The 115,343-nt window shown below is 39.1% G+C and carries 98 protein-coding genes, 2 tRNA genes and 4 pseudogenes (1 of these 104 cut by a window edge); 47 read left to right on the top strand and 57 right to left on the bottom strand.

The window, feature by feature from the left end; all coding sequences use genetic code 11:
- Nucleotides 1–140: 140 nt before the first annotated feature.
- Together H6G06_RS05250 and H6G06_RS05245 are read left to right on the top strand one after the other, a co-directional pair.
- On the top strand, nt 141–2,264 hold the full coding sequence (locus H6G06_RS05250) for a pentapeptide repeat-containing protein (RefSeq protein WP_190557746.1): 2,124 nt from the start codon (nt 141–143) through the stop codon (nt 2,262–2,264).
- A gap of 145 nt (nt 2,265–2,409) precedes the next feature.
- Nucleotides 2,410–2,988, top strand: a complete 579-nt coding sequence (locus tag H6G06_RS05245; RefSeq protein ID WP_190557744.1) for a Uma2 family endonuclease — start codon at nt 2,410–2,412, stop codon at nt 2,986–2,988.
- A 219-nt stretch (nt 2,989–3,207) separates the two neighbouring features.
- On the opposite strand, the gene H6G06_RS05240 is transcribed toward H6G06_RS05245, so the two are convergent.
- The gene (locus tag H6G06_RS05240; protein WP_190557742.1) at nt 3,208–4,074 is read right to left on the bottom strand and encodes a zinc metalloprotease HtpX; all 867 of its coding nucleotides are present in this window, start codon (nt 4,072–4,074) and stop codon (nt 3,208–3,210) included.
- A gap of 183 nt (nt 4,075–4,257) precedes the next feature.
- Here H6G06_RS05240 and crcB point away from each other — a divergent pair, with 183 nt between their 5' ends.
- Nucleotides 4,258–4,656: a fluoride efflux transporter CrcB gene (gene crcB, locus H6G06_RS05235; protein WP_190557740.1), complete on the top strand. Its 399-nt coding sequence runs from the start codon at nt 4,258–4,260 to the stop codon at nt 4,654–4,656.
- 108 nt (nt 4,657–4,764) lie between these two features.
- Here the strand turns inward: crcB and H6G06_RS05230 are convergent, their stop codons facing one another.
- Nucleotides 4,765–6,369: a peptide ligase PGM1-related protein gene (locus H6G06_RS05230; protein WP_190557738.1), complete on the bottom strand. Its 1,605-nt coding sequence runs from the start codon at nt 6,367–6,369 to the stop codon at nt 4,765–4,767.
- A 620-nt stretch (nt 6,370–6,989) separates the two neighbouring features.
- Between H6G06_RS05230 and H6G06_RS05225 the strand changes: the two genes are divergently transcribed.
- On the top strand, nt 6,990–7,847 hold the full coding sequence (locus H6G06_RS05225; protein WP_190557736.1) for an SDR family oxidoreductase: 858 nt from the start codon (nt 6,990–6,992) through the stop codon (nt 7,845–7,847).
- Nucleotides 7,848–8,141: 294 nt separating this feature from the next.
- Complete coding sequence (locus H6G06_RS05220) at nt 8,142–8,399, top strand: hypothetical protein (protein ID WP_190558516.1); 258 nt, start codon at nt 8,142–8,144, stop codon at nt 8,397–8,399.
- Between the two features lie 255 nt (nt 8,400–8,654).
- Here the strand turns inward: H6G06_RS05220 and H6G06_RS05215 are convergent, their stop codons facing one another.
- The 4 genes from H6G06_RS05215 to H6G06_RS05200 form a co-directional block, all read right to left on the bottom strand.
- On the bottom strand, nt 8,655–10,202 hold the full coding sequence (locus tag H6G06_RS05215) for a mercuric reductase (RefSeq protein WP_190557734.1): 1,548 nt from the start codon (nt 10,200–10,202) through the stop codon (nt 8,655–8,657).
- Between the two features lie 200 nt (nt 10,203–10,402).
- Complete coding sequence (locus H6G06_RS05210) at nt 10,403–11,107, bottom strand: TVP38/TMEM64 family protein (protein ID WP_242039599.1); 705 nt, start codon at nt 11,105–11,107, stop codon at nt 10,403–10,405.
- A 120-nt stretch (nt 11,108–11,227) separates the two neighbouring features.
- A complete protein-coding gene (locus tag H6G06_RS05205; RefSeq protein WP_190557731.1) occupies nt 11,228–11,959 on the bottom strand; it encodes a TVP38/TMEM64 family protein in 732 nt (243 codons plus the stop codon).
- Between the two features lie 70 nt (nt 11,960–12,029).
- The gene (locus H6G06_RS05200) at nt 12,030–12,740 is read right to left on the bottom strand and encodes a TIGR04283 family arsenosugar biosynthesis glycosyltransferase (protein ID WP_190557729.1); all 711 of its coding nucleotides are present in this window, start codon (nt 12,738–12,740) and stop codon (nt 12,030–12,032) included.
- 71 nt (nt 12,741–12,811) lie between these two features.
- On the opposite strand from H6G06_RS05200, the gene H6G06_RS05195 reads away from it, so the two are divergent.
- From H6G06_RS05195 to H6G06_RS05180, 4 genes are all read left to right on the top strand, one after another.
- Nucleotides 12,812–13,180, top strand: a complete 369-nt coding sequence (locus H6G06_RS05195; RefSeq protein ID WP_338422913.1) for a hypothetical protein — start codon at nt 12,812–12,814, stop codon at nt 13,178–13,180.
- A gap of 296 nt (nt 13,181–13,476) precedes the next feature.
- The gene (locus H6G06_RS27230) at nt 13,477–14,181 is read left to right on the top strand and encodes a PEP-CTERM sorting domain-containing protein (protein ID WP_242039598.1); all 705 of its coding nucleotides are present in this window, start codon (nt 13,477–13,479) and stop codon (nt 14,179–14,181) included.
- Nucleotides 14,182–14,370: 189 nt separating this feature from the next.
- The gene (locus tag H6G06_RS05185; RefSeq protein WP_190557727.1) at nt 14,371–15,606 is read left to right on the top strand and encodes an LL-diaminopimelate aminotransferase; all 1,236 of its coding nucleotides are present in this window, start codon (nt 14,371–14,373) and stop codon (nt 15,604–15,606) included.
- Between the two features lie 67 nt (nt 15,607–15,673).
- Complete coding sequence (locus H6G06_RS05180) at nt 15,674–16,327, top strand: Uma2 family endonuclease (protein ID WP_190557725.1); 654 nt, start codon at nt 15,674–15,676, stop codon at nt 16,325–16,327.
- On the opposite strand, the gene H6G06_RS05175 is transcribed toward H6G06_RS05180, so the two are convergent.
- From H6G06_RS05175 to H6G06_RS05165, 3 genes are all read right to left on the bottom strand, one after another.
- Nucleotides 16,317–16,925, bottom strand: a complete 609-nt coding sequence (locus H6G06_RS05175) for an RloB family protein (RefSeq protein ID WP_190557723.1) — start codon at nt 16,923–16,925, stop codon at nt 16,317–16,319. The genes H6G06_RS05180 and H6G06_RS05175 overlap by 11 nt on opposite strands.
- Nucleotides 16,918–18,222 (bottom strand): AAA family ATPase, encoded by a 1,305-nt coding sequence (locus tag H6G06_RS05170; RefSeq protein ID WP_190557721.1) that lies wholly within the window; start codon nt 18,220–18,222, stop codon nt 16,918–16,920. Before H6G06_RS05170 ends, H6G06_RS05175 begins: the two co-directional genes overlap by 8 nt.
- 115 nt (nt 18,223–18,337) lie before the next feature.
- Nucleotides 18,338–19,696 (bottom strand): ABC transporter substrate-binding protein, encoded by a 1,359-nt coding sequence (locus tag H6G06_RS05165; RefSeq protein ID WP_190558514.1) that lies wholly within the window; start codon nt 19,694–19,696, stop codon nt 18,338–18,340.
- Nucleotides 19,697–19,838: 142 nt separating this feature from the next.
- Here H6G06_RS05165 and H6G06_RS05160 point away from each other — a divergent pair, with 142 nt between their 5' ends.
- From H6G06_RS05160 to H6G06_RS05125, 8 genes are all read left to right on the top strand, one after another.
- Nucleotides 19,839–20,600 (top strand): YebC/PmpR family DNA-binding transcriptional regulator, encoded by a 762-nt coding sequence (locus H6G06_RS05160; RefSeq protein ID WP_190557719.1) that lies wholly within the window; start codon nt 19,839–19,841, stop codon nt 20,598–20,600.
- A gap of 356 nt (nt 20,601–20,956) precedes the next feature.
- The gene (locus H6G06_RS05155; RefSeq protein WP_190557717.1) at nt 20,957–25,750 is read left to right on the top strand and encodes a diguanylate cyclase domain-containing protein; all 4,794 of its coding nucleotides are present in this window, start codon (nt 20,957–20,959) and stop codon (nt 25,748–25,750) included.
- A 522-nt stretch (nt 25,751–26,272) separates the two neighbouring features.
- Nucleotides 26,273–27,322, top strand: a complete 1,050-nt coding sequence (locus H6G06_RS05150; RefSeq protein WP_190557715.1) for a D-alanine--D-alanine ligase family protein — start codon at nt 26,273–26,275, stop codon at nt 27,320–27,322.
- 190 nt (nt 27,323–27,512) lie between these two features.
- On the top strand, nt 27,513–28,496 hold the full coding sequence (locus H6G06_RS05145) for an alpha-ketoacid dehydrogenase subunit beta (RefSeq protein WP_190557713.1): 984 nt from the start codon (nt 27,513–27,515) through the stop codon (nt 28,494–28,496).
- 204 nt (nt 28,497–28,700) lie between these two features.
- A complete protein-coding gene (gene secD / locus H6G06_RS05140; RefSeq protein ID WP_190558512.1) occupies nt 28,701–30,113 on the top strand; it encodes a protein translocase subunit SecD in 1,413 nt (470 codons plus the stop codon).
- Nucleotides 30,110–31,087, top strand: a complete 978-nt coding sequence (secF, locus tag H6G06_RS05135; RefSeq protein ID WP_190557711.1) for a protein translocase subunit SecF — start codon at nt 30,110–30,112, stop codon at nt 31,085–31,087. The genes secD and secF overlap by 4 nt, the downstream gene beginning before the upstream one ends.
- Before the next feature lie 80 nt (nt 31,088–31,167).
- Nucleotides 31,168–31,584: a hypothetical protein gene (locus H6G06_RS05130; protein WP_190557710.1), complete on the top strand. Its 417-nt coding sequence runs from the start codon at nt 31,168–31,170 to the stop codon at nt 31,582–31,584.
- A 728-nt stretch (nt 31,585–32,312) separates the two neighbouring features.
- Entirely contained in the window at nt 32,313–32,780 is a 468-nt protein-coding gene (locus H6G06_RS05125) for a GNAT family N-acetyltransferase (protein WP_190557708.1), read from the top strand.
- On the opposite strand, the gene H6G06_RS05120 is transcribed toward H6G06_RS05125, so the two are convergent.
- From H6G06_RS05120 to H6G06_RS05110, 3 genes are all read right to left on the bottom strand, one after another.
- On the bottom strand, nt 32,722–33,657 hold the full coding sequence (locus H6G06_RS05120) for a sensor histidine kinase (protein WP_190557706.1): 936 nt from the start codon (nt 33,655–33,657) through the stop codon (nt 32,722–32,724). The genes H6G06_RS05125 and H6G06_RS05120 overlap by 59 nt on opposite strands.
- Nucleotides 33,658–33,675: 18 nt before the next feature.
- Complete coding sequence (locus H6G06_RS05115; RefSeq protein WP_190557704.1) at nt 33,676–34,254, bottom strand: L-threonylcarbamoyladenylate synthase; 579 nt, start codon at nt 34,252–34,254, stop codon at nt 33,676–33,678.
- A gap of 102 nt (nt 34,255–34,356) precedes the next feature.
- The gene (locus tag H6G06_RS05110) at nt 34,357–34,572 is read right to left on the bottom strand and encodes a hypothetical protein (RefSeq protein WP_190557702.1); all 216 of its coding nucleotides are present in this window, start codon (nt 34,570–34,572) and stop codon (nt 34,357–34,359) included.
- A gap of 246 nt (nt 34,573–34,818) precedes the next feature.
- On the opposite strand from H6G06_RS05110, the gene H6G06_RS05105 reads away from it, so the two are divergent.
- The 4 genes from H6G06_RS05105 to H6G06_RS26995 all read left to right on the top strand — a co-directional run bounded on the left by H6G06_RS05105 (nt 34,819) and on the right by H6G06_RS26995 (nt 36,960).
- The gene (locus H6G06_RS05105) at nt 34,819–35,400 is read left to right on the top strand and encodes a hypothetical protein (protein ID WP_190557700.1); all 582 of its coding nucleotides are present in this window, start codon (nt 34,819–34,821) and stop codon (nt 35,398–35,400) included.
- A 12-nt stretch (nt 35,401–35,412) separates the two neighbouring features.
- Nucleotides 35,413–35,700 carry a hypothetical protein gene (locus H6G06_RS05100; protein WP_190557698.1) on the top strand — a complete coding sequence of 96 codons (288 nt, stop codon included), beginning with the start codon at nt 35,413–35,415 and terminating at the stop codon, nt 35,698–35,700.
- Nucleotides 35,693–36,568: a hypothetical protein gene (locus H6G06_RS05095; RefSeq protein ID WP_190557696.1), complete on the top strand. Its 876-nt coding sequence runs from the start codon at nt 35,693–35,695 to the stop codon at nt 36,566–36,568. The genes H6G06_RS05100 and H6G06_RS05095 overlap by 8 nt, the downstream gene beginning before the upstream one ends.
- 122 nt (nt 36,569–36,690) lie before the next feature.
- Nucleotides 36,691–36,960, top strand: coding sequence for a hypothetical protein (locus H6G06_RS26995; RefSeq protein WP_206754709.1), 270 nt, complete (start codon nt 36,691–36,693; stop codon nt 36,958–36,960).
- A 114-nt stretch (nt 36,961–37,074) separates the two neighbouring features.
- Here the strand turns inward: H6G06_RS26995 and prmC are convergent, their stop codons facing one another.
- The 4 genes from prmC to H6G06_RS05070 all read right to left on the bottom strand — a co-directional run bounded on the left by prmC (nt 37,075) and on the right by H6G06_RS05070 (nt 40,299).
- On the bottom strand, nt 37,075–38,010 hold the full coding sequence (gene prmC, locus H6G06_RS05085) for a peptide chain release factor N(5)-glutamine methyltransferase (protein WP_190557694.1): 936 nt from the start codon (nt 38,008–38,010) through the stop codon (nt 37,075–37,077).
- Nucleotides 38,011–38,012: 2 nt separating this feature from the next.
- Complete coding sequence (locus H6G06_RS05080) at nt 38,013–38,813, bottom strand: Tic22 family protein (protein WP_190557692.1); 801 nt, start codon at nt 38,811–38,813, stop codon at nt 38,013–38,015.
- Nucleotides 38,814–39,425: 612 nt separating this feature from the next.
- Nucleotides 39,426–39,499: transfer RNA gene (locus H6G06_RS05075), tRNA-Pro, on the bottom strand.
- Between the two features lie 272 nt (nt 39,500–39,771).
- Nucleotides 39,772–40,299, bottom strand: a complete 528-nt coding sequence (locus H6G06_RS05070) for a GNAT family N-acetyltransferase (RefSeq protein WP_190557690.1) — start codon at nt 40,297–40,299, stop codon at nt 39,772–39,774.
- Nucleotides 40,300–41,059: 760 nt separating this feature from the next.
- On the opposite strand from H6G06_RS05070, the gene H6G06_RS05065 reads away from it, so the two are divergent.
- Nucleotides 41,060–41,779, top strand: a complete 720-nt coding sequence (locus tag H6G06_RS05065; RefSeq protein WP_190557689.1) for a hypothetical protein — start codon at nt 41,060–41,062, stop codon at nt 41,777–41,779.
- Nucleotides 41,780–42,177: 398 nt separating this feature from the next.
- Complete coding sequence (locus H6G06_RS05060; protein WP_190558510.1) at nt 42,178–43,092, top strand: alpha/beta fold hydrolase; 915 nt, start codon at nt 42,178–42,180, stop codon at nt 43,090–43,092.
- Between the two features lie 76 nt (nt 43,093–43,168).
- Here the strand turns inward: H6G06_RS05060 and tsaD are convergent, their stop codons facing one another.
- A complete protein-coding gene (gene tsaD, locus H6G06_RS05055) occupies nt 43,169–44,212 on the bottom strand; it encodes a tRNA (adenosine(37)-N6)-threonylcarbamoyltransferase complex transferase subunit TsaD (protein ID WP_190557687.1) in 1,044 nt (347 codons plus the stop codon).
- Between the two features lie 295 nt (nt 44,213–44,507).
- Here tsaD and H6G06_RS05050 point away from each other — a divergent pair, with 295 nt between their 5' ends.
- From H6G06_RS05050 to H6G06_RS05040, 3 genes are all read left to right on the top strand, one after another.
- Complete coding sequence (locus H6G06_RS05050; RefSeq protein ID WP_190557685.1) at nt 44,508–45,002, top strand: Photosystem I reaction center subunit III; 495 nt, start codon at nt 44,508–44,510, stop codon at nt 45,000–45,002.
- 40 nt (nt 45,003–45,042) lie between these two features.
- Nucleotides 45,043–45,192, top strand: coding sequence for a photosystem I reaction center subunit IX (gene psaJ, locus H6G06_RS05045; RefSeq protein WP_006276004.1), 150 nt, complete (start codon nt 45,043–45,045; stop codon nt 45,190–45,192).
- A 102-nt stretch (nt 45,193–45,294) separates the two neighbouring features.
- On the top strand, nt 45,295–45,816 hold the full coding sequence (locus H6G06_RS05040; protein ID WP_190557683.1) for a photosystem I reaction center protein subunit XI: 522 nt from the start codon (nt 45,295–45,297) through the stop codon (nt 45,814–45,816).
- Between the two features lie 76 nt (nt 45,817–45,892).
- Here H6G06_RS05040 and gmk read toward each other — a convergent pair whose 3' ends face one another.
- From gmk to hetZ, 5 genes are all read right to left on the bottom strand, one after another.
- On the bottom strand, nt 45,893–46,492 hold the full coding sequence (gene gmk, locus H6G06_RS05035; RefSeq protein ID WP_190558508.1) for a guanylate kinase: 600 nt from the start codon (nt 46,490–46,492) through the stop codon (nt 45,893–45,895).
- A gap of 379 nt (nt 46,493–46,871) precedes the next feature.
- Nucleotides 46,872–47,138 (bottom strand): extracellular matrix/biofilm regulator RemA, encoded by a 267-nt coding sequence (gene remA, locus H6G06_RS05030; protein WP_190557681.1) that lies wholly within the window; start codon nt 47,136–47,138, stop codon nt 46,872–46,874.
- 261 nt (nt 47,139–47,399) lie between these two features.
- Complete coding sequence (locus H6G06_RS05025; RefSeq protein ID WP_190557679.1) at nt 47,400–49,736, bottom strand: transglutaminase TgpA family protein; 2,337 nt, start codon at nt 49,734–49,736, stop codon at nt 47,400–47,402.
- A gap of 274 nt (nt 49,737–50,010) precedes the next feature.
- Nucleotides 50,011–50,787, bottom strand: a complete 777-nt coding sequence (locus tag H6G06_RS05020) for a PatU (protein WP_190557677.1) — start codon at nt 50,785–50,787, stop codon at nt 50,011–50,013.
- A gap of 198 nt (nt 50,788–50,985) precedes the next feature.
- Complete coding sequence (gene hetZ, locus H6G06_RS05015; protein ID WP_190557675.1) at nt 50,986–52,176, bottom strand: heterocyst differentiation protein HetZ; 1,191 nt, start codon at nt 52,174–52,176, stop codon at nt 50,986–50,988.
- A gap of 176 nt (nt 52,177–52,352) precedes the next feature.
- Between hetZ and H6G06_RS05010 the strand changes: the two genes are divergently transcribed.
- The gene (locus tag H6G06_RS05010; RefSeq protein ID WP_190557673.1) at nt 52,353–52,829 is read left to right on the top strand and encodes a hypothetical protein; all 477 of its coding nucleotides are present in this window, start codon (nt 52,353–52,355) and stop codon (nt 52,827–52,829) included.
- 70 nt (nt 52,830–52,899) lie between these two features.
- Here the strand turns inward: H6G06_RS05010 and sds are convergent, their stop codons facing one another.
- Nucleotides 52,900–53,871, bottom strand: coding sequence for a solanesyl diphosphate synthase (gene sds / locus H6G06_RS05005; RefSeq protein ID WP_190557671.1), 972 nt, complete (start codon nt 53,869–53,871; stop codon nt 52,900–52,902).
- A gap of 875 nt (nt 53,872–54,746) precedes the next feature.
- On the opposite strand from sds, the gene H6G06_RS05000 reads away from it, so the two are divergent.
- Nucleotides 54,747–54,944, top strand: a complete 198-nt coding sequence (locus tag H6G06_RS05000) for a hypothetical protein (RefSeq protein WP_190557669.1) — start codon at nt 54,747–54,749, stop codon at nt 54,942–54,944.
- Between the two features lie 115 nt (nt 54,945–55,059).
- Here H6G06_RS05000 and murI read toward each other — a convergent pair whose 3' ends face one another.
- The 4 genes from murI to H6G06_RS04980 form a co-directional block, all read right to left on the bottom strand.
- On the bottom strand, nt 55,060–55,917 hold the full coding sequence (murI, locus tag H6G06_RS04995; protein WP_190557667.1) for a glutamate racemase: 858 nt from the start codon (nt 55,915–55,917) through the stop codon (nt 55,060–55,062).
- Between the two features lie 157 nt (nt 55,918–56,074).
- Nucleotides 56,075–57,973 (bottom strand): N-acetylmuramoyl-L-alanine amidase, encoded by a 1,899-nt coding sequence (locus tag H6G06_RS04990; RefSeq protein WP_190557665.1) that lies wholly within the window; start codon nt 57,971–57,973, stop codon nt 56,075–56,077.
- Between the two features lie 227 nt (nt 57,974–58,200).
- Complete coding sequence (locus tag H6G06_RS04985) at nt 58,201–60,063, bottom strand: N-acetylmuramoyl-L-alanine amidase (protein WP_190557663.1); 1,863 nt, start codon at nt 60,061–60,063, stop codon at nt 58,201–58,203.
- 819 nt (nt 60,064–60,882) lie between these two features.
- A complete protein-coding gene (locus H6G06_RS04980; protein ID WP_190557661.1) occupies nt 60,883–62,271 on the bottom strand; it encodes a cation:proton antiporter in 1,389 nt (462 codons plus the stop codon).
- A gap of 234 nt (nt 62,272–62,505) precedes the next feature.
- On the opposite strand from H6G06_RS04980, the gene H6G06_RS04975 reads away from it, so the two are divergent.
- Complete coding sequence (locus H6G06_RS04975; protein ID WP_190557659.1) at nt 62,506–63,090, top strand: hypothetical protein; 585 nt, start codon at nt 62,506–62,508, stop codon at nt 63,088–63,090.
- A gap of 271 nt (nt 63,091–63,361) precedes the next feature.
- Here H6G06_RS04975 and H6G06_RS04970 read toward each other — a convergent pair whose 3' ends face one another.
- Together H6G06_RS04970 and H6G06_RS04965 are read right to left on the bottom strand one after the other, a co-directional pair.
- The gene (locus H6G06_RS04970) at nt 63,362–63,601 is read right to left on the bottom strand and encodes a type II toxin-antitoxin system HicB family antitoxin (protein WP_190557657.1); all 240 of its coding nucleotides are present in this window, start codon (nt 63,599–63,601) and stop codon (nt 63,362–63,364) included.
- 68 nt (nt 63,602–63,669) lie between these two features.
- Complete coding sequence (locus H6G06_RS04965; RefSeq protein WP_242039597.1) at nt 63,670–65,883, bottom strand: DNA phosphorothioation-associated putative methyltransferase; 2,214 nt, start codon at nt 65,881–65,883, stop codon at nt 63,670–63,672.
- 543 nt (nt 65,884–66,426) lie between these two features.
- Here H6G06_RS04965 and H6G06_RS04960 point away from each other — a divergent pair.
- On the top strand, nt 66,427–66,645 hold the full coding sequence (locus H6G06_RS04960) for a hypothetical protein (protein ID WP_013190303.1): 219 nt from the start codon (nt 66,427–66,429) through the stop codon (nt 66,643–66,645).
- 83 nt (nt 66,646–66,728) lie between these two features.
- Here the strand turns inward: H6G06_RS04960 and ribD are convergent, their stop codons facing one another.
- From ribD to H6G06_RS04940, 4 genes are all read right to left on the bottom strand, one after another.
- Nucleotides 66,729–67,856, bottom strand: a complete 1,128-nt coding sequence (gene ribD / locus H6G06_RS04955) for a bifunctional diaminohydroxyphosphoribosylaminopyrimidine deaminase/5-amino-6-(5-phosphoribosylamino)uracil reductase RibD (protein WP_190557655.1) — start codon at nt 67,854–67,856, stop codon at nt 66,729–66,731.
- Between the two features lie 63 nt (nt 67,857–67,919).
- Nucleotides 67,920–68,558 carry a rod shape-determining protein MreD gene (gene mreD / locus H6G06_RS04950; protein WP_190557653.1) on the bottom strand — a complete coding sequence of 213 codons (639 nt, stop codon included), beginning with the start codon at nt 68,556–68,558 and terminating at the stop codon, nt 67,920–67,922.
- A gap of 130 nt (nt 68,559–68,688) precedes the next feature.
- Entirely contained in the window at nt 68,689–69,468 is a 780-nt protein-coding gene (gene mreC / locus H6G06_RS04945; protein ID WP_190557650.1) for a rod shape-determining protein MreC, read from the bottom strand.
- Nucleotides 69,469–69,555: 87 nt separating this feature from the next.
- A complete protein-coding gene (locus H6G06_RS04940) occupies nt 69,556–70,563 on the bottom strand; it encodes a rod shape-determining protein (protein ID WP_190557648.1) in 1,008 nt (335 codons plus the stop codon).
- 389 nt (nt 70,564–70,952) lie between these two features.
- On the opposite strand from H6G06_RS04940, the gene H6G06_RS04935 reads away from it, so the two are divergent.
- Nucleotides 70,953–71,315: a single-stranded DNA-binding protein gene (locus H6G06_RS04935; RefSeq protein ID WP_190557647.1), complete on the top strand. Its 363-nt coding sequence runs from the start codon at nt 70,953–70,955 to the stop codon at nt 71,313–71,315.
- A 70-nt stretch (nt 71,316–71,385) separates the two neighbouring features.
- Here H6G06_RS04935 and H6G06_RS04930 read toward each other — a convergent pair whose 3' ends face one another.
- The gene (locus H6G06_RS04930) at nt 71,386–72,132 is read right to left on the bottom strand and encodes an SIMPL domain-containing protein (protein ID WP_190557645.1); all 747 of its coding nucleotides are present in this window, start codon (nt 72,130–72,132) and stop codon (nt 71,386–71,388) included.
- A gap of 435 nt (nt 72,133–72,567) precedes the next feature.
- Here H6G06_RS04930 and H6G06_RS04925 point away from each other — a divergent pair, with 435 nt between their 5' ends.
- Nucleotides 72,568–73,863, top strand: coding sequence for an SNIPE associated domain-containing protein (locus H6G06_RS04925; RefSeq protein WP_190557642.1), 1,296 nt, complete (start codon nt 72,568–72,570; stop codon nt 73,861–73,863).
- Nucleotides 73,864–73,927: 64 nt separating this feature from the next.
- On the opposite strand, the gene H6G06_RS04920 is transcribed toward H6G06_RS04925, so the two are convergent.
- From H6G06_RS04920 to H6G06_RS04905, 4 genes are all read right to left on the bottom strand, one after another.
- Nucleotides 73,928–75,187 carry an SUMF1/EgtB/PvdO family nonheme iron enzyme gene (locus H6G06_RS04920; RefSeq protein WP_242039596.1) on the bottom strand — a complete coding sequence of 420 codons (1,260 nt, stop codon included), beginning with the start codon at nt 75,185–75,187 and terminating at the stop codon, nt 73,928–73,930.
- A 39-nt stretch (nt 75,188–75,226) separates the two neighbouring features.
- Nucleotides 75,227–76,294, bottom strand: coding sequence for a trypsin-like peptidase domain-containing protein (locus H6G06_RS04915; protein ID WP_190557638.1), 1,068 nt, complete (start codon nt 76,292–76,294; stop codon nt 75,227–75,229).
- 205 nt (nt 76,295–76,499) lie between these two features.
- Nucleotides 76,500–76,572 (bottom strand) — tRNA-Ala (locus H6G06_RS04910).
- A 42-nt stretch (nt 76,573–76,614) separates the two neighbouring features.
- Nucleotides 76,615–77,343: an HAD family hydrolase gene (locus H6G06_RS04905; RefSeq protein WP_190557636.1), complete on the bottom strand. Its 729-nt coding sequence runs from the start codon at nt 77,341–77,343 to the stop codon at nt 76,615–76,617.
- Nucleotides 77,344–77,630: 287 nt separating this feature from the next.
- On the opposite strand from H6G06_RS04905, the pseudogene H6G06_RS04900 reads away from it, so the two are divergent.
- The 3 genes and pseudogenes from H6G06_RS04900 to H6G06_RS04890 form a co-directional block, all read left to right on the top strand.
- Nucleotides 77,631–78,092 (top strand): annotated as a pseudogene (locus tag H6G06_RS04900) (RtcB family protein); the annotation flags it as partial.
- A gap of 394 nt (nt 78,093–78,486) precedes the next feature.
- A pseudogene (locus tag H6G06_RS04895) lies at nt 78,487–79,206 on the top strand (RtcB family protein); the annotation flags it as partial.
- A 69-nt stretch (nt 79,207–79,275) separates the two neighbouring features.
- Nucleotides 79,276–80,160 carry an ATP-grasp domain-containing protein gene (locus H6G06_RS04890; RefSeq protein WP_190557634.1) on the top strand — a complete coding sequence of 295 codons (885 nt, stop codon included), beginning with the start codon at nt 79,276–79,278 and terminating at the stop codon, nt 80,158–80,160.
- 103 nt (nt 80,161–80,263) lie between these two features.
- Here the strand turns inward: H6G06_RS04890 and H6G06_RS04885 are convergent, their stop codons facing one another.
- The 4 genes from H6G06_RS04885 to H6G06_RS04870 all read right to left on the bottom strand — a co-directional run bounded on the left by H6G06_RS04885 (nt 80,264) and on the right by H6G06_RS04870 (nt 86,202).
- Nucleotides 80,264–81,988, bottom strand: coding sequence for a cation:proton antiporter (locus H6G06_RS04885; protein WP_190557632.1), 1,725 nt, complete (start codon nt 81,986–81,988; stop codon nt 80,264–80,266).
- Between the two features lie 213 nt (nt 81,989–82,201).
- Nucleotides 82,202–83,509: a dihydrolipoamide acetyltransferase family protein gene (locus H6G06_RS04880; protein ID WP_190557630.1), complete on the bottom strand. Its 1,308-nt coding sequence runs from the start codon at nt 83,507–83,509 to the stop codon at nt 82,202–82,204.
- A gap of 204 nt (nt 83,510–83,713) precedes the next feature.
- Nucleotides 83,714–84,163, bottom strand: a complete 450-nt coding sequence (locus H6G06_RS04875) for a YlqD family protein (protein WP_190557628.1) — start codon at nt 84,161–84,163, stop codon at nt 83,714–83,716.
- A gap of 38 nt (nt 84,164–84,201) precedes the next feature.
- Nucleotides 84,202–86,202 carry an AMP-dependent synthetase/ligase gene (locus tag H6G06_RS04870; RefSeq protein WP_190557626.1) on the bottom strand — a complete coding sequence of 667 codons (2,001 nt, stop codon included), beginning with the start codon at nt 86,200–86,202 and terminating at the stop codon, nt 84,202–84,204.
- A gap of 1,031 nt (nt 86,203–87,233) precedes the next feature.
- On the opposite strand from H6G06_RS04870, the gene H6G06_RS04865 reads away from it, so the two are divergent.
- Nucleotides 87,234–87,407: a hypothetical protein gene (locus H6G06_RS04865; protein WP_190558567.1), complete on the top strand. Its 174-nt coding sequence runs from the start codon at nt 87,234–87,236 to the stop codon at nt 87,405–87,407.
- 155 nt (nt 87,408–87,562) lie between these two features.
- Here the strand turns inward: H6G06_RS04865 and recQ are convergent, their stop codons facing one another.
- Nucleotides 87,563–89,740: a DNA helicase RecQ gene (recQ, locus tag H6G06_RS04860; RefSeq protein WP_190557624.1), complete on the bottom strand. Its 2,178-nt coding sequence runs from the start codon at nt 89,738–89,740 to the stop codon at nt 87,563–87,565.
- Nucleotides 89,741–89,972: 232 nt separating this feature from the next.
- On the opposite strand from recQ, the gene H6G06_RS04855 reads away from it, so the two are divergent.
- Nucleotides 89,973–90,482 carry a DUF29 family protein gene (locus tag H6G06_RS04855; protein WP_190557622.1) on the top strand — a complete coding sequence of 170 codons (510 nt, stop codon included), beginning with the start codon at nt 89,973–89,975 and terminating at the stop codon, nt 90,480–90,482.
- Between the two features lie 9 nt (nt 90,483–90,491).
- On the opposite strand, the gene H6G06_RS04850 is transcribed toward H6G06_RS04855, so the two are convergent.
- Together H6G06_RS04850 and H6G06_RS04845 are read right to left on the bottom strand one after the other, a co-directional pair.
- Nucleotides 90,492–93,758: a HEAT repeat domain-containing protein gene (locus H6G06_RS04850; RefSeq protein WP_190557620.1), complete on the bottom strand. Its 3,267-nt coding sequence runs from the start codon at nt 93,756–93,758 to the stop codon at nt 90,492–90,494.
- Nucleotides 93,759–93,827: 69 nt separating this feature from the next.
- Nucleotides 93,828–94,310: a hypothetical protein gene (locus tag H6G06_RS04845; protein WP_190557618.1), complete on the bottom strand. Its 483-nt coding sequence runs from the start codon at nt 94,308–94,310 to the stop codon at nt 93,828–93,830.
- A 199-nt stretch (nt 94,311–94,509) separates the two neighbouring features.
- Here H6G06_RS04845 and H6G06_RS04840 point away from each other — a divergent pair, with 199 nt between their 5' ends.
- Nucleotides 94,510–94,791 carry a DUF427 domain-containing protein gene (locus H6G06_RS04840; RefSeq protein ID WP_190557615.1) on the top strand — a complete coding sequence of 94 codons (282 nt, stop codon included), beginning with the start codon at nt 94,510–94,512 and terminating at the stop codon, nt 94,789–94,791.
- Between the two features lie 117 nt (nt 94,792–94,908).
- Here H6G06_RS04840 and H6G06_RS04835 read toward each other — a convergent pair whose 3' ends face one another.
- Nucleotides 94,909–95,343 carry a TOBE domain-containing protein gene (locus H6G06_RS04835; RefSeq protein WP_190557613.1) on the bottom strand — a complete coding sequence of 145 codons (435 nt, stop codon included), beginning with the start codon at nt 95,341–95,343 and terminating at the stop codon, nt 94,909–94,911.
- Between the two features lie 109 nt (nt 95,344–95,452).
- Between H6G06_RS04835 and H6G06_RS04830 the strand changes: the two genes are divergently transcribed.
- Together H6G06_RS04830 and H6G06_RS04825 are read left to right on the top strand one after the other, a co-directional pair.
- A complete protein-coding gene (locus H6G06_RS04830) occupies nt 95,453–96,307 on the top strand; it encodes a DUF72 domain-containing protein (protein WP_190557611.1) in 855 nt (284 codons plus the stop codon).
- Between the two features lie 54 nt (nt 96,308–96,361).
- On the top strand, nt 96,362–96,787 hold the full coding sequence (locus tag H6G06_RS04825) for a hypothetical protein (protein ID WP_190557609.1): 426 nt from the start codon (nt 96,362–96,364) through the stop codon (nt 96,785–96,787).
- A gap of 161 nt (nt 96,788–96,948) precedes the next feature.
- Here the strand turns inward: H6G06_RS04825 and H6G06_RS04820 are convergent, their stop codons facing one another.
- The 4 genes from H6G06_RS04820 to H6G06_RS04805 form a co-directional block, all read right to left on the bottom strand.
- Nucleotides 96,949–98,472: a hydroxysqualene dehydroxylase gene (locus H6G06_RS04820; protein WP_422387043.1), complete on the bottom strand. Its 1,524-nt coding sequence runs from the start codon at nt 98,470–98,472 to the stop codon at nt 96,949–96,951.
- A 165-nt stretch (nt 98,473–98,637) separates the two neighbouring features.
- A complete protein-coding gene (locus H6G06_RS04815; protein WP_190557607.1) occupies nt 98,638–99,207 on the bottom strand; it encodes a pentapeptide repeat-containing protein in 570 nt (189 codons plus the stop codon).
- 482 nt (nt 99,208–99,689) lie between these two features.
- Entirely contained in the window at nt 99,690–99,971 is a 282-nt protein-coding gene (locus tag H6G06_RS04810) for an RNA recognition motif domain-containing protein (RefSeq protein ID WP_190557605.1), read from the bottom strand.
- Between the two features lie 388 nt (nt 99,972–100,359).
- Complete coding sequence (locus tag H6G06_RS04805; protein WP_190557603.1) at nt 100,360–100,578, bottom strand: ssl0294 family protein; 219 nt, start codon at nt 100,576–100,578, stop codon at nt 100,360–100,362.
- Between the two features lie 201 nt (nt 100,579–100,779).
- On the opposite strand from H6G06_RS04805, the gene H6G06_RS04800 reads away from it, so the two are divergent.
- The gene (locus tag H6G06_RS04800) at nt 100,780–101,616 is read left to right on the top strand and encodes a DUF3598 family protein (RefSeq protein WP_190557601.1); all 837 of its coding nucleotides are present in this window, start codon (nt 100,780–100,782) and stop codon (nt 101,614–101,616) included.
- Between the two features lie 78 nt (nt 101,617–101,694).
- Here the strand turns inward: H6G06_RS04800 and nrdJ (H6G06_RS04795) are convergent.
- The 4 genes and pseudogenes from nrdJ (H6G06_RS04795) to H6G06_RS04780 form a co-directional block, all read right to left on the bottom strand.
- Nucleotides 101,695–103,728 (bottom strand): annotated as a pseudogene (gene nrdJ, locus H6G06_RS04795) (ribonucleoside-triphosphate reductase, adenosylcobalamin-dependent); the annotation flags it as partial.
- Nucleotides 103,729–103,984: 256 nt separating this feature from the next.
- A pseudogene (gene nrdJ, locus H6G06_RS04790) lies at nt 103,985–105,211 on the bottom strand (ribonucleoside-triphosphate reductase, adenosylcobalamin-dependent); the annotation flags it as partial.
- A gap of 235 nt (nt 105,212–105,446) precedes the next feature.
- The gene (locus H6G06_RS04785; protein WP_190557599.1) at nt 105,447–105,803 is read right to left on the bottom strand and encodes a hypothetical protein; all 357 of its coding nucleotides are present in this window, start codon (nt 105,801–105,803) and stop codon (nt 105,447–105,449) included.
- A 16-nt stretch (nt 105,804–105,819) separates the two neighbouring features.
- Entirely contained in the window at nt 105,820–106,221 is a 402-nt protein-coding gene (locus tag H6G06_RS04780; RefSeq protein WP_338422912.1) for a hypothetical protein, read from the bottom strand.
- 338 nt (nt 106,222–106,559) lie between these two features.
- On the opposite strand from H6G06_RS04780, the gene H6G06_RS04775 reads away from it, so the two are divergent.
- Nucleotides 106,560–107,141 (top strand): Npun_F5749 family FMN-dependent PPOX-type flavoprotein, encoded by a 582-nt coding sequence (locus H6G06_RS04775; protein ID WP_190557597.1) that lies wholly within the window; start codon nt 106,560–106,562, stop codon nt 107,139–107,141.
- A gap of 167 nt (nt 107,142–107,308) precedes the next feature.
- Here the strand turns inward: H6G06_RS04775 and cysE are convergent, their stop codons facing one another.
- The 3 genes from cysE to H6G06_RS04760 form a co-directional block, all read right to left on the bottom strand.
- Nucleotides 107,309–108,061, bottom strand: a complete 753-nt coding sequence (cysE, locus tag H6G06_RS04770) for a serine O-acetyltransferase (protein WP_190557595.1) — start codon at nt 108,059–108,061, stop codon at nt 107,309–107,311.
- Between the two features lie 153 nt (nt 108,062–108,214).
- The gene (locus H6G06_RS04765; RefSeq protein ID WP_190557593.1) at nt 108,215–108,703 is read right to left on the bottom strand and encodes a hypothetical protein; all 489 of its coding nucleotides are present in this window, start codon (nt 108,701–108,703) and stop codon (nt 108,215–108,217) included.
- Between the two features lie 185 nt (nt 108,704–108,888).
- Nucleotides 108,889–110,559 (bottom strand): DUF3352 domain-containing protein, encoded by a 1,671-nt coding sequence (locus H6G06_RS04760; protein WP_190557591.1) that lies wholly within the window; start codon nt 110,557–110,559, stop codon nt 108,889–108,891.
- Between the two features lie 71 nt (nt 110,560–110,630).
- Here H6G06_RS04760 and H6G06_RS04755 point away from each other — a divergent pair, with 71 nt between their 5' ends.
- The 5 genes from H6G06_RS04755 to H6G06_RS04735 form a co-directional block, all read left to right on the top strand.
- The gene (locus H6G06_RS04755; protein ID WP_190557589.1) at nt 110,631–110,978 is read left to right on the top strand and encodes a rhodanese-like domain-containing protein; all 348 of its coding nucleotides are present in this window, start codon (nt 110,631–110,633) and stop codon (nt 110,976–110,978) included.
- Nucleotides 110,979–111,418: 440 nt separating this feature from the next.
- Nucleotides 111,419–112,504, top strand: coding sequence for a heat-inducible transcriptional repressor HrcA (hrcA, locus tag H6G06_RS04750; protein ID WP_190557587.1), 1,086 nt, complete (start codon nt 111,419–111,421; stop codon nt 112,502–112,504).
- Between the two features lie 12 nt (nt 112,505–112,516).
- Nucleotides 112,517–113,197, top strand: a complete 681-nt coding sequence (locus H6G06_RS04745) for a DUF2834 domain-containing protein (protein WP_190557585.1) — start codon at nt 112,517–112,519, stop codon at nt 113,195–113,197.
- Between the two features lie 127 nt (nt 113,198–113,324).
- Nucleotides 113,325–114,614 (top strand): AAA family ATPase, encoded by a 1,290-nt coding sequence (locus tag H6G06_RS04740; protein ID WP_190557583.1) that lies wholly within the window; start codon nt 113,325–113,327, stop codon nt 114,612–114,614.
- A gap of 1 nt (nt 114,615) precedes the next feature.
- Nucleotides 114,616–115,343, top strand: partial view of an RloB family protein gene (locus H6G06_RS04735; RefSeq protein ID WP_190557581.1) — the 5' portion only. The gene runs 25 nt beyond the window's last position; only the first 728 of its 753 coding nucleotides appear in the window; the start codon lies at nt 114,616–114,618; its stop codon lies off the right edge, out of view.

Below are 115,343 nucleotides of genomic sequence, written 5' to 3'. Positions count from 1 at the left end.
TCAGTATTTTTCCAAAGATTAATTTTTTAGCCGCTTTGAGTACAGCAGACAGATGAGTTTAAGTGAATTTCGCCAAAAAATAGCATAAAGTCTAGCAAGTATGTATAAAATCTAATAAATAAACTCTTGCTGACGCGATTATGCCGCCAGACTATTCCGGTGAAAATCTCCAAGGACGCTCTTTTAAAGGTGAAAACCTGACAGGAGCTAACTTTAGCAAAGCCGATATTAGAGGTGCAAATTTTACCAACGCTATTCTTAAAGGTGCTGATTTTACTGGTGCCAAGGCTGGACTACAGCGACGTTGGGTAATTGTTTTACTAATAGTTGCGTTCCTAGTTTCAGCACTATCAGGGTTTTTCTCAATCATCATTGGTACAGTGATAACATTTATTTTTGATACCAAAAACTCTGAAATTTTTATTGCTCAAACAGTTGTCCTAGTTATGGTGACAGTCTTTTGTATTGTCACTATTCGTAAGGGTTTAATAGCCGGAACCGGAGTATTCGCCGTAACCGTAGCCTCTGTCATAGCTGTAGCCTTCGCTTTTGCTATAGCTGGAGTCTTCACCAGAGCCGTAGCTGTAGCCGGAGTCGGCGCTGTAGCTGTAGCCTTCACATTAACTGGAGCTTTTGCCGGAGCTTTTGCCGTAACCGTAGCCTTTACCGTAGCTGAAGCTAGAGCCGTAGCTGGAGTCGTAGTATTTGCTGTAGCCGTAGCCGGAGTTGGAGCCGTAGCCTTAGCTAGAACCTACGCCGTAACCGTAGCCTTCGCCGCAGTCGTAACCCAAGCCGTAGCCGAAGCAGTAGGTGTAGCTGAAGTCGTAATGTTCGTGCTTTTTAGCGATTACATTGGCTGGCGTAGTTTTTTTGGAGATGGAAAAGATGCTTGGATTCGTTCATTCGCTATTGCTTATGCTACTACAAATGGGACAAGTTTTCGTGGTGCTGATTTAACTGATGCTGATTTTACAGGCGCAACCCTGAAAAACACAGATTTCAGAAAAGCAAATCTAACGCGCACTCGTTTTTATGAAGCGAAAAAACTGGATTTTGCCAGACCAGGTAATACTATATTGAGTAACCTTGGTGTTCTCAATTTGCTCATTACTCTAAATGGTAGGGGTAAATCTTACACTGGTGCAAACCTCAGAGGTGCAAACCTGATAGGTGCAGACTTGAAAGAGGCGAATTTAAAAGATGCTGATATTGTTGAAGCTACTTTTGAGGGTGCTTGTTTAGAATGGGCAAATTTGACTCTTGCTCAAGCCGTCGGTACTAATTTCACGAATGCTCAAATGACAGGTGCTTGTCTGGAAGCTTGGAATATTGAAAGTACAACTATATTAGATAATGTAGATTGTCGCTTTGTTTATCTTTTAGAATATCCTAAACTGGGAACAGATGACCGTGAACGCCGTCCTAGTAGTGGGGAATTTAAACCAGGAGAATTTAGCAAATTATTTGAAGAGGTTTTAAATACTGTTGATTTAATTTTCCGCGACGGTATTGACTGGAAAGCTTTTGTTAATGCTTTTGGCAAGGTGCAGAACCAAAATGAAGACACTGAATTATCTATCCAGAGTATTGAAAATAAAGGTGATGGGGTAGTTGTCGTTAAGGTGAATGCACCTGAAGGCGTTGATAAAGAAAAGATTCACAGCGATTTTACTCAAAATTATCAATTAGCATTAGCAGCAGTAGAGGAAAAATATAAAGCAGAATTACAAGCTAAAAATAATGAGATAGTTATTTATCGCCAACAAAGTGCGGAAATGACAGAGATTGTGAGATTATTAGCGAATAAACCTATAAATGTTCAAGTTGATAACAAAGTGGAAAATAAAAATATGACTAACAGTAATGATTCCAGTCGTAAAGTTGAAATTGGTAGTGTCGGTAGAGATTTTAATGCTAGTGGACAAGCTTTGAATTTAGGTGAAATGGATATTAGTGGTACGGTAACAAATACTATTAATGAATTACCACCTTCACCCGAACCAGAGAAAATGGGAATTAAGGAAATTTTGACACAACTGCAAACAGCAATTGAAGCTGATTCTGATTTAACACCAAAAGATAAAGAAAAAGCACTCAAGCAAGTCAAAGCTTTAGCAGAAGCAGCACAAAATCCTCAAGAAAAACAAGATTTAGCAGATACAGCAATTACAATGTTAAAGGGTATTCTCATGAGTGTACCCACATTGCTTGAAGAATGTAGTAAGCTTTTGCCGCTAATTTCTGGTTTTCTGGGTTTAGGTTAAAAATGTCGATATGATGGGAGGTTCTACCTCCCGGAAAGCATTCCTAGTCAGAGACTGGGAACGAGGATTTTAATTCCGGTTCCCCCCTTTTTAAGGGGGGTTAGGGGGGATCAAAATATAATGTTATGGTCACGAGGTATGAATCATGACTTCTGTAACTTTACAAATACCAAAATCATTAAAATTCACAGATGATGAATTTGTGGAAATTGTGGATGCTAATAAAGATTTACGTTTGGAATTATCATCGGAAGGTGAATTAATTGTTATGTCACCAACTGGGGGAGAAACGGGAGAGAGAAACTTAGAATTAAGTGGACAAGTTTGGTTTTGGAATCGCAAAAATAATTTAGGAAAAGCTTTTGATTCTTCCACAGGTTTTAAATTACCTAATGGTGGTACTCGTTCTCCTGATGTGTCTTGGATAAAGATAGAAAGATGGAATGCACTCACACCAGAACAAAGAAAAAAGTTTCTGCCGTTATGCCCTGATTTTGTGATTGAGTTAGTTTCTGAAAGCGATGATTTAGAAGATACGCAAGCGAAGATGCGGGAGTATATTAATAATGGTTTGCTGTTAGGTTGGTTAATTAATCCTAAAGATAAACAAGTAGAAATTTATCGCCAAAATCAAGAGGTAGAGGTTTTACAATCTCCTACAAATTTATCTGGAGAGGATGTATTGCCAGGTTTTATTTTAGATTTACAACTGATTTTTAGTTAAATATGTAAATGTTTAAATCCCCGACTTTTTTAAAACGATGTTTTAGGGGTGTTGTATGAAACAGAAAAAGCCTCAGAGCCTAACCCCCCTTGCCCCCTTCCCTACAAGGGAATGGGGGTTTCAAAGCCTCTCTCCTCGTAGGAGAGAGGTTTGGAGAGAGGTTTTATATATTTGAACTTTTCAAACATCCTCTCAAAAAAGTTGGGGATATTGTACAAATTAATAACTACCTGCCAATTCTCTTTCTATTTTCAGCAATGCTTCCACACGCATTTCAGTTGCAGGATGACTAGAAAACAAATTACCTAGAAATTGCCCAGAAATCGGATTAATAATCAATAATGGTTCAAAGGCTGGATTAGCATTTAAAGGTATCTGTTTTGCTGTGGCTTCTAATCTTTGCAAAGCCCTAGCTAAAGCGCGGGGATTACCTGTTAATTTGGCAGCACCAGCATCAGCAGAAAATTCTCTGGTGCGGGAAATTGCTAATTGAATAATTGTGGCGGCTATAGGTGCAAGCATCACGGTTACTAGCACTCCCAAAGGATTACCACCTCTTTCATTATCTCTTGAACCACCACCAAACCACAGGCTATAACTTAACATTTGTGCCAGGAAAGAAATCGCACCAGCCACAGTAGCAGCAACGGCTTGAGTTAGGGTATCACGATTAATAATGTGGGTGAGTTCGTGAGCAATTACACCTTCTAATTCTTCCTCTGGTAATATGTTTAAAATGCCTTCAGTAACAGCAACAGCAGCGTGTTCTGGGTCTCTTCCTGTAGCAAAAGCATTGGCAGTTTGTCCTGGAACAATGTAAACTCCTGGCATGGGAATATTAGCACGGGTTGACAGTCTTTCCACCATGCGATAAAGTGCAGGTGCTTGGGCTTCGCTAACAGGTTGAGCTTTGTAAACTGCCAGGGCAATTTTATCAGATTGATACCAAGAAAATAGGTTTGTAACTGCTGCTAAACCTATGCCTATAATTAAGCCACTAGTACCACCAATTACCCAATAACTAATGGCAATTAATAAGCCACTCAGTGCGGCTAACAAAACAGCAGTTTTGAATTGATTTCCCATTTTGCACTCTCCTGTTAATGCTGCATAATTTTGTTGAATGAGTAGATAACAGCATTAGTTTAGCTATGTTTTGATTGTATCAAGTTCAATTTTGAGGTACAGTGATGAAAACCTATTGTATGGGTACGGTTTTCCGATTATATTGTCAAAATACAATCAGGTTATGCCGTTTATATCTCTACTATGCTACAAGATCCCAATTTGCGCCAATCGTTAGGTATTAGTTTAGGTGCGATCGCTGGTGCTTTAAGTCGCTATTATTTAACATTATGGTTTGCCCAAAGATTGGGTATTAATTTTCCCTATGGCACGTTTTTTATTAATCTCAGTGGTTGTTTAGCGATGGGATTTTTCACTACTTTGGCTGCTGAGAAAGTAGCAATTATTTCCCCAGAATTACGGTTGATGCTTGCAACTGGTTTTTTAGGTGCATATACAACTTTTTCTACCTATGGTTTAGAGTCTCTGGCTTTAATACGTAATGGTAATTTATTAACTGCAACTAGCTATTGGCTTGGTAGCGCCATTTTAGGAATTATCTGTATACAGTTAGGTGTATTTCTTGCTAGGTTTGGTAGCTAATAATAATCAAACGCAGATAAACGCAGATAAACGCAGATGGAAACATATGAATTCAGGAATTTGATGATTCAGAATTCTAATTTCTGAATTATGAATTATGACAATTTATCAATAATTATATCCATCCCCAGCAACAGGAAAAGCATAATCTGAAAATAGGGCATAATGATTGGGTTCATCACTAGTTTCTTGATCAAGAACTTTGACAACTTTGTTATAAATGTCTTCTGCTTGTTGGGGAGAATCACCAATACTTGTTAATCCCAACTTACCAAACTGAGAAAGACAACCCATGAGATGAAATACTGTCCCTGTTTCAGTTCCGCTATCAAAATGTAATCGGTGATGAGCAATAATATCCATTAAATCATTGGGTAATAATCCCCGATAGCGGTTTTTTTGTAAGTTGTCTGTAGCAACGTAATATTTAGCTTTTCCTTGCTGACTGTAAAATAAGCCAGTGGACAAGTCATAGCGTCCATTAGTTAATAATTTCAAGGTCATGAAAGGGTGAGTTGTTCCACCTTTGCGGAGGTTAATTTCAATAGCTTGAATATCCCATTTACCATTACCTTGATCTACGGTGACAAAATCAACGCCAAATCTTTCTAAAGTGCCTTTTTCTGCAAGCTTTTTACCTACTTGTAAACCTAATGTCTGTAATCTTAATCTATACTTTTCATCCGCAGGAAAGCGACAACCGAGATAAATTTGTCCGTCTGGACCTCCGAGAATTTGATCATGGGTGGAAAGAATTTCCACTTTTCCATCGGGTGTAATGCGTCCTTGGACACTGGGAGAAAATTTGATTTCACCTTCAATAAATGATTCTACTATTGCGCCTAATTCTGGAATACGTTGAGAAAAATTCGCCCAGGTTTCTTTTGTGGCTTGAAAGCGTAGATTGGAAAAGTTATTAATGATTGCTGATATTCTTTCACCATGAGAACTTTTCCCTGGTGCAACATCTATCAAGGGACGGAGATCCAAAAGAGCATTTCCTTCCCCAGAAATACCTTCATTCAGTTTTACAACCATCCGTTTTAATGTTGGTTGACGTTCCCATAAATCAGCTGCTGCTGTTGCTAAATCGGCAGCAGTTTTAACTAATTCGCTACCATCTGGATGGGGTACACCGCTTTGAGCAAAAATTTGCCGGCTACCACTTTTTGTACCCCAAATCTGTAAATCTGGTGCAGCAGCATACAGAGGTACATTCAATTTTAGTGATAATTCTGCTTCCCAAAAGGTGGAATTGTAACAAGCCATAAAAGCTTTATCTAACCGCAAAGCTTGACGAATTCTTTCTAGTAAGCGGGGACGTTCTAAAATTTTTTGACTGAGGGGTTTCAGGGAAGAATCATAAGTCGAAAGTAGTAATAAACGATGACGAGCGTGGGAGAATGGGATTCCGGGTAGTAGTTGTAAATAGTAATCAATAATGCTAGGATGTAGTGGCATTGAGGTTACATAAATTAACCTAGTGCGAGGATTTCGCAACCGCATCAAAGAAAATAGTAATCTTTCTTCATAATGTTCGCACCCTTCTATTTTTTGCAGTTCCCGTTGGTCGATGCTCAAAGAGGGGATAATTAAAATATCCGCTTCGCTGTTGTCAAATAACTCGCTTGTTTTCCAGCGTTCGCGCAAAGTTAATTGTAAATTGCGAAACTTATCAACCTGCTCTAACTCGGAAATATTCATTGTCACCATAACCCAGATCCCAAATATAGCCCAATTTGGCCTCACTATCTTAGGTATATCCCAAGGAAGACATGAGCAGATGATTTCGTGTGTATCTTTTTGTTAATTTAGTAAACAAGTGTAGATGGCGATTTTAGCTGTGATCAGTTTAAACATCGCCCAAAGTTAATTTTTAACTCTACTAGTTAAATTGTCAAGGCTGCGAAATTACCGATATTAAGCATCATGCAAAATCCATGATTGACAATGAATGAGGACTACATCTAAAGGTTGATAAAATTGACACTTTGTTTATTTCCATAGAACGATAAATAACCAGAAAATAACAGTTAAATTGAGAGCAGATGTGAAGGATAAATCCTGCATCAACAGAGAGTTGTGTACTTGTTTTCAGTGGTTGGATGAAGAGCGTGTGGGATGTGAGGAGGAAGCTTAAAAAGCCGCGCCAATTGCCAGAATTTCAGTGCGGCTAATATCCGGGGTAGGAAAAGTCTGAACTTGCAGAAGACTAGTGGGAGCGAAAGCAAAAAGTAAACCTTGGATGGAAATTTTCGATCCAAGGTTTACTTTTAGTAATTGGTAATTGAGCCGATACAGATTTTCAATACACAAATTAGGAGTGCATTATTATGGCAGCAAAAAAGACGTTACAACCACCACAAACACAGGAACCACCTGGTTTAGAATCAGAAATGAACCCAAAACCCAAAGCCGATGATGAACAATATCGGGGTAGTGGTAAATTAAAAGATAAAATCGCTTTAATTACTGGTGGAGATAGTGGTATTGGTCGTGCTGTGGCGATCGCATTTGCTAAAGAAGGTGCAGATGTAGCGATAGTTTACCTGCAAGAACATCAAGATGCAAAGGAAACACAAAACTTAGTCGAACAACATGGACGCAAAGCAGTATCTATTGTTGGTGATATTACTGACCAGAAGTTTTGTCAACAAGCTGTAGAACAAACAGTAGATGAGTTTGGTAAACTTGATATTCTTGTCAATAATGCTGCTGAACAACACCCTAAAAGTAACATTGAAGATATTACTCAAGAGCAATTAGAACGCACTTTTAGGACTAATATTTTCTCAATGTTTTACCTCACTAAAGCCGCGATGAAGTATTTGCATAAAGGAAGTGCTATCATCAATACAACATCAGTTACAGCTTATAAAGGTAATTCCCAACTATTAGATTATTCGTCTACTAAAGGTGCTATTGTTGCCTTTACTCGTTCCCTATCTCAAAATTTAGTCTCCAAGGGAATTCGTGTCAATGCTGTAGCACCAGGTCCAATTTGGACACCTTTAATTCCTTCAACTTTCCCAGAAGAAAAAGTAGAAACTTTTGGCGCACAAGTACCAATGGGAAGAGCCGGACAACCGGAAGAAGTAGCACCAAGTTTTGTATTTTTAGCTTCTGATGACTCTTCCTATATGTCTGGTCAAGTGCTACATCCTAATGGTGGAGAAATAGTCAACGGCTGATTTTTGTGTCTCACACCACTGAAACCCGTCCAAATTGGTGGCTCCCCAACTGGAAAAATTCCCGTTCAGAAGGCAGAATACTTGTCAGGTAACACCAGAAAATAAATTAGCTAATTTTGTGGGATGGGCATCCAGCCCGTCCTTTATTATTAGTGGTGAAGATGCCCGCAGCACAAGAAATTTGGGGATATTTTTTTATTTGTTATTCAATTTCCGCCATTAGAGGGATGATTGAACCTGCCATGATTGATAATCTATTTAGGGAATGAAGTATAATTAAGAATGAATAAGTCTATGGTATCGCCAACACAATTATATGGTACAGAACTAGTAGATTGTGCTAGAGCAAATGCCAAACAAGGAATTACAATTGCTGCTTATCAATGTGGCTATGGTGATGATGTCAAAACATTTGCTCAAGAACTACGCATAGCTTGTGAAACAATGAATTTAAAAGTTAAAGAACTCAGCGAACTGATTACCGACCAGGATATGATTTTGAAAATGGGTACTGGGGAAATTATTGCTCCTGAGACGGAATCAGAACTTTAAAGAGAATTCAGGAGTCGTAGGGGCGTTCGCGGAGCGTGCTGGAAGCATCAGCATTCGGAAAATAGCTTTGGAAAAAAAATTGATAATTGAACACTCGAATGCTTCGCCCGTACAGGAGTCAGGAGGGGCGAACAGCCGTTCGCCCGTACAGGAGTCAGAATAATTTTCAGATCAGGAATTAAAATAGATGCTCCTGATTAAATTTCTACTCATTAATTATTACCAATCTTGAGAATTTAGAACAAGATTAAGTAATTAGGAGAATTTTGTTAAAAATCCCAAAAGTTTTTTAGTTCTGGGTGTTAGTAGTGTACGTCGATAAGCGTCGGCTGCTTTTTTAATTGCTTCTGCTTGAGTTGGGTAAGGATGAATCACACTGCTTAATTTACTTAAACCAATTTTATTAACAATTGCAGTAGTAATTTCTGAAATCATCTCACCTGCATGACTAGCAACAATGGTTGCACCGAGAATTTCATCAGATCCTTTTTTGTGGTGAATCTTCAAAAATCCTGACTCTTCACTATCAGCGATCGCTCGATCTACATTATTAAAAGCAATTTTAATTGTTGTCACTTCCAAACCCATTTTTTCCGCCTCATCAGCGTACATTCCTACATGAGCAATTTCTGGATCAGTATATGTCACCCAAGGCATTACTAACTTACTCAGTTGAGAACGTCCCAAACCAAAAGGCGAAAACAATGTATTTTTAATCACAATTCGCGCTGCTGCATCAGCCGCATGGGTAAATTTCCAATTCATGCAGATATCACCAGCTGCATAAATATTAGAGTTAGTAGTTTGGAGATAATCATTTACCTTCACACCATGCTTTTTATCGTACTCCACACCCACCGCTTCTAAATTTAAACCTTCCACATTTGGCGCACGTCCCGCACCTACTAAAATTTCATTTACAGTTACTGAATCTCGATGACCATTTGATGAAAAATAAAGCCGCTTTCCTTCAGTTACTGTCACCACTTCTTCTAACTGACAATCTAGCACCAGGCGAATACCTTCATCACTCAAAACTCGTTGCAAAATTTCTGCTGCTTCCCGATCTTCTTTATTCAAAATGTGAGAACTATTATGAAATAATGTCACCTCACAACCCAAACGCCGGAAAGCTTGTGCCAATTCACAACCAATCGGACCGCCACCAATTACCGCCAATTTTTCTGGTTTTTGAATCAGCGAAAAAACTGTTTCATTAGTTAAATAACCCGCTGCTTCAATGCCGCGAATTTCTGGTTTAACTGCTCTTGCACCTGTGGCAATTACAGCTTTTTTAAACTTGAGAATTTGACCATCAACTGCTATAGTATTATTACTTGCAAACTTCCCACCACCCAAAAAAACATCAACACCTAAATTTTTAAATCTCGCAGCTGAATCATGATGACTAATACCTGCTCTAATCCGCCGCAACCTAGCCATAACTGTGGCAAGATCAACATCAATATGTTGAGAAATATTCACACCTAAATCTTTAGCTTTCCATATTTCACCAACTACACGAGCAGACCGAATTAGAGATTTAGATGGTACACAACCGACATTTAAACAATCTCCACCCATGAGATGTTTTTCAATTAATGCCACTTTTAAACCCAAATCTAAACCCGCAGCACCCGCAGCTACAACTAATCCTGCTGTACCCGCACCAATTACTACTAAATCATAACAATCAGCAGGTTGAGGATTCACCCAATTTTCAGGATGAACGTTAGCTACCAACCTTTGATTATACTCATCCATTGGTAGAACTGTGATTCTCTCAAATTCTAAGTTAGACATTAGTATTACCTCTAAATTGTCAAGTATAAATTATTTTGTAATTGTCTGTTTGAGTTAATCATTTCATGTGTTTTCTTTACAATACATATACCTTCAATAAGATTTTTTCAGTTTGATATTTAACATTTTCTGGAAAATAATGAGAAAGGATTACAAATTACATATCCCTGACGTGACTGGAAGCACTATTACAAATTATTTTAAGATACTTCTTGATCTAAAGCTGTCTTGGCTAATCGAGTCACATAAATTGTAACTGCAACTGTGGCAATAAAACCAACAATTCTAATTATCCATGTTAGAGTAGGATTGGTAGGTTGATTCTCAGTCCCAATCAAGGCTAAATTACCTGCTAAGGAACCGATATAAACATACATAATTGTACCGGGAATCATCCCCAAGCAACCGAGAAAATAATCTTTGAGAGAAACAGCAGTAACTCCAAAAGCATAGTTTAATAAATTGAAGGGGAATATGGGAGAAAGTCTCGTTAACAAAACAATTTTTAGTCCTTCTCTCCCCACAGCGTTATCAATAGCAGCAAATTTTTTGTTATCAGCAATTTTCTTAGTAACCCAATTTCTCGCTAAATAACGTCCTATTAAAAATGCTGCTGTTGCACCTAAAGTTGCACCGATAAATACATACAAAGAACCCCAGGCAATCCCAAACACAACTCCAGCACCTAAAGTTAAAATCGATCCTGGTAAAAAGGCAATGGTCGCAATTATATAGATAGCAATAAAGGCTATTGCTCCCACTGTACCAAGGCTATCAATCCACTGTAAAGCATTTCTTAAAATAGCTTGGGGATTGAAAGCAGATGGATTAACCGCTTGTTGTGCTAAAACTACATCCGGTTGCAATATCAAAACTATAAATAGTAATAACAAAGTTAATATCATTGTTCTTGAAAATTGATACATAAGAGTTTTCTTGACACACCTTTTTAATAGGTTTTGGATGGATCTGATTTTTGACAATATCATAATTTTGCGTTACTTATTACTTGGTTTTTTGCATCATTATTTGTCTACTGCTTCCACACTTTTTTTGAGGAATTTTTGAGCAATTTGGGTAATGTAAATACTAACAATAATTGTCGCCATTAACCCTACTATTTGTAGAACAAGTTGCCAAATTTTGCTTTCTGGATTAGTTGGTTGATTAGGTGCTGAAATCATGGCTAAATTAGTCGTTAGGGAACCAATATAAACATACATAACAGTTCCAGGAATTATGCCAAATGAGCCTAAAATGTAGTCTTTGATAGAAACATTTGTTACACCAAAAGCATAATTTAATAAATTGAAAGGAAAAAGAGGAGAAAGACGAGTTAATAAAACAATTTTCCACCCTTCTTGAGCAACAGCTTGATCAATAGCTTTAAATGTAGGATGTTTTTCTAATTGTTGACAAATCCAATCTCGTGAAAAATAACGTCCAATGATAAAAGCTAAAACTGCTCCCAACATAGCAGCAATTAACACATATATAGAACCCCAAAATATACCAAATAAGCAACCACCTTTTAGGGTTAATAATGAACCAGGAATAAATAATAATGTTGCCAAATTGTAGATAAAAATAAACGCAATTGGTCCCCAAATGCCTAGATTTTGTACCCAAATAATAGATGTTTGTAAAATTTGTTGAATGTTAACAAATTTGGTAATGATTATCAGGGTAGCAACTAGACAAGTTAATAATAATAGCTGGAGTTTGCTATTGAATCGGGATTTGTGCTTTGGTATCATGGAATTAACCTGATTTTTAGCAATTACCGATTATTATCTGCCAATATAAGGGAGTTAAATGAGAAACAGCTTAAATTCTCCTGAATTTTTCTCGACGATACCATTTACGGATGCGTTCTGGTGAAACACCGAATAAATAGGCAATGATTATGATTTGGTTAAGTAGGGTAGTCATAAAAATTCCCTTTTTTAACCATCTGCGGGGTGATGTAATTACAGGAACATCAATAATTGTAATTTTATTGAGACCTTTTAATCTAGTAATCAGTTCAAAATCTTCCATAATTGGCATTTGGGGAAAATTACCAACTTCTTCAAATGCTTTTTTGGTTAAAAAAATAGCTTGATCACCATAGGGCATTTGCCAAAGGTGCGATCGCCATTTTACTCCCCACTCTACCAGTCGCAAACCCCAATGAGGTGAATCTATTCGCAACGCAAAGGCACCAACTATAGTTGCTGGTTGTTGTAATGCTGTGCGAATCATCGCATCAAACCCAGTGGGTAAACGAGTATCAGCATGAAGAAACAGCAAAATTTCACCACTAGCGATCGCAGCACCTGTATTCATTTGTATAGCACGACCGGGAGCAGAAGAGATAACAGTTGCACCTAAAAATTGAGCTACAGATGGTGTACCGTCATTTGAACCACCATCAACAACAATTACTTCTACATTATTACTAGGTTGAGTGCTGCTAATTGCTGCTTTGAGATTATTCGCTTCATTGAGAGTGGGAATAATAATCGAAATTCGCGGAGTGTTAATATCTTGATGCACTATATCTAAACCAGATGAAATGAACTACATTCAAAATTCAAAATTTTTGTAAAACATAAATTTTAAGTAGCTTGGCACAATTAAATATAAAACCTCTCTCCAAACCTCTCCCCTACGAGGGGAGAGACTTTGACTCCCCTTCCCTACCAAAGAAGGGGGTTGGGGGGTTAGCAGTATCCAACGTTTTTGGCTCAAATATCACTAATTTAGCAATTTTGGGCTTTTATGATTTGGTCTACCTTCCGGGTAGTCTGTGGTCAAATATTAGCCAGATACATATTTTCACCTCTATTGTAGGCATGATCATGACTTCCGTAGCTATTACAGGGTTGATTTATCATACTGTCAGTCGTTCACGGATGTACATCACTTGGGATGGACTAGCTTTGATCATCCTATATATCAGTGGGATGTACGTGATATACCGCAATCTATTTTGATGGAGTTTTCAAGACACCCCCATACTGTACAGAATTCTACTCATATCTGGAAATTGGTGTAGGGAAAAGCTGACTGGGTAAGGATTCAATGTTTTTCTAACCCTTCCCATTCACCGATAAGTATTGCCACCCACCCGAAAACAGCTTTATGTTGACTTCAAACAAGCTCTTTTTATTTAAAGAGATGACAAAAAAGCTACTTTGCATATTCCATATTTTTTTAATGGGTCGTAGAGTGAAACACATCGGGACAAACAAAAGAAAAGTTACAAAAACAACTAAGGAGACCACCCTAAATGAAATCTAAATTCTCTGCTTTACTAGCTTCTGCTGCGATCGCCTCTTCTTTACTCGCACCCAGCGCAGCCCAAGCTTTCACATTATCTATCAACCCACAATTTGGTAGTACAGAAAATACTGGTGCAACAGCTGATTTAAACTATGATTTTGTGCAGCAGGGTAATGACGTTTTATTGAATATTGGTATAACAAACACTACTAACGGTACAGTTGCATTGGGAGCGACTGCTGCAACTCTGGTGGGTGTGGCTTTCGATTTTCTTCCTGGATTAAACTATACTTACGATCCCAAAACTAGTGCATTCACAAACACATACAGTAATGTAGATATACCTGGATTAGCTAATGATTTTGATTTCGGTATTCGTTCTGCAGGTCCAGGAAACTTTGTAGGTGGAAATCCCCAACAGGGTTTAACAGCAGGTCAATCTACTTCTGTTAGCTTTTTACTCAGTGGTGCTAACTTGTTAGCCAACTCTCTTGAACAGCAGTTTTTAAATGGTTTCCAAAATGGCTCACTTCAAGTCGGAGGCCGCTTTCAACAAGTAAATGCTGGTGGTGGTAGTGATAAAGTATTGGCTGGTATTCCTAACGTCACACCTCCTACACAATCCGTTCCCGAACCAGCTTCCTTGCTAGGTCTAGGTTTAGTAGCTAGTGGAATGGTAGTTGCCCGTCGTCGTCGCACCATTCCTAACTAATATTCCACATTACTTTAATAGCTGCACACAAGATTATGAAAACTTGTAAGTAGCTAAAAATTCTGATAGTCGCCATAGGATCATACCTATAGCGGCTTATTTTTTTCTCTATATAGAGATCCACAGCTACCAAAGATCCCAGCCATCAATTACAGTAAGCTATTTTAGTGCGTTTCTTCAAAATCTACGATGGCTACTGTTAACGACAACTACCTAAAACTCAAAGCTGGTTATCTATTCCCCGAAATTGCTCGCCGTGTCAATGCTTTCGCGCAAGCTAACCCCGATGCGAAAATCATCCGTTTGGGTATTGGTGATGTTACTGAACCCTTGCCAGAAGCTTGCCGGACTGCAATGATAAAAGCAGTGGAAGAAATGGGCGATCGCTCTACCTTCAAAGGATATGGCCCAGAACAAGGTTATGCTTGGTTACGGGAAAAAATCGCCGTGCAAGATTTCCAAGCACGGGGCGCAGCTATAGAAGCCGATGAAATCTTCATTTCCGACGGTTCTAAATGCGACTCAGGCAACATTTTAGAGATTTTTGGCAAAAATAACGTTATTGCCGTTACTGACCCTGTATATCCCGTTTACGTCGATACTAACGTCATGGCGGGTAACACTGGAGATGCTAACGAAAAAGGCGAATATGCAGGTTTAGTTTATCTCCCAGTCACTGCCGAAAACAACTTTACCGCAGAAATACCTACCCAAAAAGTTGATTTAATTTATCTCTGCTTTCCCAACAACCCCACCGGTGCAACTGCAACCAAAGAACATTTACAAGCCTGGGTAAACTACGCAAAAGCCAACGGTTCGATTATTTTCTTTGATGCGGCTTACGAAGCTTATATCACAGATCCTACCCTTCCCCATTCTATCTATGAAATTGAAGGCGCTAGAGATTGTGCCATTGAATTTCGTTCTTTCTCCAAAAACGCAGGTTTCACCGGAACTCGTTGCGCGTTAACCGTCGTTCCCAAAAACCTCACCGCAAAAGCCGCAGATGGTTCTAATGTAGAATTGTGGAAACTCTGGAACCGTCGTCAGTCTACGAAATTTAACGGTGTTTCCTACATTGTCCAACGGGGTGCGGAAGCGGTTTACTCTGAAGAAGGACAAGCGCAAATTAAAGCTTTGGTAAGTTTCTACTTAGAAAATGCCAAAATTATCCGTGAACAACTCACCAACGCAGGTTTAAAGGTTTACGGTGGTGTGAATGCACCTTACGTATGGGTGAAAACACCTAATGGTTTAAGCAGTTGGGAATTTTTCGATAAGTTGCTGCAAACCGTGAACGTTGTAGGAACACCAGGATCAGGTTTTGGTGCTGCGGGTGAAGGTTATTTCCGCATTTCTGCGTTTAATAGTCGGGAAAATGTAGAAGAAGCAATGAAACGCATCACTGAGAAGTTTAAGGTTTAGTAGGTTGTGGTGGGCATTGCCCACCCTACTTTTTGTTAGACTTGATCTATTAAAAATAATAAATGCTATGAGTGTAGCTATTCCCATTTTCAAACCCGTTAGCCAGATGCAACTAACACCTGGTAGCACAGTTACCATTCCCGATGTTACTTGGGAAGAATTTGAATCTATTTTACAAGAATTGGGAGAAAAAAGAGCTTCACGAATTGCCTACAACCAGGGTAATTTAGAAATTATGGTTCCGTTACCTGAACATGAGATTTCCAAAGATTTAATTTCCGATATTGTTAAAATATTGCTGAAAGCTAAAGGGATTAAATATCAACCTTTTGGTTCTACGACTTTTAAAAAACAAGGTACAGCCGGAGTTGAAGCAGATGCTTGCTTTTATATTCAAAATTATCAACAAATGATAGGTAAGCGGCGTTTACAACCGGATGACCCACCACCAGATTTAGCAATAGAAACTGATGTGACATCAAAAACAACTCTTGGTGCTTATGAAGCGATTGGAGTTCCTGAATTATGGATTTTTGACAGTGGGAAACTGGCTATTTATTTGTTGAAAGATGGTAAATATATCAAATCTGAACAAAGTCCTTATTTTGAAGATATAGCCATTACTCAGATTATACCTGATACTGTTGAGCGTAGTTGGCAAGTGGGAAGTTTTCAAGCTTTAGAAGAATTTGCTAATCTCTATCTAAGCATTATCGAATAAATCTGTTTAACTCCGCAACTAACTGATGTACAGTTGTTGAAGGATTATCACTTTCTGGATTTTGAGGATCATATTGATTAAGAAGATTTTGAGCGTGTTTGATTGCTGTAGATTGAAAAATCTCTAACTCCTCATAAATTATATCACTATTCTTTTTATATTTATGTTTTAGCCATTTTTCTAACTTAGTTATGTAATCTTTTCTAGGAAGTCCAGTATTTAGAAATTCAAAATGTAAAACATACCATAATTCAAAGGCTTCATTAGAGTAAGCAATTTTAAATCCTTCTCTTTTAGCATTAGCAATAGCATTATTAAAATCCTGTTTAGGCCAATCATCTCTATCAAATACACACCAAACCTGATCATAATCTCCTTGAGTTTTTAATTCTTTTGCTTTTTCTACTAACTTACTGGGATTATATCCAAAACCTCTGACATCAATTACATCTTTAGGAACACGAAAACACCGAAAGTAATTTGGTTCAGTTTTGTCACCTTCACAAACTATTAAAAATCTGTCTATTGGCTCCCTCGTTTCGACTTTTCTATCAGAATAACCACGAGATGGCTTTACCTCTGGACTTTTTCTAGGCATTAGGTTCACCGATGATTTGACTTAAGTTACCAATAAAGGGAATAGCGCCATATCTGCCTTTGATGTAGTCACTTTCAAATGAGGCATCATTTCTAACTTTATATTCAACTAGGGAATATAAATCTGTAGCACCATATTTATTTTTCTCTGTAAACCAAATCTGATCTCTACGAAATAGTTTATTACTCAACAGGTTTGTATCATGAGTCATAAATATTAGTTGTGCATTTTTAGAATTTGTCTCCTTGGAGTTAAATAATTCAACAATTGCCTTACTGATTAAAGGATGAAGTCTCGCATCAAATTCATCAAATATCACAATTTTACCATCTTTAAGAGTATCTACTAAAGGACCAGCAATAGCAACTATTTTTTTAGTTCCTTCAGATTCTTGATCTTCTAAATCAAATAATTCCATAGAAACATAATTACCATTATCATCAAACTTTTGATGCAAAGTATTAATTGTAGTTGATTTATGAGAACCACTTTTAAAAATAAATTTTTTGACTTCATCTGGTATGTCTTTAGGCAAAGAATCAGGAGTAATTACTGTTTCTTTTACGCTTAATTCTCTAATACCCAAATCTAATTTTTTGATTAATTGAAGAATTTCCTCTTTATTAATATTATTTTCTGCTAAACAGCTTACTGTATAATCTAAATAACCTTTATCATGCAAGCCCGACACAATTTGCAGTTTTCTAGTGAGCCAAGCTAGTATATTTTCTGCCCTTTCAACATTAAATTGTGCTGCTACTGATAGAAAAAGTGCATTATGCCTAGTTTTTGGATAAATACCCTCAGCTTTGAACCTTTTAGATAAATTAATTGTACTAGAATTTCCATCATTAATTCGTTCAAACAGCCGAGTTTCTCTGGATCTTGGCACATCAAATAACCATTCTGAAACTACATTTTCTTGAGTGGCTTCAAACCCATATCTGTATTTTTTACCATTTAATAAAAACACAATCTCAAAGAAAGATGGTTGTGCTTCAGTTTCTGTACTTAACCCAAATGGTTCAACTCCAATTTTTTCTGTACTTTGTGTTTCTTTAGATGAATTAATCATAAACCATTTCATAAATTTTAGTGCTTTTGCTAGATTGCTTTTACCACTAGCATTAGCCCCATAAATAGCAGCACTTTTGAGTAATTTCAGATCATCATCTACTGCAAAAACATTGTTTTCATCGAGTTCTTTTTCTTTAGCAACGATATTTGCAGCCACCATACTAAAAGTGACTTTATCCTTAAATGATCTGTAATTACCAATACTAAACTCTATGAGCATTGTAACCTCCTACTTAAATAACATATTTGTGAAAATTTCACAGATATATAATTTAAGCATAGCAGTTATTGGATTATTGGAGTCAGTGTGCAGTTTCACACAGAACCTAAATAAATCACTTAAAAATTAAATCCAAGCGTTGCTGGGCTGTTTTCAAGGCTTGTTCTGGGGAAGCTTTACCCAATAAAACCGCTTCAATAGCCCTTCCCAAACTGTCAGAAATGCGAGTATAACCAGGAAAAATGGGACGAGAACGCCCATGTTTAGCTTGTTCTAAAAATACCTGAAGTTGTGGTTGTGCTTGTACAAATTCTTGATATTTCTGACTTTGACGTGATTTAATATTTACAGGTAAATAACCTGTTCCTAAAGCTAATTCTGTTTGAAAATCTGCACTTAAGGTATATTCAGCAAATTTGAAAGCGGCTTGTTCTCGTTTTGATGTGGTTTTAAACAAAAACAGATTTTCACCACCAATAACTGTAGCAGGTTCTTGATTAACAGGAATGGGAAATACATCAAAATCTACACCACTTTGTTTAAATTCTCCCAAACTCCACGGGCCTGTTACCTGCATCGCTACTTTACCAGTTATCAAGCTTTCTACCTCATAACCCCGTTCCAGTCCAGATAGAACTGCATGATTATTTTTAAGTAAATTTTGCCATAGTTGCAAAGCGGCGATCGCTCCTTTATTATCAGCTAAAATCACATCTGCTGGACTTTGTGCATCACCTTTAACCAATTTACCGCCACCACTCCACATAAAAGGCAACCAACTAAATACCGTAAATTCCCCTTTACCAGCAGGTAACAAAATTCCATGTTGATTGATTTTGCCATCGCCATTTGTATCACGAGTCAATTGTTTAGCAGCTTGCTGTAACTCTTCCCAAGTCTGCGGTACATTAGTAATTCCAACGGCTTTGAATAAACTTGGTCTGTAATAAACACCGACATTATTTGTAGCGAACGGCACTGACCAAATTTTACCTTTGTATGCCATTGATGTATACAAAGCTGGGTCAATTTCTGCTTTAACTGGAGAATTAGCTAATTTATCATCTAAAGGTATGAGCGCACCCAGTTCCACTAATTGACCGGCGATTGTGGGATTATACCACAATAAATCAGGTGGCGAATTTCCTACCACCGCTGCTAAAATTTTAGGCATTTGCTGATCTTGCTGACCAACATAAAGAGATTCAACTTGGATATCTGGGTGATTTTGATTAAATGTATCTACTAGCTTTTGTAATATATCCCGATTTGCGGGTGGATTGACACCATGCCATAGGGTAATGTGGGTGACTTTGTGAGATTGTATAGCCTGACAGCCACCTAAACCCAAGATACCCATGAGCATAACTAGCAGTAAACTATTAAGGTAGAATTGTCCTTGCTTGAGTGTAGTTGGGAAATTACGGCTGATAAAAAATTGATACAAATAATTAAAAAAATTACGCAATTTCATCATTAAAACTTGATAACTTGCACCAGGATCTTAGTCCAAGATATCACCAGCAAATATTCAAACTGGGTTAACCTAAGATTTGCATCTGAGTCAAAGCTAGATATATTCTATGTTGGAATAGAGTGTTAATATTTTTCAAGTTATGGCAGGACATAGTAAATGGGCAAATATTAAGCGTCAAAAAGCGGTAGTAGATGCAAAAAGGGGGAATATCTTCACCCAGCTATCGCGGGCGATTATTGTTGCAGCTAGAAATGGTGTACCAGATCCGGCGGGAAATTTTCAACTGCGTACAGCAATTGATAAAGCCAAAGCAGCGGGAATTCCCAATGATAATATTGAGAGAGCGATCGCTAAAGGTGCAGGTACTTTCAACGATAACAGCATCCTCGAAGAAATTCGCTATGAAGGTTATGGACCTGGTGGTGTAGCGATTTTAATTGAAGCCCTCACAGATAATCGTAATCGCACAGCCGCAGATTTGCGGGTAGCTTTTAGTAAAAATGGCGGAAATTTGGGGGAAACAGGTTGTGTTAGTTGGATGTTTTCTCAAAAAGGTGTTTGTACTGTAGAGGATGTGATTGATGAAGAACAGCTTTTAGAAGCTTCCCTAGAAGGTGATGCTGAGTCTTATGAAATGATTGAAGAGGAAACAGCTGAGGTGTTTACTGAGGTGGTAAATTTAGAGAAACTTAGTCAAACACTCAAAGAAACAGGCTTTAATGTCATAGATGTGGAGTTGCGTTGGATTCCTGGTAATCATGTGGAAGTAACATATCCTGATCAGGCTAAATCCCTTCTTAAGTTAATTGATACCTTAGAAGGCTTAGATGATGTGCAGAATGTAACAGCTAATTTTGATATGGCAGAAAATCTTATGACTTTGAGTGTAATCAATCATTAGTCATAACAATACCAATATTATTCGCTTTGTGAGCATGGAAGTTGTGGCGTTGCTGAATTAGGGGATGAAATTGAAAAATCAATGATTTCAAACTCTTACTCTCTGTGACTGGAGCGCCTCTGCGTGAAACAAAATCATACTCTTGATCAGCAACGCCGAAGTTGTCAACTGGGGTACTTAAAAAAAACGTAATACCCAGATCACCGACTTCTTTAAGAAGTCGGGATCTATCTCCATATCTCTAACGAGACGCTTGCGCGAACAAACCGACAAGATATAATTCCATTTAGTGAAGTTTTTGTTACATTCAATACTAAAACCAGCAGATTAGGGAATAATTAAGAAAGAATAAAGACATGAAACTGAGTGGAGTGGGTGGAATAACTGATATGAAAAATCAATGGCCTTCTCAACAAGCAGTATATCAAGGCAACCTGCTCAGTCATATCACCAATCGTATTTCTCACACTTTAGAGTTGCCAGAGATTTTAGCCACGACTGCGACGGAAATACGTACATTTTTAAATATAGATAGAGTTAAAATTTATCGTTTTGATGCCGATGGTAGTGGTGAAGTAGTAGCCGAGTCGATAAATGGCGATCGCTTACCATCATTACTAGGATTGCACTTTCCCGCCAGCGACATACCCCCCCCAGCAAGAGAACTATTTATTACAGCCCGTCAGCGGATAATTGTAGACGTGGCATCAGGCCGAAAAACCCTCAGCCGCATCAAGTCACCAGGAAACATCGAAAGTCATAACCAAGAAGATATACGCTACAAACCTGTAGATTCCTGTCACCTGCAATATCTGAAAACAATGGGCGTTACCGCTTCCCTAGCTATGCCAATTGTGTACCAAAATCACCTGTGGGGGTTAATGGTAGCGCACCACACTCAGCCTAGACCCTTTACAGAACAAGAATTACAGATTGTGCAACTCTTGGTAGACCAGTTATTGATTGCGATCGCCCAATCAAATCTGTTTGCACAAGCCCGACAACAGGCACTGCAAGAAACAGCTATTAGCCAAATTAAAAATTGGCTTGGCGCTTCTTTAGACAAAGAAGAGATGCGGCACTCTGTCCTCAAACACATAGTGACAACCTTGGGGGCTAACGGAGGTAGACTCTATATCACGGCGGATATGGCTGAACGTCCAGCGCAGATATACACCTGGGGAGAACAACCACATCACAACTTAATTGAAGAAAGTAAAGTTTGGCAAAACTTAATGGGGTGGCAAGGTGTACTAGCAGTCAGCCACCGTCAACCCTCAGAAGTAATGAGAACCTGGGAAAAAACCGAGTGTTCTATCAATCAACCTGGGGCAGTCTATTCCTACAGCATCGCCGACTTCTGCCAAGATATCCGACTCAAAGCCTTAGTTACTGCCTTTGAAAACACTGAAATCAAGTCTCTACTGATTATACCCTTGCAATATCAGCAACAGTATTTAGGTTGCCTGACAGTTTTCCGCCCAGAGATTGAAACAGAAACCCTGTGGGCTGGGCGTTGTCACCCAGATGACCGCAACTTGCGTCCCCGTGAATCCTTTGCAGCTTGGCGAGAAATCAAAACCGGACAGGCACAGCCTTGGAGTCAAAGTGAAATCAAATTAGCCCAATCCTTTGGACTACATTTGTATATCGCCGTCATGCAGCAACGGGTAGAAAACTTGCTGCGCCATCATACCTCCTGCGATCTGCTCACAGGCTTACCAAATCGGCTATTATTTGACGAACTACTGGCCTTGTCCTTGGTGAATATTCACCAACGGGGGGGAATGTTGGCCGTACTGTGTTTAGATTTGGATCGGTTCAAAAGAATAAATGATAGTTTGGGTCATGCAGTAGGCGATCGCCTACTGCAAACTGTAGCCGAACGCATCAAAAGCTATCTAGGGGAAGGAGACACCGTAGCCCGTTGGGGAGATGACGAATTTACCTTACTGCTACCACAAATTAATTGTGCCAATGATGCTACCCAAATCGCCCAAAAGTTGTTAGATGTCATCGCCCAACCCTTGCAAATAGACAATCAAGAACTGCATATCACAGCTAGTATTGGTATTGCCTTAGCACCCTACGACGGAGAAGAAGCCGAAACCCTCCTCAAACACGCAGATACTACCCTCAACCGCGCCAAACAACAGGGAAAAAATAATTATCTGCTGTATACAGCTACCATGAACTCCACCTCCTTCGAGCGATTGGTGTTAGGGAATAACCTTTACAAAGCCCTGGGTAGACACGAATTACTTCTCCACTACCAACCGCAAATAGACCTGAAAACCGGTCAAATTACAGGCATGGAAGCCTTGCTGCGTTGGCATCATCCAGACATGGGGCTGGTTTCCCCCAGTCAATTTATCCCCATCGCCGAAGAAACAGGATTGATCTGTGATATTGGTGAGTGGGTATTACGCACTGCTTGTATTCAAAATCGTCTATGGCAGTTAGCTGGACTACCACCGCTGCGAGTTGCTGTGAATCTTTCTGCGCGTCAGTTCCAGCAAGCTAACCTAGTGCAAACCATTACCCAGATTTTACGGGAAACCCAACTAGAACCAGAATATCTGGAACTGGAAATTACTGAAAGTCTGTTAATGCAAGATGTAGACTTTACCGTTGCTGCCTTGCGGGAACTTCAGGCTTTGGGAATTCACATTTCTATGGATGACTTCGGCACTGGTTATTCTTCCCTCAGCTTGCTCATGTATTTTCCTCTGAGTAGTTTGAAAATAGATCAGTCTTTTATCCGCAATTTAACCAAAAGTTCCAGCAATGCAGCAATTATTACATCTGTAATTTCTTTGGGACACGGACTGAATTTAACTTTAGTGGCTGAGGGAGTAGAAACCTTAGAAGAATTAGAATTTCTGCGTCTGGCTAACTGCGATACCGTCCAAGGCTATCTATTAAGTAAACCCCTGAATGGGGAAGCTGCTACCAAATTCCTCCTAGAAAGATTCCCTCAAACAGATGCCAAACCTACCCTTCATTCCCGTCTTGAATCTGCTCAAGTTAACCCTGTCCCCACAAAAGAACCACAACGGTTAGCCACACTGAAAAAATATCAAATTCTGGATACACCCCACGATGCCACCTTTGATGATATCACCCGGTTGGCGGCGCGGTTGTGTCAAACTCCCATTGCTTTTATCAGTTTGATAGATGAAGAACGACAATGGTTTAAGTCCAAACTGGGGTTAACTATTACTGAAACTCCTAGAGCGATCGCTTTTTGCGCCCACACCATCTGCCAAGATGATTTGTTGATCGTTCCCGATGCTTTAGCTGATCCTCGATTTGCAACTAACCCCCTGGTAACATCTCATCCTAAGTTGCGTTTTTATGCTGGTGCGCCCTTGGTGACAAATGAGGGTTTGGTCTTGGGTACTCTCTGTGTTGCAGACTATATACCCAGAGAATTAAACCAGGAACAGCAGGAGACACTGAAAATTTTCGCGGTTCAGGTGATGACCAAGTTGGAATTGCGCCGCCACCAAATTGAAAAACGCCATTTAAAAAAGCAGTTGCATCGCGCTCATGGACTTGAGGATCTGCAACAAGAACTAGCAAAAACAGTGACTGTATACAAGCACAAAGAAAAAGAATTAGTTGAGCGCGTCAACTTAGCGCAGTTAGCTTCTAATATCTCTAGTCTTCTTGGTCAACATCACAAGTTATCTTTGCTGCTGCAACAGTGTACAAAAATGCTGACTCAACATTTGGATATCGCTTATGTCGGCATCTGGATGCGAAATCAAGCCAGGGATACTATAGATTTAGAGGCTAGTGCTGGCTCATCTATCTATCTGGATAATTCCTTTGATCATATCTCTATCAGTGAATTTAAGGTAAGTTGGATTACTCAAAACTCGCAGTTATTCCAGACCAACAAGATCCTGAACGAACCAGATTTGCTCGATAGAGAATGGGTGCAGCGAGAACAGTTACAAGCTTTTGCTGGCTACCCATTAGTAATAGATAATTCTGTAGTCGGGGTGATGACACTATTTAGCCGTCAACCGCTATCTCAGGGGGCTATAGCTCAATTAGCCACTATTGCTGATGATATTGCCCGTTGTGTAGAACACAAACAAACAGAAGAGTTACTCAGGCTGCAAACTCAACGGGAAAGATTAGTAGCCAGTATTACCCAACGCATCCTTCAGTCTTTGGATCTTGACGAGATCATGAATACGACGGTGAAGGAAGTACGGCAATTTTTGCAAACTGACCGAGTAATTATTTACCGCTTTAAATCAGACTGGACTGGTGTGGTAGCAATGGAATCTGTGGCTAATGGCTTTAAGCCGATTCTTCGTAGTGTGATTGATGAGCCATGCTTTAGAAATATTTATGTTCCTCAGTATCGCCAAGGTCGGGTGCGAGCGATTGAAGATATCTATACTGCGGGAATAAGTAAGTGTCACTTGGATTTACTTGCTGAATTTCAGGTCAGGGCTAATTTGGTAGTGCCGATTATTCAAGGTGAAGAGTTATGGGGTTTATTGATTGCCCATCATTGTAGTGGTCCGCGCCATTGGCGACAACTGGAAATTAGTATGTTGAGTCAGTTGGCAACTCAAGTAGCGATCGCTATTAAACAATCTGAATTATATCAACAGGTGCAGCGTCAGGCTACAGTCGATGGCTTAACCCAAATCCCCAACCGTCGCCGATTTGACGAATACTTTCACCAAGTTTGGCAACAGATGGAGGATATACAATCACCTTTGTCAATCATTTTGTGCGATATCGACTTTTTCAAACTTTACAATGATACCTATGGCCATCCGGCTGGGGATGATTGTTTGCGCCAAGTCGCTGCCGCTATCAACAACGCGGGGAATCGTCTTGATGATTTAATCGCTCGTTATGGCGGTGAAGAATTTGTGATTGTGCTACCAAATACATCTGCATTCGGGGCTGTGCAAGTAGCAGAACGCATTCGCGCTGAGGTGAAAGCTTTACAAATTACTCACGAAAAGTCTCTTGTTAGTCAGTATGTGACTCTCAGCTTAGGAGTTGCTAGTATCATTCCTGATGCTAATTCATGTCCTGCTGCTTTGATTGCGACTGCGGATGAGGCTCTTTATCAGGCTAAAGCTGAAGGACGTGATTGTTTACGGTTGGGTTGAGTTGGGGAAATGGGGAGATCTCACAAGGGTAGGTTTTTTACATAGAGATTTATAATAGGGAAAAACAAGGTAGACAAGCAAGGATAACACTCACAGTTGGTAGTGATATCAATCAACACCCACTCTCAAGTTTCACAGACCAACTTCCTCCTCGTCATCTACCAAACAAACCCACTCTTGTCCGGGAAACTGGCCGTCAAATTTCTTGTTTTCTGCAAGGATTACTCACCATTATCGCTGATTTACTTAATGGCAAAGGCATTTGTTTAAATGGCTTATTTCCATTCCCACCTCCTTTTTCTCCATCCATTGTTTTTAATAGCTCTTAAAGGGGTGTTTTTTCACACATTGGCATAACTTCCTTGTCTACAATACCTCCTTGTCTTCCTAGTCCTGCCTTCACCCAATTGTAAAAAAACCTACCCTTGTGAGCCCCCGCCCCCCTGCTTCTTCTGACTCCTGACTCCTAATAACATTCCTTGTGGTACGCTATCAGCTTTAGATAGTGTCGAGGTACAGAAGATGTCTAAACTGCGAGTGGGGTTGCTGTTTGGTGGACGTTCTGGAGAACATGAAGTTTCAATAATTTCTGCACGAGCGATCGCAAATGCCTTGAGTGCAGAAGAAAATAGTCATAAATACGAAATTCTGCCTTTCTACATCCAAAAAGATGGCGTTTGGCAAGCTGGGAAAGTAGCACAAGAAGTTTTAATATCAGGTGTAGCTAGAGAAAATCCAGCCGTAACTCCTAATTTATGGCAATTTCCACCACAAGCAGCAGAAATTGAGCTTTGGTTTCCCATTCTCCATGGTCCCAACGGAGAAGATGGGACAATTCAAGGGCTACTAACTTTAATGCAAGTCCCCTTTGTGGGTTCTGGGGTTTTAGGTTCCGCAAGCGGGATGGATAAAATCGGCATGAAAACCGCTTTCGCCCAAGCCGGACTACCCCAGGTAAAATATAAAGCATTAACTAGGGCGCAAGTTTGGTCAAATCCTTGTGTATTTCCTAAATTGTGTGATGAAATAGAAGCAAAATTAGGTTATCCTTGTTTTGTCAAACCTGCTAATCTGGGTTCATCGGTAGGAATTGCCAAAGTGCGATCGCGCCAAGAATTAGAAGCAGCTTTAGATAATGCTGCAACTTATGATAGACGCATCATTGTCGAAGCGGGAGTAATCGCTAGAGAAGTAGAATGTGCAGTTTTAGGTAACGATAATCCCAAAGTCTCGGTTATTGGAGAGATTACTTTTGAGAGCGATTTTTACGATTACGAAACTAAATATACTCAGGGTAAAGCTGATTTATTAATTCCTGCCCCACTACCAGAAGCAGTTGTTCAGCAAATTCAAGAAATGGCATTAAAAGCCTTTGCAGCCATTGATGCTGCTGGTTTAGCCAGAGTTGACTTTTTCTATGTGGAAGCTACCGGGGAAATCTTGATTAACGAAATTAACACCTTACCAGGGTTTACATCCACAAGTATGTATCCTCAACTTTGGGCTAATAGTGGTATTTCTTTTCCCGAATTAGTAGATCAATTAATTCAACTAGCAATTGAGCGTAAATGACGGAACTGGAGGCAGGAGGCAGAAGGCAGAAGGCAGGAGGAATCTATTTTTCCTCTTTCTTACTCCCTGCTCCCCTGCTCCCCTGCTCCCCTGCTCATTCCCCAGTCCCCAATAAGAGTGCGATCGCTGACGTTATTAGGGACGGAGGCACGATAAAATTTGAGAACAATAAATTGTGATAAAGGTCTAAATGGCAGAAACACTATTTTTCAACGCCCTGCGGGAAGCCATCGATGAAGAAATGTCCCGCGACTCTAGCGTATTTGTTCTTGGTGAAGACGTAGGACACTATGGCGGTTCCTATAAAGTTACTAAAGACCTATGCAAAAAGTATGGTGATCTGCGAGTCTTAGATACCCCCATTGCTGAAAATAGCTTTACCGGCTTGGCTGTGGGAGCAGCAATGACGGGATTAAGACCTATCATTGAAGGCATGAACATGGGCTTTTTGCTCCTAGCTTTCAACCAAATTTCTAACAACGCGGGTATGTTACGCTATACTTCCGGCGGTAACTTTAAAATCCCGATGGTCATCCGTGGTCCTGGGGGTGTGGGAAAACAACTGGGTGCAGAACACTCCCAACGACTAGAAGCTTATTTCCAAGCGGTTCCCGGTTTAAAAATTGTCGCTTGTTCCACACCTTACAACGCTAAGGGGTTATTAAAGGCAGCTATCCGCGATGATAACCCAGTGTTATTTTTTGAACACGTTTTACTCTATAACTTAAAAGAAAATCTGCCAGAAGAAGAATATGTACTACCACTAGATAAAGCAGAAGTAGTACGTCGTGGAAAAGACGTGACAATTCTTACCTATTCTCGGATGCGGTATCATGTACTGCAAGCCGTAAAAACTTTGGAAAAACAAGGATACGATCCAGAAGTTATTGACTTGATATCTCTCAAACCTCTAGATTTTGATACTATTGGTGATTCAATACGGAAAACCCACCGTGTCGTTATTGTCGAAGAGTGCATGAGAACTGGGGGTATTGGCGCAGAATTAACCGCCTCCATCAATGACAGGTTATTTGATGAATTAGACGCGCCTGTACTGCGTCTTTCTTCCCAAGATATTCCCACACCTTACAACGGTAATCTGGAACGCTTAACCATTGTCCAACCAGAGCAAATTGTCGAAGCTGTCCAGAAAATGGTAGCTTTGCGAGTATAGGGGACTAGGGACTGGGAACTGGGGACTGGGGACTGGAGACTGGGGACTGGGGACTGGTGATATGTATATAATTCTTCCCCTACTTCCCCTACTTCCCCTACTTCACCTGACTCCTGATTCCTGCCTCCTGCCTCCTATTAAATCTTCTACTCACACCTGACAAAAAGAACGTTATTATAGCCTTTGTCAGTTGTGAGTGATGGTATGCAAAGACAGCGATCGCTATTAGCGTTAATTATAGTTTTGGTAATCGCCGCTATTACGGTGATTGCAACAATTCCCGTACCGTTGGGACTGGACTTGCGGGGAGGCTCACAGCTTACAATTCAGGTGAAACCAACAGAAGAAATTAAGGAAATCACCGAACGCGAATTGGAAGCTGTGAAGAAAGTCGTCGAAGGTCGAATTAACGGTCTCGGCGTTTCCGAACCAGTAATTCAAACTGTGGGGACTGATAAAATTTTAGTCCAGTTACCTGGTGTCAATGATCCCGAACAGGCAGAACGGGTACTAGGGGGTACAGCACAATTAGAATTCCGCACTCAAAAGCCGGATACAGACACTCAACTACTGGCTTTTCGAGTATCAGAATCGGAACTAAAAAATAAGCAGGAAGAGTTGCGAAAATCACAGGATCAAGCGGCTATTGAGAAAAATCGGGCAGATTTAAAAAAAAATAATCAAGCGATCGCCGAATTATTTGAAAGCACCAACCCACCACTGACAGGTAAATACCTCAAAGATGCCTACGGTGAACCCACCCAAGGTACTAACTGGAATGTAGCCATCCGCTTCGATACCAAAGGTGGTGAACTATTTGCTGACTTAACTAAAAAGTTAGCGGGAACAGGTCGCGCTATCGGTATTTTTCTGGATAATGAATTAATTAGTTCTCCCTCAGTCGGGGTAGAATTTGCCGCGACCGGAATAACTGGTGGTTCAGCCGTGATTACAGGACGTTTTGAGGCAGAAGAAGCCAACAACTTAGGTGTACAATTACGAGGTGGCGCGTTACCCGTACCTGTAGAAATCGCCGAAAGAAGAACAGTGGGCGCAACCTTGGGTAAAGACAGTATTCAGAGCAGTATTTACGCTGGTATCGGTGGTCTGATTTTAGTATTAGTCTTTATGGTGGTGTATTATAGATTACCAGGACTTATTGCTGATGTATCACTAGTGATCTACTCCCTGTTAACCTGGGCTACATTTTGCTTATTGGGTGTCACCCTCACCTTGCCAGGAATTGCTGGTTTTATTCTCAGTATTGGTATGGCAGTTGATGCCAACGTACTAATTTTTGAACGCACACGGGAAGAATTACGGGCAGGTAAATCATTATATCGTTCTGTAGAATCTGGTTTTTACCGGGCATTTTCCAGTATTTTAGATAGTAATGTTACAACCTGGATAGCTTGTGCCGCCCTATTTTGGTTAGGTTCTGGGTTAGTGAAAGGCTTTGCCCTCACCTTAGCTTTAGGAGTTGGTGTGAGTATGTTTACAGCCATCACCTGTAGTCGTACCTTGATGTTTTTAGCTGTTTCCATTCCCTCTTGGCGGAAAACAGAACTCTACTGTCCTAACCTAACAGCAGCAAATAAGACGGAGGTGGCTAGATGACACTAAATATTAACAAATCGCGATCGCTCTGGTGGACTATTTCAGCAGCTGTCATTCTCAGCGGGATCATCTCAATGGTGATTTCTTGGCAAAACCCCAACATTAAAGCACCACTACGCCCTGGTTTAGACTTTATTGGTGGGACACGCTTACAGTTAGTTCGGGACTGTAGCCTACCTGGTAACTGTAATCAACCAATAGATATTAATGCTATAAGGGAAGTTGCCAAAGCTGAAGGACTTGGAGATAGTAGCATCCAATTAATTTCCGAAAACGGTCAAGAAAATGGTATCACTATCCGCACAAAAAACTTGGGAACTGACCAGCGCACTAAGTTACAAAACGCATTAAGCGAAAAAATTGGTGCTTTTGACCCGCAAAAAAACCAAATTGACTCTGTGGGTCCGACACTGGGACAAGAACTTTTTAGGTCAGGTGTCTTAGCTTTGATAGTTTCCTTTATAGGTATTATTATCTACTTAGCTGTTCGCTTTCAGTGGGATTATGCTGCATTTGCAATTGTTGCCTTATTTCACGATATTTTGGTGACAGTGGGGGTATTCTCAATTTTAGGATTGGTTGCAGGTATAGAAGTAGATAGTCTATTTATTGTTGCCTTGTTAACCATCACTGGTTTTTCAGTTAACGACACAGTGGTAATTTATGACCGCATCCGGGAAACCCTGAAAATGAATCCTGACAGGCCAATTGCTGAGATTGTTGATGATGCTGTTAATCAAACTTTGTCCAGGTCAATCAACACTAGCTTAACAACCATGTTGTCGTTATTTGCTATTTTTCTATTTGGTGGGGAAACCTTGAAATATTTTTCTCTAGCTTTAATTGTTGGCTTTTTAGCGGGGGTTTATTCCAGTATTTTCATTGCCAGTACGCTTCTCACTTGGTGGCGAGAACGTAACGAGAAATATACAATAGATACAATTGATACATCTATCAGTTCTCAGGATGGTTAACTTAAGGTTGCTGGCTTGAGGATATTCTTCCTACCCCCTGCACTCTATCCCCTACCCCCTACACCAGTCTTCAATGACCTATGGACCTACAGGAAGAACCACCAATTAATAACTCAAGCGTTGAAAACTCTGATGCTTCTTTTCTTGAGCAAGTCCAGAGGTTACACCAGCTGACAGTATATGGCAGGTGGTTATTTGTCAGCTGTTTGTGGCTGATAATTGCTCCTATTTGCCTGTGGGATTTACGTACAGAGTTTCCGTTATGGAAACAATATTTTACCTGGGTAGCAGTGCGATATGGACTTTTTTTCCATCCCCTGTCTACCCTGGGTTTATCTTTTTGTATTGGGATGACGGTTTCTGTTTTGGTGTGGCAAAGTCGCAATATTTTGATAGGTTTACCACAAGCGGAAAAGCAACGTTTAGAAAAACATGTTTGTCGAATACGTCAACAGGGTCCTACTCATCCTCTGTGGAAGTTTGTAATTAATTCGTGATTGGTATAGCAGGAGTCAGGAGTAAAACTGGCTTTGTGTATAGGTTTCAATTTAGATTCTGTACATCATTGATCGATCTGCAATCAATACTTGTTGGTTAAGCTCAAAACAATGAAATTATGTAGGTTGGGTTGAGGAATGAAACCCAACATTTACAAGGGTTTTACTCTTGCCTATTGCCTATTGCCTTCTGCTATAGATGGTCTAATAATTTTCTGGATTAGAAGGATTAGAGGATGTTTGAAAAGTATCAGAATTAATCGAGATCCCCCCAACCCCCCTTACAAAGCAGCATGGCTAAATTCCTCAAAGTCCCCCTTTTTAAGGGGGATTTATGGGGATCTGCGGGTGTCAGATCCCACACGAAAAAGTTTTCAAACAACCTCTTAGAAAAGATTAAAATATTCTTATGAAAATATCACAAATATTCATCGAAAAGTAGCATCTTCTAAATTCTTAAATCCCCAAAAACTCCTATTCAAACAAACATCCTGTAAATCCTGATTTAGACAAAAATAACATTCTGAAAATCCTTAAATCCCCAAAAACTCCTATTCAAACAAACATCCTGTAAATCCTCTAATCCTCTAAATCCTGATTCTGACAAATATTCTTCTTAATAAGAAATTAATAATTCTTTAGTTGCATATATATGTACAGGTGCTGTATTTTCCAGGAAAATATGCCATAACAGAAGCGAAGATACTACCAAAATTGAGTGTCTATAAATGAACTATCGTCAAATTCAGTTTAGTGAAGACCGTGCGGAGATTGATCTTTACCAACTTCAAAATCTGTTTAATATTGCTGCTTTTTGGGCAAAAGGGCGTAGTATCGAGGATTTGGGCATAGTTATTGCTAATAGTGACCCGGTGATTTCTGTTTGGAATGGAGAGCAACTGATTGGGTTTGCTAGAGCTAATTCTGATGGCATCTATCGCGCTACAATTTGGGATGTTGTCATTCATCCAGAGTATCAAGGTAAGGGACTGGGAATCAAGTTAGTAGAAACTGTTTTAGCTCATCCCCAAATGCAAGTAGAGCGTGTTTATTTGATGACTACTCACCAACAGGCATTTTACGAAAAAATTGGTTTTAAAACTAATAGCACAACAACAATGGTACTATACAATCAGCCTAATTTTTCTGTGCTTGGGACTGGAGAAGTTCAGCTTCAGGAATCACTAGGGGGATAGAAACTTCCAGCCTCGTCATATCCTGTGTGATTTCTTGGGTGATGGGAGAAGGATAAATTTCTAGTTTTCCTCCCATCAATGGTAACAACTTTTGATTGAGTAATAACTTCATTCCTGATGACAGATCGGTATTTTCCTTATTTGTCGTCTTTTCCAATGTCATCAAATCTATTGGCTCACTGGATATTACAGCATAAGTCGGCACATCTAGACAAATATGAACGAAATCATTTGTAGATGCAATACTGCTAGAAAGATAAATACTGCCTTCTTCCATCTGAGAAATGGTAGTATCTACTAAATTTACCAATATTTGGCGTAGCCAGCGCATATCTGCTAAAACGTAAATTTCCGGTTCTGGAAATGATACAGTAAAGGGATAATTACGATTTGCGGCCAGCATATAAGTTAATTTATGAACTTCCTGTAAAATTTGGTTTAACGGTATAGGCCGAATTTCTAATTTGTTTGTCCCGTGTTCTATTCTGGACACAGTGAGAATTTCATCAATCATTTTCAGCAATTTTAGCGATCGCTCATAAGCTTGTCCAACAAATTCTCTTTCTTCTGCTGGATTTTCGCACAAATCATTCAAAATTAACTGATGTAATCCTATTAAACCATTCAGGGGCGATCGCAATTCATGGCTAGTTCTGCCTAAAAACCCCCCTTTAAAGTGGCTCATTTCCCTAGCCATTTCGTAAGCTAATTGGGTTTGGTTTAATTTGTCTAAGATTTCTGAAATTTCGGTTTCTTGCTGTTGTGGTACAATTTGTGCAGGGCTAGATGGAGATTTTGATGACTGTAGGAATAACTTACAAAAACCAATTCCTAATCCTATTCCCGTTCCTAGATATAGCCAGTTAGTAAAATTCATGTTTTTCTAATTATAATTCTAATTTTGATCCAATTTAATACTACCTTGGCGCAAAATTTGCCAATTATTCCCTGTCCATTTAGCAACGGTAGAAGGTATTCCCAAACCTTTATATTCTGTCGCTTCTAAAGTCAGAACTTCTGGAAAATAAACTTCTATTTCGGCTCGATTTTCTAAAGCTGGTTGTCCTGATAAATTGACGCTAGTTGTAGCCATTGGTCCGGTTTGTGCCAAAATAGTTTGAGCAACTTTATTATTTGGTACTCTAATTCCAATCGTAGTTGGATCACTAGGATTCATCACTTTAGGAATTTTCTCACTAGCTGGTAAAACCAAAGTCAATGCACCAGGCCAATATTGATTAACAACTTTTTGCCAAATTTGATATTCAATATGATCGCCTTTCACATAATCCCATAAATCTTCAGCTTTAGCAGCCATTAAAATTAAAGGTTTATCAAAACTTCTTTGTTTAGCAGCATAAATCAATTCTGCTTGTGCGGGTATGGTGGCCAATGCGGGAACCGTATCTGTGGGGAAGCTGATTAATTTTCCAGCTTTTGCAGCGTTGATCAGGACTTCTAGAGAAACATTCATAAAATATCAAAAAACTACTTATCTATTTTGGAGATAAACCCGTAAAGACGGGTTTTGTCTGTGTAGCTGTGATTTCCAATCACCAGGATGGTAAAATCATCACTAAGGCAATTTTACTGGTTTGTTAATTTCCTGACTAGGATGTAAAGGAAGTGTACCATGGGGTAGGAATTTTATGGCTGTACTGTAGGATACCAGCACAGGTAAGCTGACGGTTACACACCATATTAACCATTTGCGATACTTTTCCAGGTCTTGAGTCGGGATTTCACAATACATTTTTACCAAGGATTCATTTACTTCTAAACGTATACGCATTAGAGATTCCTCTTAAACGAGAATTTGATTTACAGTTTTTAGTTTGACAGTTCTCTTATGATTTGAAATCCCCTATATTCTCCTTATTTGCTCCTATTTTTATCCCCTAAAAATTAAATCAATTATATGTTTTATCCCTATTAATTCCAATTTTTTCCTGACTTTCTCCCATGATGCTCCCAACTTACTCCTGAAAATGTAAAATTATTAATTTTTATCATGATTAAATTTTAGTTTTCACGATTATTGAGTGATATTAACATTGTCCAATATGATGATCTCAATAATAATCTTCAACCTCAAAATATTGAAACTGTCAAACGGTCACTACTATGGTTAAATTATGTCAATCAACTTAGATTATTTGAAGATTCAATCAAAAACACAACAACAGCAACTTTTTTGATTCATGGTCAACCCTATGAAGGACAAGCTTGGTTATCCCATAAACTGATCAAAAAAAATCCTTACCAGCTTAATTCTTTTAAGAAAAATATTTACAAAACCAGAGCAAATCGTAACGGAGAATTTTTGATTTCCTGTGAAGATATAGCTACAGAAATAGGTGCTTATCCAGCATGGACAGATATTAAAGAAGAATTTTATCAAATATGGAAGAATCAACAAAGTATTATTTTAAAGCTAGAGTTGAATTATATTCAATCAGATAAAATATACTCAATAAATACAAGAAGTTTATCTGAGTTTATGAAATATTTGTGTAAACCTTTAGTTATGGAAATAACACAAGGCGCTTGTAATAAACATCGAGTAATATTGTTTCTAATTGATTATGCAAACAGTCATGAATCAAATACAAATTTTTAGATATTAGACCTCTTGGAAAATTTTGGTAAACCTTTAAATGATAAAGATGGAATAGTTAAAAAAGCAGTTGAAAAATTTATTGAAGTTCGTAACCAAGGAACTCGCAGAAAAGATGGTAAAAAACCAAGTATCAGTGAATTATTAGATTTCATACTTTGGTTAAAACGTTCTTCTCAAGAGGAAGCTTTAGATTTCATCAAAAATCTTTACCAACATCCTCATTTATTAGGAGTTTTACTAAAAAGCAAAGAGGACCAAGAATATTATAAGGATAAATCAAGAGTAAATAACGATGAATAATCAAAAACTACCTTTATTTGATTTATTCTTACACCTGCGAGACACAGGGGATTTTCCCCTGACTATTGACCAATATAATTTATTATTAGCAGCATTAAATAAAGGTTTTGGTTTAAGCAGTCGAGAACAATTAAAAACACTCTGTCAAATGCTATGGGTAAAGTCTAAACCCAATTCTGAAACAGTTAAGAATTTTATTAAATATTTTGATGATTATTTTTATCAATTAGATACAAAAAATCAAGAAATAGTAGAAACTCAAAAATCTGAACCTCAAAAATCCGAATTTCCAAAACCTGAACCTCCAAAACCTGATTTACCCTCTTTCTTACAAACACCAATTGCTTTAAAAGGTGGACTTTTACCGAAAAAACCATTTAATCAAAATGCTAAATTTCAATTATCAATTACAGATTTTCCTATCACAAAACGCAAAATCCAACGCAGTTGGCGTTATTTACGTCTTCCAATACGACAAGGAAGATTAACAGAAATAGATATCGAAGCGACGGTACACAAAATAGGTGAAGATGGGTTTTTACTAGAACCTGTAATCATACCCCAACGCATTAATAGAGCCGAAGTGTTATTATTAATAGATGCTTCTAATTCAATGATTCCTTTTTTCTTGCTTTCTCAGCAGTTGGTCGATAACTTACAAGGAAGCAAGTTAGGTAAATCTGAAGTTTATTATTTTAGAAATTGTCCAGGAGAATATTTATTTTTCCATCCCCAACGTCCAGGAGGTAAACTAACATCAGACGTTTTATATCAATTTTCATTGAGCTTGCACATAATCGCAAATCTTAAAATCAAGATATATCAAGATTTGGGAGTTTTCGTATTATGTGCATCTTCAAAGCCATAACCCAACAAATGTAGGTAATGTTAATCAAAAAGAAATATTGCTTTTATTTAGAATGTCGGGATGTTGGGTTGCGCTTCGCTTAACCCAACCTACGATAAAATATTATTTATATGACTAAAAATATGAAAAAATCCCCAACCACAACATTTAAATATCCCCATTTACAATCTTTCTTGAACCGCTACCCCACATACAAAAAATTACTCGCTCATGCTGCTTTTCCCTTAGCACTAACACCAGAATATTTATACTGTCTGCGGGAAAACTTTGTTCCTGATGCACCTTGGATAGCCGTATCTGATATTTTATTGTTTTTATGTGAACCTGTGGGGTTTCAATTATATGAAATGTCCCCAAAAAGATTCCATTCTCGATTAACTAATTACTTCTGAGCAAATTTTTCAACAAGCTGGTGTTCCCTAAATATCTTTTTTGTCTGAATCAGGATTTCCAGGATTTAAGGATTTACAGGATGCAATGAGTTTAAATATCTTTATTTGTCTGAATCAGACATTTTTTATATAAGCCACAGCAAAACGTTCTATTCCCGCTAAATCAGCATGAATAGAAATATTACAATAACTACCATTATTTTCCAACAATTCCCGCACTGTATCCGCTTGTCCAGCCATCATTTCAATTAGCCACACTCCACCCGGACGCAAATATGCAGGAGAAACTGCAATTAAATCACGAATACAATCTAAACCATCAACACCACCATCTAAAGCCAGATGTGGTTCATGTTTAACTACTTCCGGTTGTAAAGTTAGTACGGTATCACTAGGAATATAAGGTGGATTTGATACCATCCCGCTAAACTGACCTTTTAAAGATTTTAGAGGTTCCCACCACGAACCTTGGTAAAATTTAACCCGTTCCCCAAAACCCAAATTTTCCGCATTGCTTCTAGCAACCGCTAAAGCTTCTGCACTAACATCAACTGCATGAACTGTTGCATTTGTCAATACTTCAGCTAAACCAAGAGCGATCGCACCACTACCAGTACCCAAATCTGCCCAATGTTGCTGTGTAGAGACGTTCCCTGGGTAGGGATTGTCGTCTCTACATTGGTTAACAGCGGCCACAGCCAAATCAATTAACATCTCTGTTTCCGGTCTAGGAATTAAAACCGCATTTGACACAGCGAGTTTAAACTTTCGCCAAGGCGTAGAACCAGCAATATACTGTACTGGCAAGCGGTCTTGTAACCGCCTTTTCCACAGATAGTCTAGCTCTGCCAAAGACAACTGCATCTTGATTTGCTGGCATTCTTTGAAAGTCTCTAAACGCAGTGACAAGCGGTCTAATCCAGCTATTTCTTGTAACAGCCAATCAATTTCTACAGGTGAAATGTCAGCAGCTATAGCAGCATGAATAGCTGCATTTCGCCACTGCCAAACTTCAATACCAGTAACCAGCTTTGGCTGCTGCTTCGTCATGATTAACGCTGCTTAGAAGGTAAAGCTTTTGGTTTGGGAGCGTTATCTCTAGGTAGAGTCTTGATATATTCTCTAGACTCTGGGGATGGAACTAAAACCACCTGGTTTAACCAGGAATCATTTTTATCTGTTAAAGTCTTAATCACCCCATCTACATCTATGACTTGAATATCAGCCTTAGGAAACTTCTGCTTTACTTGGGTTAATAAACCTTGTGCATCTTGTTTGCTCAGAAATAAAGGAATCATTTGCTGTTTATTAGCACCCAATTCAATTGGTACATATCCTTTGTCAGGTGCAAACCTCACTGCAAAAACAGGTACGCTTTTAAATTGATCTATTTTCTGACCGCTTGCTTTTAGCAAAGCTAAAGCACCTTTTATTTCTTGGTCTACAGGTTTAAAAGCAAATAAAAGTCGATTTGGCTGGTTTTTGCTTTGTTGCAATTGCTGATAAATTACACCTAGAGGCACGGCAGTAACTTGCAGCTTTTTAGCCATTTCTTCAACTTTTGGGTCTTTATTTTTGGCGTTACGCAATTCTTTGATAAAGGTCAAAGCTTCCTGGCGACTCATATATACACCTGTCACCGATGCCCCTTGTTGACCATTTTGTGCTGGAAGGGTACGACTCAGAGGTAAACCTTTGTCATTAGTAATCAAGTAAACTGGTACTGAGTCTAATTTATCTTTTATTTGTTGTTCTGATAATGCCAGTGCGGGAAAATTGACGGCTACCACACTTCCCAGCAATGTACTACCTACTAAACCTAGCGTTACGCCCCAGCGAACCAATGATTTCATCACAACTCCTCATCTCAATATCAATAATTGAATTAACTTAGACAATGAAAAAAACGGTTTAATTTTATACCGACAAAACCATCTGTAATTATCTAACAAGCTATTTTCTCTGCAAATAACTTTATAGATTTGGCTAATTGTTGTGAATTTTGCCTTGCTGTTCACTACTAAATGCTGTATTAGTCTATAATACTTTTTCTCTAGCAGCGAGTGATTTCCGGGATTCTTAATCAAAAAAACACGATTTTATTTTATTATTTTATAGCGTTTCTCAGTTATGGGTGACGCGATGACTGAGTCAATCGTTCCAACGTTCAAACTGCTGATTAACTCAATAGGTGTTAAATTTCGGTATTAGAAATTTTGATTCTACCGTACTTGTTATGCTAAATCACCAGCCTGAAAGAGGGAACAGGGTAAAGAAGCAATATTTTGTAATAATGTTCAAAATTATGGCTTGTTTCTTATGTATAGCAAGCTTTCCGAGATTTTTTGGACTTGATGAGAGCATATTAGGTACTGAAGAACCGAAATTTTTTTAATAAGTAAATAAATAGAACATCCTACCTGCTGAGTGAGTAGTAATTGAACAATTTTGAAAATCATCAAAAATCGGGATGACAGGATTTGAACCTGCGGCATCCTGCTCCCAAAGCAGGCGCGCTACCAAGCTGCGCTACATCCCGGAAATACTATTTGGCTTTTGATAGTTTAGCAGCACATAACAAAAATTATGTTTTGCTGAAGCATCTTTCTAACTATATCATTCTTACCGCAGATTGCCAACCCCCTTACCTGGAAAAAATAAAATTACTTCCTCAATAAGAGTTTTTCTGTTGACTTAGCCTGACAAAGTTGATTTTGCTAGATCACTGCTCATCGCTAAACCAACCAACAATAGCACAGCTTCAGTATGATAGCGAACTGGCAGCAACCTGTTTTGTTTGCAAATTGAGGCTCATTGAGGATACCAAAACATCCCTTTAATACCTTCTGGATCAGGAATAAACCCCATAGTCCGGTAAAAATCTACAACATGGGGATCAGCGAAGAGAGTAACATTGCTAATTTCTTCACTTCTGAGTTTTTTGAGGACATATTTCATCAATGCCTTACCCAGACCTTGACTTTGGAAGTCTGGATGAACTACCACATCCCAAATAGTGGCATTAAAAGCATGATCTGAGGTAGCACGAGCAAAACCAATTAACCGCCTTTTATTTCCTCGTACTTGCCACATAGACGCGACGAGAAAACTATGCTCAATGGCTTTTTTTACTTTTCTCAGCGGGCGACGCGACCAACCAACCGCATCACAGAGTTCTTCTAGTTCATACAGGTCGATATCTCGCTCAGTGCTGAAAACGATGCTATCGCTGACGGCGTTAGAGTTGCCTTTATCTCCCCGTGTATGATCCTCAAATGCGGTTGTTTTATTTGTCGCTACAGATTCAGAACTACTAAACCAAGTTTTCCAAAAACCCATGCCAACGCGGTTCGGGTAACATGACTGAATTGCTTACACTGTTTGAGAGTGTTGATTCATCAGTAAATTTACTGCCTCTGCTTTATCTCCAGACACATAACATAAAAATTTACGTTTAGTGTTTTGGGGACTGGCAATGGTGACAGCTTGTTACTGAATCTTTCACACCAATCATTTTTAACTTTAGCATTTTGTTTTCACACTCCCCTATCTAAAGCACAGAGGATTTGTTTGCAGATGCCTTGCCTTGAGGCTCCTGGGTTTTTTCAAGTGGTTGATCGGTTGATCCACTAAAATCAAGATACTACATTATCAGGTATTCTGAGGTGTCCAAGTCCAGAATTTTGATTACTTTTCGGCTCATGCAGACCGAAAAAGAATTACTCCCAGAATTTTGACAGCAAAAAAGAAAATGGAGGCACTCTCATTAGCTGGTGTGTCAACTTTGATTCCGCCCATCAAGTAGGCGAGAACAATAGACATCTCAGAAAAACAATTTAGAGCCGATAATCCCTACCTATGAAACGTGTCTACAAGGATTAGAGGATACTAGGATACGCGTATTTCATTTTTGGAGATGTCTAATAGATTATGTAGAACTTCCCTTAGTAGCTAGTATGATATCAAACTTCCACTATGATTTTCACATTAGGTAAAGCTTATGCTTAAGCGCCAAAACGGAATCATAGGAGAGCAAAGTAGTAAATAACACAGTTTTTAGCTTTAGTTTTAACAAAGCAAGCAAGTCTTACCTCCAACAATGACTTCTGGTTTAAAATCTTCGACCCTAGAACTTCTAAAACGCTTTAATCGAGCGTTTCCCCAATTTTATGAGCAATTTGTTAGCAGTGAGATTCAACTGCAAAATTTACGATTGGCATACCGTCTATATAAAACCAAACGGGCTGTAATCGAGATGAAACCGGAAGGCAGCAAAAGCGCCCTGCATTTTGCATACCGTAATCAGTCTTTTCTCCTCAGTGATATTTTTGGTGTCCTGGCAGCTTATGGTTTAACTATTCACGGTTTGAGTCTCTATGGTCAGATCCAACCACCAATGTTAGTTTTTATCAAACTGCTGGTGTCTCGTGGCAGCAAAGCCCTGACCGAAAAAACCGCAGAAAATGTTTGCCGTGCCATTCGTGAGGCTCTAGGAAATCGGTTTGAGGTAGAAGAGATGTTAGCAGTGGAATTTAACCTCAATGCTGGTTTAGAACAGGTACAAACCGAGTTCTACGTCGATCCGGTTTTTCATCTCCCAGCCTTGGTGATTGAAGCTGATAATCAACCAGGATTATTTTATAAAGTCATGTATGGCATCTGGCAGGAAGACCTACTAGTAGTCAATGCCAATTTGTTGGTTTGGCGCGGACGCACACGGCTGATCCTTTACTTGTTGGGACCTAACGAAAGCCTGATTCCTGAATATCTCGGTCATAAAATTGCTGAAGGAGTACGGCACAGGTTACTTGGTCATTAACAGGTGATTGGTGACAGGGTTATTAACTTCCCTTTCCACCCCCTCTCCCCATCTCCTCTGCCTCCTCAACTATTTTCCTGTCCGTATTTAGTCGCACCCGCCCTTCGGGTTACGATATAGGTATCGTAAAACTTCGCCTAATCTATACACAAATATTGTCATCACTTGTCATTTATCACGGTGAAACCAGCAAATAGATGTGGTGTGGATCAGAGCCAACTTAAACCCAGACAATGAGCAGCATTTTTGGACACCAGAACCGATAAATGTTATCATTTGCTGGATTAAGTAGTCCCGACAGCGTTTAGTCTAGGGATAGAGGGCTTTGTAGTTAGCCCAGTCGGGGTTATTTCCGACAAACAAAGGGCAGGAGATCAATGTCTATGCTTTTTGAAACTATGGCAACAATAGAAATCTTCGGCGTTCCCCACGCTTATGAGTTAACGGCTCCCACGTCTTGCCCCCATGCTTTAGTGTTTATCCACGGTTGGCTCAACAGCCGTGGATACTGGCAACCTGTGATTTCTCGCCTATCAGTTGATTTGCAGTGCTTGTCTTATGATTTGCGAGGTTTTGGTAAATCTCAGTCTCAGCCTAAATTGGATTGTAATCGAGCAGAAACTGTTTTGGCGCTCAATTCCACCACAGATCCTAAATTTGTTAGCTATCCTGGTGATTCTCTGTATTCTCCCTCTGCATACTCTCGCGATTTAGTAGCTCTTCTGGAACTTCTAAATATTCCTAGTGTTTGGCTAATTGGTCATTCTTTGGGAGGTACTATTGCTCTATGGACAGCGGCTCAATTGGCTGACCGTGTTAAAGGTGTTATTTGTATTAATGCAGGTGGTGGGATTTATCTCAAAGAAGCATTTGAGCAGTTTCGCTCAACGGGTCAAAAATTTCTACAAGTTCGGCCACGTTGGCTGTACCAATTACCTTTGATTGATTTACTGTTTACTAGGGCGAGTGTGGCACGTCCTTTAGATCGGTATTGGGCGCGTCAACGAGTCATTGATTTCGTTGTTGCTGATCCAGAAGCAGCACTGGGTACGCTTTTAGATTCCACGACGGAAGAAGAAGTGAACCGCTTACCCCAGTTGGTTTCACAGCTAAAGCAGCCAGTTTATTTTTTATCTGGTGCTGATGATAAGGTGATGGAACCCAAGTATGTGCGCCATTTAGCCAGCTTTCATCGGCTTTTCCAATACGTTGGTGATAATTTTATTGAAATTCCTAATTGTGGACACCTGGCAATGTTAGAACAGCCAGATGCAGTTGCTCATCACATCCGGTCATTAGTCATTGGTCATTAGCAAAAGGCAAAAGGCAAAAGGCAAAAGAAAGATAATATTTCCCCTCTGCTCCTTTGCTCCCCTGCGCCCCTGCCCCCTACATTCCATACAATTGCATGACTTGGGTTAAAGGTAGTCGAGAATGAACGCCCAAGGTCAAAGGCGATGTGTGTCCACGGGATAGATGATCAGCCGCAGCACAGCCTATCATGGCAGCGTTATCAGTACAGAATTTTAAGGGCGGGAAGAGGACTTGTAGATTATGTTCCGCAGCCGCTGCTTGTAAGTGCTTTCTTAGTCCACTGTTAGCAGCTACGCCTCCACCTACGGCAATTGTATCTAAACCATAATCACGGGCGCAGGCGATCGCTCTTTTAGTTAAAGCTTTGGCTATGGTTTCTTGGAAGCTGGCCGCAATATCAGCTACTGGCAATTCTCCACCATCTTTCTCTAACTGCTGCACTAACCGTAAAACAGCCGTTTTTAATCCGCTAAAACTGCAATCATAGGGATGATAACCCCCACCCGGTAGCGAAATTCTCCCTTCTGGTAGTGCAAACGCTTGAGGATTACCAGTTTGTGCCAACTTGTCTATTACGGGTCCTCCGGGATATCCCAGTTTTAACAACCGCGCCACTTTATCAAAGGCTTCACCCGCAGCATCATCACGGGTTTCTCCCAAAGTTTCGTAAATACCACAATCCTTTACATAAATCAAGCTTGTATGTCCGCCTGAAACGAGTAAGCTAAGAAATGGGGGATCTAAATTGGGCTGTGCCAAGTAAGTGGCGTAGATATGACCTTCGAGGTGATGAACTCCCAAAAATGGTTTTTCATGCACCATCGCCAGGGTTTTGGCAGCTGTGAGACCTACCAACAATGCCCCCACTAGTCCTGGCGCACAAGTGGCAGCTATACCATCAATTTGTCCCCAGTCCATAAAACTTTCATCCATAGCTTGCGCTATTTCTTGATTAATCGTTTCCAAGTGTTGCCGCGATGCTACCTCTGGCACTACCCCACCATACTGCTGATGAACGGGAATTTGCGAGGCTATGATACTGCTGCACACTTGACGATTCTTCACAATTGCCACAGCAGTTTCATCACAACTGGTTTCGATAGCTAAAACAGTGGTCATAGAGAATAGGGAATAGGGAATAGGGAATAGGGAACAGGAGGCAGGAGGCAGGAGGCAGGAGGCAGGAGGCAGGGGTAGATTAATAACCCAGTACCCAGTCCCCAGTACCCAGTCCCCAATCCCCAGTCGCCAATCCTTACTTTTGGTTGCGAAGCTTTAACTTTTATTTACTTAAACTTTACTCGATTCCCAGCCAAGAGTATGATGACTTGCTAGTTATCCAAATTAAACACTGTACAAGCCGCTTCGTTTTGTACAAAGAACTTCTTGTTTTGTAATAAAAGGAAACAACTCAATGAGACGATTGTTTGCTTTGATTTTAGCGATTGGTCTTTGGTTCAATTTTGCCCCTTCAGCTAACGCTCTGGGCGCTAACCTTGTACCTTGCAAAGACTCCCCCGCTTTTCAAGAGCTTGCCCAAAATGCCCGTAACACTACCGCTGACCCTGAATCAGGTAAAAAGCGGTTTGAGCGTTATTCTCAGGCTCTGTGTGGACCAGAAGGTTATCCTCACTTGATTGTAGATGGTCGCCTTGACCGCGCTGGTGACTTTTTGATCCCCAGCATTCTCTTCCTCTATATTGCTGGTTGGATCGGCTGGGTTGGCCGCGCTTATCTACAAGCGATTAAAAAGGAATCTGATACTGAGCAAAAAGAAATCCAAATCGATTTGGGTTTAGCACTACCCATCATCACCACTGGATTTGCTTGGCCAGCAGCAGCAATCAAAGAATTTCTCTCTGGTGAATTAACAGCTAAGGATTCAGAAATTCCTATTTCTCCACGCTAATTCATCTGCTCTCATTCACTTGTTTTTGGAGACTAAATTCATGGCTGACAAAAGCGATCAATCATCCTATTTGATCAAGTTCATTTCCACAGCACCTGTTGCAGCTACCATCTGGTTGACAATCACAGCAGGCATTTTGATCGAATTTAACCGCTTTTTCCCTGACCTACTTTTCCACCCTCTACCATAGGGTAAAAAAGGGATTCACATCAGTAAACAGTAAATAGTCCCATAAGTGATCACTGTTTACTGATAAATGCCAACATTTTGAATTTAGGAGGCAAGATAAAATATGGCTCAAGCAGTAGATGCATCAAAAAATCTCCCCAGTGATCCTAGAAATCGGGAGACAGTAAGACCCGCTGGAGGTAATCCAGTGGATGGAAACCTAGAAACCCCAGTTAATTCTTCTCCCTTAGTTAAGTGGTTTATTGGCAACTTACCTGCTTATCGTCCTGGTCTAACTCCTTTCAGACGTGGGTTAGAAGTAGGTATGGCTCACGGTTACTTGCTATTTGGACCTTTTGCTAAATTAGGTCCCCTGCGGGATGCTCCCAATGCTAACTTAGCTGGTTTGTTGGGTAGCATTGGTTTGGTTGTAATTCTTACAGCCTGTCTATCCCTGTATTCCAATAGCAATCCTGCTTCAGCACTTCCCAGTGTGACTGTACCTAAGCCTCCAGTAGATGCTTTTAATTCCAAAGAAAGCTGGAATAACTTCGCTAGTGCTTTTTTAATCGGTGGTATTGGTGGTGCTGTAGTTGCTTACTTTTTGACTGGCAACTTGGCCATTTTCCAAGGTTTAATCGGTTAATTTAATTTCTGGTCATGGTTAATAGGTAATTGTTGGTTATTTCCAGCAATTACCTATTACCATATTCAACTGCTAATTATCCAAATAAGACCGTTTCAATTTGATTTAAAGCAGTCTCAAAATCGTCATTGACGATTTGAATATCAAATTCATCTGCGGCTTTAATTTCCTCTTGGGCGCGAGACAGACGACGAGCGATCGCTTCTTCAGAATCTTGTCCTCGTCCGCGTATCCGTTTCTCCAATTCTGAAAATGACGGTGGCAAAATAAAAATGCTCAGGGCGTTAGGGTAGGAAGCGCGAATTTGTCTTGCCCCTTCTAGTTCAATTTCTAGCACCACCAATTTGCCAGACTCAATTTGGTCAAGCACATCTGCACGGGGAGTACCGTAATAGTTACCAGCAAATTCTGCCCATTCTAAGAATTCCCCCTGAGCAACTAATTGTTCAAACTTGTTAAGGGAGATAAAATAATAATTTTTGCCATTAATTTCTCCTGTCCGTGGGGAACGAGTCGTGACAGATACTGAATAATAAAGTTCTGGATGACGCTGGAGGAGCTTTTGCATCAAAGTACCTTTGCCGACTCCACTAGGACCAGTCAAAACAATCAGCTTGCCCAGAGACGGGCTTTCTTGAGTAGTAGCACCACTATGAATGGGTAAAACTTGCATTATCCGTTCAACTTCTGAGTTAATCAATAAACATCATTCATTAGTGCAACACAAAACTGACACCTAACGCTCATATTTTAATCATATATAGAGCATTTTGTTGTTTGCTTCCTGCTTCCACCAGAGCCACGGAGGCGGGTTTTAATCCACAGGGTAAATTACCCGTTTGTTATGCGTAAGCGATTAAAATACGCTGAGCTTAAATTAATAGCAGCATTGAAATTACGTTTTTGAATTTGTCCACAACTACTAAAGTCTGGTGTTAGTTGCTGGAACAAGGTGGAACTAGGGATCTTGTAGCACTAGTGACAGAAAACTTGTCTAAGTTATATCCTACGGCCGATATGCTGCAAATAGGGGGGGTTGATAGCCCCACCTCTAATTAATTATCCGCAGTCTGATGGTCACGGGAAATGACAAAGCGATTTGCTACCGTTTCCGGCTGAATCGCTGATAATATAACATGACTGGAATCAGTGATAATTACAGCCCTAGTCCGACGGCCATAGGTAGCGTCAACCAGTTGTCCTCTATCCCTAGCATCGGTAATGATGCGCTTAATGGGGGCAGATTCTGGACTGACAATGGCAACTACTCGATTGGCGGAAACGATGTTGCCAAAACCGATGTTGATTAACTGAATATCCATAAAAAAAATAGGCGCTCAAGGCGCTAGGAAAAGCTTGTGATAAACATATTCTCATGTTATACCTAAAGAATGGGAGTTACAACGCTTAAAGTCTTGATATCTTGAGTTTTTAAATAACAAATGCTTTCTTTTAGCTTTTTATCAGCTAAAATTCCTAAAAAATCTTTCTAAAGATATATGAGAAGTTATACCCATACACGCTAATAGCAGGATGAAAAGGGGAGAGTTAAATTTCCTTCTCTCCCCGTCAGCCTACGCCTGTTATTCTTTGCGTTGTTGAGTAAGAGGGACTTTTTTAATGGTTTGCCATCTTTGCTGTAATTCTTGCCAGTTGGGAGTATGACCACCATAACGCCAACTCACATAAGCTTGACAAATTTCATCGATGACTTGAGCCGTTTCTCTGGGATGTTGGTTGTATGACACTTGGGCGTATTCCAGGGGTGTCTGTGCTTGATGTTTAGCCAAACCCTTCTCGGCTGTCCATTGCAGCATTTGTTGATAAAGGCTTTCCATTGGTGGTAATTTCTTCAACCACCTACGGTTGAGCCATTTTCGCCACTGTACCCAACCCAACCAACCAAAGAAAGCTGTTGTTGTACCAACAATTAAACCAGTGAAAATTCCTAACCAGCCTTGGGAAAATAAAGCAAAGAACCAAGCGATCGCTCTAAAAAACCAGGTAAATAATGTTCCGAATATACCGTTAAGCAAACCAGTTACTGGAGACGGTAGCCAACCAGCCACCCAGTTCCAAAACTGACGTAATACACTAAAAGTCCGATCTTCTTCAATCGAAGGCGGAATTAAAGGATGATTAGGAATAGGATCAAAGGCAAACCAGCCATATTTAGGGAAATACACTTCCGTCATAGCATAAGCATCCGTGTTCCGAACAATATACATCCCCGTAAACGGATTAAATTCTCCCGGTGCAAACCCAGCTACCAACCGCGCAGGAATACCAATAGAACGCAACATCACTGTGAGAACAGTAGAAAAATGGTCTGGATAGCCGCCTTGATGTTTAAATAAGAAGGCTTCTACCAAATCATCTTTTGGATCTAAAAAAGGTAATCCTAGAGGATTTTCTGGAATAGAGTAATTTTGCTTGAGATACTGAGCTAGGTAAAGTGCTTTTTCATAAGCTGAATTGAGAGTTCTGCTATCTTCAGTTCGAGAAACCCGTTCACGATTATAGTTAGCCAGAATTTCTTCCGTTTTTTGCCGGACTTTATCGGCAATTTCTGGCGGGATTTGCAGGTAATAATTTTTAATTTCCGGTGGGTATTTAGTCCCAGCTTTACCCAACAAAGTGCGATCGCGGTAGGGAACTTCTGAAACTACCGTGTAAGTCATCCCTTCTGATAACTGCACAGGCGATCGCAAACCCCCTTCCCGATCAACCGCAATCACAGGACCGGGAAAGTATATTTCCTTCGGATAAGACAAAGTGGGTATCAAATTAGGCAAATCTGATACCACATTATAAGTTTGTACTACTTCTTTCGTAGGATTTTTAATCAGTGGCAGATCAAGGGAAATTCTGTAAGACCAAGATGAGCGCCTCAAGGTAGTAACTTCATCATTACGAGAAATTTTCCATCCCTTACCTGTGTAGTTGTCAAAAGCCAAAACTCGCCAAAAACCTTCTGCTTGGGATCTTACCCGCATGACCACCTTGGGTTTCATTTCCCCCCGCAGATTTTGGTTCATTTCGCTATTAAAACCGTAATAGAAATTATTATCTACCTTTCCAGGTTCACCACTTCTTCCCTGTCCCGTACCATTACCATCACCATTACCATCACCATTACCTTCGCGGACATAACCCGGATTAATGATACTGCGTCCTGTAAAATTGCCCTTTAACTCAATCGGCGTACTGACAGGAAAAGAACGTAGTTGATAACCAGGAAAGCGGGGCAAAATAGCAAAAATTCCCAGTCCCAGCCCTAAAATTACCAAAAAATTGACAATTAAAACTTTAAAATTAGCACTAACAAAATTCTTTTTGGTAAATTTTTCTTTTTTTAATGGTTTCAAACCCAAACGTGAGCGATAGTCTAAGACTAAAGTTGGCAAAGCCACACCCAAAAATAACAGCAACACAGGTGCAAACCCCATAGTTTGACTTAATGTTGCCGCCACTCCTAAAAGTATCAAGCCGATGACAATCGAATAACCCAAATCCTTACGCCTGGGCGTATCATAACTGTGCAGTACCTGAAGCTCAATCAATAATTGTGCCAAATTCAGTCGTGTATCATTCCACTCGCCCACAAACCGCCCAAAGAAAGCACCCAGGGCTACTAACATTCCTATGGCAATACAGAACTTAACTGGAATATTAGCATTGCGGCGACGGTAATAACTCCAAATGGTACCCACTGTACTCAGAGGTACTGCCCAAAGACTAAAGGTAGTCTCCGATGCAATATCCGTCGCCACAGTTCCTAAAATTACCAGCCCTAGCACCAGCACCCGCAAGGAGATTGAATCTTCCACTTCTGCTGAAGACGACCTCTGTCTATTTTGTCGCCAGTAATCACCTGCGGGTAAGCGCAAAAACCGTTTCATCCTGGATAAATTTAGCATTTTGAGGTAAGTAGAACTATGATGTAGACGCTACGGACACAATGTTAGGGAAGAAAACTGATTACCTTGTCTTCAATCTTAGCCTCACCATATCGTAGCTTTAGAAGCCCTTTGGACATCTCAGGGAAGCCACGTATTACAAGTGTCCTGCTCATAGTTACTTACTATAAACGCCCTAATTACTGTTTTTGTAAGGAGGAGTAAATTTTAAAACCAGGATCATCATTTTTTAACGGCGTTTATCAACTGAGAGTAACAGCAGTGTTCATGAAAATCACATTGTGAGATTAATTGCCAACAATAAGGGCTGTTGTTCTAGTTCTGGACATTCAACTTCCAGAGTATAAGTCTGGTTGGTAGGTTGACAGTCTAATTCTACACTTGCTTTATTGGCAACGGTAGATGAAGAAACTGCTTGAGTACCATTGCCCTCAAGCTTCAAAACCCCTGGAGTGGGTAACTCACTATGAACACGTAACTTCATTAGCTTACCCAGTGACTGTAATTCTACCCTGATAATCAGAGTCCCAGCATTAGTTTGCCATTGTTGTTCTATCACCGGATTGGCAAAAGAAATTGGCAGAGTCAGATTTTCCAACAGTTGTTTAGCTGCCATTAAAGACAACGCCATTTGTTGACGCGGTTGTAAATCTGAGTAATCCCTCTGAATGTTGGGTATTGTCTCCAGGGCATCTACAGAACGATAAGAGGTTCTGAGTACCATCCCAGCTAAATCATTTATTAACTGGTAATCTTCGGGGAAAAAGCTCTCTACCGCCTGAACTAGTTTCGGTCCTAATGGTAGGGAAGATGTCAATAATAACTGACACTTATCCATCAATTGCTGAAAAATTTTATCTGGCAAAGGAATTGGCAGATTGAGCTTAGATTGCTGTGCCAACCACCCCCAGGCAGGAACTAAAGCAATCGACGACTCTTCCACAAATTCCGGATAATCTACTAATTGACTTTCCCAAGGGAATAAAGGTGGGTGGTTTTGGATTTCGACTTGTAGCCGACGCTTGAGGACGGCTTGGAAACGTTCTTGCACAGTAGGAATTTCTCCTAGTTCAAAGGTTTGGGATTTTCCTCTCTAATTTGGCTCACTACTTTATTAGTATGTAGCAGCTTCCTTGAGAGGGTCTTCTACCCCATCAATTTTCTCACACTCTACCCAGGGATGCTCGCCGGTTTGACATTATCTGCCAAGAACCAATCGAGTAACTGGTATTGTAAGGGTTGTGAGTCACTATTCATGGGTAGATGCACTAGATCCGGACACAAATGAGTTACGAATTTCCCAAGCTTGTTCCAAAATCTTAAACCACCGTTTTTGCAGTTGTGCCATTGACAATCCTAAAGTTTTGGCAATTGTTTCGTCAGGTTCTCCTTGTTGCTTCAACTCTAGTAAAGAGATATCTTTGTCCTCTAACTTTGCTGTGTACAGTTGCCATTGGTGGGGAGTCAGGCCTAAATTAGTAGGTAAAGACGCTTCCAACCATTCATGAACCAACTCCCAACGATGCAAGAGAGAAAACCGAATCAAATGATACTTAAAGCGTTGCTGCAAGTAGTCGCGCTGACGCGGGGTTAAACCCAAAATTGACTCAATCTCTTGCGCTGATAAATCCTGAAGACGCAGAGAAAAATAATCAGCACAGTCTGACTGTTGTCGTTGTTGAAGATAGTTCATCAATTCCGTAATCACCACAGAGCGCAAAGTATCTTCTTCCGGTTCTGGTTCAACTTGCATGGCCATAGCAGCACGCAATTGTTGTATGGCGGGTTCTTCCCAAGAACCGTCAGCTTCACCACTACTACCTTCAGATGCTTGTTCAATGTCAACGCTGGTTTCTGGAGGCTGTTGTTGTGAGAAGGTTTGCGCTCGCAGAATAATTAACTGTTGTTGTCTTCCTGGTAACGGAATCCGGCGTTTACCGTAGCGTTCGGTAAATGCCATATATTCGGATAATTCTAGAAGGGTTTGGGGACGATAGGTGGATGCTTGTTGATTCTCCCTGCGGAATGCATTCAAAGCCTCCAAATAAAAACTCTGGAGAAAATCTTCTATGATAGTCAGCCGCCCCTGATAGCTCAATTGCTTCTGAGGAGGATTAATATAGCGATAAATGATAGCACTTAGAGTACTGTGTAATTCTACCCTACCTCGATTAGAACCTAGCTGATAGTACCTGAGACATTGTTGCAGCCGATATCGGGCTAGGGTCATTGCGGAACTTTCTATGTCACCAGAAGCCTGAATGCGTTTGCTTTCATTACAAATTCGCAGAACTTCGCCAGCAATTCGCAATGCCACATCACGGCAATTTTTTTCTGCTGCCTTGGTGGACTGCTGTAGCTCCTTGAGTAGGAATTGAAATATAACCTCCACGCCGATAGACTTATCTCCCTGAGTAGTTGCAGTTGCGGCTGAATTCATAGTCTGAATTTTAAAAATAACCTAACATACTTAAACACAACCTGTAGGGCTGTGGGTGTTAGCTTGATAGATTTTGTGTATAAGCTACCATTTATCAGTGGTTAGTTGTCATCTGTAACTTTTTCCTGTTCCCTGCTTTAATATTTTGGAAATTGATCAGGAGCTATTTACACGCCATGACAAATTTAGAAGCACAAATTCAATCGTTGATTGACAATGCACCTGATGATGGTATAACACCAAAACTGGTGAACACAATTGCTCCTGTTTTGAAGGCGATCGCCCAAAAGTTGCAACACCTTCAGTATTATATTCTCCAAAATTTACAGGAACGCTGGGTTTTAACTACATTGAGCAACAGGGCTAATCCAGATTTAGAAAAGCGAGTAGTTTACGCCTTTCCTAGATTACAGGATGTTTCCCTGTCCTCATCTGTTGGGCTTGACCCTCAAGCAGTGGCTAAACCCATACCTGTCATTCATATTTTGTTTCAACTGGTAGCATTAGAACCAGTAGATAGTATAGTTTTTTTTGAGACTCCTGGTAGTACCAGCAACGCCATTGAAGTGCTGCGAACTGACCTGCAAACAATGATAGAACAGAAGTTGCAACAACACATTCCCACTAAGCAAGTTCCTCCAGATATCGCCTGAATCAATTTTGGATGTTAGATTTTGGATTTTGGATTTTGGATTTTAGATTCTATCCAAAATCCAAAATTCCCTAATATAGCCGACTCAGTACATAATCAGTCATGTTAATTAATGCTTGTCGTGATTCTGAAGCTTCTAAGGTGACAATATGTTCAGCGGATACCTTAGCATGGTGAGCAGCTAATTCTCTAGCCCGCTCAATGCCTTGACTATCTGAGATCAGCTTCAACGCTTGCTCTAAATCTCCTTCTTGGGCAAACTCTCTTTCAATCAGCACTTCCAGGTAAGGTTGTTCCTCTAGAGCAAATAACACTGGTGCGGTCAGATTACCGCTTTTAAGATCAGATGCGGCTGGTTTACCTAAAGTATCTGTCGAACCAGTGAAATCTAGAATATCATCTACTATTTGGAATGCCAGACCAAGATGCTTACCGTAGTTATACAAGTTTTCAGCACTCTCAGGGGAGACTTCGCTGAGTAATCCAGCGGCTTTGGAACTGTTAGCAATCAAGGAAGCTGTTTTGTAATAGCTCTTTTGGAGGTAAGTTTCCGTAGAAAGGTTAGTATCAAAACGATTCAGCCCTTGTTGAATTTCCCCAGCAGCCAAATCCATGATTACTTCTGAAAGCAGTTTAACTACATCCAAATTGTCCAGATTTGCTAAATACCAGGAGGACTGAGCAAAGAGGAAATCTCCAGCGAGTACCGCAATGCGGTTGCCAAATAAACTATGAACCGTAGGCACTCCACGGCGTACATTTGACTCATCCACTACATCATCATGTACTAAGCTGGCTGTGTGGATCATTTCCGTAATCTCTGCTAATCGTCGATGACGGGGCGTGATGTCTTGTTCTAGCATGGTCGCCCGCGATATCAGCAGCACAATGGCCGGTCTGATGCGCTTGCCCCCAGCACCGAATAGATGTTCGGCTGCTGCATAGAGGATGGGGTGGCGATTTCCAACTAGCTGTGTGAGGTTATCTGCTAGTATTCGCAGGTCTGCTTCCACAGGGGTAAACAGGGAGGTGGCTGGGGTCATGGATGGGCGGACTCTGACTTTGGTTACGAAAGTTTACATATCCTTTAATCATTTTAAGATAAACCATTGCAAGCGCAAAGTTTTCATCAAGGAATCCCATGCCCTACTTTTCGGATCAGCCCAAATAACTTCCGTTACTAGCCCTTGCGGTTTGGCAAAAAGCGAAGCGGTAAAGGAGGAGGAGAAAACAGGAGATGAAGCAATATTTTACAATACTCAATAAGGCACAAATTTTTACATAAAATATGTATAAAAACTACTCAGCAATAATATATAAGAAAAAATCAGCAAAACTTGTGTGTCAACATTGAGAAAATTTGAAATTTAGTCCATAAGTTAGCTGAAAATCCAGGTCTGTTGTGTTACGCTAAAATATAGGAATTTTAAATTTTTGAGATATTCACTCCCAAAAAAAGTCAATCATCGATAGGTGATTTTACTTATGGGATTTGTGAGTCTAAAATAACAAGTCGCCGACAGAATGAAGGGAATGATTCCTAACAATTTGCTGTGCGGCAAGAATACCTTTTGGGTTGGATAATGTGCTTTCTATTCAGGAAGCCACTACACATTTTCAGCTAACGTTGATCATCAGTGTAGTTCTTACTTGATTGGTGTGAAGGTACATAACGCAGACTAGGTAGACTGCTGAGGAGCGCAGTTTTAACTTGCTATTTAGCAACTTAACTGCTGTCGGAGGTGTGGTCTGTGAACAACTTAATTAAATAATAAATTGCCTGACTAGAGAAAATTAAGACTCTACTGGGTGGCTTTGCATAGGCGACTACAGCGATCAAAAATGTACTTGATTAGCTGAATCTCTACTATGTGTGTATGCAATTTTATAGTCCTTTGAAAACTGAGTTGGTGGAACAATGATTTATGGAAATATGCCTATGATGATATTTATTTTAGCTGCTGGATATTTATTTACAGTCTACTTATTATTAGCACTAGCAAAGCGAACGGGCAGGAATAGTGTTCTTAAAAGTGGTACTTCCATGATTCAGGAGCAGCACAAGCAGGAAAGAGGATTAAGAGCAAAGGTGACTGAGGTAGTCAATAGCCAATAAAGCTTGAGATTTTGGATTTTGGATTGACGTGGTTCTGTACTCTTGCTTTACAAGCAAGCTGCTTGTCGGCATCACAAATCTAAAATCCAAAATTATTTGACTAATGACTAATGACTTAGGAGACTGTGGCATCAGTTAAGTAGACTTGTTCTACCAGAGGGGTATAGCCTAACCAGTGTAATCCAGACTGAGCAAATTGTTGGGGACAACCGCTGACAGCAAAGCGAGTAGGCATGGGTAGGTGATTATTTCTGACGCTTAATAGGTCTAACTCTTGAGCGCAAGCTGTGACAACATGAACAGCTGGATCAACTAACTTGACGTGGGAAGGGAGGAGTGATCGCAATACAGGTGCTAGGAGTGGATAATGGGTACAGCCGTAGATTAAAGTGTCAATTTCCTGTTTTAGCAAAGGTTCAAGATAAGCTCTAGCAACTTCGGTTGTGTAAGGATCGTGAATACGATTTTGTTCAATCAGGGGGACAAATTCTGGACAACTAACTTGCCAGACTTGGACATCAGGTTGTATTTCCATCATAGCCTGACGATAGGCATTGCTTTTGGCAGTAGCTGGGGTAGCAATGACACCAATCCGCTTACCCATCTGTACTGCGGCCCTTGCGCCTGGTAGGACTACTCCCAGGATTGGGAAGCTGAATTCCTGACGGACATTTTCTAGAGCTAGAGCAGAACTGGTGTTACAAGCCATAATCACCATTTTCACTCGTTGCTGTTGCATCCAGTTCAGTATTTCCCTCACATATTGTAATATTTCAGCTTGTGAACGAATACCATAGGGAAGATGAGCAGTATCCCCAAAATAAATAATTGATTCATTGGGAAGTTGTTTATAGATTTGTCGTAGTACCGTCAGCCCACCTACACCACTGTCAAACACCCCAATGGGAGCGCGTTGGGCTTCTTTATCAGAAAAATCGTCAAGATTACCTTCAAAAATGGAAGATGAATACACAGGCAAATAGTGATTTAGATTTTGCTATTTAAAATACAGAATTTAGCAGACAATCTGATAATTGACCACTAGTGATAGGGAATAGGCAAGAGGGAAGAGGCAAAAGGCAAAAGTTGATGAATTTTCCCCAGTCCCCAATCTCCAGTCCCCAGCCTCTTCATCTTTGTTGTAAGTAATTGAGGATACCACGAGCGATCGCATCAGCCATGCGGTTTTGGTATTCTGGCGAGCCTAACCGGGGGTTATCCTCACGACCAGTCATATAACCTGTTTCTACTAAAATCGCGGGCATAGAATTTTTCCTAAGTACATAAAATCTAGCTTTGCGAGTTCCTCTGTCTTTGAGAGTACCAATATCTTGGAGCATAGCCTTGCGAACTGCTTCCGCTAGACCATAACCACTGTCGTAATAATATACTTCTAAACCATTGACATCAGGGCGATTATCTACCGCGTTAGCGTGAATGCTGACAAATAAATTTGCATTTACGCGATTTGCTATATCTACCCGCCCTTGCAGTTCTACAAAAAAGTCAGCATCTCGCGTCATCACAGCTTGTACGCCATTTTGCTCCAAAATTGCAGCCACTCTTCTACCAATTGGCAGGATAACATCCTTTTCTAACAAACCGCCTAGACCGGGAGCGCCCGAATCTTTACCACCATGTCCGGGGTCAATCACTACTATCAGTTTGCCTCTGGGAACTGATAAGCGGGGCTGAGGTTGTGGTTGGGAATTTTCTATAGCAGCATCTGGTAGCTGTCCTTGGCTTCTGGGTAAGGGAGGTAGAGTAATGGGCGGTTGTAACCGACGAGAGTTTTGTAATTGCAGAGCTATAATTTGCTCTCCCACTTGGTTAAGTTCGCCAATTTGTATACCCGATGCGGGTTGAACCAAGACAACTACATTGTTGGGGGCTTGTGGTTGTAGGCGCACCCTCAGCACAGGACTATTGGCATCAAAAGCGGGTCCTCTTACCTTAGCAGCTAATTTAGCATTAGGAATGGTGATCCGAAATAAACCAGAGTTTCTATCCCAACCGCCAGTAGCGGATACAGCTTGGTCGGCTCTAATTAGTAGTTGTGTGCCATTAGCAGCTAATTCTACAGCCTGAATTGTGGCTGGGGAATGAATAACATTTTGTGCAGAAGATTGATTTTCTTTAACTTTGGCAAGACGATCAGGTAGGACGACAAAACCGCTAGTACCGTTTGTTGTTGCCCGCCAGTCGGGGCTGTTGCTATCCACCTGTAAGGTCATGCGGACAGCAGGTGGTTTGCCTGATAGTTGGGTAAGTCGGATGCGGTTGACACCATAGCGATTAATCAACAAATCTCGTTGTTCTAGATTTGGTGATAAGGCAGCACCAGCAATTTCAACATTTATAGTTCGGTTATCTTCGCTGCGATTAACTTGAATTTGGGGATTACCACCACTGGTACGAATAAAAAAACCATCTCCTGTGACTCGCAAATTCTCAATTTGAACTATCCCCCCTGTGGTGTTGACTGCCATTTCTTGGTTAGGTAAGGTGACAGCAGATGTTGTCACCATGTTGTAAGTATTTCTGGGGGAGAGTGTTGGCGTGAATGGAGATGAAGGGGGTATAAGTGTGGGTGTTTCGGCTGCTGGCTGATCGGCATAAGCCGAGACAGGGACTAAATCAGCTTCTAGCTTTGGTAATTGTACGAGCCAGCGACTACCAGTAGACGCTGTAAATTTTACTAAGTTGGGGTCTAGAGTATAACCAGGAGTCAGTTCTACAACTACGCGTGTTGTTTGTTGGTCAAACTGCCCAATGCGGATAGCGCGAATGGCTCCACCTATTTGCTGGGTTAATTGCGAACGACCAAAGCTAGTATCTGGCAAATCAATTACTAACCGAGTGGGGTTAAAAATGAGTTGCGCTTGGGGCTGTACAGGACTAGATGTGTTGATTTCTAGTCTGTTTTGATTGGTATCAAACCGCCAAGATTCTAATTTCGCGGCCGTTGCTGGCGATGATAGTATGAATATGGTTCCAACAGTGCTGGGTATTAACCACTGTAGTTTCAAAGTCCTTTCTCCTGATTCGCATTCATGGGAGTCGTCAATATCTAAGTCCTAACTCACACCTTTATCGTCCACACTTGAGCTTGGTGCTGGCAGCCAGACACAGCTAATGGCGTAATATCGTAGCATAGGTTTTTGATTTTGCCATGGTGTGAGGCAAATCAATTTCACCTCCAAAGAGCGATGCTCAACCCCTACTGACTCATGAGTCCTAAATGCTTACAAATTACTTATCTTTGCTTTAAGTACTGGAGAATACCCTGAGCGATCGCTTCTGCCATTTGATTTTGATAAGCTGTAGTTCTCAGCTTGGCTGCATCCTCTCTACCAGTCACATAACCAGTTTCTACTAAAACTGAGGGCATAGAACTTTGTCTGAGAACATAAAATCTAGCTTTCCGTACTCTTCTGTCTTTGACATTGACACTTTGGAGAATTCTATTATGGATAATGCGAGCCAAACTCAAACCATTATCGTAATAATAAGTTTCCAAGCCACTAACCTCGGGACGATTTAGACCTACTGAGTTAGCATGAATGCTGACAAATACATCAGCGTTAGCTCGTCGTGCCATTTGCACTCTTCCTGGGAGGGTAACAAAGTAGTCAGAATCCCTGGTCAATACTGCTTGGACACCGTTTTGTTGTAAAATTGCTGCTACTCTGAGGCTAATAGGTAAAATTATATCCTTTTCCTGTAATCCGCCAATACCAATAGCTCCTGGGTCTTTACCACCATGTCCAGGGTCAATGACAACCAATAATTTACCTTTCGGAACGGAGGGACGAGGACGTGTCCGGGGATTCCTGATATTTGGATCTGGTAATTGACCACTGTTAGGGGATGGTAAGGGTGGTAAGCTGATTGGGGGTCGAGCTTGACTATATCGTTGTAATTGTAGAGCCAAAAGCTGGTTGCTGACTTGGTTGATTTCCCCAATGCTGACTCCCGATGCTGGTTGGACAAAAATAACTACAGTGTTGGGTGCTTGGGGTTGCAGACGTACTCGGAGGACAGGACTATTGGCATTGAAAGTGGGTCCTTGGACTCTGGGAGCTAATTTAGCATTGGGAATGGTGATGCGAAATAGTCCAGAGCTTCTATCCCAGGCACCGGTAGCAGATAAAGTCTGGTCGGCTCTAATGAGTAATTGTGTGCCATTACCAGCTAATTCTACAGATTCAATAGTGGCTGGGGAGTTATTAGCAACAGTGGGGTTGTTAGGGGTGGGAAGGGGTGTTGATTTATCAATACTTTGAGGTAAGCGAACAACACCTTTAGTCGGTAATAGAACCAAGCCACCAACATTACTTGTACTTACCCTCCAGTCAGGACTATTTTTATCTACCCGTAATGTCATGCGGACACTGGTTGGTGTTGTTCGCAGTTGGGTGAATTCGATGCGGCTGACACCATGAGCATTAACGCTTACATTTTTTTGTGTCAATTGTGGTGATAAAGTAGCGTCAGCAATATCCATGAATATGGTGCTGCTATCAAGACTACGATTTACCTTAATCTGGGGATTACCGCCACTGGTACGAATAAAAAACCCATCTCCTGTGGTTTGTAATTTCTGAATTTGAGTCGTTCTTGCTGTGATGTTAGCTGCTGTAGAAAACTCAGCCTTCGCCTGGGAGTCTATGGTCGCTAAATTATAGGTATTATTGCTATTGTTGCTGGTTGTGGATGGGAGTTGTTCTGTTTCGGGGTTTGGTAGTTGTACTGTCCAGCGATTAGAATTTATGGCTACAAATTTGACTTCTTGGGGGTTGAGAGTATAACCAGGAGTCAATTCTACAACTAGGCGGGTTGTTTGTGGATCAAACTGTCCCACGCGAATTGAACGAATTGCACCGCCTACGGGTTGGGTTAATTGAGTTCGCCCAAATTGAGTATTTGGCAAATCGATTACCAAACGTGTGGGGTTAAAAATTAGTTGTGCTTGGGGTTGTACAGCACCCGAAGTATTAATTTCTAGTCGATTTTGATTTTTATCAAATCGCCAAGATTCCAATTTGGCCGCTAAAGTCGGGGAAGATAGTAAAAGAATAGTTCCAACTGTACCGGGTAGTAAGTAGTGTAGTTTCAAAGTTATTTCTCCTGAGTTGCATTTATAAAAGTCATCAATATCTTAATTTCACATTTTTTTTTTGCAAATCTGCACACTATCAACACTGATAATAATTGGGGATTTTTTATTTGGGGATTTTCTGATTAATATTCTCTACTACAAGGTTATTCTTGGAAGCTAAAACTTGATATTAAAATTTTACTGCTACTGAATACAAAGACATAACCAATAGTCATTAGTGATTAGTTTAAAAATATCACCATCGTTACCAATAGAAAAAGCATTAAAAATCCAATCCTGTTGCTTCCTGTTTCTTTTCACCTGTGTTTCTTGACATAACAATCATATTTAAGTGTGTTCTTGAATGCACATCTAAAATAATACACACTATTCTCAAGTTATCAAGTTAATTTGCCGGATGCTACTCCCTAATTATGGGATAAATATTGAGAATATAATAGGTTAGTAAAGGTAGAGTCAAAACAAATATCATTCCCAAGCCTAGCAAGAATGAAAAACCAAAGAAAATTGACTATCGCAGAAGACGGTGACTGAGAAATATAAGTTTCCGTTAAGTATTAATACTCTCAATATAAGTTTTCTGTTTGAGGGTTGAAAAAAATCTGTGTTCATGAATCAAATTGGACTGCTATATCTGGGTATGGTTCCCAAGCAGAAATAATGATTGAAATTTCAGGCATGGGGAAAGTTGGCCAAAATATACTTGTCCATAGTTGATTATGGACAAGTACAAACCGGAAAAAGACTACTTTTACTTATTCACGCTCTCCTGAGAATCTGAGGTAACTTCCAAACTCATGGTATCATTTGCTATTGCTATAGTAATGATGTGTCAGAAGAACCCTCTAAAGTAGCTGCGGTTGTTGGTTCGGGAAAGACGAATCTTAACAGAGGGGGAGCTAAAAAGGTAGTGAGAATTACCATCATAATTATTGCTGCTCCTAGTGGTTTTGAGAGAGCGCCACTAGCTGCACCAACACCGGCAAATACTAAACCTACCTCACCTCTGGGAATCATACCCACACCAATTGCCAGGCGGTTAATCCCAGGTTGACCAAACACGGCTAAACCTGTGATCACTTTACCAAGAATGGCGACTGTAATCAGGAAGATTGCCATAATTAAGCCTTCCCGATTACTGGGAATTGCTGGGTTTAAGACTCCCAAATCGGTTTTTGCGCCGACGGCAACAAAGAAAACTGGAACTAGCATATCGGCAATGGGAAGCACTTGATTTTGCAGTTCTTTACGTTTATCAGTTTCTTCCAGGACTAGACCTGCGGCAAATGCTCCCAGGATAGCTTCTAGGTGAATGATATCAGCGAGGTAGGCCATGATAAAGGCGAAGATGAAAGCTGGTATGACTACTCCACCGCGTGTTTTGAGTGTATCAGCGATCGCTACAAAGCTCTTATTGAAAAGATTACCCAAAACAATCGCACCGATGAGAAAAGCAGTGGCGCTGACAATTAAATAAATGACATTGCCCACATCTACCGCGCCATCTTTGGCCAAACTGGCCACTACAGCCAGCACGATAATTCCCAGTATGTCATCTATAACTGCCGCACCTAGAATAATCTGCCCTTCTTTAGAATTCAAGCGTCCTATTTCTGAAAGGACTTTGGAGGTAATACCAATACTGGTAGCTGTCAAGGCGGCTCCAGCAAAAATAGCTGGTACAGCACTGATACCAAATAAAGTCATTAAGCCAACAGTACCTGCGGCAAACGGTACTACTACCCCCACCACTGCCACAACAAAAGCTTGGATACCGACTGCCATTAAGTCTTTTAAATTGGACTCCAAACCAATTTCAAACAGCAGGATAATCACACCCAGTTCTGCTAAAACAGAAACGACCTCTGATTGTGCGGCAAATACCTGTGGAGTAGCTTCTGGGCTTAAACCAGCGGTGATTTGCAGGAAATTCATAATTAATGAACCAGAACTGTCTGTACCACCTTCTGGGAATACCAACAGATGTAATACAGATGTGCCAACTATGACACCACCGACAAGTTCACCTAATACGGGTGGCAAACCTACTTTGTTCGATAATTCTCCACCAACTTTGCTGGCCAAGTAAATTACCACTAAACTCAGTAGCACCGCTGCTACCACCATTGAACTATCTGCGGATTCTGTGGCACTAGCCAACAGGGGAACAGTAAAATTAAAATTGATTGTGCTGAAAAACTGCATTGGTTCTGTGAATATCCTTCTATGTTATTTGTACTCTGTTATGGAAACCATTTCATAGCTGTTGATATATAGACAGTCCTAACAGCAACGATAAGTTATTTTATATATTTATAATACTGGTATAACGTATAAACTCAGTAAGGGGAAAATTTTTCGGTATAGATGGTATGCGTGGGTGTCGGGTGTAGGGTGTAGAGGAATAATGATCATGTTCCCTGTTTAAAGGTGCTATCAATGAATATGAAAGAATTAAAACTAGGTAAATACCTGAGATTAGAAGAATTTTGTACCTGCACCCAGACTTATCATAAATATGCCCAACACATCAACCCGTTTCCACAAAATATCAAAGAAACGATTCCTGCTTTACAAGATTTAAATAAATTTATCATTGACCCCATTATTGATAATTACGGAAGAGCAAATTTTATTCTCACTTATGGATTTTGTTCTCCAGATTTAAAGAAATATTTGGAAAAGAAAGACCCATTGACAGGAGAAAAAAATGGTCGGGTTGCACCTAAGCTAGATCAACATATAAGTTATGAACTCAACAAAAATGGTAAATACTACTGTGAAAGATTGGGTGCAGCTTGTGATTTTATGATTGCAGATTTACAGAGTGAGATTTTAGTAGATTGGATTTTGGAAAATAATTTACCTTTTGATTCTTTGTATTTTTATGGTAGCACCAGACCGATTCATATTAGTTATGGACATCAGCATAAACGAGATATTTGGACGTTTGGGGATGCTAGACAACCGACGAAGAAGGGGATTGAACATTGGGTAAAGATGGCGAAAGAGCAAAAAAGATGAAAATACTCTGTTAGGAACTGTAAACAATAACACTATAATAATTTATTAGTTTTTGGTATAATTATCTAATATATTTGTGGATTTACGAATAAATTAGAATCAATAATTAAGGTTGATAGACCAAAAACCTATTTTTTCAATATAGCTGTAGACAAGGCAGTTAGGACATTCTCAAAAGCTAAAAGCTACTGATAACAAAGGTTTTACTTTTGCCTCTTGCCTTCCGCTATAATTTTAATAAATTCTTTAGATTTGACACTCGGAAAAATACTCATACTAAAACACTTAATGGCTTAACAATAAAATCTTCTTTAGGGATAGGTTGACCATCAGCCATTAAACTTTCAAGATATAATTCAACAGCTTCTTGTATATTGGCGATCGCTTCTTCAAAAGTATCTCCTTGAGAATGACAACCTTTCAAAAGAGGACAAAAAGCATGATATTCTCCCTCTTCTTCCCTTTCGAGAATGACGGTGTAATTATAAACTTGTTTGCTTTTATTACTCATACTTTAATTTCCTCATTAATCACTTTTTCATTATAAACCATCTTTTCAAACATCCTCTAAAAATATAACTAATTCTCCTCACCATCTGTCCCCACAACAGCATCATTTTCAACTAATTCCATCGCTTTTTGTCGCTCTTTTTTACGATTATTGATAGCAGATTTGAAAAGTTTCAACTTATAAGGATCAGCATCCTTGCACCAATATAATTTATATCCTTTAATAATGGTAAAATGTTCTTTTAAACATTTCTGCCAACCCGAAAGATGACTAATACTTTGCCAATTTTCTAACAGTCCTCTATCTTCTTCTTGAATCGTTAATTTCGCCAATTTATCATATAGCGGATAGTCAGGATTTACTAAAGTTTCTAATTGATGCAATATTGGTGGATCATCATCAACATCATATTCTTTATAAGTGACGTGCAAATACCGTAAATCAATCGTCATTGATCTATATAATGTAGGATGGGGTTCATTATCAAAATCAGGATAAAATAAATAGGAAATCTTTGGTGTTTTCAAATGAAACTTAATCACATTAGCTTCTTCTAACCTACCAATAGTGCGACTAGCGCACCCTTCATATAATCGTAAGAAAGGATCAAGTGATTGTAATGCAGAAATATGAACTAAGAGCGAATTAGGTAATTTTTTACCAATTTTACTTTCGTGACAGCGTTTGATAATTAATTCTGTATTTCCCACACTCCTTAACATTTGATCCGCATCTAAACAAGCCTGTTTATAACTACTATATAATCCTAAAACATCCTCTTGAACTGCTGGCGGTAGTTGCGATAATCTGGGACGATGACTAAATTTTGTTAATGCTAAATAAACTAATAAATCTTGACGACGTTTATCTGCGATCGCTTCCCATTCTTCTGAGTCTGTCGCTTTAATAATCACTTGAAAAGCACGTCTTAAACTACTAAAATGTTGACAAATTTCCTCTTCTTGGGGTAACTCACCCTTACCAGGTATTCTACCCCGTTCAGTCATAAAAGCCATCAAGGGTGCTAACAGTTCTCGATGTTCTTCAAACTTTTGAATACAAGCTCTCACTTTAGGAGTAGTAGCACGAGAACGATAACGAGAAGCGCGAAATAGTTCGGTTTCAGCAGGATCTCGAAAAACAAAATAAACCCCCAAAGCGATGGGAATAGCATCAACTCCCAAAATCTGATCAATGTAAACTTTTAATTCCTCTTGTTCATAATATTTCTGAAATGTGTTACGTCTGGTGATTACACCATCACCATAGGCCATAACACCTTTTTGAGAGTCAGATATTAACACCTGAGCAGATACCAACAGAACTTTTTGCGTCAGTTCCCAAGCTTTTATTAATGCTTCTCTACGCTCGCCTTGATCTTCTATAACATTAATCACAAAACCAATATTCACAATATCCGCAGGTATACAGGGACTATCTGGTAAATAATAAGGGTCCCACCCGGTACTGATATAACCATGTTCAGCGATGCGGTTCATATCCCCACCATGTCCACAACCATAATCAAAAAATGTGGTTTCTGAACCAAATAAACCTGCATCTAAAGCTAAACGCACAGGACGAGAAAAATCATGACGAATAATAGCGGCTTTATGTCGTTCTATTTTGGGTATTAAATCTTCTGCATTAATATTAGTTTGTTTTTTAATTAAGGTATGTCCCTGTATTTCTACTCCATATCTTTTTAACCTTTCTTCCCAACCCAACCTAGTACCAATACCTCTAGTATTGTTGAGTAAACCCAAAGTTTCTTGAACGCGGGTTAAGGCTGCAAATTCTTCGTAAAGAGGATAGTCAGGGGTAACAAAGGTTTCTTTGCGATGAAGAATAGGAGGATTTTCTGTATCAGTGTAATCTCGGTAGGTAACAGTAAGAGTTTCTACATCAATTTGAATACTAGACTGTAAAGCAGGATGGGGGTCAGTATCAAAGTCTGGATAAAATAAATAGGAAATCTTGGGTTTGCTGGTGCTAAATTTAACTATTGTTGCTTTTGGTGCTTGAGGCGCAGCACTGCGAGCGCGGCTTTCATATTTCTGAAGTTGGATGTCAAGGGTATACAGCGCCAAAATATGGATGTAAAAAGCATCAGGTAGAAGTTTGCCATATTGACTGTTGTAGCAATAAGCAGCGATGGCGCTGAGTGAAATCTGCTCTGGAGTTGGGCAAACTTCCTCAAGGGTGTTCAAGCTGTGGTCAGGCTTAACCATTGCACTCATTAGTAGAAAACTGGCGGGAGAAAAAATGATCAGATGCGACATTTTCATCTCAATTCTCTAATGATAATTATGATTTGATCTTTTTTGTAAACAATAAGATTTATTATTAAGCAAGTTCGCCTAAAATGAGTTTACTCTCACCATGATTATGGCTATATTTCTACTTTTATAGTCAAATCTTTTAAGTAATATTACTGAAAAGGTATAACAATTTAAATACTAGCTTCTCTTGATTTGCAGTTGGTATTTACAGTGGTTTTACTCTGGTCAATTTCGGACAAATAAGCTTAATATTGACAATATAGCTGATATAACTGCTGTTAAAACTGGGGAACAATCGATGATAACTTATAAAAATTACATACTGTAATATTTCGTGACCGATGGCTATAAGCCAACTCTAAGTTAAGTGAACTTTTGTGAAGTGAATTGATGATAATTGCCAACTCTTAATCTTTATAAAGATATAAATCTGTTTGTTAAGCCTTTGATAATAGTTATCTCAAATTGTACATTTATTTCCTCAGCTAATATCGAAATTGTGTAATCTGGAAACAACTAAGCTAATAATTCAATAGAGGTCTAATGACTCCTACGATTATGCGTCAGCTTTGGTCTATAGTTGAAGCCGCTCAAACCGTAACTCTTTTGCAGCTGGACGATGCTAGCTTGGTACAGTGGTTAGTGAAACAAACCACAAAGCAAGCCTTGTTAGATCCCAATGAAACTGATTTCCTCTGTGACTACATCCGCGCTCGCCTGAGTCTCATCCGTGATCTTGCTTATGAACGTCAACAGTCATAGGGTCTTGGGGACGGGGGACTGGGGACTGGGAAAATTAATCAACTTTTGCCTTTTGCCTTTTGCCTTTTGCCTTCCTCTACTGACTACTGACTTTTTTGTGGGAAATAACCTTCTACTAAACAGTCAGAACCTACTACACGCCAATGAACCCGTTCTAACGGTAAAGCTTCAGTCATGGAGGTAAAACCTAAGTCACCTACGGGTGTAGGAGCATGACTACCACCAATGATTTTGGGGGCGATAAAAGCCAGGATTTTTTGGACTGCATTTTGAGCGATCGCACTTGCTGCTAAAGTGCCACCACATTCCCAGAGAACGCTACAAAAACCGCGCTCATATAGACGAGCCATAACATGATCTGGTGTGAGCAATGGAAATTCCACCACTTCCACGCCCTTGTTAAGCAACATCTTTTGAAAATCTGGTGAACTTCCCACTTCTGTTAACACCAAAGTCGGAGCCTCAGCAACATCCCATAGACGGGCATTTTCTGGCAAGTTAAGGCTGCGACTCATCACCACTCGCAGGGGATTATGTCCTTCTTGCTGATGGCTGGTGAGGTAGGGATTATCCTGTCTAACCGTATTTCCACCGACAATTACAGCATCACAAGCCGCCCTGAGTTGATGTACTTGGCTACGGGCATCTGGATTTGTGATCCAAGCACTATGACCTGAACTAGTAGCAATTTTGCCATCTAGAGTCATAGCATATTTCAAAATTCCCAAAGGTCGTTTGTGGAGAATGCGATGGATAAAACCTTCATTTATTTGCCGACAAGCAGCTTCTTCCACGCCTACCAGGACTTCTATTCCCGCTGCACGTAAACGAGCAATACCACCTCCGGCTACCAAGGGGTTAGGGTCTACCATACCCACAACTACCTTGGATACACCAGCTGCTATCAGCCCTTCTGAACAGGGGGGAGTGCGCCCGTAGTGGTTGCAGGGTTCTAGGCTGACATAGATTGTAGCTCCACGAGCTTTTTCTCCTGCGGCTCTGAGGGCAAAAACTTCGGCATGAGGTTCACCTGCGCGGGGATGAAAACCTTCTCCGACAATCTCACTCCCTCTACAAACCACCGCCCCCACTAATGGATTTGGTGAAGTGCGTCCCAAAGCACGTCGGGCTAGTTGCAAACACCGTTGCATCATCAGGGAGTCAAATTCACTGCCTACCATATTTGAGGAGATTGTTACTGGGGTTAACATCCGCTATTTTCCACTGACGAATTACCTATCCCTAACGGGACTAGAGGCACTATTTATTATGAGTTATGAATTATGAATTAATTTCATCTGTTGCCACCAGCGGTTTAGAGGATAATAAAGTACAGGAGCCCACAAACTACTAAGAATTGCAGAAGCTAAGGCAACACGCTGGTAGTATGTCCAGATGTCTTCAACTTTGCGAAAGCATTGGTCGCCGCAGCTACCACCAATTAGAGACAATTGCATTGCAAAAATAGTATCTGACACAATTGCCATTCCAAAGACGATTAAAGCAATAGATATAAAGTCTTCTTGGATAAAACGCTGCTTTTGAATTAGGCTGGTCAGCATTCCTACGATTCCTAAGCTTACAGCATGGGTAGGGTTAGGCGCTGTCATAGCATCTTGCAGCAGGCCTAAAATGATACCTGCCAATGCACCCGCAAGTATAGAGCGTTTCACACTCCAAGCTACCACCCAAATTAGTAACCAGTTAGGTGCAATGCCCAATAATTCCATGCCTGGGAATCGGGTTGGCAACATTAGTAAACATAACACCACAGATCCAGATGTGACTGTCCAATCCATTCCTTGACGTAACCAGGGATGCCAATCAGTCAACTGGGGAATTAAGGATTTGGATTTTCGGTCTGGCGTTCTTGCTTTTGTGTTTTTGTTGCCAGGAAATCCAGGAATTTTCATTGTTTTGTCAAATTTTTAAGGTGATTGGTGATTGGTGATTGGGCATTGGGCATTGGGCATTGGGCATTGGGCATGGGGTTATTAGTCTTCCCCAGTCACCAGTCCCCAGTCCCCAGTCCCCAGTCACCTCTTAGTTTGGTTTTTCTGGCTCTAGGTTTTCTGGACCGGGATATACAGTCACCCAATCTAAATAACGAATGGGTGGGAATAATTCAATTTTGGCTACTGATGCTGGGAGTTTCTTTAAATCTAGAGACTTGATTCTTCCTACTGGTACACCAGCGGGAAACTTCTGACTATAAGTAGAAGTAGAAACTAAATCTCCCACCTTCACATTAGGGACTTTTTCATAAAACTCTAGCACTCCTTCGCCTGAAGAATCGCCCCGCAAAACACCTTTAGCGGCAGTACGGCTAATGGTGACACCTACTTGACTTTTCAAATCGCTAACTAACAATACACGGCTGGTATTGGCAGTAACGCTTTCTACTAAACCGACTAAGCCACCTTCAGCTTTGACGACAAAACCTTCTTGAATACCTGCTTTTGTGCCGCTATTCAAAGTTACTTGTTGCCACCAGTGGCCTGCACTGCGCCCTACTACTCTAGATACAATTGGGCGTGTTGAAAGTGGTTCTTTCTCTACATAACCTAATAAACTTTGTAGCTTTTGATTTTGACTTTCTAGATCAACTATACGCGTTTGTAACTCTAACAATCGGGCTTCACGGATACGGTCTTCAGGAGTGATCTCTGGCTGCAACGTCTTTAACGGACGAGTAATGCCTTGATATATCTCCATCACCAGCGCACCTTGAGTTTGCCGCAGTGTCAAAGCACTACCAACGACTAGAGCTAACAAACCTATTTGTAATCCTTTATGTTCCCACCAACGACGTGCAGTAAACATTTATACCTGTATATTTTTATTATTGATTGAGATAATGGATGCCATATTTCATAGATACAGAATCCATCATCTTGTTTACGCTTTTGGCTACATATTGCGAGAACGTCCACTGAATACCCGTTCTAGCTGCTTGAAGTTTTCTAGCACACGACCTGTCCCCAAGACAACACAACTTAAGGGATCTGCTGCAATATGTGTGACAATACCCGTTTCATGACTAATTAGGGTATCTATGCCTTTGAGTAATGCGCCACCACCAGCTAACATGATTCCCCGGTCAATAATATCTGCTGCTAGTTCTGGGGGTGTCCGTTCTAGTGTCCGCTTGACTGCTTCTATTATTACTGATAGAGGATCTAACATACTTTCACGAATTTCTGGACCTTTGATTGTGACTGTTCTTGGTAATCCAGAAAGCAGGTGCAAGCCCCGGACTTCCATAATAGCATCGTTATCATCGTTGGTAGGATAGGCAGAACCTATGCGGATTTTAATGTCTTCAGCTGTCCGTTCTCCAATTACCAGGTTATGAACTTTCTTCATATACTGGATGATCGCTTCTGTCAATTCATCTCCAGCAATACGTACTGATTCGCTGATTACTGTTCCTTGAAGACTGAGTACGGCTACTTCTGTTGTCCCACCACCAATATCAATGATCATGTTACCGGTGGGTTCGGCTACTGGTAAGCCTGCACCAATAGCTGCGGCTACAGGCTCATCAATTAAATATACTTCTCTAGCCCCCGCTTGAGTAGCAGCAGTCATTACAGCTTGTCTTTCTACCCCAGTTACACCGCTGGGAATGCCAATGACGATCCGGGGTAAAATCAGGGATCTACCCTCATTTACTCGTTGAATAAAACTTTTGAGCATCAGTTCGGCAGTCTCGAAATCAGCAATCACACCATCACGCAGGGGACGGACTGCTATGACGTTACCCGGTGTCCGACCGAGCATTTTTTTGGCATCTTCTCCTACTGCCAGTGCTATTTTTTCGTTTTGATCAATGGCAACTACTGAAGGTTCTTGTAGTACAATACCTTTACCAGATACATAAACTAGGGTGTTGGCTGTACCGAGGTCGATACCCATATCCCATGATGAGCGAAAGTTTCTAAAAAGACCCACGCGTATCTATGCCCCCTATTTGCGCTAATTTGTGATGATCACAGTGAGTGTTAATTGTTCTGGATTTTATGATGTTTGTTTGCCTGACTCCAGTAAATCAGACTATTTTTTTCTATAATTTCTGTCAATCTTGATGGATGTTTCAGACATCTTATTTTCTCTCTACTCAAAGTTACTCAGTATAACCGTATAATTCTGGCAATGATGACAAGTAATTTTTAAAGCATCTGGGAAAATTAATATATATTATTGTTAATTACTTAACATATTTTTAAGGTTTTCACAATTGGTTATTATAGGATAAAAAATCAGCAAGTACAATTGTACTTCAATTGAACACCAAGGTAACACCCATGAGCATAAATGTTGTCACTCTGGTTGGACGTGTAGGCGGCGACCCGGATATAAAGTATTTTGAGTCTGGAACAGTGAAATGTCAATTAACACTAGCGGTGAATAGAAGAACTCGCAATAGTGATCAACCAGATTGGTTTAATTTGGAACTTTGGGGAAAAACGGCGGAGGTTGCGGGTAATTATGTGCGTAAAGGCAGTTTAATTGGGGTTAAAGGTTATCTGAAATTTGACACTTGGAGCGATCGCCAAACCGGGGTTAATCGCTCAAAACCAGTTATCCACGTAGAACAGCTAGAATTACTAGGGTCTAAGCGTGACGCTGAGGGTGGTATGGGGGATATGTCTCCAGAGAATTTTTAGTTTATCAGCAGGCAGGAGGCAGGAGGCAGGAGGTTATTTTCACCTGTTCCCTGTTCCCTGTTCCCTGTTCCTAATAACTAATTTGCAGGGTTACTGAGGCTTGTACTTCTTGTTCACCACCGACTATGGGGGTAGAAGCATCTGCAAGGTTTGCTTTGGCAAATTCAGCCCGTTGTAGCATTGGAGGTGGTGGCGGAGTTGCACCATTAATTTGAATGCTGACTATTTCTTTTGGTTGAAAGCCCAAGGTGCTGAAAACTGCATCAGCTTGTTGTTGGGCATCCTGGGTGGCTTTTTTCAATGCTTGTTTTTGGGCGTTGCTAATAGCTTCATCAGTGGCTACAAAACTGATACCGTTAATTTGTGTGGCTCCAGTTTTTACGGCTTCATCTAATAATGTACCGACTTTATCGGTGGGAAAGCGAAAACTGACTGTGTTGCTGGCTGCATAACCAGTGATTTTTTGGACGTTGTTGGTATAACTATAAACTGGGTTAAGACGAACACCTGTAGTTTCTAATTTTTCCACATTTCGGCTTTTGAGTAAGGCTACCACAGCGGATGATCTGCGGGCAGCTTCTTTTTGTACTTCTTGGGCTGTTTTACCTTGAACTTCTACACCTAAACTAACTTGTGATAAGGTGGTAGCAATTGTTTCTACACCACGACCACTGACGGTTAAGGTGCGCCATAATTTGGCTTTTTCTTCGGCTGATGCTGGTAAGGTAAATATCATACATATTAATAAGGTGGAATAAAGGATTTTTCCCAGGTTCTTGATTGGCAGGGAAGAAACTGATAAGGTATTTCTAGACATAAGATGTACACTCCTCAAAAAAAAATCAAAATACATACACTGTCAACTTTTAACGGTCAACAGTTCCTAAGAGTTTTTGGTGATTTAAACCCTATTATTTGATAGGATTTATATGTTGCTAGTTTGGCATTTTCTAGATACAAGTTTGGTTTGGTTACATTTTTGGCAACAAAAAAATATCTCTGGGTTATGGGGTGAGTTTACCCAGTTTCTTCAATGGTGAGGCTGCAAAGAAGTGTAAAGATATAATTCAGTGTTGTAAGTTTTATTTTATACTAATGATCAAATAGTTGTGATGTATTGTGATTAGCGATCGCTATTGTCTCTTGCTTTTAACCGATTAAGTCGCAAACTCACGCTTCGGTTACTCATATATTCTAAATAACAATATTGTAAACTAAGTTATAAACTATAGCAGTGGTAATACTAAATTCTATGTCGTTACTAAACCTGGGATTAGTGGTATTAGTAGCTGGACTTTCTGCCGCCTTAGTACAATCCCTAATTGCAGAATCCCGGCTTAGGAAAAAATTATGTAAGTATGACGCATTAGATGATAAAGAAGCTTATCAACGGCAGTTAGAGTCAAATATTCATTTGCTGGAAAACCAGCAGGAATCTCTGAATAGAGAAATCGGAAATCTTCAGCAGCAATTTAATGCAATTAATGCAAAACTCTATCTTCAGTCTAAAGATGCTTACGAAGCAAAAGATGAATTTATTAGTTCTGATGAATATATACTTCGGCTGAAAGATATCCATTTACAACAGGAAAATATGCGAGAAAATAACCAAGCTTACATTTGTGATACTCAATGGACTGTTGGGGATAGCAAAAGAAAAGGCGATAAAATGATCAATGATATTTTAAACTTGGTAGAAGTTTGTTTTGAAGAAAAATGTAAATATGCAAAAAAAGAGGTTAAATATAATAATGTTGATTTTTTAAAAAATACAATAAATAAGACCTTTGAAAAATACAATAAATATTTAAAAACTCTACAATGCAGAATTGGAGAAGAATATTTACATCTTAAGCTTATCGAATTAGATTTACAGTATGAATTAGAAGATAAAAAACAGCAAGAGCAAGAAAGAGATAAAGAAATTAGAAAGCAGAAGAAAGAACGTGAAGCATTTGATAAAGCAAGAAAAAGAGCAGAAGATGCAGAACAAAGAGAAATACTTCACCAACAAGAACTTGATAAAATTCGACAAGAAGTATTACAAGCTAAAGAAGAAGAGAAAAAACAATTAGAGACTAGAATTCAAGAGTTAGAACGATTAGTCGCAGAAGATAGAAGTGATAAAGAAAATGCTTTATTTGAATCTAAGAAACTCAAATCAGGATACATTTATATAATTTCTAATATAGGTTCTCTTGGTCAAAATATATATCGTATTTGTATGACATTTCGTAGTCAAGAAGACATATATATTAGGGAAATGAACCCCGCAGTCCCATTTCAATTTGATGTTCATTTCAAAATTTTCTCAGAAGATGCTTTAGATACATTACAAAATTTACATCAACGTTTTGATGATAAAAGAGTTAATAAAGTGAATTCAAGAAGAGATTTTTTTCAAGTCTCAATAAATGAAATTGAAGCAGCAATTAAAGAAATAAAAAGAAAAGATAGCGTATTTTTAAGAATAGATAAATTTGAAAAATCTCCTAAAGCATCTGAATATTGGCAAACTCAAGCAGCACGTAAAAAGCAACAGCTATAAAAAGTAAATAATTAATATTTAGAATCAATAAAATTATAAATTATTTGGAGTAACTAATTCAACATTACAATGAGCGAACAATTCTAAAACCAATATTGTTTGACTTTTCGCTTGTATGATGAAACTGGCGAGAACTAGAACGACACCAAAACGCTTCGTTACGCCATGAGCCACCACGCATAACACGAGTATTATTATCATCACTGTCTAGCCAAGCATCTCCATTTGTAGGTGCTTTATCATAATTTTGATGCCAATTATCTAAGCACCATTCCCAAACTAACCCGTGCATATCGAACAATCCAAATGAGTTTGCAATCTGAAAAATACCTACTTCTGTAGTTTTTTCACGATAAATTCCTTTAGGTTCTGAATGATAGGGATAACGGCTATCGTAATTAGCTAAATTGAAGTTAATAGTTTCTCCAAAATTAAAAGGTGTCATAGTTTCAGCACGACAAGCATATTCCCACTCGGCTTCGCTAGGAAGACGATACTTGTGTCCTGTTTTTTGAGATAGGCGATCGCAAAACTCAACAGCATCAAACCAGGAAACTTGAGTTACGGGGTGGCTGTTTCCTCCTTGCCGTGATGGCCGAAGCTTGAGCTTTTGATGAACTTCTGACAAACAAGCAATCTGTTTCCACTGTGTTTGTGTAATTGGGTATTTGCTAATCAAAAATGGTTGAATTGTGACTAAATGCTGAGGTTTTTCATTAGAGTATCGCTTTCCTTTAGATTCCGATGAACCCATCCAAAATTCTCCTCCTGGAATATAAACCATTTCCAATATCACACCATTTCCAAGTTCTTCAGTTAAGTAGCAGGCTTGTTTTTGACAACGATCAATTTCTTGTCCTTGGGCATTTATCGTAACCACAGTAAATTCAAAAGCTTGAGTTCCAGCAACTGATGGAACAATTGTTATATTTTGTCGTTTTTTTAATCCTTCAGCACTTTGGTTAGGAGTCAAAACAATACCAATTGTTTGATTATTCTTTGGTTCGTTACATTCCCTATTCCATTGTCGAGGTTCTAAAGCCTTAATTTGTGCAATGAAATTATTTAGTTTATCCCTAGTTTCTAAGCCAACAAATTCACTCTCTACAAGCTCACTAAGGAATTTTAATAATTGAGCTTGGCCTTCAGAGAATATGAGTTCAATTAATTCAGTAAAAAAGACATAGTTACTTTGTTCGAGTGTACTGATTCTTGTATTTAAATAATCAAACCCCGTGATACTCAGAAGCGTTCTACGCTCCTTAACGGTTTGAGTGGATGGTATTTGTACTAAAATGTGTATCAATTGGGGCTTGATTTCCATAGTCATTCAACTCTAGATTCTTGTAAAAAATCTCCAAGGCTAAGTGTTTTTTGCTGCCTTAAGTAAGTCTACAAGTTCTGAAGGTAAGTCAGCCAAAATACTTTTTATTAATATGCCCTCATTTCTAAAGTAACGCCGTTGAGTTGTTGGTTCTGAAATATTACCTCCTGCATGATGCAGCGCAACAACTTCCCAAGCATCATTCAAGACTGGAGAACCAGATGAGCCTTGCAAAGTAGAGGTGACGTACTGTACTACATTACCGCCCACAAATTGAACAAAATTGTTTTGAAGAGAAATTTGTTTTGGTTGCCCTTGTGGATGCTGAATAATATTGACTCGGCTATCACGCCTTATTTCTTTAGGCAGCAATGGAAATTGCAACCAACCCCATTTTTTTCCAGGTTCTCCTTCAATCTCAATTAAACTGTAATCTAGAGCTTGGTTTGTATGAAAAATTCCATTGGATTTAGGGCGGTACTCATCAGTTATTTGAGCTTCTCCTTGGAAATTCTCCTCATAATTAAAACGAAAAATTGTACCTGACAGTAAATCTGAACTTGGTAAAACGTGGTTGTTAGTTAATAACAAATTCTGAGCAACTAGAAAGCCCGTACCTGACCATCGTTCTTGGCTAGTTCGCACCCCAATATAGGCAACAGATTGTGCAACTTGAAGCCCCTGCTGTAAAAATGAAATTGGGCGTAGGGTATTTTCTCCAATTATTTTCTCGAATATGTCTGCTACAGTTTCTCTTCCTCGCCAGTCATTTATCGCTGGTAATGCGGCGATTGGTGTCATCATGTCATATTTTGTTAGCAGCGTGTCTAAAAACTGTTGCTGCTGCACTCCCACAAAACCTTTCAAAGTATTTAATAACAGTCCTAATGCTTCGTGGTCATAAGTTAAACGCCCGTAATTAGATAAATAGCTGACTATCGTACTAACTGACACAAAGGGCGCACCAGAAAGGTCAATCATTGGCGACAACTGTTTTAAATCTGCTAGTTCCAAAATTTGCTGACGCGATCGCTCTGTAGCTAGTTCTGGTATATCTTTAAGAAGAGTTATTAATTGTTTAAGGTCTTCAGCTTCTAGGTTAACCATATTTTTAGTCTTATTTTGCAAAGCAATAGCCAATTCGGCTGACGAAATTCTACTGTATGTATTAGAGTAAAATCATACAGTATCTGATATTATGCTGGTATGCTAAACTAGAGAAATAAACCAGATAAACATAAGAGTCTGTATATCTGGCTATCTAGCTAAATAGTGCGTCATAATTTTTGACAATAATTATTTAATGTACAAATGGAGAATAGGAGACTCGAACCCCTGACCTCTGCGGTGCGATCGCAGCACTCTACCAACTGAGCTAATTCCCCTTATTAATGCAGAGTCACAAACTCTAGCATATATATCATATTTTAACACTCAGGCGCAGTAAGTTTCACATTTTTTTGCAAAAAAACTTCCTTTACCCGTTCTAATTCTAAATCAGTCAAATAGTCAACAGTCCAGTTAGCTTGACGCTGAAGCATATGAAAAGGGTAAGTATTCGCAACTCCCACAACTTGCATCTGAGCGCGTTTGGCTGCTTGAATACCCGCCGGAGTATCTTCAATAGCTAAACATTCCTGGGGTTGTAGATTTAAATCTGGGTATGCTTGATTGAATCTTTCAACAGCCAGCAAATAACCTTCAGGTTGGGGTTTACTGGTGTTGATGTCATCACCTGCGACAATAACATTAAAGTATTCAGTTAGTTTGGCACGTTCTAGCACCAGTTCTATTTCTAGATGCAAAGCACCACTAACTAAACCTAGTTTGAGATTTTGCGATCGCACCTGAAAAATTAAGTCTTCTATCCCCGGATATAAAGGCAGTTTTTCCTGTTTCTCTAGTTCCAGCACGTAAGCTTCAGCTTTGCGGGTGAGCAACTGAATTAAATACTCTTCCGTTACCACTCTACCACGATTTTTGAGCAAGTCTTGAAAATAAGCGCGATCGCTCCTGCCCAAACAAGCTTGACGCTCATGCAGCTTTTGCGGTTGCAAATTTTCCTGCACTAGAATCTCATCTATCAATTGTAGGTGAATTGGCTCATCTTTGATGATGACACCATTGAAATCGAATAAAACTGCCTTTAAACTCATGCCACTATGCCAAAAACTGAAGAAGTAATATCCTCACCAATGATTATTACCCATTCTGGTGTGCATTGATGCTGGCAAAACCCTAATTATCTTACCACAGAGCCGAAAATAACCCCGACTTCTTGAATAAATCAGGGTTACGGGTTGTTTATTCCCAGAAGTTGACAGATAAATATTTATGTAGTATATATGTAATATAAATTTAATAGAATCTAAAATGATGAGTTCAAACATACCAGCCAAATTAAATCTTTTGACTTTTAACTTTTGAATTTTGACTTAATATTATGCCCTACGAACAATTAGAAATTAACACCCCATCACCCGTTTTATCTTGGGCAAATCATCCCTTAGCCTCAGATGAAATCCAAATGGCCAAGAATGTTGCATCCTTGCCATTTGTATTTAAACACGTTGCCTTAATGCCCGATGTTCACTTTGGAAAAGGTGCCTTAGTTGGTTCAGTTATTGCCACCAAAGAAGCCATTATACCTGCGGCTGTGGGTGTAGATATTGGTTGTGGAATGTGTGCAATTAAAACCCAATTTACAGGTGAACAATTAGAAGGCAAACTCAAGAAAATTCGCATCGATATTGAAGCAGCAATTCCTACAGGATTCAATGAAAACAAAGATGTAGAAAAAGCTGTAACTAATTGGCAGAAATGGCGCTCATTTAAAGACTTGCATCGTGGAGTGCAAGATTTAGAAAGCAAAGCCATGAAACAAATGGGTTCTCTTGGTGGGGGTGAAAGATTGCCCCATCTTACAGTGATGTAAGATTAAAAACTCGTCCAAATCGGTGAAGGCTGCGATGCTAATACCGAGGGAAGCGGTAAAACGCCCCGTAGAGAGTAGAGGGACTTGGGCATCCTGATATATTAGTTAATTTATTAGGATGAAGGTGTACTCCGAACTATACCGAATAGGAAGGTATAGAGTCAAGCAGAAATGACTTGATCGATTGCGACTTTCATTTATGATATTGTGGGATTAACAATAGAAAATTTTGGATACCTCAAGAAGATCAGTTTATTACTACCCATTCGGTTGAGTGTTCAATGAAAGTATTAGGCAGAAGTCGAAACAGTATTGAAATGAGACTGTGGCGACTGAATAAGCTTCAGCAATCAGTAACAAATTGAACCATTTTATCGAGATTTGTCTTGATACAGAGAACCAAGTTTGGTTAATGTTGCATTCCGGCTCTCGCAACATTGGTAATAAACTCGCACAATGCCATATTAATACAGCCAAAGAATTACGAAAAATGGCAAGTGAGAAATTACCAGATACTGATTTAGCTTATTTTGTCGCTGGTACACCAGAATTTAAAGCCTACTGGCAAGATTTACAATGGGCGCAAAATTACGCACTTTTTAACCGTGATGTCATGATGGCGAGATTTAAAAAGATCGTCGAAAAACATATATCAGGAGGGAAAGTAAGCAAACCTTTATTAGAGGTAAATTGTCATCACAACTACGCCGAAAAAGAAGTACATTTTGGCGAAGAAGTGTATGTCACTCGTAAAGGTGCAGTTCGCGCTCAAACAGAAGATTATGGCATTATTCCTGGTTCAATGGGAGCAAAATCCTTCATTGTTAAAGGTAAAGGAAATGCTCATAGTTTTTGCTCCTGTAGTCACGGTGCAGGGCGGTTAATGTCAAGAAATAAGGCGAAAAACGTCTATACACTTGATGATTTAATTGCTCAGACTGAAGGTGTAGAATGTCGTAAAGATGCAGGAGTTTTAGATGAAATTCCCGGTGCATATAAACCTATTGAGCAAGTAATGGCAAACCAAGCTGATTTGGTGGAAGTGGTAGCAACACTTAAACAAGTTATGTGCGTTAAAGGTTAAATTAGGGTGGGCATTGCCCACTTTTTTATTTATATTTATTGGTTTATTTACAAAACCCAAAAACAACTAATGATTGTTATTAGTGAAGCCACAGAACAAACAGAACTATCTACCAGTGCTAAAGAAAATAAATTAATGACTGAAACTGCCCAATTATTGGGTTTTAAAGTCTACTATATCCCCCCAGATTTTCAAGACTGTGGTACAGCCGAAAATGCTCTATGGCATATTCCCCAATATGCTGAAGAAACTCAGGGAATTTTGGTAGGATATATCCCAGAATTAGAACGATATCAAGCGATATACCAAGCCGCTTTAGATAAGGGAATCAAATTACTGAATAATCCTTTAGAACATCAAATAGCACAGGAATTTGATATGTTTTATCCCCTTCTACAAGGGTTAACACCGGAAAGTGTGATTATTACTTCCACAGATGAGTGCATTAAAGCTAGTGAATTATTAGGATTTCCTGTATTTGTTAAAGGTGCAATTCAATCTAGAAAACAGCAAGGTTGGAAATCTTGTGTAGCTAATAATTTAGAAGAATTGACAGAATTAACAGCCAAGTTATTAAAACTTAAATATGCTGCTAGAGATCGAATTATTGTCAGAAAATTAGTCAATTTACGATATCAAAGATTTGCTAATAATGGTTTTCCCATGGGAAGAGAATTTAGATGTTTTATTTATAATCATCAAATTCTCAAATATGGCTATTATTGGGATGGAAAAGATGATTTAAGCAAATTGTCAACAGCGGAAGAAGAACAAGTATTAAATTTAGCAATTCTCGCTTCTCAACGTTTACAAGTTCCTTATATTGCCGTTGATATTGGACAATTAGAAAGCGGAGAATGGATAGTAATTGAAATAGGAGATGGTCAATTTTCTGGTCTTAGTCAAATTTCTCCTCTGGAATTATGGAATAAGCTAGGGGAAAGGGTACAATAATTCGTAATAGAACGCTATGGCTATAGCTTGCGTGACGACTTAGGAGTCATACGCCACGCTACGCGAACGTAATTAATTACTCCTGACTCCTGCCTTCTGACGTTTATTCTTTCTCAGGTCTAACACTTAAATATCTATCTTTGCGAATAGTCTTGATAACAGTTTGGATGTAACTTTCTGCTGCACCCAAGGTTTTTAGTAAATGATTTCCTAACTCTAAAGCTGCTTCAAATTCAGGTTGTACCACCTCTTTTGCACCCATTTGAGTTAAAGTATCAATTTCCTTGTTACTGTGTGAACGAGCAATTACATCTAAATTAGGTGCAATAGCCAGAGCATTTTTTAAAAGTAAGCGGGTACTAGCAGGATCGGGAAGAGCAATAGCTAAAGCTTTAGCAGTTTCTAAATGTGCTTTTTCTAATACTAACTCAGAATCTGCATCACCAAAAATATAAGGAATTTGGCGTGATCTCAATCTTTGTACAGATGCTTCGCTATTTTCAATGACTAAAACTGGATATCCTTCAGTTTGTAAGATGTTGACAATTACTTGCCCAACTCTACCGTAACCTGCTACCACTACATGACCAGTAATTGTTTCTGGCATAGATATTGTTTTCGGTGCAGAAAAGCGTTGTAAGAATTTTGCTAGGAAGGGGTTTTGATTTAAATTTTCGGCAATTAAAGGTGCAACTTTGAGAGATAAAGGTGTGAGTATGAGTGTAATAGCTGTTGTTCCTAACAATAAAGAATAGGTTTGTTGAGATATCAATTCTAATTGTAAACCTACCAAGGCTAATACAAAGGAAAATTCACCAATTTGGTTAATTCCCAAACTGACTATAATAGCATTTTTGAGAGAGTAGCCAAATTTTAAAACAATTCCGAAAATAATTGCTGCTTTCCCCAACAAAACCAAAGCCACGAGTCCTAAAATTATGCCAAAATTGTTGATGAGAATAGCCGGATCAATCAGCATTCCAATTGATGCAAAAAACAGACTAGCAAATGTATCTCGCAACGGTAAAATTTTGGCTAATGCCTGGTCAGCATAATCAATTTCGGAAATCATTAAACCAGCAACAAATGCCCCCATGGCAATGGAAAGTCCCAAATGTGCAGTTATTAACGCAACTCCTAAACAAAGAGCAATTAGAACTAACAGAAATAACTCATTGCTTTCTGTCGCGGCAATATTACTTAAAACACGGGGAACTATCCAACGACTAAATATAATTGCAACTACTACAAATATTGCAATTTTGACTAAAGCAAAACCTAATGCTGTGGCAATATTTTCTGGTTGTTGCAAAGCAGGAAGTATTGCTAACATCACACCCAAGGCTAAATCTTGAGTAATTAATATTGCCAGCATAATTTGCCCATGCACTGTATTAGTTTCACCCTTTTCGGTGAGTGTTTTTAATACTATTGCTGTGGAAGAAAGAGATAAAACTGCTCCTAAAAAGATCCCTTGTGTAATTCCAGAAGCCCAACCAGTAATTACTGTTACTATTGCGACTAGGGCAATTGTTAAACCAATTTGTAATAAACTGCCTTTAATGGCAATTTCTTTAACTCGTTTGAGTTCTGCTAAAGAAAATTCTACACCCAATGCAAATAGCAGGAAAGCAACACCAATTTCTGCTAAAGATTTAATATCATCAACATTGCTTAATAACTTGAAACCAAAAGGTCCAATAGCAAAACCACTAACTAAATAACCAAGTATCACAGGTTGATGCAACCGATGGGACAAAAATCCTCCTAATGCGGTAGCGGTTAAAACTGTTGTTATATCCAGAATTAAACTATGTTCTGTTGTCATATTTTTTGTTTGATTTTGTTACCAACTGATGTCACTCACTTTCACAGTAACTTGAATTAATAACAGTTAACATCTACACCGCGATAGCTGATACACAGATCCCCTATTTCTTTTAGAAGTCGGGGATCTATCTCCTTTTGTATAAAAAAAACTTGGAATTAAAAAAAAACTCCAAGTCTGAAATTAAAATTTATGGGTTTGTCAAGGTTTTGCTTACAGTGTCAAAGATTGAGGGTTGGTTTCAATTAATTTCGCTAAATCTTGCAAGAATGCGGCAGCATGAGCGCCGTAAATAATGCGATGATCACAGGTAATGTTAACTTTCATTTGTTGACGCACACCAAATAAACCATCTGCTGTAGCTACAACTTGCGGACGAGCAGCAGCGATCGCTAAAATTGAACCTTGTCCTGGTGGCAAAATCGCATCAAATGTATCTACACCAAACATCCCCAAGTTAGACAGGGTAAATGTACCAGTGCTGTATTCATCTGGTTGTAGTTGTTTAGCTCTGGCTTTTTCTACCAAAGATTTCCAATTGCGTGATAGAGAATAGATATCTACTTGATCAGCTTTCTGTAACACAGGTGTAATTAAACCGCCATCATCCATCGCTACAGCTATAGCAACATTGATATTGGGATGATAAACAATTCCTTGATCTGAATAGCTGGCATTAAGTAAAGGATGTTTTTGTAATGTCACCGCTACAGCTTTCGCTAATAGCGCCGTCATGGTTACGCCTTTAGATTTAATTTGTTTGTAAAGTTTATCTAATCCATCAGTGGTAATCGTATAACCAACATGGAATGTTGGTACAGATAAACTTGTCATCATATTGCGTACCACCGCATTTTGCAGAGTAGTTAATGGTACTACCTGACCAGGAACGGCACTGGTAATAGATGGGGCAGGTGCGGGTACAGATGGGGCAGGTGCAGGTGTTGGTTTTGCAGGTGCTGGTGATGCGGGTTGAGTTGGGGTAATAGCAGGGGTAGTAGGTTGCTGAACTTTACCAACAGCAGTTTCCACATCTTCGGCGACGATACGACCGTAGGGACCACTACCTTTAAGGCTATTTAAATCAACTCTCAGTTCTTTGGCCAACTTGCGAGCGCGGGGTGAAGCTACCAGCCGATCTTCCCGATGGTTGGAGCCATTTTGAGAGGCTGTAGCAGGTGTGGCTACTGTAGCAGCTGCTGCCACAGGTACGGGTGCGGGTGTTTCCGCTACAGCACTTCCACCACCAGCCATAGCCTTAGCAGCTTCGATTTCTGCTTCTGTTTCTGCAACGTAAGCGATCGCAGCACCAATGGGGGCGCTTTCACCAGCTGGGACTATAATATGAGCGAGAAATCCCTCATAGAAAGATTCCACATCCATATCAGCCTTGTCTGACTCGACAACCACCACTGTTTCGCCTTTTTCCACTTTATCCCCCGGCGATTTCACCCAAGAGACAATCTTTCCCTCAGTCATAGTGGAACTTAGCGCCGGCATAAATACTTCATGAATGCTCATAATGGTGGTTTCAGAATCAATAATTTTATGGACTTTAACAGCTGTTGCCAGATCGAATTGTATCTTGCTACGAGGATTTTGGTTGATCAAATCATTGGGGACTGGGGACTGGGGACTGGGGAATGGGGACTGGAGAAACATCTTCCCTTTCCTCCCCTGCTTCTTCTGCCTCCTCACTTCCCTATTCCCTGTTCCCTTTAAATTTTAGATATCCCCGCGAATTTCTTCGACAACGCCATCACGTAGCACAATTTCAACTTGCATTTTGCTAATCAAGTTATCACCAGGTTCTACCCGGAAAAAGCCTTCCATTTGAAATTGGTTGACTTCCTGATCTAACTCCAGATATTGCACTTGCTGAAGGTTTTGTAGTAGTTGGTTTTTTTGCTCTAGCAGTTCACTTTTCTTTTGATTAACCTGAAGTTGGATATTGTCAATTTGTTGCAGAGTTTGGGGGCCTGGTGGTTGTAAACTCTGTTTTTGAATGGCGGTAATTGCTCTTTGTCCTTCAACATCTAGCTGTTGCAGTTGCTGATCTAGTTGATTGATTTGCGCTTGTAATTGCTGTTGTACTTCCTCTTTCCAGAGAGGAGTAACAATAACTTTGACGTTAACTACGCGCTTTAAAAGCAATTGAGGGTTGGATACATCCATAAAAATTTCACGTTCACTCTGATAGTTTGCAAGTGGAGTTATTTGGCAAACATTCCGTCAATAATATCGCGATACTGTTCCATGACAATGTGACGACGGATTTTTAAGGTTTGTGTCATCATGCCATTTTCGATGGAAAAGGGTTCGAGAATTAGTTTGAATGGTCCAATGCGGTCATCGGCTCGATAACCAGGACGGTTTTTTACTTCCCGATTCAATTCCTGCCGATATAAATCCTGGATTATTTTACTCTCTAAGTCAATTTTTTGACTGCTTGAGGCAAGATTTTGGTCCGGGGTACTTAAATTTAGATTCTGATTTTCTGCCCATTTTTCCAAGGCTTCCAGGTTGGGAACTATCAAAGCCCCGATGCTGCGCTGGTCTTGTCCTACCAGCATAATTTGATCAATGTAGGGCGATCGCAAACAAGCATCTTCTATCGGTTGCGGTTCGATATTTTCCCCATTGGTCAACACAATTGTATCTTTAGCCCTACCAGTTAGCACCAAGTCATTTTGGGGTGTTACCCAACCTAAATCACCGCTATCAAACCAACCTTCAGCGTCTATGACTTTTTTTGTCGCTTCCGGGTTTTGGTAATAGCCTTGCATGATTTGTGGACCTTTGAGCAGCACTAAACCACGCTGTCCCGCTGGTAGGGGCTGACGAGTTTCTGGATCAACAATTTTAACTTCTGTACCCGGAATTGGTTGCCCAGATGAACCGCGCAAATTTCGCCATGGACGACGGGCGTTTGTTACTGGTGAGGTTTCTGTCAAGCCATAGCCTTGTAAAATCTCGACACCAATTATTTCAAAGAAGTTATCTATGTGTCGAGGTAGCGCCCCACCACCACTAATAACTTGCTTAATTTTGCCACCTGTAGCTTCCCGCACCTTAGCATAAACTAATTTTTCTCCCAGTGCTTGAAAGGGCGATAAAGCTAATTCTAATATTTTCGCCCCTAATCGCTCCATAGCGGAGGCATTAACATGAGTCAAACTCAATCCTTCAGCAATGCGCCGCGCTGTGATATATTTCTGGCTCATGTCCAGTAAAAATCCAATCAGCTTTTGTTTGTTGGCTGGTTGGCTGCGGAACTGCTTTTGTACTCCTTCATAAATCGATTCCCACAAACGGGGTACAGCAACCATGAAATTGGGTTGAAACTTTTTTAAATCTTCTTTGACAAAGCGTAAATTTGTGTAAACTTGTGTGCAACCTTGAGAAAGCAAAAAATACTCTCCACTACGTTCGTAACTATGCCATGTCGGTAGAATACTGAGAACTATATCTCCTGGTTGTGGCTGCACTATCGCTCCCAAGCTTTTAACTTGGTGCAGCAAGTTTCTGTGAGAAAGCATGACACCCTTGGGTTTACCCGTAGTACCAGAAGTATAAATTAATGTTGCCAAGGCATCACCGCTTGGTTTAATTGCTACTAATGTTTGGTTGCTGCCAAGGTCTAGCAACTGGGTAAAGTTTATCACTTGAAAATTTTCTGCTGTTGGTGGTGTTTCATCAGAAAGCAAGACTACCAGTTTAATGGGTAAGTCCTTAAGACCTGTTTCTAATTTATTGAATGTTTTGATATCCTCAACTACCAGCGCCGTACTGCCACTATTAGCGATAATAAATAGTAGTTCTTCCCGTTCGGCTTGGGCGCTACGCACTGCGTTGACAGCCCCAGCAGTCATGATACCTTGATCAGCAATAAACCAGCGAGGACTGTTGTCTGCAATCAGGGAAATGCGTTCACCGTAGCTGGACGTTTCACCATTGCCCATATTTACCCCTAATACCTGCAAACCAGCCGCAAATCGTTGAATTTGGGCTGATAGCTGAGAATACGTAATCTTGACTTCGGGGTTAGCGTGGGGGTTGTGGAGGGCAACAGTATTACCAAATTGTCTTGCAGCCAAAGGCCATACTTCTGGCAGCGACTCAACACTTGTGTAATCTACCAAACTTTGTAATGCTCGGTATTCTCGCTCAGTGACGTTAGATAAGAAAGGAGATTCGGATTTTATTTTTGACATAACACTTAGTGGAATAGTAAATTTGTTGTGTTTCTAATAACAGCATTTAGTATCCGCTTTCCTGGCTGTGTATGACAGTAGCACAAGTTCAACAGTTGTATTTACAAAAACTTATGCTAAACTACATTTATATAGATTAAAGGTAATGGTTTCGTCTGTGCATGGTTCCATGTATTTTACAGCGCAAGCTACTCCATGACCAATTAATTCGTGGTAATTCGTAAGTCGTAATTATCTAAAACGTAATTGCAAGAGTTGAAAAACAGGGTTGCTCTAAAATATTTGATTATGAATTATGAATTATGGCTTGTTACCGCTTCATTTCTCAAGGGGGTGATTACTTATCGGTTTAATCGATGCCTTATTAATCACTATCATCAGTGCTGTTGCTTGTCTAAGCTTTCCCAAGTTTCTATCTATGCTGTTGTCTTTCAAAACTAAACCACGTAAACCTTCAATAATGGATTCTCGGTTGAATACAACCAAGATAGAAATTACTAGTTTTCCCTATTGTACAGTTTACCCGATTACTCGGAGCCAATTCTGTAAATTTAGCCCTCAATTTTGTTCCCAGTGTTCTCCTCGTGTCGGAGAATAAATGGCTCACTTTTTAGGGCTAGGAACTGAATCAACAAAATATCTATCTAAAACTACTCATATCTGAATAAATAATTACCTATTATGAGGATATGAGTAAGTTTAACGGATCATCTGTAACATCAACCAAAAATTTCTGGGTTAATACATAGCTGACAAGGAGTATTGTTAATTAATTTATACGTTATGCTCTTTGAGTAGGTTTTATATATATAACGGAAAAAAGAAAAACCCTTACCCTTGAACCTTTTCTTTTTTGAGAATTGAATGCCTAATGTGAAGTATTTTTAAGATAGGTATTTTTATGTAAAGAAAACATTGAATTTACTTATATCCAACCAAAGGAATTTAAAAGCTGGTGATTACTCAAACATAAACGTTCTAGTTCATACTAGATAATATTTACAACCAATTTTCACAAGGGAGAATAATATATGAGTTTAATAGATGGCATACTTTTAACTTTGTTAAATACGGTTGTCTGTCTGGTTTTACCTAAATTACTATCCATAATTTTTATTACCAAAAAGAATCAAATAAATCAGGAAGAACCTCAGATTACTATTCCTGCATCAGAACCTAGTCCAGAAATTCCCAGTTTTTCATAAATCAGGACTTACGCAACTGGAATATTAGTAGGGTGCATCAGACTGCATAAATCATGTCAGTAAACAGATCTGTGACATCTGACCCACCCTAGCAGAGATGTTTGGTGTGACACGTGCGTCAGTCCTAATAACTGATAACTGTGAAAATGGTGCAGCTATGATAACTCAGTTTTGCGTTTTTCCCGTCGCCATCTAGCTCTAACTAAACGAATTTCGTCAAAGGTGTAGCTTTGTCCCAAATTTTCCCGAATAGGTGTTAAGGAAATATCACCGAGAACTTCTAAGACTTGCCAAATTTTTTTTTGATGTTCTAAAGGTACTAATTGATTTAAATCTACGGGTTGATTTTTTTCAATTAAATCTGATAGATGTTTGATAATTGTAGAAGTTCTGACGTTGCGTTCTTGAGCAATTTCTTCAATGGTTAAACCTTGTTGATATAACTCTAATGTGCTTGATTCGGTATCAGATGGGAAGTTATCAACTGCTGGGTAATAAACTGGATTATTTTTTGGTATTTGTAAATTTTGTTCTTGGCGATAAGCTTGAATTTCTGCCAAGAATTTATCACCATATTGAGCTAATTTGTGACTACCTACTCCAGAAAGTTCGCCAAATTCATATAAAGTTTTAGGTTGTACTTGCGCCATTAATTTCAGGGTAGAATCATGAAAGATCACATAAGGTGGAACAGCTTGTTCATCGGCTAGTTGTTTACGGAGAATTCGCAATCTGTTCATGAGAATTTCTACTTCGGCCGCTTTAGTATTTCCATCTTCTAAATTAATCTTTTGAGCGACAGGAACAGCAATGGAAACGGTACGCTGTTTTCTCATTACTTCCCAACTCAAGGGGTTAAGTTTCAAAACAGAATAACCATCGGGAGTTTGTTCTAATAAACCTTGATGCAAAAGTGATCTTCCTAACATTCGCCATTCATCTACTGTTCTATCTTTACCTATTCCATAAGTAGATAATTCATCATGTTTATTGAGGGCAATTTTCTGATTTTTCGCCCCCCTCAACACATCAATAATATAAACCATTCCATATCTTTCTTTACACCTAGCCACACAAGATAAAAACTTCATGGCTTCAATTGTCCAATCCTGCACAGGTTTGGGATAAAGACAATTATCACAATTGCCACAATTACCAGGAAATCTTTCCCCAAAATAACTTAATTGAATTGTGCGTCTACAGTCTGTTCCTTCTGCATAATCAATTACTTGACGTAGTTGCTGTTTAGCTATTAACTGTTCTTGGGGATCGGTTTTTTGATTAATACTCCACTCAATCGTTTTCACATCGCCAAAGCTAAAGAATAGCGTACACCGTGAAGGTTCATCATCTCTCCCTGCACGACCAGATTCTTGATAATAACTTTCTAAATTACGAGGTAAGTCAGAATGAATCACAAACCTCACATCGGGTTTATTAATACCCATACCAAAAGCAATTGTCGCTACCATCACCCGCACATCATCCCGAATAAATCGAGTTTGATTTTTGGAGCGTTCTTCATCACTTAAACCAGCATGATATGGCAAAGCCGCAACTTTATCTTTTTGTAACTTAAAAGTTAATTCATCAACTTTTTTGCGGGTTAAACAATAGATGATTCCTGAACCTTCATTTTCTCTAACTATTTCTAATAATTCTGCATAAGCCTGTTTACTTTTAGAACGAACTTCATAATAAAGATTTTGGCGGTTAAAACTGGCAATATGAATACTCGGTTGTTTTAAACCTAATTGTTGAATAATATCAGACCTAACACGATCTGTAGCTGTAGCAGTTAGGGCTGTAGTAGGTACTTGGGGATAACGTTTTCTGAGTAAAATTAACTGACGATATTCAGGACGAAAATCATGTCCCCATTCAGAAACACAATGGGCTTCATCAATAGCAAAGTTAGCAATGCCGATTTTTTCTTTAACTACATCTAAAAGCGGCAAAAATCTGTCACTAACAAGGCGTTCTGGGGCAACATAAAGTAATTTTACTTTACCATTCATAATCGCTTCTTCACGAGAGCGAACTTTATAGGTGTTAAGGCTACTATTCAGAAATGTGGCAGAAATATTATTAGTTCGCAGTGCTTCCACTTGGTCTTGCATCAATGCTATTAACGGTGATACTACTACTGTTAAACCTGGTTTTAACAGTGCAGGCAATTGAAAGCATAAAGATTTACCACCACCTGTGGGCATCACTACCATTAAATCTCGATTTTGCAGCGCATCTTCGATAATTTGCCTTTGTCCAGGGCGAAATTGATCATAACCAAAGTGATGTTTTAAGGCTTTTTCAAGGTGGGGATACTGAAGCATGGTAGATAGCTGTGCGGGTGATGCCTGTATGGGTAGTTATGAAGATATCAGGATTTTAACTCATGTTGGGAAATAGGGAACAGGGAATAGTGTTTATAATTATAAACAGGGATGAAGGGAAATTGTCTGATAGCGTAGCGTGGCGCAAGCCATATCAGGATTTCTGTGATTTAAGGATGAACAGGATGAAGATAATGATTTTATCACCCATCGCTAATTATAGGAAATAACTATGACCCAAGAATTAATAGATTTAAGACAAAGTATCTTAGAAGGGCGTTATGATGATGCTTTAGAAATTATTGATGATTTGGAGGAGATGAGTAAACAGGCAACTTTGCGAAAAATAGAAGCTTTTTTAGTGAAATTGGTTATTCATCTAATTAAAAATCAAATTGAACAACGTTTAACTAATTCTTGGATTGCTTCTATTTCTGATTCTGTGATTCAAATTGCCAAATTGAATATTAAAGATAATCAAAAATCCTATTATATTAATTCTGATGAATGGCGAGAATTGTTAGCAGAAGCAGTAGAAATGGCAATTCGTCCAGCTAGTGCGGATATTTTGGGCGGGACGTTAAAAGCGAGTCAAGTTTCTCAAAGATTACAAGGAAAAGAATTAATTGATTTTGCTGAAAATCTTTTGTTGTTAATTTATGAATATCAACCTAAAGAGTTAGCAAAGATGATTGATAATTATTTATCACAATTACCGGGTGGTGAAGATTGGTTTGAGTAATTTTTTAATCTAAATTTTTAAATTTTTAAGGTTGTAGGCATATTTGTTTAAATCTTTTTGGAAAATACTTTTTACAGTTTGTACTAAGCGAGTATAAAAGTGAGGCTGATGCCAAGCTTGATAAAATTCAGGATAGGGCATATTTTGGGAGCAATAGTAGATGACGGAGTAACAAGCTACAAATAACCGAGAATCATTCAAGTAATGTTTGAATTGTATCACTAATTTGGCAAACTGATTGTTTTCCAAGATGTTCTTTAAGGTTTCTGCTACCTGCACAAGCTTATATTTATCGACTGTATTTGACAATAGTATTTCTCCCAAGGCAGTAATTGCTTGTTCATTACCAGTACCAATTTGTTTTAAGCTTTGAGTCACTTCAGCCAGAGTTAAAATACCTATTTCATCTGAAATTAACAAATGTAATAAAGCACTTATAGCTTTTTCATTGTCTTGGGCTATTTGTCCCAAGCTTTGAACGGCATATGAACAGATAGAATCATTTACTTTATTTGTAGTTAGCACTTTTACCAAAGCCGTGATTACTGCTTCATTGCCAATGTCTATTGTTCCTAAGCTAGATACTGCCTGTTTACGGATGCGTTTATTGACATCTGTTGAGTTTAGCAATTGCGTTAAAGTGCCAATTGCTTGTTCATTGCTTCGGTTAATTTTCAATAGACTTTTAGCGGCCTGCAAACGAATAGAGTTATCCACTCCATTGAGGTTCAGCAGTTGCTCTAAAGTATTTATTGCTTGTTGATTACCTGGATGAATTAGTTCTAAGCTTTTAGCGGCCTGCAAACGAATAGAGTTATCCACTCCATTGAGGTTCAGCAGTTGCTCTAAAGTATTTATTGCTTGTTGATTACCTGGATGAATTAGTCCTAAGCTTTTAGCGGCCTGCAAACGAATAGATTTATCCACCCCATTAAGGTTCAGCAGTTGCTCTAAAGTATTTATTGCTTGTTGATTGTCTATGGCAATTTGCCCTAAACTTATGACTGCCAGCCTGTAGATGTAGTCATTCACCTCGTTTGAAGTTAGCAGTTGCGCCAAGGCAGTGATGGCTTTTTCATTACCAATACCTATTTTTCCCAAGCTTTCTGCTACCAGCTTAATAGTTGTGTTATTCACATCAGTCGATAACAGTATTTGTAACAAAGCGGCAATAGCTGTTTCATTACCAGTTCCTATCTTTTCTAAGCTAGATACTGCCAGCTTACGGATTTTGTCATTAACCTCATCCGATATCAGTAGTTGTATGAAAGCAGAGATAACTTGTTCATTACCAATGCCTATTTTTTCTAAGCTTTGAGCCACCTGCGGATAAGTATAATAGTCAACCTGATTAGGTTTTATTAATTGCAACAAAACAGAGATAGCTTGTTCATTACCAATGCCTATTTTTCCTAAACTTCCTGCCGCCTGCCAACGGGTGAAATTATCCTTGGACTCATCTAGAAGTTTGACCAAAGTAGAGATGGCTTTTTCATTCCCAGGGTCAATTTTCCCTAAGCTATCAGCCGCCTGCCAACGCTTGGAATCAGACTCTGATGTATTTAGGAGTTGCACTAAAGCGGCGATCACTTTTTCATTCCCAGGGTCAATTTTTCCTAAGCTATTAGCCACCAGTCTACGGGTATCCTCATCCTTTGATCTATCCAGGAGTTGCACTAAAGCGGTGATCGCTTTTGTCCGTTCCGTTTCTTGCAATGCTGCTGTAACTTGCTCTTTAATAGTGCCAAAATAACCTAATTCCCAATTAACAATCTGCTTGACTATTTCATCTGCTCTATCACAGTCTTTAAACTCAGTAATTGTCGCAGCAGCTAAAAAATAGGCTCGATAGCCATAAAACCCTTTACCTTTATATTTCACACAGCCATCTTGAAAATCTATCAATGCTTTAATGAATGCTTCTTTTTCCTCTTTGCGTAAATCCCTACGTCCAAACCACAGCAATATTGTCTGTTTCCACTGTGGTTCAAAAATACGATATTTTTTGTTTATTACAGGTTTATTTTTATGGTTTCTGGGTAAGAAAAAATCCCAATCATTAATTGCTGTAGATGCAAAGTATTCTTGAAATGAGGCATGAAAAAAAGCATAAACAGGTTTTTTATCTGTATCTTCTCCCACTTTATTAAGCCAACCTAATTTCAGGGCTAAATTTAGTAGTGAATTTTCATCATCAGCATCACCCAAAAACTGATTAACAAACTCACCTCGCAAGCGAAAACGAGTTGCTTCTTTATCTATCGCTTCCCTTGCTAATTCACCTAATTTAATATTCAGTTGTTGACGTTGTGCTGCTTTTGTGGTGAATTCATCTTTTTTCCATTTATAAAAATCATCAACTAATTGCTGATAAAATCCCGCTTGTGTATCTGGTAACTTTCCCTCTTTCGCTTGCCAATTTAAACAAAGTAGTGTTAACCGCAGAGGATTTTTAACTAAATCTCGAATACGCTCTTTACCAGATTCTTTTAAAGTATTACATAATCGTTTACCTCGTTCTCTATCTGGTTCAGAAATCGCGGTAAACCATTTATCAATAAACTTTTCTACCTGTTCAGGATAAGAAAAATCTAAAGTTCGATAGGTATCAAAATCATTAAGCGCATTGCTGCTACCATCCCATAAATTTAACCGACAAGTTAAAACAATTCGCGCTTGATTAATACAGCCACTTTCTCGAATTTGTCGAGCAATATCTGTTAAAGCATTACCTGAATTTACAGATATTTCATCTAACCCATCTAATAATAGCCATACTTGGCTTTGTTTTAATTGGGTGACAAAATCATTTTTCATTTGGTCTGTAGCTTCTGCTTGTCCTATTCTGTGACTAGCAGCAGTTAGCCAAGTATCAAATAAATATTTTTCTAATTTTTCACCTTGTAAATCGGCTAAAGATATCCAAATAATAATTGATTGATTAATTTCCTGAGATAAATAATCAACAATTTGTTGTAATAAGGTAGTTTTACCCGCACCAGGTTCACCGATAATTGCAATGCGGTTACCTTTACTTTTGGGCGTGTTTTTCTGTTTTAAAACTTGTTCTAAAAATTCCTGATTCTCAAACTTTCTAATAATTTCAAGTTCTTGATAAAGTTCTGATCCTTTATCTGGGAAAGAATCATTTTCACGCTTAGATATTTTTTTCCGTTCCACTAAACCTAGTGGCACATAAACATCTTTCACTTGCAAATTAACACCCTCAGAATAAGTGAGGGTATTTGTAGTTAATTTTTGCCTTTCTGCCAACATTTCCCGGCAGATTTCTGGCCAATTAATGGGAGTTGACTTTGCCCGACTCTCCCCATCGGGCGGCTGTAGTCAGTTATAAGTATTATTTTGTGTCCCAATTGTAATTTGTTGGGCAACCATTGACCCTTTTTCTGCTTTTATTTCCTCTGCCAATTTTGTAAACTTGTTAATAACTGAAGGCTGATTTTTAATTTCTTCTGCTTTCGCTTGAATTTTCTTAGCAGTTTCCGACTGTTCATTATTAACTGCTGCTTCTACATCTAGAACCGCTTGAGCAATTTCTGGGTCTTTCTCGGCTGCTGCGGTGAGTTCTAACACGGCTTGACCATAATCTAATGGCAGGGGTTCAGTTGCATCAACAGCCTCAATTAATCGCGTTACTAGCTTCTTTTCACGTAACTTAGTGATTAATTTCCCTACTTGCGTCCAGATGACATCACCAAAATTTTCGTAAAGTTTATCGCCAATTTTTTCTAGAGGTTTACTTACCATAGGGTTACTTGATATCGCAGCAATAGTATTTACAACAGCCATGAGTGTTAAAGGTTCCATAAATTTACTATGAATTAAGTTGGTGTAAAGATTATTTCAGCAGATGCAAGTGATGTTTCGCAAAAATGTTAACACAATTCAGTAAATCTCGCAAATCAAGGGTAATCTTAGCCTATTTCCATGAGTTTTATAAATACCACCCAGTCGTCACCTAAAAATGTAACAATAAGAATTGTAAACTTTTTTTTCAATCCTCACTATGAAAGCAACTTGGAACGGTGCAATTTTAGCCGAAAGCGATGAAACCGTAGTCGTAGAAGGAAACCATTACTTCCCTGCTGACGCTATTAACAAACAGTATTTTACAGATAGCAATACCCACACCACTTGTCCGTGGAAAGGAGTCGCTAGTTACTACAGTGTTGAAGTTGATGGACAAGTCAACAAAGATGCAGCTTGGTACTATCCCAGCACCAAAGAGAAAGCGAAAAACATTGAAGGTTATATTGCTTTCTGGAAAGGTGTGAAAGTCGAAGCTTAGACTAACATTAAGTTACCATAGCCATTCGTTTAGACAGGGAATCAATTCCCTGTCTAATAGCTAAAGTCGGTTAAAACCGACTAATTTTTAAGCAGTGATTTCTTGATTTTTTGTTATTTAATCCTTGGCAATAACAATATCATTTGATTTAATCACAGCATAAGCTTCTGTACCTTCAAATAATTCTAATTCCTCTGCTGAGACTTTAGTAATTATTGAGGTTAATTCAACTTTATGAACAATTTCTAAAGTCACTTCAGTATTAACAGTTCCTGTAGTTACTCGTTTAACAACTCCCTTTAAAACATTGCGCGAACTAACTTTTAATGGCTTTTTTTGACTAATAATTTCCATCTCAAAAGTCTGAGTTTCTACTTTTTCCTGGGTAGTTGGTAATGGTTGTGGGGATGAAGAAGATTTATGAAGACCACGAACTAATTCCCGCAAAATCTCAGTTTTGGTACGCTGGGAGTGCTGACAAAACTCTTCTAAAATCTTCCGTTCTTCTTCTGAAGTTTGAAATGTCACCCAACCTTGTTCTTTCCTGGGCATAAAGTTACTAATTTATTTGGTATGTATAATCTTTATATAATACTAGCAATAGTGAATCTTTTTTACCTACTTATACAATTGAATAGAACATATCAAAGTGATTTATTTTATGAATTTTTATATCGGTTGTGCAGTTTGGGCTTATAAAGGTTGGGTGGGCGAACTTTATCCCCCAGGAACTCGCACCACGGACTTCCTACATCTTTACAGTCGTCGCTTCACTACGGTAGAAGGTAATACCACTTTTTACGCCGTACCTAACGCAGAAACTGTTACCCGTTGGACTACGGAAACACCTCCAGGCTTTGAATTTTGCTTGAAGTTACCGCGAGATATTACCCATCAAAAATTACTGCAACCCCATATTCCTGAAGCTTTAGCATTTTTAGAGAGGATGCGCCCTTTAGGTAAGCATTTGGGTCCAATGTTTGCCCAACTACCACCCAGTTACTCACCTGCTTTGCTGGATGATTTGACGGCTTTTCTGGAAGCATGGCCACGTCAAGATGTACCATTGGCATTAGAGGTGAGACATGGTGACTGGTTTCAAGAACCCCATCTGAGTAATTTGACAAAGTTGTTAGAAAATTTAGGGGTTGGTAGGGTTTTGTTAGATACACGCCCTGTTTATACTGGGGAAGATGACCCACAATTAGCATCAGAACGCCGTAAACCTCAATTACCTGTTCAGTTCAGTGTGACAGCACCTTTTACTTTAATTCGCTTTATTTCTCATCCGCAGTTATCAGTAAATCAGCCGTTTATGGCAGAATGGGTAACGCAGATTCAACAGTGGTTACAAGCTGGAATTAAAATTTATTTCTTTGTGCATTGTCCCACAGAAGATATGTCTCCTAATAATGCTCGTCATTTCCAAAATTTATTAGAACAAAGTGGTTTAGAAGTTCCTCCTCTACCTTGGAATAATCTTAACCATCCTCCTAATCAACTTAGTCTTTGGTGATAATTTAAACTATAATTTTTTGAGAAATAAAAATTAATCTTTCAGGAAATTTAAATGACTCGTCTTCTTTATGAAAGTTCTGTCTCATATCAAGGATATCTAATTATTCCTTTTGTTTTTGGAAAGTTCGATAATTACGAAATCTATTCATACAAGTTATTGGCAGAAATTGGACATAAAAGCAGATTTCATGCTTCAGAAAATCCAGCAAAAATGTATTGTAATACTATTATCAATATTATTGATATTGCTAAAGAACATATTGATGTAAATATAGAGTTTGTTATTCAAGTTGATTTTTTTAAATCACGCTACGTTTATCGTCATAATTTGATTATTGTTTATCAGAAAAATGGTAAATGTTATTATGACCATTATGCACCAGAATCATTAAGCAATATTGCAGCCCCAAAATTATTTTCATCACCCCATGAATGTTTAAGTTGGGTTCAAAAAGGTTTGGATGGAAAAAGTAATTAAAGTAGGTTGGGTTAAGCGACAGCGCAACCCAACAAGAGTTTGTAAATTTTGCGTAGAAATGGAACAAAACTTAACATCATCTCTAATGCAAAGTTGGGTTTCACGGAGCTAAACCCAACCTACAAACTAACTACAAACTAACCCACCCTACTATTAATTAATTATGGCAACCAAAAATTAGGAAAAATAGATTTTCCTAAATCTCGTATACTTTGATTCATGTTTCTGGCTATTTGTATATGAGGTTCATCTTTTTCTATAGGTAAAATATCAGCTTTTTTACCGTTTTGTAAATGAGAAATCACCAAATTAGCGGCTTCTAAACCTGTTACATAAGCTTTCTCTTGTGACCAAGAACCGTGACGGTTAATAATCCAATCTCCACTCATGAATACATTTTCAAAACTCGTTTTAGCTGGCAACATATAACGATAACTACCAGGTGAAAAATGTGTAACGGCATTTCCTAGACGAATCACACTACTATCAATTACTTTTGCTTCTTTAAATCCTGGAATACAAGTTGCTAAATAACCCTGAACTATCCGCATGATTTCCTCATCACTTAAATTCAAAAATTGATTAGCGTGATAAAAATCAACTTCAACAACTGTCTCTTTTTGATGTTTAAATTCATCATGCAAAGCATTCAAATCAAAGAAAGTCCATCCTGTAGTGTCATCAAAACCAAAACAAGCATTAGAAGGACGAGGAATATCAATTTTTCTGTCAAACCATAACCGAGTTGCTAAAACATCAATTGCACCTAAATTATTTAAATTACGAAATTCTTCATGATTTTGTAAACTAGGACTACTAGCGACAATTTTCTTCATTCCTGTGATACCAACAGAAAAAATTACGGCATCAGCATCAAATACTTCATCACCGCAAACTACACTTTTAACGCGGCAATTATTATCAACAATTACGTCTGTAACTCGGTGTTTAGCTAAAACTTTTACGCCTAATTTTTCTATTTTTTCTACCCAAGGACGGAAGATTTTTTCTCCTACCGTTCCCCGACACCAAACTACATCAAAATCAGGTTGATGGGCGAGAACAAAATAATACAACATTCCTAAAGTGGCAGCGGCTGAACATTGTTCACCAGGGGCAAATAAACCCACTAATAACATGGGTTCAAAAGCTTCTTTATAGAGTCGTGCGGAAACACCAAAAGTTTTGAATAATTCACGGGCAGTTATAGAATCATAACGCCGCCAAGCCTCATCAGAATTATCAAAATCAATTAAGCTATAAAGTAAAGGTAAGGCACTGAGTCTGTCAACAAGTGGTAAACGCTGAAATTGCGTATAAATAAAAGTTCCTAAAGGTGTTGGCAGTCTTGGTAAATCTTGAAAAATTGGTGATTCAACTTCTAAACCAGCGGGAGAATATTGAGCAGAACGAGTCCAAGTTGTAAAAGGATTAATTTCTAATTCATTAATAAGAGAAAAAATATTTCTGTAAGGATACCAAAAGCCATGAATACCAGCTTCTACAGATTTTCCTCCCGCAGTTTGCCATCCTGCAACCAGTCCACCAGGATAGGGTCCTGCTTCTAGAAGTGTGACATCATAACCTTGTTTGGCTAAATGGTAAGTAGCACCTAAACCAGCCCAACCAGCACCGACAACTACTACCCGGTTTTTTTGTAAGTCTTCTAACATCTTTGCACCCATGATGACCATCTCTTAACTAATGTATCCGAATTTGTGGGAAAATTATTCAAGAATGGCCAATAGAAGGCATAGTCAAAAGTAAAAAGTAGAGACGGTTGATGAAAAGTCTCTACTTTTAAAACCTCAAAATTTATTCTTTCTCCTGACTCTTATTTCTATTACTTATTAACTATGAAGACTTCCATCTGGCATAATAGCGGCAGTTAAAAAAGCCTCACTCATATCCGTGGCATTTAAATTAGCTCTGGTCAAATTTACCTCACACAGATTTGCTTCGCTTAAGTCAGCACCAGTTAAATTTGCACCTTGTAAATCTGCTTTCCACATCCGCACGCCTCCCATTTTTGCACCACTCAAGTTTGCATCTTGTAAATTAGCGGCGGTTATTGATGCTTGATGTAAATTAGCATCACACAAATCTGCACCACTTAATAAAGCTCCACTAAGGTCTGATTCATTCAAATGAGCATTAGTTAGCACAGCTTGAGTTAAATCAGCACCACATAGAATCACTTCCGATAAATGTGCATCTTCTAGTTTTGCACCTCTGAGATTTGCTTTACTTAAATTCGCTCCAGTCAAAGAAGCTGCGGTGAGGTTAGCACCTCTAAGGTCTGCTCTAGCAAAGTCTATACCACCTAAGTTAGCTCCTTGTAGGTTGGCTGAGGGTAAGACAATACCATTAAAGCTTCTTTCTCCTCTGGCATATCTAGTTAAAAGTTCTTGAACATCCATAGTTTTTAGTTCGTTGCACTTAGTTTGAACATTTAATTTGTAATTTGTAACAATACCTATTTCCAAACAAAAGTCAAGTATTAAAACTAAAATATGAAGTAGATTAACTGTTTTGACTACCTCAAAATTATCAATATATATTTCCTATATATTTTACCTATAAAAAAATTACTTTTCCACAACTTCTAGAAATATACTTCCATTTTTTTACATCCATCCATAAGCTGTCACGCTTACATAGCTTCTCAAGTAGCTGAAATAAAAAAATTAATGCCCAGATACCCAGAAGTCGGGGACTATCTCCTGAGAATTTCAGGTTTAATTGTGATAAAAAAAGCCGACTAGTCTTAACATTTGCCTAAAATGTCTCACTAGTCGGGCTTAATTTTATTGGTTTGTGTCATTCTCAATTGTTTCTAGCTGGATTTTAGCGATCGCTTGCATAAATAGAAACAATTTGCTATGATAAGGTTTCTCTATTATTAATATTCTTTTTTAGACCAACTAGCTCGTGGGTTATCCTCTCGTGGTTTTGCTTTATTAACTCTTAGTTGACGACCCATCCATTCTGCACCATCTAATTCTGTGATAGCAGTATCTTCTTGTGCATCTTCGATCATCTCAACAAAAGCAAATCCGCGCATCCTTCCGGTTTCGCGGTCAGTAGGTAAGACAACTCTTTTGACCTCGCCAAAATCAGCAAACACGGCTTTTAAGTCTGCTTCGGTCGCGCGGTAAGAGAGATTTCCAACGTAGATAGTCATTATGAGTCACGTAATATTCAACAAAAAGCGATAGTTCAGCGGGAAACTGGAACTAAGTAAATTGCAAGCATTGCATAGTTGCCTCTGATTCATGGATGGCAAAAATTGTAGAAAATGAGCCATAAGGGCTACCATATCCATTACTCAATCTGCCATTAGACTGAACAGACGCATCTGTTAATTATGATAACTGATTGTGACATTATCCAAAGTATGAGATTTTACAAAGAATGATAATATAAAATTATCTATTTTTATCTATTACATAATTTAACAGAATTAATTTCTATAAGATTGAGTTTGACTTGCTCGTTAATCTACAGTAAATATAATTATGTTTTAATATTCAGTAACCGTTAACTTGGAAGCATTAACGGTTAAGAAGAGATTAATCAATAGAAATTTGTTGGGGACCAGAGGCTTTGCCATTCTGTGCTTCAGTACCGGTTTTAGGGAAACCACCTGAAGTAATATGTTGATCTAGCCAAGTTTTCACAGGATCATCAGCTAGGTTGAGTCGAAGGACACCGGAGACAAACCCACCCATAAATGAAACTGGATGTTGGGCAAGTTCTTTAAAGAGGGGCGATAATTCAGTAATAAACATTACAATCTCCTAGTATTGCCGTAAAAATTATTAAATCTTCATCAATCTTAACAGATACTGGCTAAGAAGCAACTAGCAATAGATTTGATCATATTTGGCTGTATGTATGCTTATCATTGGTCAAATTATCACGGACATCATTAACCTTGATATTTAGCCATTATTAAACTAAAATAAGCTATTTAAATTAACAATTAAATTATGTCCAGTAACTGGGAAAATTTTCTCAAAAATTTAGGCGAATGGCGTGGTTCATTTACTAAAATCTCCCCCAGCGGAAAAATATTAGATTCTACTCCCAGCATTTTAAATTTAGAAGCATTTGATAATCATCAAGCAGTGCTTTTTAGATTACGTCGTTTTGATTCTAGTGGTTATGATAGTCCTCCCATTGATGATTATCAACAGGAATATCGTTCCTTAGGAAGACAAAATATCTTTTTTGCCACAGGAGCTTTTTCTAAAGGAACATTGCAATTAGCGCCTTTTGCAGAATTTGGAGCCGAATACGGCTTTGTTGATGATGATCGTCGCTTGCGTTTAGTGCAATTATATGACGAAAAAGGCAACTTTATTAGTTTAACTTTGATTAGGGAATTTCGCAGTTCTACAGATGCTTATGAACGTCCGCCACTGACGGTAGAACAGTTAATTGGTAATTGGCAAGGTAAAGCTCATACAGTGTATTCAGACCTGAGACCATCTGAAACTTATGCTAGTTATTTGGAAATTAAAGAAACAGGTAATGGATATTTAGAACAAAAATTATCTTTTTCATCCCAAGTGATTACTTCAACGGCAAGAATAGAAGGCAATAAACTCATTTTTGATAAAGAACGAACTACTCGACAAATTTTATTATTACCTGATGGAACTTCTAGTAATGTTCCCTTGCAACTGCAACTGAGAAAACCTTTTTTTGTGGAAGCAGGTTGGTTAGTCAGAGAAAATGAACGTCAACGCTTAATTCGTACTTATAACGAAAAAGGCGAATGGGTTAGTTCCACTCATGTCATTGAATTAAAAATTGAAAATTAAAGTCAGGAGTCAGGAGATGCACCCCAACCCCCCTTTTTAAGGGGGGAGTTTGAGAAATGGTACTACTCAAAAGGATTTTTATGATGTGGGCGGTTGTTCTGGGAACATACATTTATCAGAGTCGCAACCGCTAGGCCCTGCTTCTGTTAGTTCTCCCAAATCATAACGACTGAGTGCGCCACAGAAATCATCGGTTTTCCGACGTGCTTTGACCTCTTGAGACAAACGCTGATAAGTGGCTTTGTCTATGGGTTCAAAGGGTAAACGGGGGAATGTTTGAATGTCATCAAACCGCGCTAATAATGCAGCTGAAATATAGCCTTCATCATTTTGAATGGCTTCATAGATGCGTGTTCCCAAAGGTTCTACTTCCTCAGAACGTAGTTCTAAAGTTGCTGAAGTGTTATGTGCTGTGTAGAATTTCTGCACTTGCATGACAAAATCTAATTGTGCCAAGACAGTGAACTTAGACACATCTATCACATCAGCACCACGTAAATCTGCCCAAGATACAGCAACGGGTATTTCTACAAGCCATTCGGTACAACGGTAATCAAATGGGTCATTTAGTAAGTTGCCGTTTTCGTCTTTGTCAGATTGGGAGGGGATGACGTTGTAACCATAGTCTATACAAGCTAATGCCACTGGGTCATTTTTGCGGAAGGTAATCCGACGAATGAATCTTTGGGCTTTGGGGGGATGCCAACCGGAACTAGCACCGGTTAAGAGAGATTTTGTCCCTGATGGTTGCACAGTTGTACAACGATTGGGGCGTTTGATATTATGGCGATCGCAATATTCCCAAACAGCTTTATGGACTATCTCTCTCCATCTGCTGAGATATTTTTGCTCACCGCGTTTGAATATCAATCCTTCAGGGGTTTCAGGTCTTCCTGCTTCCCACCAGCGCAACCAGTCCACACCAAAAGCATGAACGAAGAAATCAAATAAACCGGTGAAGGAAACACCGACAATAGGATCAAGTTCCCGACTATATTGATAGCGGGGTTCTTGGAAGTGGTGATTTAACAGCGCGGCCACTGACAAAGCACCTGCGGTAAATGCTTCTTCTTGTTCTTTGTAGTTATCGGGGTCTAGTTGGTTTAAGTGTACCTCTGATAAATTACAGTTTCCGGTTAAGGTATTACCAAAAACACCTTTATGATATTCCGGCTCATTGAAGCAGTAAGTATCATGTAATCCGGGTAATTGTTCAACACTTTTTACAACTTGCCATTTCCCTTTATATTTGGCATTTGTGCCTTTGCTCACGTCCAAACGCTGACAAGGAATTTCGCCACACTCAGTTATTTGCAAGTAGTATAAATCTCTACTTCTGATTCCATAGTTAGTGACTGCCCCTTGATGAGCGCACAGATTGACAGATGAACGAATACCGCATTTAGTTAGTAGTAACTGAACTCGATAAGCTCGATCATAGTCAGAGATATATATTCTGATGCCGTTGCTGTTTGTATTTGAGCCGTCTGTATCCGCTAAACCAGCGATAAAGTGCAAAATTGCTTGACGATTCCAACCAGCTATAACATTTAGTGCTTCTGGATTTGTTTTTAGGCTTTTTAAGAATTCTCCAGAAAAACCTAAATCTGTAACATCTGTAAAAGTGGGTAAGTAGTCGTAATCTCTGATAGGAGATTTATTTCCTGAGAGATTTAAAGCGGCTTTCTTTTCATACAACCTAACTTTGGCATTATCTTTTTGATCGGTTGTTCCATCTCCAACAGCTACTCCTAAAGTGTAGGCATAGTTGAGATCAACATTTAATCCATCTTCGTACTGAATAGTAAAAGGTTCTGTGTGGATAGCATATCGACTGGTATCCATCAAGTCTTTTGTTTGCACTTCTTTGTAATTTTTGCCAAATCTATCTTTAACAAAGAAGCGGTGATACTCAGTTGCATCTACATAAGAACCATCTCCAAAGCGCACGCGATAGAGAACGCGAGAACTACCAGTTTTAAATGGTTGAACTTGACTCCAGTTTTTACCGTTCCAAATTTCAACTTCAGAATCGACAATATCCTGAATTTTGTGCATTCCATCTTTAGTGATGAGTAAGGTATCACCACTAACACAATGGAAGTCAGTACCAATAATTTCCAGTTTTGTTACCCTAAAGGCTCTTTATCCTCTAGTTCTAGTGCTTCTATTTCGCACTAGCTCGGAGTACATTTTCTACAGTTTCCTGTAGTCCGGCACTCGTGGAAGTTTTTTATTCTCCTAAGAGGTTCAACTTCTACTCTCTACGGTGTTACAGGCTCTTTATTTCCTGTAATTACCTCGGTATTAGCATCTCAGCCTTCACCGATTTTGCCAGATTTTTAACGTGAAGCAAGTATAATTAAATACCACACGGATTTAAGCCATATCTACCCAAACGATGCTCTAATTCTTGATTATCAATCTCTGGGTGACGTTCTTGTATCCATTCTTTGGCTTTTCCTTCCTGATATGCTTGCAAAAAGTCTTTTTTAAATTCTGGTGTGGACAGTAAATCAATGTTCGCTCTAGCGACAGCTTCACCAGCCCATTGAATTGCTCCTTCACCGCTATAGTATTGTTTACGTACAGCAGCAATGGATTCTTCTAAGGTTGGTTTGCGGTGAAATACCCTTGTATGGTTGGCCATTCTCAGAGAATCACGCTCTGGATCTATACGCCAGTTGCCTTCTGCGTCCTGTTGCCATAGGTTATCCTTGGCAGTTGCGCCTTGTTCATCTTCAGAAACGAACTGACGCATCCCCGCGGACCTTCTTATATTGCCTGCAACAATTGTGACAGCGGCTTCATCAATCAACAAACAGCATTCAACTGAATTTAATTGTCTGCCTAAAGCTTTATTGAGAATAGAGGCACAACGCTGATACAATCCAGGCAACTTCACAGGATTAGCCATACCGCCAAAGCCTTTGAGGGTTTCCCCAGATTGGCGCACGTCGCTAATATCAACAATTACTTCAACGTCACCTGTAAAGCGTTCATCGCTGGATAGTTCTAAGAGGGTTTGATAGGATTTTACCCAACCTTCCCGGCTGTCTCCAACGTGGATAGTAGCGGTGTTAGCTTCTATATCGGTTTGTGTAAATTCACGACGCTGTTCTTTAGGAGTGCTGCCAATTTCACCTGTGATTGTTATATTTAGGCGATTACGGATAAAAGGCAGTTGATTAATATACTGTGGTTCAATGATAGCACCTGTACCACAGCCCATCATGGCTAAGTCCATCATCAAACCGAAGGCTTTCCAGTCTACCAAGTTGGTAGAGGTGCAGTTATAAGCACCGGAGAAGTTTTTGGGTTTGGTTAACCAATCTGTACCACCAACCCACATCCAGCGCCCACTGGGAAGGGCTTTCATGTTGCGCTGCATTTTGTCTAAAAGGGCAGCTTCTTCGGGGGTGAGTTTTCCCAGTTCGACTAAGCCTTTAAGAGTGCGATCGCACACCTGATCATAACTTTCCCTTAAACCTGCCTCTGTACGGCGGCTGTAGGTTCTAAAAAATACAGGATTGGCTGCTGGAGCAGATTCTGGAAACGTTGCACCCTGACGTTTGCGTTCAAGTTCTCGAACCATAATAAGGTCTTGTTGCTGACTAACAAATTAAGACTATAACGCCAAGTAGTTATCGGATGGAAGATTGCTAAATTTCCCACTTTGCGCTATATCTTAGCTTGTGTAAATTATAACTATATTTTATTTTCAGTATAAAACCCTGACTGTGCGCCAGGGTTGTCAACTCTCAAAGTTTTTCCGAAATAGCTTTTGTGTGTAATACTGTTGTTTGTTTACTTTTTTCGTTGACTATCCATTAAGCATTGATAGTAAGTAAAGATTCTAATTCATTGATATCCGTGACAACTTTACGTAATTGCTCACTAAAATAGATAACTTCATAATTAGGTGCAAGTTCTTTTTGCAGTTGCTTCCACAAACTAATACCTTCTTGTTCAAAAGCTGCTTCTTCTTCTGGACTCAAATCTGGTGAATTAGCAGGCTCTTGCCAATTTAATGTTGCATTATAACTGGTTGCCCAATTTCTTAGGCGGTTAATGGTTTCTTTACTGAGGGGCAGTCTTGCTGGGTTGATGTTACCCACTTTATCAACATCTGCCCACCATAAAGGGTCACACCCATAATCAGCCATTAGTTTAATTTTTATTGCCATAGCTACTCAGGTGGAATTATGGTAAAGACGCGGGATTAGCTCCAACTATATAACCATTATCACCTAGCGTCACTGCTATGTACTGCTTTTTTCCATTAAAAGTTACTTCATATATTTCTCTTCGAGGTTCTACTGTTCCTTGATAACCAAGAAATATTCCATTGGTTACAGCAGTCATAACAGCATCGGAGATTTCATTCTCAGAAATTCCACGTTTGGCAAAGTCTTCTTGATGTCTGTCTAAAATGTGTAATAATCCGCTTCCTCTTTTACCAGGTTTTCCTTCTTCTAAAAATATGATTTTGCCATCTGCTTTTTTAGCAATCTTGACTATTTTTTCAGCGGTATGCTTAATACCAAGTTGGGTAAGTTCAGCAAGTAAAGCTGATTTTTCATTATTGTTCATTTTAACTTCCATATAAGTTTTCCTGATTTAAGATTTCTGTGTAAATTGATATATCAGAAATGAGTTCTATATCTAAATAAGTCAAATTTTTAGACTAACCCATGAGAATAGTACATTTATTCTAAAAAAGTGAGATCGCCTCTTGTCCCGTAACTGCAAGCTCAAAAACACAGGATTGCCTGCTGGAAAGAATAGTAGCACTCTGGTGTTTACGTTCAAGTCACAATAATCTACTTCTGCTTTTTGATGAATTCAAACTATAACGCCAAGTAGTTAGAGGATGGAAGATTGCTAAATTTCCCACTTTGCGCTATGTCTTATTTTGTATAAATTACCACTAAAAGAAAAAAATGCCCCTAGCACCTTGGCGAAGTCTTATCACTCGGACACTACACAAAAACCGCAGTCTTATCTATTCCCGCTATGTCCAACTTGCAACTGTGCGAGAAAATGGTTTACCTGCAAACCGCACTGTAGTATTTCGTGGTTTTCTAGAAGATACAAACCAGCTAAAATTCATCACCGATATTCGCAGTGCAAAAGCTGAACAAATAGCAAAACAACCAGCAGCAGAAATTTGCTGGTATTTTCCCAACACCAGAGAACAATTTCGTATTGCTGGAAAATTAACTTTAGTTACTGCTAATTCTCATCCACATTTACAAGCAACGAGGATAAAAATGTGGCAAGAATTAAGTGATGCAGCTAGATTACAATTTGTTTGGCCTGATCCGGGTAACATGAGAGTAAAAACACCAGAAGCTTTTACACCACCAGCACCAGATAATATTCAACCAGTAGAAAATTTTTGTTTATTATTACTTGAACCTACAGAAGTAGATCATTTAGAATTGCGGGGTGAACCACAAAATAGATGGGTTTACCACTGCACTGAAACCCAGGAATGGCTGACTGAAGAAATAAACCCGTAATTTAATTGTTTGTTAATTCTTTGGTAAAGATTCAGGTATTTTAATAAATTAAAAGGGTAAGATCCCCGACTTCTTTATTTAATCGTGTTAATAAATTATGATTTCTTGCCAGAAGTCGGGGATCTGGATACTATACTGAATCATTACATTGTTTGATATTTGGTTTTCTATATTCCTGCACCATCAAAAAATTCCTGAATCTTTTTATCTCTGATATTACAGAAATTGTGTTCTTTTGGTAATTCATTTTCTTGAATGAATTGACCGACTAAAACCGGAGTTTTTACGGGAGTTTGCAGGGCTTGAATTTGTTCTTCTAGTGCTTCAATGCGGTCAACCAAAGTGCGAATTACTTCTGCTTCCGAGTCTGGTAAATTGTTGTGTTCTAGGGGAGAAACCCGGACTCCAGAACGGTAGATAATACGTCCGGGAATGCCTACGACAGTGCAGTTAGAAGGAACATCTCTTAATACGACTGAACCTGCACCGATGCGGACATTATTACCAATTTGGAGATTACCTAAAACTTTTGCACCTGCACCAACAACAACGTTTTCACCAACTGTAGGGTGACGTTTGCCGCTTTCTTTACCAGTACCCCCCAGGGTGACACCTTGATAAATTAGGGCGTAGTCCCCCACAATTGCTGTTTCACCAATGACAACGCCCATACCGTGGTCAATAAATACGCCTTTACCAATCACAGCCCCTGGGTGAATTTCAATACCCGTTAAAAACCGAGCTATGTGAGAAATAAATCGGGGGATAAAAGGAATACCGATAGCGCGAAGCCAGTGCGCCAGTCTATGGAAGATTAAGGCTTGTAAACCTGGGTAGCAAAACAAGACTTCCAACCAATTCCGGGCTGCTGGATCACGTTCAAAGATGATGCGAAAGTCGGCACGCAGTGTAGAAAGCATCGAGATAGTACCCAAAAAGCAAAACAAGCTACTTTCCTATTTTATCGTTACTTGGTCATCAGTGATTGGGGACTGGGGACTGGGGACTGGGAAAAATTAATCAATTCTTACCTCTTGCTTATTCCCTATTCCCTATTCCCTATTCCCTATTCCCTATTCTTCGACTTTTAAAGTGTAGTTATGTTTATCTCCAGGGTTAAATGTACCTACCCAAAGCTGATAAATGCCTTTTTTCCAGTTGCGATCGCTCACACTAGCGTCTTTACTTCTTCCGGTATCGTCACCGCACCGAATTGTTGCATCATCTGGTCCTTTGATAAATACAGTGGTATCTTTACCACCGCTGTTAATTAATACTGTCAATTTATCAAAGTCTTTTTCTAAAATGAGGATGTGATCAGGTTTGGGATCACCAAAACCAATACACACTTTTTTATCGCGATCGCGGTTACTCATGGCAGACAAGGAATAAGAACCCCCTGTATAACCAGATGCAGTTCCCTGTCCTGGTTGAAAACCTGGTGATAGTTTAATAGTTCCAAAATTTGCTGTCTGGGCGGCTACAGGTGTCGCTATCATAGCGGCAATTGCAGCTAACAGCCAGCTACACCGAAATTGAAGCCAAAGGCGACGATATTTCATAGCGCGATCCCAAATGTTTTTTGTAACTCTGTATACTTATTTTATCTAAAAAAATAGCTAATGAGTAGTGCTTAGATCACGCTTTAGGGTGACACAAAATAAGGTTTGGGATGTCCAGATACCCGACTTCTTTGAGAAGTCGGGTATCTAACTTGTCTAACTTGTCTAACTTGTCAGAAAATAATTTAGTGAGCAAGCTGGAAGAAGACACCACCTTTGAGGGTTCCTGGATCAGTGCTATAACTACTGACTGTAAGCGATCGCAAATTGTCAAACAGTGGTTTACCCAAGACTTCCACAAATTTAAGTAGGGGTTGTTGAAGTTCTAGAAAGTCCCGGCTTTTTTGCCAGTCAATATATATATAGCCTTGGTTTGGTAAGGGCATGGTGGCAATATTATCCTGAAAGTTGGAATTTTCAATCAGGGGTTGTTGCTGATTGAGGATTTTTTCCATCATCCCTAAGTCAGAGGTGAAAATTTCATAATTATCAACGCTTGTATGCGCTCCCCGGACTTTGGCCTCAACATTTACAGATGCTTCTTTTTGAGTGGCTGTTAACTCTGTCCAAGCGGCAATTTTTTGGTTATTGAGAGTAAGAGAAGTAACATTAAAACCGCTGTTGGTAGCAATGCGGTCTAACTTCGCTATACCTTGTTCTAACGGCGGTGATTTTTCCACTACAAACACCCAATTAGGGTTTATATTTGCTTGATTGGGTAAAATTGCCAGGGCATATTCTCCTACTACCAAACTGAAAATATCCTCACTAAAATTTAAACCCCAGCGTTTTTGTACATCCACCAAAGGTTGCACCCAACGAGAAATAGCCTCTTGCGAAGAACCATAGATAGTTGCTGTTCCTTGTCTCCAGAGTTTTGCTAAATCGCTGTCAGCTAAATTGCTCAAATTTGCGCCAGCGATCGCCAAACCTGCTGATTCTGGAATATACTGCAATGCGCCCACAGGTTTAGATAGTGGCATAGATACAGGGGCAACTTTCGACGCAGTTAAAAACGTACTTTCTGCCTGCAATCCTTGGGGATTTAATACCAAAGATAGAATTTGGCTGTTATAAGTTGATTCTGCCAATTCTAATCCTTGCCATTGTGCCACCGTAGGCAGATTGAAGAAAGCTACAGCTACAGCATTTTTGGGTAATTCTTTGATAGCTTTTTGATATTGGGAAGAACTGCTCAAATTCAAATTTGGTGCTTGAACATTATTAATCGCTTCTCGCAGCACCTTAATATCATTAGCAAACAAGACAAAGTTCTCAACAACCGCACCAGCTAAACTATTTTGGATTTTAGATTTTGGATTTTGGATTTTTATAGGTGTTACTGTTTCGTGATTGTCATAAAGTAATTTCACACCTTTGTATTGTTCAACTTCTAAATTTGCTCCTGCTAAAGTCCGTTTAGAAAATAACAACTCGACAAACTCGCGGCTTTTGGCTGGGTTATCTGTAGCTAGTGCCATCAGATACCCTGGTTGTAATCCATTTTCTGGGTCACGGTCTATATCTTGGCTAGTGACAGCCAATGTAATTTCATTACTTAGCCAAGGTTTAATATCATCTTGAAAATCTATATTAGTTTTTGCCAATAAACTGTTTTTGAGCTTGGAAATTTCTCCTTGTTGTTCTAGTGACTGCAAACCTTCGGGATTGACTAGCAAGGACACCATTACAGGTGACAACTTCGACACAAATATAGCAGCCCCTGGTTGAGAGTTGGGGGTGCTGAGATTGGCTGGACTTTTGGCAAAAAACCAGTAAAATCCAGCAATAGCAATCAGTAGCAGGGCAATGACACCAGCTACCAAGAAACCAAAAAATGAGCGTTGACTGTTCACTTAAACCTATTTCCCAGCTTTTCTGCCAACATGAATAGTATGACAAATCTAGGATTTTTTAGAAAAACTGCATGACTGCTCAATCTTTTAGCGAAATTAACGTTCAGCAACTAGCGCAACGCCTAGCACAAGCTGATCCTGAACTACAATTAATTGATGTACGCGAACCTCAAGAACTGGCATTAGCACAAATTAATGGTTTTGTCAATCTACCTTTGAGTGAATATGAGCAATGGAACGGTGAAATTTCCACGCGTTTTGATGCCAACGCAGAAACTATGGTGCTGTGTCATCACGGAGTTCGTTCTGCTCAGATGTGTCAGTGGTTAGTAGCCCAAGGATTTACAAATGTTAAAAATATTACGGGTGGCATTGCGGCTTACTCTATATTAGTTGATCCTTCAATTCCTCAGTATTAGGCACTGGGGACTGAGGATTGGGGACTGGGGATTGGAGACTGGGGATTGGAGACTGGGGATTGGAGACTGGGGATTGGAGACTGGGGACAGGGTAACAAATTCTTACCAATCACCAATTACCAATCACCAACTTGATCTTAGTCAGTAATGTGACTGTAATCCAATTACAATTTCGTATCTAAAAATACAACTTTGCTAATAAATATTATGAGATAATATGGTAAATAGATGAGAATTTATCTTCTTTTGTGCTAACCGATAGGATGTATTATTAATTACGCGCAAAATAAATTCTCAAGGGAAGCTTTGCACTCAAATAATATAGTATAAATATATAATTTACGATCTTTCATTAATTAATAATTAATCTTTTTTGCGGTTTCAGCCACAAGATTTTTTTCCACCTTTGCTTAAAATTTGCCTTCAGTAAAACATATTCTATGCAAGTCCATCTGACAAATCGACAACAACATATACTTTGGGCAACTGTACGCCATTATATTGCTACAGCAGAACCAGTTGGTTCTAAAGCTCTAATTGAGGAATTTGATCTTGGTGTCAGTTCCGCTACCATCCGCAATGTTATGGGTGTTTTGGAAAAATCGGGGTTACTTTACCAACCACACACTTCTGCGGGGAGAGTACCTTCTGATTCTGGTTATCGTATATATGTTGACAAGTTGATGAAACCGTCGGAAGTATTAGCTAAAGAGGTTGAATCAACATTACAACAGCGTCTACATTGGGATGATTGGAGCTTAGAAGCTTTGTTACAAGGTGCGGCACAAATATTGGCAACATTAAGCGGCTGCATTACCTTGATTACAATGCCCCAGGCTAATACAGCACAGTTAAGACATTTGCAACTTTTGCAAGTCGAAGCTGGAAAAATTATGCTGATTGTGGTGACTGATGGTTATGAGACACATTCCAAGGTAATGGATCTGTTTACAGCATCATCAGAAACTAAACCGGAAGCAGAGGTGATTGATCGAGAATTACAAATTGTTTCTAACTTCCTAAACAGTCATTTGCGTGGCTGTACTTTGTTGGAATTAGCCCAGCTTGACTGGAGTGAATTAGATCAGGAGTTTCAACGCTATGGTGAATTCTTAAAAAGTTCCTTGACAGAATTACTCCAACGTGCAGTTGCTCCCACTGCGACACAAATTATGGTGCGGGGTGTGGGAGAGGTGTTACGTCAACCGGAGTTTGCTCAAATACAGCAAGTACAAACAATTATGCACCTGTTGGAAGAAGAGCAAGAACAATTATGGCGGTTAATATGTGAAGAACCGGAAGTTGAGGAAACGGGTAAAGCCAGGGTAACGGTGCGTATTGGTGCAGAAAACCCCTTAGAACCGATTCGGACTTGTTCTTTGATTTCTTCTAGCTATCGTCGGGGTTCTGTAACGGTGGGAAGTGTAGGTGTTTTGGGACCAACTCGGTTAGACTATGAAAATGCGATCGCTGTTGTAGCCGCAGCAGCAGATTACCTTTCAGAAGCTTTTAGTCAAACTGCGTAAACTGCATTATTTATGTTGAGAAAAATCTCTTTTGGTTTATTATGGCTAGGATTTGTTTCCTATGCCTTTTTCTTTGCTCCTCCTGATAATTTCCCAGAAACTTTAGAGTTAATTAAAAATCTCTCTACAGGAAATTGGCAAGGTATTAATCCGGTAATAATTGCTTTATTTAATATTATGGGTATCTGGCCTTTAATATATAGTTCAGTATTATTTATTGATGGAAGAGGGCAAAAAATCCGCGCTTGGCCATTTGCGACTGCTTCCTTTGCAGTTGGGGCTTTTGCACTTTTACCGTATTTAGCTTTAAGAGAACCAAATCAAGAATTTGTAGGGCAAAAAAATCTATTTCTGAAAATATTTGATTCTCGTATTACAGGAATATTATTAACTTTAGGTGCTGGTGTTTTAGCTGCATATAGTTTACAAGGAGATTGGACTAATTTTGTCCAACAATGGCAAACCAGCAGATTTATTCATGTAATGAGTTTAGATTTTTGTATGTTGAGTTTATTATTTCCAACTTTGTTAGGAGATGATATGACGCGACGGGGTTGGAAGGATAATCAATTATTTTGGTTATTTGCTTTAATTCCTTTTTTTGGTGCGTTGATTTATTTGTGTGTGCGGCCGTCTGTGAAGGAAGTGGATGTAGAATTAACAGATAAACAGCAAGCAACATTGATAAAATAATTTCACATCTGAGTTGTTTTAGAACTATGATTAAAGCAATTGGTTAGATAGTTTAAGTTCAAGCAATATGTTAATTAGATTCACCGTAGAAAATTTTCTATCCTTTAACAAAAGGGTAGATTTTAATATGATTGCTTCAAATGATACTCACCATAGTCATCATATAGTTGGAGGAGATTCAGAAGAATCAATCAAGTTATTAAGATCGTCAATTATATATGGTGCTAATGCTTCGGGAAAATCTAATCTTATTAAAGCTATGAAGTTTGCGAAAGACTTTATAGTTAATGGAGTAGAGAAAAATAAAAACATAAATATTGATAACTTCAGACTAGATAAAACCTGTTTTCATAAACCTTCAAGGTTTGAATTTGAGTTTAGATATCAAAATAAACAATATGCTTATGGATTTTTAATTGATAAACATAAAATTCATGAAGAATGGTTATTTGAAATTGGGTTAAATCTAGAAAAAGCTATCTATGAAAGAATAGATAAAAAAATAAAATTTAACTTCCAGCATGAGTTATTTTTCAATATTTCTGAATATGAAAAAAATAGACTTGCTTATGAAGCTGATGGTACAAGAGAGAATTTATTATTTATTACTAACAGTCAAGAGCGTGATATTAAACAATTGGAAAATCTATATAAATGGTTTAGTAATGTTTTGACAATTATCTTTCCAAATGATAAACCTCTTGCATTACCTTTTCTGAATCAACAAGTTCAAGATTCTTTGAGTAAATTTTTATCATCATTAGATTTGGGGATAAAAAAAATTAGTATTACGGAAACTCCTTTAGAAGATGACAAAGAAATAGCAGCAGATGATAAAGATGAAATAAAAAAAGTATTTCCTTATGAAGAAAGTGAAAATTCGATGCTTTTTATACCCAATTATAAAAGTATTATTGCTAGGGTTAAAGATGCAACAGAGGAATTAGTTGTATTAGATTTATCAATCATCAGAGATGATAAACAAGATAATGAAGTTGAGTTCAAAATATCTGAGGAATCTGATGGTACACAAAGATTAATAGATTTATTTCCTATACTCATACATTTAGCTATTGGAAACGCTGTTTATGTAATAGATGAAATTGAAAGAAGTTTACATTCTATACTGATTTATAAAGTGTTTGACCATTTTTTAAACAATAATGAATATAAAAATTCCAATAGTCAGTTAATAGCATCAACACATGAAGTTAACTTACTAGATATCAAAAATGTTTTTAGAAAAGACGAAATTTGGTTTGTAGAAAAAGATAAATATGGACAATCTATACTTTATTCTTTAGCAAATACAGATGTTGAAAATTTAGATTTAGTTGCTGGATATCTTAATGGAAGATTTGGAGCAATACCTTTTATCCAAGATTTAAAAGCTTTAGGTTGGAGTAAAGAGACATAAAATGGGAAGGGAAAGAAATGATGATTATCAGCGGATATCAATTGAAATTAATAGAAAATGTACACCTGATGGAAAATGGAAATTATATATAATAGTTGCAGAAGGTGATAAAACTGAATATAAATATTTTCGTGCTTTAAAAAAGAAATATGCAGAAGAATTTAGGATGAGTAATTTATATGTAGAGTTTATAGATAGAGAAGAATCTAAAGCGGGTAATTCTCATCCTGATATAGTTTTAGAGACTTTAGATAAATTTCTCGAAGAATTAAAACAAAGGTATCAACCTCAAGAAAATTATGATGAGTTATGGTTAATCATTGATACAGATGAATATGATAACCGTAAAAAATCTATTGAACAAATTTATCAAAAATGTTTAGAAAGTTCTCTTTATAAGCTAGGATTAAGTAATCCATGTTTTGAACTTTGGTTAATTTTGCATTTTGTGGATTTAAATACGACTTTAAAAGATTGTATTTTAGAAGAAACTTCACCCGACAGTTTACATGATTATATCTTGAAACATTTTATAAAAAAACGACCAGGAATATGTAAAAGTTTATTAGCGCGTATTCATCGAGGAAGATTACCTCAATATTATGAGACATTAATTGAATATATACCCAAAGCAATACTTAGAGCAAAAATCCTGGGTGGATGTAATCCTGATGATGCAAATTATCCAGAGCAAAAAATTGGGACTGAGGTTTATAAACTGCTAGAGAA

The organism is Anabaena sphaerica FACHB-251, from assembly GCF_014696825.1.
Taxonomy (GTDB): domain Bacteria; phylum Cyanobacteriota; class Cyanobacteriia; order Cyanobacteriales; family Nostocaceae; genus RDYJ01.
The sequence above is the reverse complement of the archived record's forward strand: the minus strand, read 5'-3'. Positions and strand labels throughout refer to the sequence as shown.

What these genes read in the sequence shown, in the direction of transcription:
- hetZ (WP_190557675.1), bottom strand. Translation starts at nt 52,176, where the DNA reads ATGAATTCAGCCGCAACTGCAACTACTCAGGGAGATAAGTCTATCGGC.
- H6G06_RS04805 (WP_190557603.1), bottom strand. Translation starts at nt 100,578, where the DNA reads ATGTTTATTACTGAATTATCGCCCCTCTTTAAAGAACTTGCCCAACAT.
- H6G06_RS04820 (WP_422387043.1), bottom strand. Translation starts at nt 98,472, where the DNA reads ATGGGTGCAAAGATGTTAGAAGACTTACAAAAAAACCGGGTAGTAGTT.
- psaJ (WP_006276004.1), top strand. Translation starts at nt 45,043, where the DNA reads ATGGCTGACAAAAGCGATCAATCATCCTATTTGATCAAGTTCATTTCC.
- H6G06_RS04935 (WP_190557647.1), top strand. Translation starts at nt 70,953, where the DNA reads ATGAGCATAAATGTTGTCACTCTGGTTGGACGTGTAGGCGGCGACCCG.
- H6G06_RS05050 (WP_190557685.1), top strand. Translation starts at nt 44,508, where the DNA reads ATGAGACGATTGTTTGCTTTGATTTTAGCGATTGGTCTTTGGTTCAAT.
- H6G06_RS05060 (WP_190558510.1), top strand. Translation starts at nt 42,178, where the DNA reads ATGGCAACAATAGAAATCTTCGGCGTTCCCCACGCTTATGAGTTAACG.
- H6G06_RS04965 (WP_242039597.1), bottom strand. Translation starts at nt 65,883, where the DNA reads ATGTCGCATCTGATCATTTTTTCTCCCGCCAGTTTTCTACTAATGAGT.
- H6G06_RS05210 (WP_242039599.1), bottom strand. Translation starts at nt 11,107, where the DNA reads ATGATATTAACTTTGTTATTACTATTTATAGTTTTGATATTGCAACCG.
- H6G06_RS05150 (WP_190557715.1), top strand. Translation starts at nt 26,273, where the DNA reads ATGTCTAAACTGCGAGTGGGGTTGCTGTTTGGTGGACGTTCTGGAGAA.
- H6G06_RS04980 (WP_190557661.1), bottom strand. Translation starts at nt 62,271, where the DNA reads ATGCAGTTTTTCAGCACAATCAATTTTAATTTTACTGTTCCCCTGTTG.
- remA (WP_190557681.1), bottom strand. Translation starts at nt 47,138, where the DNA reads ATGGATATTCAGTTAATCAACATCGGTTTTGGCAACATCGTTTCCGCC.
- H6G06_RS04885 (WP_190557632.1), bottom strand. Translation starts at nt 81,988, where the DNA reads ATGACAACAGAACATAGTTTAATTCTGGATATAACAACAGTTTTAACC.
- H6G06_RS04755 (WP_190557589.1), top strand. Translation starts at nt 110,631, where the DNA reads ATGACTGCTCAATCTTTTAGCGAAATTAACGTTCAGCAACTAGCGCAA.
- H6G06_RS05225 (WP_190557736.1), top strand. Translation starts at nt 6,990, where the DNA reads ATGGCAGCAAAAAAGACGTTACAACCACCACAAACACAGGAACCACCT.
- H6G06_RS04765 (WP_190557593.1), bottom strand. Translation starts at nt 108,703, where the DNA reads ATGAAATATCGTCGCCTTTGGCTTCAATTTCGGTGTAGCTGGCTGTTA.
- H6G06_RS04960 (WP_013190303.1), top strand. Translation starts at nt 66,427, where the DNA reads ATGACTCCTACGATTATGCGTCAGCTTTGGTCTATAGTTGAAGCCGCT.
- cysE (WP_190557595.1), bottom strand. Translation starts at nt 108,061, where the DNA reads ATGCTTTCTACACTGCGTGCCGACTTTCGCATCATCTTTGAACGTGAT.
- tsaD (WP_190557687.1), bottom strand. Translation starts at nt 44,212, where the DNA reads ATGACCACTGTTTTAGCTATCGAAACCAGTTGTGATGAAACTGCTGTG.
- H6G06_RS05165 (WP_190558514.1), bottom strand. Translation starts at nt 19,696, where the DNA reads ATGAAATTGCGTAATTTTTTTAATTATTTGTATCAATTTTTTATCAGC.
- H6G06_RS04815 (WP_190557607.1), bottom strand. Translation starts at nt 99,207, where the DNA reads ATGGATGTTCAAGAACTTTTAACTAGATATGCCAGAGGAGAAAGAAGC.
- H6G06_RS05215 (WP_190557734.1), bottom strand. Translation starts at nt 10,202, where the DNA reads ATGTCTAACTTAGAATTTGAGAGAATCACAGTTCTACCAATGGATGAG.
- H6G06_RS05170 (WP_190557721.1), bottom strand. Translation starts at nt 18,222, where the DNA reads ATGCTCATAGAGTTTAGTATTGGTAATTACAGATCATTTAAGGATAAA.
- H6G06_RS05175 (WP_190557723.1), bottom strand. Translation starts at nt 16,925, where the DNA reads ATGCCTAGAAAAAGTCCAGAGGTAAAGCCATCTCGTGGTTATTCTGAT.
- H6G06_RS05110 (WP_190557702.1), bottom strand. Translation starts at nt 34,572, where the DNA reads ATGCGTATACGTTTAGAAGTAAATGAATCCTTGGTAAAAATGTATTGT.
- H6G06_RS04880 (WP_190557630.1), bottom strand. Translation starts at nt 83,509, where the DNA reads ATGAGCATTCATGAAGTATTTATGCCGGCGCTAAGTTCCACTATGACT.
- H6G06_RS04740 (WP_190557583.1), top strand. Translation starts at nt 113,325, where the DNA reads ATGATTGCTTCAAATGATACTCACCATAGTCATCATATAGTTGGAGGA.
- mreD (WP_190557653.1), bottom strand. Translation starts at nt 68,558, where the DNA reads ATGAAAATTCCTGGATTTCCTGGCAACAAAAACACAAAAGCAAGAACG.
- H6G06_RS04840 (WP_190557615.1), top strand. Translation starts at nt 94,510, where the DNA reads ATGAAAGCAACTTGGAACGGTGCAATTTTAGCCGAAAGCGATGAAACC.
- H6G06_RS04875 (WP_190557628.1), bottom strand. Translation starts at nt 84,163, where the DNA reads ATGGATGTATCCAACCCTCAATTGCTTTTAAAGCGCGTAGTTAACGTC.
- H6G06_RS05040 (WP_190557683.1), top strand. Translation starts at nt 45,295, where the DNA reads ATGGCTCAAGCAGTAGATGCATCAAAAAATCTCCCCAGTGATCCTAGA.
- H6G06_RS05130 (WP_190557710.1), top strand. Translation starts at nt 31,168, where the DNA reads ATGGACCTACAGGAAGAACCACCAATTAATAACTCAAGCGTTGAAAAC.
- H6G06_RS05180 (WP_190557725.1), top strand. Translation starts at nt 15,674, where the DNA reads ATGAGTGTAGCTATTCCCATTTTCAAACCCGTTAGCCAGATGCAACTA.
- H6G06_RS05205 (WP_190557731.1), bottom strand. Translation starts at nt 11,959, where the DNA reads ATGATACCAAAGCACAAATCCCGATTCAATAGCAAACTCCAGCTATTA.
- H6G06_RS04865 (WP_190558567.1), top strand. Translation starts at nt 87,234, where the DNA reads ATGAGTTTAATAGATGGCATACTTTTAACTTTGTTAAATACGGTTGTC.
- H6G06_RS04975 (WP_190557659.1), top strand. Translation starts at nt 62,506, where the DNA reads ATGAATATGAAAGAATTAAAACTAGGTAAATACCTGAGATTAGAAGAA.
- H6G06_RS05250 (WP_190557746.1), top strand. Translation starts at nt 141, where the DNA reads ATGCCGCCAGACTATTCCGGTGAAAATCTCCAAGGACGCTCTTTTAAA.
- H6G06_RS04745 (WP_190557585.1), top strand. Translation starts at nt 112,517, where the DNA reads ATGTTGAGAAAAATCTCTTTTGGTTTATTATGGCTAGGATTTGTTTCC.
- H6G06_RS04915 (WP_190557638.1), bottom strand. Translation starts at nt 76,294, where the DNA reads ATGGTTAACCTAGAAGCTGAAGACCTTAAACAATTAATAACTCTTCTT.
- H6G06_RS04870 (WP_190557626.1), bottom strand. Translation starts at nt 86,202, where the DNA reads ATGTCAAAAATAAAATCCGAATCTCCTTTCTTATCTAACGTCACTGAG.
- H6G06_RS04845 (WP_190557618.1), bottom strand. Translation starts at nt 94,310, where the DNA reads ATGGAACCTTTAACACTCATGGCTGTTGTAAATACTATTGCTGCGATA.
- H6G06_RS04800 (WP_190557601.1), top strand. Translation starts at nt 100,780, where the DNA reads ATGTCCAGTAACTGGGAAAATTTTCTCAAAAATTTAGGCGAATGGCGT.
- H6G06_RS04775 (WP_190557597.1), top strand. Translation starts at nt 106,560, where the DNA reads ATGCCCCTAGCACCTTGGCGAAGTCTTATCACTCGGACACTACACAAA.
- prmC (WP_190557694.1), bottom strand. Translation starts at nt 38,010, where the DNA reads ATGACGAAGCAGCAGCCAAAGCTGGTTACTGGTATTGAAGTTTGGCAG.
- H6G06_RS05240 (WP_190557742.1), bottom strand. Translation starts at nt 4,074, where the DNA reads ATGGGAAATCAATTCAAAACTGCTGTTTTGTTAGCCGCACTGAGTGGC.
- H6G06_RS04835 (WP_190557613.1), bottom strand. Translation starts at nt 95,343, where the DNA reads ATGCCCAGGAAAGAACAAGGTTGGGTGACATTTCAAACTTCAGAAGAA.
- H6G06_RS27230 (WP_242039598.1), top strand. Translation starts at nt 13,477, where the DNA reads ATGAAATCTAAATTCTCTGCTTTACTAGCTTCTGCTGCGATCGCCTCT.
- H6G06_RS05000 (WP_190557669.1), top strand. Translation starts at nt 54,747, where the DNA reads ATGATTTATGGAAATATGCCTATGATGATATTTATTTTAGCTGCTGGA.
- H6G06_RS05155 (WP_190557717.1), top strand. Translation starts at nt 20,957, where the DNA reads ATGAAACTGAGTGGAGTGGGTGGAATAACTGATATGAAAAATCAATGG.
- H6G06_RS05070 (WP_190557690.1), bottom strand. Translation starts at nt 40,299, where the DNA reads ATGGGTTTTTGGAAAACTTGGTTTAGTAGTTCTGAATCTGTAGCGACA.
- H6G06_RS05160 (WP_190557719.1), top strand. Translation starts at nt 19,839, where the DNA reads ATGGCAGGACATAGTAAATGGGCAAATATTAAGCGTCAAAAAGCGGTA.
- H6G06_RS05115 (WP_190557704.1), bottom strand. Translation starts at nt 34,254, where the DNA reads ATGAATGTTTCTCTAGAAGTCCTGATCAACGCTGCAAAAGCTGGAAAA.
- H6G06_RS04830 (WP_190557611.1), top strand. Translation starts at nt 95,453, where the DNA reads ATGAATTTTTATATCGGTTGTGCAGTTTGGGCTTATAAAGGTTGGGTG.
- H6G06_RS04785 (WP_190557599.1), bottom strand. Translation starts at nt 105,803, where the DNA reads ATGGCAATAAAAATTAAACTAATGGCTGATTATGGGTGTGACCCTTTA.
- H6G06_RS05220 (WP_190558516.1), top strand. Translation starts at nt 8,142, where the DNA reads ATGGTATCGCCAACACAATTATATGGTACAGAACTAGTAGATTGTGCT.
- H6G06_RS04905 (WP_190557636.1), bottom strand. Translation starts at nt 77,343, where the DNA reads ATGAGTTTAAAGGCAGTTTTATTCGATTTCAATGGTGTCATCATCAAA.
- H6G06_RS05095 (WP_190557696.1), top strand. Translation starts at nt 35,693, where the DNA reads ATGAATAATCAAAAACTACCTTTATTTGATTTATTCTTACACCTGCGA.
- H6G06_RS05010 (WP_190557673.1), top strand. Translation starts at nt 52,353, where the DNA reads ATGACAAATTTAGAAGCACAAATTCAATCGTTGATTGACAATGCACCT.
- H6G06_RS05025 (WP_190557679.1), bottom strand. Translation starts at nt 49,736, where the DNA reads ATGCTAAATTTATCCAGGATGAAACGGTTTTTGCGCTTACCCGCAGGT.
- H6G06_RS04940 (WP_190557648.1), bottom strand. Translation starts at nt 70,563, where the DNA reads ATGGGTATCGACCTCGGTACAGCCAACACCCTAGTTTATGTATCTGGT.
- H6G06_RS04890 (WP_190557634.1), top strand. Translation starts at nt 79,276, where the DNA reads ATGATTGTTATTAGTGAAGCCACAGAACAAACAGAACTATCTACCAGT.
- crcB (WP_190557740.1), top strand. Translation starts at nt 4,258, where the DNA reads ATGCTACAAGATCCCAATTTGCGCCAATCGTTAGGTATTAGTTTAGGT.
- H6G06_RS04925 (WP_190557642.1), top strand. Translation starts at nt 72,568, where the DNA reads ATGTCGTTACTAAACCTGGGATTAGTGGTATTAGTAGCTGGACTTTCT.
- H6G06_RS05245 (WP_190557744.1), top strand. Translation starts at nt 2,410, where the DNA reads ATGACTTCTGTAACTTTACAAATACCAAAATCATTAAAATTCACAGAT.
- H6G06_RS04930 (WP_190557645.1), bottom strand. Translation starts at nt 72,132, where the DNA reads ATGTCTAGAAATACCTTATCAGTTTCTTCCCTGCCAATCAAGAACCTG.
- H6G06_RS05065 (WP_190557689.1), top strand. Translation starts at nt 41,060, where the DNA reads ATGACTTCTGGTTTAAAATCTTCGACCCTAGAACTTCTAAAACGCTTT.
- H6G06_RS05080 (WP_190557692.1), bottom strand. Translation starts at nt 38,813, where the DNA reads ATGAAATCATTGGTTCGCTGGGGCGTAACGCTAGGTTTAGTAGGTAGT.
- ribD (WP_190557655.1), bottom strand. Translation starts at nt 67,856, where the DNA reads ATGTTAACCCCAGTAACAATCTCCTCAAATATGGTAGGCAGTGAATTT.
- sds (WP_190557671.1), bottom strand. Translation starts at nt 53,871, where the DNA reads ATGACCCCAGCCACCTCCCTGTTTACCCCTGTGGAAGCAGACCTGCGA.
- H6G06_RS04780 (WP_338422912.1), bottom strand. Translation starts at nt 106,221, where the DNA reads ATGGAAGTTAAAATGAACAATAATGAAAAATCAGCTTTACTTGCTGAA.
- mreC (WP_190557650.1), bottom strand. Translation starts at nt 69,468, where the DNA reads ATGTTTACTGCACGTCGTTGGTGGGAACATAAAGGATTACAAATAGGT.
- H6G06_RS05185 (WP_190557727.1), top strand. Translation starts at nt 14,371, where the DNA reads ATGGCTACTGTTAACGACAACTACCTAAAACTCAAAGCTGGTTATCTA.
- H6G06_RS26995 (WP_206754709.1), top strand. Translation starts at nt 36,691, where the DNA reads ATGAAAAAATCCCCAACCACAACATTTAAATATCCCCATTTACAATCT.
- recQ (WP_190557624.1), bottom strand. Translation starts at nt 89,740, where the DNA reads ATGCTTCAGTATCCCCACCTTGAAAAAGCCTTAAAACATCACTTTGGT.
- H6G06_RS04855 (WP_190557622.1), top strand. Translation starts at nt 89,973, where the DNA reads ATGACCCAAGAATTAATAGATTTAAGACAAAGTATCTTAGAAGGGCGT.
- H6G06_RS04810 (WP_190557605.1), bottom strand. Translation starts at nt 99,971, where the DNA reads ATGACTATCTACGTTGGAAATCTCTCTTACCGCGCGACCGAAGCAGAC.
- hrcA (WP_190557587.1), top strand. Translation starts at nt 111,419, where the DNA reads ATGCAAGTCCATCTGACAAATCGACAACAACATATACTTTGGGCAACT.
- H6G06_RS04970 (WP_190557657.1), bottom strand. Translation starts at nt 63,601, where the DNA reads ATGAGTAATAAAAGCAAACAAGTTTATAATTACACCGTCATTCTCGAA.
- H6G06_RS04825 (WP_190557609.1), top strand. Translation starts at nt 96,362, where the DNA reads ATGACTCGTCTTCTTTATGAAAGTTCTGTCTCATATCAAGGATATCTA.
- H6G06_RS05125 (WP_190557708.1), top strand. Translation starts at nt 32,313, where the DNA reads ATGAACTATCGTCAAATTCAGTTTAGTGAAGACCGTGCGGAGATTGAT.
- H6G06_RS04850 (WP_190557620.1), bottom strand. Translation starts at nt 93,758, where the DNA reads ATGTTGGCAGAAAGGCAAAAATTAACTACAAATACCCTCACTTATTCT.
- secD (WP_190558512.1), top strand. Translation starts at nt 28,701, where the DNA reads ATGCAAAGACAGCGATCGCTATTAGCGTTAATTATAGTTTTGGTAATC.
- secF (WP_190557711.1), top strand. Translation starts at nt 30,110, where the DNA reads ATGACACTAAATATTAACAAATCGCGATCGCTCTGGTGGACTATTTCA.
- H6G06_RS05230 (WP_190557738.1), bottom strand. Translation starts at nt 6,369, where the DNA reads ATGGTGACAATGAATATTTCCGAGTTAGAGCAGGTTGATAAGTTTCGC.
- H6G06_RS05145 (WP_190557713.1), top strand. Translation starts at nt 27,513, where the DNA reads ATGGCAGAAACACTATTTTTCAACGCCCTGCGGGAAGCCATCGATGAA.
- H6G06_RS05120 (WP_190557706.1), bottom strand. Translation starts at nt 33,657, where the DNA reads ATGAATTTTACTAACTGGCTATATCTAGGAACGGGAATAGGATTAGGA.
- H6G06_RS04920 (WP_242039596.1), bottom strand. Translation starts at nt 75,187, where the DNA reads ATGGAAATCAAGCCCCAATTGATACACATTTTAGTACAAATACCATCC.